Origin of the sequence: Streptomyces sp. NPDC059994, assembly GCF_042737755.1 — a bacterium.
GTDB lineage: Bacteria > Actinomycetota > Actinomycetes > Streptomycetales > Streptomycetaceae > Streptomyces.
Map to the genome: position 1 here is coordinate 200760 of NZ_JBHWUR010000001.1, position 110526 is coordinate 311285.

General features: G+C 71.8%; 107 protein-coding genes and 7 pseudogenes (1 of these 114 cut by a window edge). 63 read left to right on the top strand and 51 right to left on the bottom strand.

The window, feature by feature from the left end:
* Positions 1 to 18 precede the first annotated feature (18 nt).
* Positions 19 to 579: a GNAT family N-acetyltransferase gene (locus ACFWA7_RS00925; protein ID WP_385535970.1), complete on the bottom strand. Its 561-nt coding sequence runs from the start codon at positions 577 to 579 to the stop codon at positions 19 to 21.
* Between the two features lie 159 nt (positions 580 to 738).
* Here ACFWA7_RS00925 and ACFWA7_RS00930 point away from each other — a divergent pair, with 159 nt between their 5' ends.
* From ACFWA7_RS00930 to ACFWA7_RS00940, 3 genes are all read left to right on the top strand, one after another.
* Positions 739 to 1515: a hypothetical protein gene (locus tag ACFWA7_RS00930; protein WP_385820016.1), complete on the top strand. Its 777-nt coding sequence runs from the start codon at positions 739 to 741 to the stop codon at positions 1513 to 1515.
* 120 nt (positions 1516 to 1635) lie between these two features.
* Entirely contained in the window at positions 1636 to 1809 is a 174-nt protein-coding gene (locus ACFWA7_RS00935; RefSeq protein WP_385535967.1) for a hypothetical protein, read from the top strand.
* A 115-nt stretch (positions 1810 to 1924) separates the two neighbouring features.
* A complete protein-coding gene (locus tag ACFWA7_RS00940; RefSeq protein WP_385820018.1) occupies positions 1925 to 2407 on the top strand; it encodes an ester cyclase in 483 nt (160 codons plus the stop codon).
* Here ACFWA7_RS00940 and ACFWA7_RS00945 read toward each other — a convergent pair.
* From ACFWA7_RS00945 to ACFWA7_RS00955, 3 genes are all read right to left on the bottom strand, one after another.
* On the bottom strand, positions 2388 to 2519 hold the full coding sequence (locus tag ACFWA7_RS00945) for a hypothetical protein (protein WP_385820020.1): 132 nt from the start codon (positions 2517 to 2519) through the stop codon (positions 2388 to 2390). The genes ACFWA7_RS00940 and ACFWA7_RS00945 overlap by 20 nt on opposite strands.
* A gap of 37 nt (positions 2520 to 2556) precedes the next feature.
* Positions 2557 to 3099, bottom strand: a complete 543-nt coding sequence (locus tag ACFWA7_RS00950) for an FABP family protein (protein ID WP_385820022.1) — start codon at positions 3097 to 3099, stop codon at positions 2557 to 2559.
* 103 nt (positions 3100 to 3202) lie between these two features.
* Positions 3203 to 4051, bottom strand: a complete 849-nt coding sequence (locus ACFWA7_RS00955; protein ID WP_385820024.1) for a class I SAM-dependent methyltransferase — start codon at positions 4049 to 4051, stop codon at positions 3203 to 3205.
* A gap of 68 nt (positions 4052 to 4119) precedes the next feature.
* On the opposite strand from ACFWA7_RS00955, the gene ACFWA7_RS00960 reads away from it, so the two are divergent.
* A complete protein-coding gene (locus ACFWA7_RS00960; protein ID WP_385820026.1) occupies positions 4120 to 4707 on the top strand; it encodes a TetR/AcrR family transcriptional regulator in 588 nt (195 codons plus the stop codon).
* A 25-nt stretch (positions 4708 to 4732) separates the two neighbouring features.
* Here ACFWA7_RS00960 and ACFWA7_RS00965 read toward each other — a convergent pair whose 3' ends face one another.
* Positions 4733 to 5128 carry a hypothetical protein gene (locus ACFWA7_RS00965; RefSeq protein ID WP_385820028.1) on the bottom strand — a complete coding sequence of 132 codons (396 nt, stop codon included), beginning with the start codon at positions 5126 to 5128 and terminating at the stop codon, positions 4733 to 4735.
* A gap of 275 nt (positions 5129 to 5403) precedes the next feature.
* On the bottom strand, positions 5404 to 6858 hold the full coding sequence (locus ACFWA7_RS00970) for an amidase (protein ID WP_385820173.1): 1455 nt from the start codon (positions 6856 to 6858) through the stop codon (positions 5404 to 5406).
* Between the two features lie 134 nt (positions 6859 to 6992).
* Here ACFWA7_RS00970 and ACFWA7_RS00975 point away from each other — a divergent pair, with 134 nt between their 5' ends.
* Positions 6993 to 7613 (top strand): TetR/AcrR family transcriptional regulator, encoded by a 621-nt coding sequence (locus ACFWA7_RS00975; RefSeq protein WP_385820030.1) that lies wholly within the window; start codon positions 6993 to 6995, stop codon positions 7611 to 7613.
* Here ACFWA7_RS00975 and ACFWA7_RS00980 read toward each other — a convergent pair.
* Positions 7605 to 8966 (bottom strand): cytochrome P450, encoded by a 1362-nt coding sequence (locus tag ACFWA7_RS00980; protein WP_385820032.1) that lies wholly within the window; start codon positions 8964 to 8966, stop codon positions 7605 to 7607. The genes ACFWA7_RS00975 and ACFWA7_RS00980 overlap by 9 nt on opposite strands.
* A 233-nt stretch (positions 8967 to 9199) precedes the next feature.
* Here ACFWA7_RS00980 and ACFWA7_RS00985 point away from each other — a divergent pair, with 233 nt between their 5' ends.
* Positions 9200 to 10531, top strand: a complete 1332-nt coding sequence (locus ACFWA7_RS00985) for an endonuclease/exonuclease/phosphatase family protein (RefSeq protein ID WP_385820035.1) — start codon at positions 9200 to 9202, stop codon at positions 10529 to 10531.
* Here ACFWA7_RS00985 and ACFWA7_RS00990 read toward each other — a convergent pair.
* Entirely contained in the window at positions 10518 to 10859 is a 342-nt protein-coding gene (locus ACFWA7_RS00990; protein ID WP_385820036.1) for a DUF6191 domain-containing protein, read from the bottom strand. The two genes, ACFWA7_RS00985 and ACFWA7_RS00990, sit on opposite strands and share 14 nt — an antisense overlap.
* A gap of 144 nt (positions 10860 to 11003) precedes the next feature.
* The gene (locus ACFWA7_RS00995) at positions 11004 to 12221 is read right to left on the bottom strand and encodes a serine hydrolase domain-containing protein (protein ID WP_385820038.1); all 1218 of its coding nucleotides are present in this window, start codon (positions 12219 to 12221) and stop codon (positions 11004 to 11006) included.
* Between the two features lie 397 nt (positions 12222 to 12618).
* On the opposite strand from ACFWA7_RS00995, the gene ACFWA7_RS01000 reads away from it, so the two are divergent.
* Both ACFWA7_RS01000 and ACFWA7_RS01005 read left to right on the top strand, forming a co-directional pair.
* The gene (locus tag ACFWA7_RS01000) at positions 12619 to 13203 is read left to right on the top strand and encodes a TetR/AcrR family transcriptional regulator (RefSeq protein WP_385820040.1); all 585 of its coding nucleotides are present in this window, start codon (positions 12619 to 12621) and stop codon (positions 13201 to 13203) included.
* 141 nt (positions 13204 to 13344) lie between these two features.
* Positions 13345 to 14328 (top strand): zinc-binding dehydrogenase, encoded by a 984-nt coding sequence (locus ACFWA7_RS01005; protein ID WP_385535943.1) that lies wholly within the window; start codon positions 13345 to 13347, stop codon positions 14326 to 14328.
* On the opposite strand, the gene ACFWA7_RS01010 is transcribed toward ACFWA7_RS01005, so the two are convergent.
* The gene (locus ACFWA7_RS01010; RefSeq protein WP_385820042.1) at positions 14312 to 15424 is read right to left on the bottom strand and encodes a C45 family autoproteolytic acyltransferase/hydolase; all 1113 of its coding nucleotides are present in this window, start codon (positions 15422 to 15424) and stop codon (positions 14312 to 14314) included. The genes ACFWA7_RS01005 and ACFWA7_RS01010 overlap by 17 nt on opposite strands.
* A 91-nt stretch (positions 15425 to 15515) precedes the next feature.
* Positions 15516 to 15965 (bottom strand): hypothetical protein, encoded by a 450-nt coding sequence (locus tag ACFWA7_RS01015; protein WP_385820044.1) that lies wholly within the window; start codon positions 15963 to 15965, stop codon positions 15516 to 15518.
* Between the two features lie 252 nt (positions 15966 to 16217).
* On the opposite strand from ACFWA7_RS01015, the gene ACFWA7_RS01020 reads away from it, so the two are divergent.
* The 3 genes from ACFWA7_RS01020 (at position 16218) to nadE (ending at position 19401) form a co-directional block, all read left to right on the top strand.
* Positions 16218 to 16385, top strand: coding sequence for a hypothetical protein (locus tag ACFWA7_RS01020; RefSeq protein WP_385535937.1), 168 nt, complete (start codon positions 16218 to 16220; stop codon positions 16383 to 16385).
* Between the two features lie 163 nt (positions 16386 to 16548).
* Positions 16549 to 18453 carry an SMI1/KNR4 family protein gene (locus ACFWA7_RS01025; protein WP_385535936.1) on the top strand — a complete coding sequence of 635 codons (1905 nt, stop codon included), beginning with the start codon at positions 16549 to 16551 and terminating at the stop codon, positions 18451 to 18453.
* Positions 18454 to 18570: 117 nt separating this feature from the next.
* Positions 18571 to 19401, top strand: a complete 831-nt coding sequence (gene nadE / locus ACFWA7_RS01030; RefSeq protein ID WP_385820046.1) for an ammonia-dependent NAD(+) synthetase — start codon at positions 18571 to 18573, stop codon at positions 19399 to 19401.
* Between the two features lie 22 nt (positions 19402 to 19423).
* Here the strand turns inward: nadE and ACFWA7_RS01035 are convergent, their stop codons facing one another.
* The gene (locus ACFWA7_RS01035) at positions 19424 to 20356 is read right to left on the bottom strand and encodes an aminoglycoside phosphotransferase family protein (RefSeq protein ID WP_385535932.1); all 933 of its coding nucleotides are present in this window, start codon (positions 20354 to 20356) and stop codon (positions 19424 to 19426) included.
* Between the two features lie 113 nt (positions 20357 to 20469).
* On the opposite strand from ACFWA7_RS01035, the gene ACFWA7_RS01040 reads away from it, so the two are divergent.
* On the top strand, positions 20470 to 21552 hold the full coding sequence (locus ACFWA7_RS01040) for a M20 family metallopeptidase (protein ID WP_385820175.1): 1083 nt from the start codon (positions 20470 to 20472) through the stop codon (positions 21550 to 21552).
* Between the two features lie 183 nt (positions 21553 to 21735).
* On the opposite strand, the gene ACFWA7_RS01045 is transcribed toward ACFWA7_RS01040, so the two are convergent.
* Positions 21736 to 22176, bottom strand: coding sequence for a hypothetical protein (locus tag ACFWA7_RS01045; protein WP_385820048.1), 441 nt, complete (start codon positions 22174 to 22176; stop codon positions 21736 to 21738).
* Positions 22177 to 22362: 186 nt separating this feature from the next.
* On the opposite strand from ACFWA7_RS01045, the gene ACFWA7_RS01050 reads away from it, so the two are divergent.
* Both ACFWA7_RS01050 and ACFWA7_RS01055 read left to right on the top strand, forming a co-directional pair.
* The gene (locus ACFWA7_RS01050; RefSeq protein ID WP_385820177.1) at positions 22363 to 23241 is read left to right on the top strand and encodes an aminoglycoside phosphotransferase family protein; all 879 of its coding nucleotides are present in this window, start codon (positions 22363 to 22365) and stop codon (positions 23239 to 23241) included.
* An 81-nt stretch (positions 23242 to 23322) separates the two neighbouring features.
* Complete coding sequence (locus tag ACFWA7_RS01055) at positions 23323 to 23871, top strand: YciI family protein (protein ID WP_385536096.1); 549 nt, start codon at positions 23323 to 23325, stop codon at positions 23869 to 23871.
* 138 nt (positions 23872 to 24009) lie between these two features.
* Here ACFWA7_RS01055 and ACFWA7_RS01060 read toward each other — a convergent pair whose 3' ends face one another.
* Positions 24010 to 24576: a DinB family protein gene (locus ACFWA7_RS01060; RefSeq protein WP_385535926.1), complete on the bottom strand. Its 567-nt coding sequence runs from the start codon at positions 24574 to 24576 to the stop codon at positions 24010 to 24012.
* A 137-nt stretch (positions 24577 to 24713) separates the two neighbouring features.
* Here ACFWA7_RS01060 and ACFWA7_RS01065 point away from each other — a divergent pair, with 137 nt between their 5' ends.
* Positions 24714 to 25550 carry a MerR family transcriptional regulator gene (locus tag ACFWA7_RS01065; protein ID WP_385535924.1) on the top strand — a complete coding sequence of 279 codons (837 nt, stop codon included), beginning with the start codon at positions 24714 to 24716 and terminating at the stop codon, positions 25548 to 25550.
* Positions 25551 to 25611: 61 nt separating this feature from the next.
* Here the strand turns inward: ACFWA7_RS01065 and ACFWA7_RS01070 are convergent, their stop codons facing one another.
* A complete protein-coding gene (locus ACFWA7_RS01070; RefSeq protein ID WP_385535922.1) occupies positions 25612 to 26259 on the bottom strand; it encodes a TetR/AcrR family transcriptional regulator in 648 nt (215 codons plus the stop codon).
* Between the two features lie 180 nt (positions 26260 to 26439).
* Here ACFWA7_RS01070 and ACFWA7_RS01075 point away from each other — a divergent pair, with 180 nt between their 5' ends.
* Together ACFWA7_RS01075 and ACFWA7_RS01080 are read left to right on the top strand one after the other, a co-directional pair.
* The gene (locus tag ACFWA7_RS01075) at positions 26440 to 27603 is read left to right on the top strand and encodes an SGNH/GDSL hydrolase family protein (RefSeq protein ID WP_385535920.1); all 1164 of its coding nucleotides are present in this window, start codon (positions 26440 to 26442) and stop codon (positions 27601 to 27603) included.
* A gap of 100 nt (positions 27604 to 27703) precedes the next feature.
* The gene (locus ACFWA7_RS01080) at positions 27704 to 28810 is read left to right on the top strand and encodes an NADAR family protein (RefSeq protein ID WP_385820050.1); all 1107 of its coding nucleotides are present in this window, start codon (positions 27704 to 27706) and stop codon (positions 28808 to 28810) included.
* Between the two features lie 27 nt (positions 28811 to 28837).
* On the opposite strand, the gene ACFWA7_RS01085 is transcribed toward ACFWA7_RS01080, so the two are convergent.
* A complete protein-coding gene (locus ACFWA7_RS01085; protein WP_385535918.1) occupies positions 28838 to 29281 on the bottom strand; it encodes an STAS domain-containing protein in 444 nt (147 codons plus the stop codon).
* 138 nt (positions 29282 to 29419) lie between these two features.
* On the opposite strand from ACFWA7_RS01085, the gene ACFWA7_RS01090 reads away from it, so the two are divergent.
* The 3 genes from ACFWA7_RS01090 to ACFWA7_RS01100 all read left to right on the top strand — a co-directional run bounded on the left by ACFWA7_RS01090 (position 29420) and on the right by ACFWA7_RS01100 (position 30409).
* A complete protein-coding gene (locus ACFWA7_RS01090; RefSeq protein ID WP_385535916.1) occupies positions 29420 to 29749 on the top strand; it encodes a helix-turn-helix transcriptional regulator in 330 nt (109 codons plus the stop codon).
* Positions 29750 to 29845: 96 nt separating this feature from the next.
* Entirely contained in the window at positions 29846 to 30112 is a 267-nt protein-coding gene (locus tag ACFWA7_RS01095) for a hypothetical protein (RefSeq protein WP_385820052.1), read from the top strand.
* Positions 30113 to 30190: 78 nt separating this feature from the next.
* Positions 30191 to 30409, top strand: coding sequence for a dihydrofolate reductase family protein (locus ACFWA7_RS01100; RefSeq protein WP_385820179.1), 219 nt, complete (start codon positions 30191 to 30193; stop codon positions 30407 to 30409).
* A gap of 32 nt (positions 30410 to 30441) precedes the next feature.
* Here the strand turns inward: ACFWA7_RS01100 and ACFWA7_RS01105 are convergent, their stop codons facing one another.
* Positions 30442 to 31488, bottom strand: a complete 1047-nt coding sequence (locus ACFWA7_RS01105) for a threonine/serine dehydratase (RefSeq protein ID WP_385535913.1) — start codon at positions 31486 to 31488, stop codon at positions 30442 to 30444.
* A 95-nt stretch (positions 31489 to 31583) separates the two neighbouring features.
* Between ACFWA7_RS01105 and ACFWA7_RS01110 the strand changes: the two genes are divergently transcribed.
* Entirely contained in the window at positions 31584 to 32252 is a 669-nt protein-coding gene (locus ACFWA7_RS01110) for a TetR/AcrR family transcriptional regulator (protein WP_385820054.1), read from the top strand.
* 12 nt (positions 32253 to 32264) lie between these two features.
* Here the strand turns inward: ACFWA7_RS01110 and ACFWA7_RS01115 are convergent, their stop codons facing one another.
* Positions 32265 to 32480, bottom strand: coding sequence for a helix-turn-helix domain-containing protein (locus ACFWA7_RS01115; protein ID WP_385820181.1), 216 nt, complete (start codon positions 32478 to 32480; stop codon positions 32265 to 32267).
* The gene (locus ACFWA7_RS01120) at positions 32477 to 32710 is read right to left on the bottom strand and encodes a hypothetical protein (RefSeq protein ID WP_385820056.1); all 234 of its coding nucleotides are present in this window, start codon (positions 32708 to 32710) and stop codon (positions 32477 to 32479) included. Before ACFWA7_RS01120 ends, ACFWA7_RS01115 begins: the two co-directional genes overlap by 4 nt.
* A 65-nt stretch (positions 32711 to 32775) precedes the next feature.
* Between ACFWA7_RS01120 and ACFWA7_RS01125 the strand changes: the two genes are divergently transcribed.
* The gene (locus ACFWA7_RS01125) at positions 32776 to 33093 is read left to right on the top strand and encodes a hypothetical protein (RefSeq protein ID WP_385820058.1); all 318 of its coding nucleotides are present in this window, start codon (positions 32776 to 32778) and stop codon (positions 33091 to 33093) included.
* 36 nt (positions 33094 to 33129) lie between these two features.
* Here the strand turns inward: ACFWA7_RS01125 and ACFWA7_RS01130 are convergent, their stop codons facing one another.
* Both ACFWA7_RS01130 and ACFWA7_RS01135 read right to left on the bottom strand, forming a co-directional pair.
* Positions 33130 to 34737 (bottom strand): alpha/beta hydrolase, encoded by a 1608-nt coding sequence (locus ACFWA7_RS01130; RefSeq protein WP_385820060.1) that lies wholly within the window; start codon positions 34735 to 34737, stop codon positions 33130 to 33132.
* 213 nt (positions 34738 to 34950) lie between these two features.
* The gene (locus ACFWA7_RS01135; RefSeq protein WP_385820062.1) at positions 34951 to 37170 is read right to left on the bottom strand and encodes an MMPL family transporter; all 2220 of its coding nucleotides are present in this window, start codon (positions 37168 to 37170) and stop codon (positions 34951 to 34953) included.
* A 270-nt stretch (positions 37171 to 37440) separates the two neighbouring features.
* On the opposite strand from ACFWA7_RS01135, the gene ACFWA7_RS01140 reads away from it, so the two are divergent.
* On the top strand, positions 37441 to 38628 hold the full coding sequence (locus tag ACFWA7_RS01140; RefSeq protein ID WP_385535901.1) for a sensor histidine kinase: 1188 nt from the start codon (positions 37441 to 37443) through the stop codon (positions 38626 to 38628).
* A 17-nt stretch (positions 38629 to 38645) separates the two neighbouring features.
* Entirely contained in the window at positions 38646 to 39323 is a 678-nt protein-coding gene (locus ACFWA7_RS01145) for a response regulator (protein ID WP_385820064.1), read from the top strand.
* A 61-nt stretch (positions 39324 to 39384) separates the two neighbouring features.
* Here the strand turns inward: ACFWA7_RS01145 and ACFWA7_RS01150 are convergent, their stop codons facing one another.
* Both ACFWA7_RS01150 and cpt read right to left on the bottom strand, forming a co-directional pair.
* A complete protein-coding gene (locus ACFWA7_RS01150; protein ID WP_385820066.1) occupies positions 39385 to 39726 on the bottom strand; it encodes a hypothetical protein in 342 nt (113 codons plus the stop codon).
* Between the two features lie 109 nt (positions 39727 to 39835).
* Positions 39836 to 40357 (bottom strand): chloramphenicol phosphotransferase CPT, encoded by a 522-nt coding sequence (gene cpt / locus ACFWA7_RS01155; protein WP_385536092.1) that lies wholly within the window; start codon positions 40355 to 40357, stop codon positions 39836 to 39838.
* 115 nt (positions 40358 to 40472) lie between these two features.
* Here cpt and ACFWA7_RS01160 point away from each other — a divergent pair, with 115 nt between their 5' ends.
* Positions 40473 to 40871, top strand: a complete 399-nt coding sequence (locus tag ACFWA7_RS01160; RefSeq protein WP_385820068.1) for a nuclear transport factor 2 family protein — start codon at positions 40473 to 40475, stop codon at positions 40869 to 40871.
* A 49-nt stretch (positions 40872 to 40920) separates the two neighbouring features.
* On the opposite strand, the pseudogene ACFWA7_RS01165 reads toward ACFWA7_RS01160, so the two are convergent.
* Positions 40921 to 41141, bottom strand: a pseudogene (locus ACFWA7_RS01165) (GNAT family N-acetyltransferase); the annotation flags it as partial.
* Between the two features lie 360 nt (positions 41142 to 41501).
* Between ACFWA7_RS01165 and ACFWA7_RS01170 the strand changes: the two are divergent.
* Positions 41502 to 43265, top strand: coding sequence for a GAF domain-containing protein (locus ACFWA7_RS01170; protein WP_385820070.1), 1764 nt, complete (start codon positions 41502 to 41504; stop codon positions 43263 to 43265).
* Here ACFWA7_RS01170 and ACFWA7_RS01175 read toward each other — a convergent pair.
* Positions 43225 to 43914 carry a response regulator gene (locus ACFWA7_RS01175; RefSeq protein ID WP_385535889.1) on the bottom strand — a complete coding sequence of 230 codons (690 nt, stop codon included), beginning with the start codon at positions 43912 to 43914 and terminating at the stop codon, positions 43225 to 43227. The two genes, ACFWA7_RS01170 and ACFWA7_RS01175, sit on opposite strands and share 41 nt — an antisense overlap.
* 335 nt (positions 43915 to 44249) lie before the next feature.
* Positions 44250 to 44895: pseudogene (locus ACFWA7_RS01180) on the bottom strand (CBS domain-containing protein).
* 206 nt (positions 44896 to 45101) lie between these two features.
* On the opposite strand from ACFWA7_RS01180, the gene ACFWA7_RS01185 reads away from it, so the two are divergent.
* Positions 45102 to 45257: a hypothetical protein gene (locus ACFWA7_RS01185; protein ID WP_385820072.1), complete on the top strand. Its 156-nt coding sequence runs from the start codon at positions 45102 to 45104 to the stop codon at positions 45255 to 45257.
* Between the two features lie 79 nt (positions 45258 to 45336).
* Here the strand turns inward: ACFWA7_RS01185 and ACFWA7_RS01190 are convergent, their stop codons facing one another.
* Positions 45337 to 45921: a hypothetical protein gene (locus tag ACFWA7_RS01190; protein ID WP_385535883.1), complete on the bottom strand. Its 585-nt coding sequence runs from the start codon at positions 45919 to 45921 to the stop codon at positions 45337 to 45339.
* Between the two features lie 18 nt (positions 45922 to 45939).
* Entirely contained in the window at positions 45940 to 46671 is a 732-nt protein-coding gene (locus ACFWA7_RS01195; protein WP_385820074.1) for a CBS domain-containing protein, read from the bottom strand.
* A 778-nt stretch (positions 46672 to 47449) separates the two neighbouring features.
* Between ACFWA7_RS01195 and ACFWA7_RS01200 the strand changes: the two genes are divergently transcribed.
* From ACFWA7_RS01200 to ppdK, 4 genes are all read left to right on the top strand, one after another.
* Positions 47450 to 49792 (top strand): phosphoketolase, encoded by a 2343-nt coding sequence (locus tag ACFWA7_RS01200; RefSeq protein ID WP_385820076.1) that lies wholly within the window; start codon positions 47450 to 47452, stop codon positions 49790 to 49792.
* A 24-nt stretch (positions 49793 to 49816) separates the two neighbouring features.
* Complete coding sequence (locus tag ACFWA7_RS01205) at positions 49817 to 50668, top strand: universal stress protein (protein ID WP_385535877.1); 852 nt, start codon at positions 49817 to 49819, stop codon at positions 50666 to 50668.
* A 424-nt stretch (positions 50669 to 51092) separates the two neighbouring features.
* Entirely contained in the window at positions 51093 to 51563 is a 471-nt protein-coding gene (locus ACFWA7_RS01210; protein WP_385820078.1) for a pyridoxamine 5'-phosphate oxidase family protein, read from the top strand.
* Between the two features lie 59 nt (positions 51564 to 51622).
* A complete protein-coding gene (gene ppdK / locus ACFWA7_RS01215; protein WP_385820080.1) occupies positions 51623 to 54319 on the top strand; it encodes a pyruvate, phosphate dikinase in 2697 nt (898 codons plus the stop codon).
* A gap of 70 nt (positions 54320 to 54389) precedes the next feature.
* Here ppdK and ACFWA7_RS01220 read toward each other — a convergent pair whose 3' ends face one another.
* A complete protein-coding gene (locus tag ACFWA7_RS01220) occupies positions 54390 to 55025 on the bottom strand; it encodes a hypothetical protein (protein ID WP_385820082.1) in 636 nt (211 codons plus the stop codon).
* Between the two features lie 295 nt (positions 55026 to 55320).
* Here ACFWA7_RS01220 and ACFWA7_RS01225 point away from each other — a divergent pair.
* Positions 55321 to 55701, top strand: a pseudogene (locus tag ACFWA7_RS01225) (hypothetical protein); the annotation flags it as partial.
* Between the two features lie 224 nt (positions 55702 to 55925).
* A complete protein-coding gene (locus tag ACFWA7_RS01230) occupies positions 55926 to 56243 on the top strand; it encodes a universal stress protein (RefSeq protein WP_385820183.1) in 318 nt (105 codons plus the stop codon).
* A gap of 30 nt (positions 56244 to 56273) precedes the next feature.
* Here ACFWA7_RS01230 and ppk2 read toward each other — a convergent pair whose 3' ends face one another.
* Together ppk2 and ACFWA7_RS01240 are read right to left on the bottom strand one after the other, a co-directional pair.
* Complete coding sequence (gene ppk2 / locus ACFWA7_RS01235; protein ID WP_385820084.1) at positions 56274 to 57119, bottom strand: polyphosphate kinase 2; 846 nt, start codon at positions 57117 to 57119, stop codon at positions 56274 to 56276.
* An 85-nt stretch (positions 57120 to 57204) separates the two neighbouring features.
* On the bottom strand, positions 57205 to 57555 hold the full coding sequence (locus tag ACFWA7_RS01240; RefSeq protein WP_385820086.1) for a BON domain-containing protein: 351 nt from the start codon (positions 57553 to 57555) through the stop codon (positions 57205 to 57207).
* Between the two features lie 142 nt (positions 57556 to 57697).
* Here ACFWA7_RS01240 and ACFWA7_RS01245 point away from each other — a divergent pair.
* From ACFWA7_RS01245 to ACFWA7_RS01285, 9 genes and pseudogenes are all read left to right on the top strand, one after another.
* A pseudogene (locus ACFWA7_RS01245) lies at positions 57698 to 57867 on the top strand (type I glyceraldehyde-3-phosphate dehydrogenase); the annotation flags it as partial.
* A 317-nt stretch (positions 57868 to 58184) separates the two neighbouring features.
* A pseudogene (locus ACFWA7_RS01250) lies at positions 58185 to 58729 on the top strand (acetate--CoA ligase family protein); the annotation flags it as partial.
* Between the two features lie 40 nt (positions 58730 to 58769).
* On the top strand, positions 58770 to 59066 hold the full coding sequence (locus ACFWA7_RS01255; protein ID WP_385820185.1) for a CBS domain-containing protein: 297 nt from the start codon (positions 58770 to 58772) through the stop codon (positions 59064 to 59066).
* Complete coding sequence (locus tag ACFWA7_RS01260) at positions 59063 to 59560, top strand: flavodoxin domain-containing protein (RefSeq protein ID WP_385820088.1); 498 nt, start codon at positions 59063 to 59065, stop codon at positions 59558 to 59560. The genes ACFWA7_RS01255 and ACFWA7_RS01260 overlap by 4 nt, the downstream gene beginning before the upstream one ends.
* 579 nt (positions 59561 to 60139) lie before the next feature.
* Positions 60140 to 61213 (top strand): zinc-dependent alcohol dehydrogenase family protein, encoded by a 1074-nt coding sequence (locus tag ACFWA7_RS01265; protein ID WP_385820090.1) that lies wholly within the window; start codon positions 60140 to 60142, stop codon positions 61211 to 61213.
* Between the two features lie 21 nt (positions 61214 to 61234).
* Positions 61235 to 61912 carry a helix-turn-helix domain-containing protein gene (locus ACFWA7_RS01270; RefSeq protein ID WP_385545088.1) on the top strand — a complete coding sequence of 226 codons (678 nt, stop codon included), beginning with the start codon at positions 61235 to 61237 and terminating at the stop codon, positions 61910 to 61912.
* A 95-nt stretch (positions 61913 to 62007) separates the two neighbouring features.
* Positions 62008 to 62571 carry a cation-transporting P-type ATPase gene (locus ACFWA7_RS01275; protein WP_385820092.1) on the top strand — a complete coding sequence of 188 codons (564 nt, stop codon included), beginning with the start codon at positions 62008 to 62010 and terminating at the stop codon, positions 62569 to 62571.
* Positions 62531 to 62665, top strand: coding sequence for a hypothetical protein (locus ACFWA7_RS01280; RefSeq protein ID WP_385820187.1), 135 nt, complete (start codon positions 62531 to 62533; stop codon positions 62663 to 62665). The genes ACFWA7_RS01275 and ACFWA7_RS01280 overlap by 41 nt, the downstream gene beginning before the upstream one ends.
* 173 nt (positions 62666 to 62838) lie before the next feature.
* A complete protein-coding gene (locus ACFWA7_RS01285) occupies positions 62839 to 64575 on the top strand; it encodes a GAF domain-containing protein (protein ID WP_385820094.1) in 1737 nt (578 codons plus the stop codon).
* Between the two features lie 23 nt (positions 64576 to 64598).
* Here the strand turns inward: ACFWA7_RS01285 and ACFWA7_RS01290 are convergent, their stop codons facing one another.
* The 4 genes from ACFWA7_RS01290 to ACFWA7_RS01305 form a co-directional block, all read right to left on the bottom strand.
* Entirely contained in the window at positions 64599 to 65291 is a 693-nt protein-coding gene (locus tag ACFWA7_RS01290) for a response regulator (RefSeq protein WP_385820096.1), read from the bottom strand.
* 96 nt (positions 65292 to 65387) lie between these two features.
* Complete coding sequence (locus tag ACFWA7_RS01295; protein ID WP_385820098.1) at positions 65388 to 67769, bottom strand: glycoside hydrolase family 65 protein; 2382 nt, start codon at positions 67767 to 67769, stop codon at positions 65388 to 65390.
* Complete coding sequence (locus ACFWA7_RS01300) at positions 67766 to 68590, bottom strand: HAD family hydrolase (RefSeq protein ID WP_385545073.1); 825 nt, start codon at positions 68588 to 68590, stop codon at positions 67766 to 67768. The genes ACFWA7_RS01295 and ACFWA7_RS01300 overlap by 4 nt, the downstream gene beginning before the upstream one ends.
* Before the next feature lie 47 nt (positions 68591 to 68637).
* Positions 68638 to 69513, bottom strand: coding sequence for a universal stress protein (locus tag ACFWA7_RS01305; RefSeq protein ID WP_385820100.1), 876 nt, complete (start codon positions 69511 to 69513; stop codon positions 68638 to 68640).
* A gap of 208 nt (positions 69514 to 69721) precedes the next feature.
* On the opposite strand from ACFWA7_RS01305, the gene ACFWA7_RS01310 reads away from it, so the two are divergent.
* On the top strand, positions 69722 to 70711 hold the full coding sequence (locus ACFWA7_RS01310) for an Acg family FMN-binding oxidoreductase (protein ID WP_385820102.1): 990 nt from the start codon (positions 69722 to 69724) through the stop codon (positions 70709 to 70711).
* 45 nt (positions 70712 to 70756) lie between these two features.
* Here the strand turns inward: ACFWA7_RS01310 and ACFWA7_RS01315 are convergent, their stop codons facing one another.
* On the bottom strand, positions 70757 to 71848 hold the full coding sequence (locus ACFWA7_RS01315; protein WP_385820104.1) for a Dyp-type peroxidase: 1092 nt from the start codon (positions 71846 to 71848) through the stop codon (positions 70757 to 70759).
* 321 nt (positions 71849 to 72169) lie between these two features.
* Between ACFWA7_RS01315 and ACFWA7_RS01320 the strand changes: the two genes are divergently transcribed.
* Complete coding sequence (locus ACFWA7_RS01320) at positions 72170 to 73039, top strand: L,D-transpeptidase family protein (RefSeq protein WP_385820106.1); 870 nt, start codon at positions 72170 to 72172, stop codon at positions 73037 to 73039.
* A gap of 270 nt (positions 73040 to 73309) precedes the next feature.
* Here ACFWA7_RS01320 and ACFWA7_RS01325 read toward each other — a convergent pair whose 3' ends face one another.
* Positions 73310 to 74281 (bottom strand): LysR family transcriptional regulator, encoded by a 972-nt coding sequence (locus tag ACFWA7_RS01325; protein WP_385545059.1) that lies wholly within the window; start codon positions 74279 to 74281, stop codon positions 73310 to 73312.
* Positions 74282 to 74382: 101 nt separating this feature from the next.
* Here ACFWA7_RS01325 and ACFWA7_RS01330 point away from each other — a divergent pair, with 101 nt between their 5' ends.
* On the top strand, positions 74383 to 75615 hold the full coding sequence (locus ACFWA7_RS01330; protein ID WP_385820108.1) for a M6 family metalloprotease domain-containing protein: 1233 nt from the start codon (positions 74383 to 74385) through the stop codon (positions 75613 to 75615).
* 120 nt (positions 75616 to 75735) lie between these two features.
* Here the strand turns inward: ACFWA7_RS01330 and ACFWA7_RS01335 are convergent, their stop codons facing one another.
* Genes ACFWA7_RS01335 through ACFWA7_RS01355 form a run of 5 tightly spaced genes read right to left on the bottom strand, consistent with a single transcriptional unit; the run spans position 75736 to position 81452 of the window.
* Positions 75736 to 76716, bottom strand: coding sequence for an ABC transporter ATP-binding protein (locus ACFWA7_RS01335; protein WP_385545053.1), 981 nt, complete (start codon positions 76714 to 76716; stop codon positions 75736 to 75738).
* Positions 76713 to 77771 carry an ABC transporter ATP-binding protein gene (locus ACFWA7_RS01340; protein WP_385545051.1) on the bottom strand — a complete coding sequence of 353 codons (1059 nt, stop codon included), beginning with the start codon at positions 77769 to 77771 and terminating at the stop codon, positions 76713 to 76715. Before ACFWA7_RS01340 ends, ACFWA7_RS01335 begins: the two co-directional genes overlap by 4 nt.
* Positions 77771 to 78757: an ABC transporter permease gene (locus ACFWA7_RS01345; RefSeq protein WP_385820110.1), complete on the bottom strand. Its 987-nt coding sequence runs from the start codon at positions 78755 to 78757 to the stop codon at positions 77771 to 77773. The genes ACFWA7_RS01340 and ACFWA7_RS01345 overlap by 1 nt, the downstream gene beginning before the upstream one ends.
* Positions 78754 to 79686, bottom strand: coding sequence for an ABC transporter permease (locus ACFWA7_RS01350; protein ID WP_385545046.1), 933 nt, complete (start codon positions 79684 to 79686; stop codon positions 78754 to 78756). The genes ACFWA7_RS01345 and ACFWA7_RS01350 overlap by 4 nt, the downstream gene beginning before the upstream one ends.
* Before the next feature lie 14 nt (positions 79687 to 79700).
* Positions 79701 to 81452: an ABC transporter substrate-binding protein gene (locus ACFWA7_RS01355; RefSeq protein WP_385820112.1), complete on the bottom strand. Its 1752-nt coding sequence runs from the start codon at positions 81450 to 81452 to the stop codon at positions 79701 to 79703.
* A gap of 182 nt (positions 81453 to 81634) precedes the next feature.
* On the opposite strand from ACFWA7_RS01355, the gene ACFWA7_RS01360 reads away from it, so the two are divergent.
* The 7 genes from ACFWA7_RS01360 to ACFWA7_RS01390 all read left to right on the top strand — a co-directional run bounded on the left by ACFWA7_RS01360 (position 81635) and on the right by ACFWA7_RS01390 (position 89922).
* Positions 81635 to 82792: an NAD(P)/FAD-dependent oxidoreductase gene (locus ACFWA7_RS01360; protein WP_385820114.1), complete on the top strand. Its 1158-nt coding sequence runs from the start codon at positions 81635 to 81637 to the stop codon at positions 82790 to 82792.
* 133 nt (positions 82793 to 82925) lie between these two features.
* Positions 82926 to 83237 carry a (2Fe-2S)-binding protein gene (locus ACFWA7_RS01365; RefSeq protein WP_385545040.1) on the top strand — a complete coding sequence of 104 codons (312 nt, stop codon included), beginning with the start codon at positions 82926 to 82928 and terminating at the stop codon, positions 83235 to 83237.
* Positions 83221 to 84705 (top strand): FAD-dependent oxidoreductase, encoded by a 1485-nt coding sequence (locus tag ACFWA7_RS01370; protein WP_385820116.1) that lies wholly within the window; start codon positions 83221 to 83223, stop codon positions 84703 to 84705. Before ACFWA7_RS01365 ends, ACFWA7_RS01370 begins: the two co-directional genes overlap by 17 nt.
* A 106-nt stretch (positions 84706 to 84811) precedes the next feature.
* Positions 84812 to 85720, top strand: coding sequence for a dihydrodipicolinate synthase family protein (locus ACFWA7_RS01375; protein ID WP_385820118.1), 909 nt, complete (start codon positions 84812 to 84814; stop codon positions 85718 to 85720).
* 167 nt (positions 85721 to 85887) lie between these two features.
* A complete protein-coding gene (locus ACFWA7_RS01380) occupies positions 85888 to 87270 on the top strand; it encodes an aldehyde dehydrogenase family protein (protein ID WP_385543195.1) in 1383 nt (460 codons plus the stop codon).
* 162 nt (positions 87271 to 87432) lie between these two features.
* Positions 87433 to 88698, top strand: a complete 1266-nt coding sequence (locus ACFWA7_RS01385; RefSeq protein WP_385820120.1) for an alpha/beta fold hydrolase — start codon at positions 87433 to 87435, stop codon at positions 88696 to 88698.
* A gap of 42 nt (positions 88699 to 88740) precedes the next feature.
* Positions 88741 to 89922, top strand: coding sequence for a M6 family metalloprotease domain-containing protein (locus ACFWA7_RS01390; protein ID WP_385820122.1), 1182 nt, complete (start codon positions 88741 to 88743; stop codon positions 89920 to 89922).
* Positions 89923 to 89988: 66 nt separating this feature from the next.
* Here the strand turns inward: ACFWA7_RS01390 and ACFWA7_RS01395 are convergent, their stop codons facing one another.
* Complete coding sequence (locus ACFWA7_RS01395; protein WP_385543186.1) at positions 89989 to 90480, bottom strand: Gmad2 immunoglobulin-like domain-containing protein; 492 nt, start codon at positions 90478 to 90480, stop codon at positions 89989 to 89991.
* Between the two features lie 146 nt (positions 90481 to 90626).
* Complete coding sequence (locus ACFWA7_RS01400; protein ID WP_385820124.1) at positions 90627 to 94697, bottom strand: CHAT domain-containing protein; 4071 nt, start codon at positions 94695 to 94697, stop codon at positions 90627 to 90629.
* A 470-nt stretch (positions 94698 to 95167) separates the two neighbouring features.
* Here ACFWA7_RS01400 and ACFWA7_RS01405 point away from each other — a divergent pair, with 470 nt between their 5' ends.
* Positions 95168 to 96025, top strand: a complete 858-nt coding sequence (locus ACFWA7_RS01405; RefSeq protein ID WP_385820126.1) for an oxidoreductase — start codon at positions 95168 to 95170, stop codon at positions 96023 to 96025.
* A 721-nt stretch (positions 96026 to 96746) separates the two neighbouring features.
* On the top strand, positions 96747 to 97946 hold the full coding sequence (locus tag ACFWA7_RS01410) for a PQQ-binding-like beta-propeller repeat protein (protein ID WP_385820128.1): 1200 nt from the start codon (positions 96747 to 96749) through the stop codon (positions 97944 to 97946).
* Between the two features lies 1 nt (position 97947).
* On the opposite strand, the gene ACFWA7_RS01415 is transcribed toward ACFWA7_RS01410, so the two are convergent.
* Positions 97948 to 98406: a hypothetical protein gene (locus ACFWA7_RS01415; protein WP_385820130.1), complete on the bottom strand. Its 459-nt coding sequence runs from the start codon at positions 98404 to 98406 to the stop codon at positions 97948 to 97950.
* A gap of 89 nt (positions 98407 to 98495) precedes the next feature.
* On the opposite strand from ACFWA7_RS01415, the gene ACFWA7_RS01420 reads away from it, so the two are divergent.
* On the top strand, positions 98496 to 98861 hold the full coding sequence (locus ACFWA7_RS01420; RefSeq protein ID WP_385543174.1) for a MerR family transcriptional regulator: 366 nt from the start codon (positions 98496 to 98498) through the stop codon (positions 98859 to 98861).
* Between the two features lie 82 nt (positions 98862 to 98943).
* Here ACFWA7_RS01420 and ACFWA7_RS01425 read toward each other — a convergent pair whose 3' ends face one another.
* Complete coding sequence (locus ACFWA7_RS01425) at positions 98944 to 99330, bottom strand: MerR family transcriptional regulator (protein ID WP_385820132.1); 387 nt, start codon at positions 99328 to 99330, stop codon at positions 98944 to 98946.
* Between the two features lie 132 nt (positions 99331 to 99462).
* Between ACFWA7_RS01425 and ACFWA7_RS01430 the strand changes: the two genes are divergently transcribed.
* Positions 99463 to 100128, top strand: coding sequence for a class II aldolase/adducin family protein (locus tag ACFWA7_RS01430; protein WP_385543168.1), 666 nt, complete (start codon positions 99463 to 99465; stop codon positions 100126 to 100128).
* Positions 100125 to 100565 (top strand): carboxymuconolactone decarboxylase family protein, encoded by a 441-nt coding sequence (locus ACFWA7_RS01435; protein WP_385543165.1) that lies wholly within the window; start codon positions 100125 to 100127, stop codon positions 100563 to 100565. The genes ACFWA7_RS01430 and ACFWA7_RS01435 overlap by 4 nt, the downstream gene beginning before the upstream one ends.
* Before the next feature lie 198 nt (positions 100566 to 100763).
* Here ACFWA7_RS01435 and ACFWA7_RS01440 read toward each other — a convergent pair.
* The 4 genes and pseudogenes from ACFWA7_RS01440 to ACFWA7_RS01455 all read right to left on the bottom strand — a co-directional run bounded on the left by ACFWA7_RS01440 (position 100764) and on the right by ACFWA7_RS01455 (position 104586).
* Positions 100764 to 101571: pseudogene (locus tag ACFWA7_RS01440) on the bottom strand (ABC transporter permease).
* 151 nt (positions 101572 to 101722) lie between these two features.
* Positions 101723 to 102346, bottom strand: a pseudogene (locus ACFWA7_RS01445) (IS110 family transposase); the annotation flags it as partial.
* Positions 102347 to 103561: 1215 nt separating this feature from the next.
* Positions 103562 to 104203, bottom strand: coding sequence for a TetR/AcrR family transcriptional regulator C-terminal ligand-binding domain-containing protein (locus tag ACFWA7_RS01450; RefSeq protein WP_385543162.1), 642 nt, complete (start codon positions 104201 to 104203; stop codon positions 103562 to 103564).
* A complete protein-coding gene (locus ACFWA7_RS01455; RefSeq protein WP_385820134.1) occupies positions 104200 to 104586 on the bottom strand; it encodes a VOC family protein in 387 nt (128 codons plus the stop codon). The genes ACFWA7_RS01450 and ACFWA7_RS01455 overlap by 4 nt, the downstream gene beginning before the upstream one ends.
* A gap of 465 nt (positions 104587 to 105051) precedes the next feature.
* On the opposite strand from ACFWA7_RS01455, the gene ACFWA7_RS01460 reads away from it, so the two are divergent.
* The 4 genes from ACFWA7_RS01460 to ACFWA7_RS01475 all read left to right on the top strand — a co-directional run bounded on the left by ACFWA7_RS01460 (position 105052) and on the right by ACFWA7_RS01475 (position 107805).
* Complete coding sequence (locus ACFWA7_RS01460; RefSeq protein WP_385820136.1) at positions 105052 to 106005, top strand: TIGR01777 family oxidoreductase; 954 nt, start codon at positions 105052 to 105054, stop codon at positions 106003 to 106005.
* A gap of 473 nt (positions 106006 to 106478) precedes the next feature.
* On the top strand, positions 106479 to 107000 hold the full coding sequence (locus ACFWA7_RS01465) for a cupin domain-containing protein (RefSeq protein ID WP_385820138.1): 522 nt from the start codon (positions 106479 to 106481) through the stop codon (positions 106998 to 107000).
* A gap of 106 nt (positions 107001 to 107106) precedes the next feature.
* On the top strand, positions 107107 to 107559 hold the full coding sequence (locus tag ACFWA7_RS01470) for an iron chaperone (protein WP_385820140.1): 453 nt from the start codon (positions 107107 to 107109) through the stop codon (positions 107557 to 107559).
* Positions 107560 to 107673: 114 nt separating this feature from the next.
* Complete coding sequence (locus tag ACFWA7_RS01475) at positions 107674 to 107805, top strand: hypothetical protein (RefSeq protein WP_385820143.1); 132 nt, start codon at positions 107674 to 107676, stop codon at positions 107803 to 107805.
* Positions 107806 to 108308: 503 nt separating this feature from the next.
* On the opposite strand, the gene ACFWA7_RS01480 is transcribed toward ACFWA7_RS01475, so the two are convergent.
* Positions 108309 to 108677, bottom strand: a complete 369-nt coding sequence (locus ACFWA7_RS01480; RefSeq protein ID WP_385820145.1) for an SRPBCC family protein — start codon at positions 108675 to 108677, stop codon at positions 108309 to 108311.
* A 538-nt stretch (positions 108678 to 109215) separates the two neighbouring features.
* Between ACFWA7_RS01480 and ACFWA7_RS01485 the strand changes: the two genes are divergently transcribed.
* Positions 109216 to 109416, top strand: coding sequence for a DUF6229 family protein (locus ACFWA7_RS01485; RefSeq protein ID WP_190087684.1), 201 nt, complete (start codon positions 109216 to 109218; stop codon positions 109414 to 109416).
* Between the two features lie 240 nt (positions 109417 to 109656).
* Positions 109657 to 110526 carry the beginning of a type 2 lanthipeptide synthetase LanM family protein gene (locus tag ACFWA7_RS01490; RefSeq protein WP_385820147.1) on the top strand. 1965 nt of this gene lie beyond the right edge of the window, so the window shows 870 of its 2835 coding nt (coding positions 1–870); its start codon is at positions 109657 to 109659; its stop codon lies off the right edge, out of view.

Genomic DNA, 110526 nt, shown 5'->3' on the forward strand with positions numbered 1-110526 from the left:
CCTGATAATGCCGCTCAGTTAGCCTGCGTGCCCGGCCGCCCGCCAGTCCGGCGCGAGCACCGACCAGATCTCCTCGTCGTGCCGCTTGCCCCGGTACAGATAGCTCTCGCGCAGCACGCCGTCCTTGGTCATTCCGAGCCGCCGGGCCACGGCGATGCTCGGCTCGTTCTCGGTGGAGACCCACCACTCGACGCGGTGGACTCCACGCTCCTCGACGGCCCAGTCGATGATCACGCGTACCGCCCGGGTCACGAGTCCCCTGCCCACCGCCGACGGCTCCAGCCAGCAACCCGCCTCGGCGGTGCCCTGGGCGGTGTCCAGCTTCCGCAGCAGGACCGCGCCGACCAGCGTGCCGCCCGTCCAGATGCCGTAGAGCCGCCCGGAGTCGGCCGCGGCCTTCTCCGCGTACGCCTGGAGGAACGCCCGGCTCGACTCCACGTCGGTGACGACGTCGGGCAGTCCGTTGTACTGCCCGATGAACTCCCGCCCCCGGTCCACGTGAGCGAGGAACTCCTCTGCCTGCCACGGCTCGACCGGGCGCAGCTCAGCGCCGTCGTCGCCCAGCGATATCGCGTACATCGTCACCCTCCACATGGTTGGAAGCAGCGCCCGTGGCGCAGCGGCCATGGCGCGAAAGTGATCCTCGCAGGTCGGGTCCGGGTGGCTCCAGTGGCTTTCCGCCTGTAGGCAGTCCGAAATGGTGTGACAAGCGATCAGCAGGTGCCTGACTGTGGGGGGATGACTGAACGCATCCATGTCTTCGGCGTCGGCGTCACCGTGCCCGACGACCTGTACGACCGCTACGGGACCTTTGAATTCCGTCCGCTGATCGACGGGGCCGACTTCATCGAGGGGCGGTCGGCGTACCCGTACGAGCTCACGGGTGCGGTGTGCGGCGAGCCCCGCACCTGGCTGGCGCCCGGCGGGCCCTTGTGGGTGGGTGAGGAGCCGCACCTCGTGGAGATGGCGTACATGGCGTGCGACTGCCACTCCGCCCTCGACGTCGCGATGTGGCGTGAAGGCGGGACGGTGGTGTGGGACTGGCGGGCGGCCACCGAGGATTTCCCCGCCTTCGGTGAGTACCGGTTCGACGCCGCGCAGTACGACGCCGAGGTGGAGCGGGCGTCCAGGGACTTCAGCTGGGAGTGGCCGGCGATGACCGTCGCCCGGCTGCTGGGCGAGCGGCTGCGGTCCCGGCCCGAATGGCTCTCGTCCCGGTCGTGCGAGCTCGACCGTGTCTGGGCGGAACTGGGGGATCCCGAACGCGTTCGCCTCTTGTTCACGCACTACGAGCGGAGAGCGGACGGCAGTATGTGCTCCGCCGGGGCGTTCGGGGCGTTCAGGCCGGTGACCGGCGAGGATCCCGCCGTGCAGGCGGAGCGCCTGGCGGCCGAGTTCCTGTCGGGAGACCCGCGGGCAGCACAGGGAGTGCGCAGCGACCCGTCCGTGGGGCCCCTCTTCGAGTGGCTGGGCACCGGATACAGCATCGGCGGACCGAGCGCGGTGCGCTGGTGAAAGGGCGCGGTGTACGAGGTCCGACCGGGCCCTGATTGCCCGAAATGCGATCTTCGTACGTATGTGCGAGCCTGGTGTCGTCCATCCCATCCTCCGGGATCCCTTGAAGGAGGCATCGTCGTGGGCAAGAAACAGACCCGGCAGAACCGCGGCGCCCGCACCGGCGGCCATGAGCGCAGTGCGACGGCGGCGGAAGTCAGGGAGCCGACGAGGTCGCCCGCAGCGCAGGACATGGCGCGTCCGGCCCCGCAGGAGGTCTCCCACAAGCAGCCACGGAAGTTCGGGCACAACTGACCGATTGCGGGAGGAAGTGGGCCGGGGGCCGGCCCCGCCGACGGGAGTTGGCGGGGGAGCCGGTCCTGCGTCCAGGCTCACCTCCGCCAGCAAACGATCATGTGGGGGGCCTGTCGTGGTGGACGACAACAAGAAGGCAGTGCTGGGCTTCTTCGAGGCGGTCAGCGGCCGTCGGCTGGAGGATCTGCCTCGGTTCATGGCGCACGACGTCGTGGACCACAACAAGATCATCCACGGTGAGGCCGATGAGCCGGGTGCCGCGTTCGAGGGGCTGCGTCAGCAGCTCGCCGCGTTCGACCCGCTCACCGTCCGCGTCGACGAACTGATCGCCGAGGGGGACCGTGTGGTCGCCCGGGTCACTCAGCGCGGTGTCCATGGCGGGACGTACCCCCGGATGCCCGAGCCGACCGGCCGGAGCTTCGACGTCGAGGCGATCTGGATCTTCACCCTGGCCGCAGGCAAGATCAAGGAGATCCGGGCCGTCAGTGACCGTCTCGGCTTCTTCCCGCAGCTCGGCTGGGACTGGCCGCAGGTCCAGGGTCTGCGGGCCGCCGTGTCGGTCTTCGTGGGGCGGTGCGTCAGCGCGGCCCCACGATGAACAGCACGAGCAGGAACAGGATCAGCAGCGACCAGCCGAGCACCCCGATCTTCCGGCGGTGCGGGTTGCGCCCCTGAGGCCATTCGCCGACCTCGTGCGGATCTCTGTCCATACCGTTCAGCTTACGAGCCGATATCCGCATCGGGCGGCTACGCCTTGCGCAGCAGGCGTGCCGAGAGGTGATGCTGGAGAGGCTGGCCGACCGCCGCGAGGTCGTGGGCGAAGGTGAGGGTGTCGTCGTCGGTGAGGGTGTAGCGACGGCGGGTGGCCTCGACCTCCTTCGCGGTGGGGGTGAGGGCCACCTCGTGGGTGGAGAGGTCGACCGTGTTCTCGCCCGCGTAGCCGACCGCGATCTCCGCGATGCCGGTGGGCTGGGTGATCAGCGCCTCCACCCGGCCGTCGGGCTGGAGCCGCCACCAGCCGCTCTCCCGGGCCGAGGGACGCAGTGGGGTGTCGTCCGCGCCGAGCAGCCAGGCCCGGGCCTCGTAACGGAGGAAGGGGCGGCCGTCGTGGCTGAAGGTGACCTCCTGCGCGTAGCTGAAGTCCCCGCTGATCGTGGAGTACCCGCCCTGGCCCCGGCCGTGCCAGGTGCCGAGGAGGCCGAGCACCGGCGCGAGCAACTCGTGCGGTGCGGGCACGTCGTCGGGCCGGTGGCTGTCGGGGTACGGGTTCTCCGCTACGGGGTCGAACACGGTGTGCGCTCCTGACGTCGGGATCGGCGGCCGGGCCGGTACCGGTGAAGCCTAGAGCGTCGCCCCCCTCGGGGACGGGTGGCCGTGCTTTCGGCCGCCGCCGTCACACGGCGGTCTTGGCGCGTGTCGCGGTGACCGCCACCGTCGCGTAACGCATCGTGAAACCGCCGCCCACCGTGTCGATGGCGGCCCCGATGCCCTCCAGTACCTCGGCCAGCTTGTCCGGCGGGAGCCGGGTGAGGGCGCCGTGGGTGGGCACTTGGTCCAGCCAGGCGTCCCGGCTGTAGGACCACTCCCAGTCGAAGCGCCACTGCTCCGGCTCGCTGAACGCACCGGCCCCGCGCATCCCGTCGACGGCCTTGGCGAACAACGCCTCGTATGCGTCCAGGGGTTGCTCCGTCAGCGCCTGGAGGTTGAACGGCGCGTCCGGCAGCACGCGCCGGTAGACGGCGGCGAAGGCTTCCGCCACCTCGGGAGGGAGCTGGAATACGTTCCAGAACGCCGCCAGCCGACCGCCGTGCCGCAGCATCCGCGAGGCCTTGGCCGCTCCCGCCGCCGGGTCCACCCAGTGCCAGGCCTGTCCGGCGACGACCGCGTCGAACTCCCGGCCGCCGGGATCCCACGCCTCGAACGTCGCCACCTCGACCTCGACCTCGACCCCGAGCCGGCGCGCCACATCGGCCATACGCGCGTCGGGTTCGACCCCGAGCACTTCACAGCCGGCCGCCCGGAACTGCCGGGCGACGATGCCGGTCCCGCAGCCGACGTCGAGGACGCGGGCGCCTTGGGTGGGGGTGGTGATCCGGTCCATCAGGGCGTCCGGATATCGGGGTCGCGCCCGGTCGTAACGCACGGCGTCGGATCCGAACGACTCGGCTGCTTGCCGCAGTTGATGGGTAGCGGCTTCGGAAGAACCCTGAGGTCCCTGTGGCTGCGGCGGTAAAGTGGGCATGCGCCCACTATGGTGGGCACATGCCCACTCGTCAACGGGCGGGCCCGGTGAGGGAGTGAGGTACGGGTATGCCGACAGGCGTGGCCATGCGCGACGCGCGCCAGCAGCTGTTCGACGCCGCCGAGCGCGTCCTGCTCCGGGGCGGCCCGAACGCGCTGACCAGCAGGGCGGTCACCGAGGAGGCGGGCTGTGCCAAGGGGGTCCTGCACCGCCACTTCGCCGACTTCGACGCGTTCCTCGCCGAGCTCGTACGGGACCGGGTCGGCCGGATCGGCCGCCAGTCCGACATCCTGCGCGAGTCCGCCGGGACCGGCACCGTAGCGGACCATCTCACCGGTGCGCTGACGGATCTGTTCGGTTCGGTCGCGGTGGCGATCGTCGGGCTCGTCACCTTCCGGGACGAGTTGCGCGCCCGGCTGCGCGGGACCACACCGGGAGGCATCCCCGTACTGGCGGAGGCCACATCCATGATCGCCTCCTACCTGAGCGCGGAACGCACCCTGGGCCGAGTCGCGGCGGACGCCGATGTCGACACGCTCGCGCTCACGCTGATCGGGACCGGGCACCTGCTGTTCGCGGGGCGGGAGGGTGTCCCGCCCGAGCCGGAGGAGGTCCGCAAGGTCGTGACCACGGTGATCGCCGCGGTCGTACCGTAGAGGGCACCCGCCCCAAGGTTCGCGTTTACGCACCCGGTACCACGGCGTAGGCGACCTGCTGGCCGTTCTGGACCCAGCTCTCGCTGTCCCGGTGCCGGTCAAGTCCGACCGCGGTGAACTCGTCGAACGAACGGCCGGACTGGACCCCGAGCTCACGCAGGGCCCGTATGACCGGTGATCCTTCGGCGGGGACGGGCTCGCCTTCGAGGAGGTGGAGGGGGCCGAGAGCCAGACGCCCGTCCCGCCAGACGGCGCTGTTCTCTTCGCCGATCCCCGCGAAGTACTCGGATTCGGCATACGCCACCGGCCCGGCCTTCGACCATTCGGCAAGGGTGAGGTCGAGGCCGGCGGGCAGGCGCCAGAATCCCGGGCGGCCGGCCTCGGCCTCCTTCGTCAGTTCGCTGAAGAGGGTGTCGGTCATGGGCAGTAGCGCGAGCCCCTGCGGCAGGGGTGCAGTCCGCGCAGACGGGAGCGTTGCCGCCGCGGACGTGAGAAGTCCGCTCTCGGCGATTACCGCTGTGAGCTGGTAACTCAATGGTGAGACTCCAAAACCTGTGTGCTCATACCCGACTTGGCGGCGCCCGCCGCCGACCGGGGTGCTTCGCGGGCGCCGCCTGTCGGCTGGCCGCCCCTCGGCGCAGACGACGCCGATGTGATGATCGTGAAGGATCTCAAGGAACGCGTCGAGGGATTTTGTCAGCCCTGCCCGAGCGGGGCCCCATCACCCCACCCGTCCCCACGCGGATCCACCGGCGTCAGCACTCCGAGCCGGTCCTCGACCGCCTGGGCCGCGTCCAGGCACAGGTCCTCGCGGAAGGGGCGCCCGATGATCTGCACCCCGCAGGGGAGCCCGTGGGTCAGCCCGGTCGGTACGGCCACCGCCGGTACGCCGACGAAGCTCGTCGCCGTACACAGGCGCATCGCCGAGGCGACCCGGTCCCGGCCCGCCCCGTCGCGCGATTCCAGGCCCGGCTCGACCGGCGGCTCGGTGAACGACGGACCGAGCACGAGCGGGTACTCGTCGAGGAACTCGGCCCATGAGCGGCGGATGTTCATCCACCTGCCCATCAGCCTCATGAGCTCGTCCGCACCGGTGACCGGCGGGGTCCGCTCCATCGCCATCTCGATGTAGCGGTCACCGCCCTTGCCGAGGAGTGTGCGTACCGTCGGCCAGTTCGGGGCGAACTCGGTCACGGTGATCCGGCCGTACGCTTCGAGGGCCTCGTCCAGCCTCGGTACGTCCGGCACCTCGCACACTTCGTATCCGGCGTCGCGGAGCGCGTCGGCCGCGGCCCGGAGGGACGCCGCGACGGTCGGATGGACGCCGTGGCCGCCCGGGTCCGTCACGACGGCCACCTTCACCTTTCCCGGCAGCGGGTCGCCGTACGCGGGCACCGGAACCGCCCGCGGGTCGCGCGGATCGGTCCCGGCCAGCACCTCGTAGGCCAGGCGCAGATCGGCCACGTTCCGGGCCAGCGGGCCGTCGGTGACCAGCATCTGGGAGGCCGGGCCCGGGTCGTCCGGCCCGAGGACGCGGTGGTCGGCGGGGAAGCGCCCGGGGGTCGGCTTCAGCCCCGCCACTCCGCAGAACTGGGCCGGGATCCGGATGGACCCGCCCGAGTCGTTGCCGAGGCCGAGCGCCGCCATACCCGTGGCGACGGCCACCGCGTCGCCGCCGCTGCTGCCACCGGGCGTCCGGCCCCGGTCCCATGGGTTGACCGTGTCACCGAACAGCTCGCTGCGGGTGTGCATTCCGGCCAGGATCAAGGTGGGTATGTTGCTGTGCCCGATCGGGATGGCACCGGCGGCGCGCAGCCGGGCCACCGGGGGCGCGTCGGCCGCCGCGACCAGATCGCGGAAGCGCTTCACGCCGAACGTGGTCGGCACACCTTCGATCGGGGTGCTCTCCTTCACCGTGAAGGGCACGCCCGAGAGCGGCCCCAGCACGTCCCCCGCGGCCCGCCCGCGGTCCGTCCGCTCCGCGGCCTCGCGGGCGCGTTCCGCCAGGAGCTGGGTGACGGCGTTCACCTGCGGGTTGACCGCCGCGATGCGCTCCAGATGGCTCTCGACCAGCTCGACGGCCGACACCTCTCCACTCCGTACGGCTGCCGCCTGCGCAGCCGCGGACCTCTGCCACAACGCGTCCTGCATGCTTCGCACTCTCCCCATGGTCGTTCCGATGCGGTTGCATCGGAACAATAGCCCGAGTACCGATGCGGGCGCATCGAATAGAGTGGGCGAAGCGCGACAGGCCGCGCCGAGCACGGCAGATGGAGGCGACGGGCATGCCCAGGCAGGTGGACCACGAGGGCCGACGCCAGCTCATCGCCGAGGCCGTGTGCCGACTCGCCGACGAACGCGGGCTGGAGGGTGTGACCCTGCGCGACGTCGCCGCCCGGGCGCAGGTGTCGATGGGCGCGGTTCAGCGCTGCTTCCGCACCAAGGAAGAGATGCTGGTGTTCGCGCTCGGGGTCATCGGTGAGCGGATCATCGAGCGCGTACGGGCCCGTCTCGTCCGAAGCCCGGCCCAGTCGGCCGCATCCGCCCTGGGGCACGCGGTCACGGAGATCTCACTGCTCCGGGAGGAACACCGTGCCGAGGCCAGGGTGTGGCTCGCCTTCGTCGCCCAGGCGGCGGTCAGCGAGGCGCTCGCCGGCACACTGAAGGCGAACTACGCGGCCCTGCACGAGGCGTTCGCCCGCCTCGTCGCGGAAGCCGACGAGAGCGCCGAGTACGTGGAGCCCCTCGACGCGCACCACGAAGCCCGCGCTCTCCTCGCCCTGGCCGACGGCCTCACCGCACACGGCCTCATCGGCCATCTCACCGCGCGGCAGGCTCAGGACGTCCTCCACACGCACTTGGGCCGTCTGTGGGAGAGGCCGACCCGGGATTCTCGCTCAGGCTGAACCGGCAGGCGTGTTGCGGGGCGTGCACGTCATGTCGAGCGGTCCCGGTCCCAGCGTGCCGCGCACCTGTACGTGGAGGGTGGCCTCGGGGTCGGGGGTCAGGTCCCAGCGGGTGCAGACGGTGGCCAGGGCGAGGGTCATCTCGGTGAGGGCGAACTGGTCGCCGATGCACTTGCGGTTGCCGCCCCCGAAGGGCACGTGCGCGCCCCGGGGCAGGGCGGTCTCGTCGGCGGCCCAGCGGTCGGGGTCGAAACGCTCGGGGTCGGGGAACAGGTCGGGCTGGTGGTGCAGGAGGTAGGCGCTGTAGAGGAGGGCCGTGCCCTTGGGGAGGGGGTGTCCGGCGAGGGTGGTGTCGGTCGTGGTGACGCGGGTGAAGAACCAGCCCGCGGGGTACATGCGCATCACCTCGTGGATGATGCGCTGGGTGTAGGGCAGGCCGTCGAGGTCGGCGGGTGTGGCGGTGCGCCCGGCCAGCGTCGCGTCCACCTCGGCGTGCAGCTGTTCCCGTACCCTCGGGTGCCGGCTGATCAACCACAGTGCGAAGGCGAGGGTGTTGGCGGTGGTTTCGAAACCGGCGCCGATCATCACCATCAGCTGGTCGCGGATGTCCCCGTCGGACATGGGCTCGCCCGTGTCGTCGTCGTGGGCGCTGAGCAGGATCGACACGAGGTCGTGCTCGCCGGGCGCGGCCCGCCGGGCGGCGATGATGTCGCCGATCGCGCGGTGCAGACGCGTACAGGCGCGGCGGTAGCGCAAGTTGCCCGGGGTGGGCAGCCGGTAGAGCGGCCCCAGCGGCAGCATCACGCGCTGGTAGATGCCGTCGATGACCGTGTGCAGACTCTCCAGCACCTCGGCCACCGCCGAGTCCTCCGCCTCCGCGGCCAGCACGCTGCGGGTGACGATGCGCAGGGTCAGGGTGGTCAGCGCGGCGGTGACGTCCAGCCGCTGACCGGGCTTCCAGGCGGTGGTCATACGGTCCACCTCCTCGCCCATCACCACCGCGTACCCGTCGATGCGGCCGGGCTGGAAGGCGGGCTGCATCTGGCGGCGCTGCCAGCGGTGTTCGCGCCATCCGGCCATGGGCAGACTGCTGCCGAACAGCACCCTCGCCTTGTCGAAGAACGGGCCGCCCTTGTCGAAGGTCCGCGAGTCGGTGAGCATCTGGTGCGCCGCGTCCGGGCGGCAGACGACATAGGCCGGCCAGGGCCCCATCCCGATCCGTACGAGGTCCCCGTGGGCCGGCAGCGAGGACAGGAACTCCAGCGGGCGGGCGTGGAGTTGCCAGGCGTGGCCGAGCAGCGGCAGGCCGCCGGGAGCCACACCGGCGCGCGGCCTTGAGGGGGTCGTGGTCACAGCAGGACACCTCCATGAGGAACATGCCGGGCCCTGTGCGGGGCAGGCCGTCGGCCTCCGACTATCCTCCCCACGCACACGTACGGGAACCCGGCGCGAGGCAGCCCGCGAGGGCGCGGCGCGGACGGACAGCAACCCCCAGCCGGCGGGCACGAAGGCCGAGTTGGAGGGCCCGGAGCAGGTGCCCGCCCGCACCTGGCAGGTTCACATCAGCGAGTCCCTGTCCTCGCGGTATGAGAAATCGTCTGCGCATACCGCGGCTGCTGGCTGCCGCGCTGACGCCCCCGAACACCTCCAAGTCGGCCGGACAGCAGTGGGAGCTGCTCTCGCTCGCCACCGGCAAGTACGTCTCGGTGGAGGCGTCCAGCACCGACGAGCTGCACGCCCGGGCGGACAGCCCCGGAATCCCGGAGCAGTTCACCCTGCACACCGAGACCGCGGCCAAGGGGGCGACGGTCGCTCTGCGCTCGCAGGCCAACGGCGCCTATGTGGCAGCGGAGTTCGGTGCCGGGGCCGACGGCCGGTACGGGAAGCTGCGCGCCCGGACCGAGGGGCCGCCCGCCGGCTGGGAGAAGCTGGAGCTCGTGCCGCAGCCGCGGACCGGCGCCGACGTCTACGCCCTGCGCTACCAGCACGACGGGCAGGACCGCTGTGTGTCCGCCGACGCGGGAGCGACCGGCGACGGGCTGCTCCAGGCCCGCGCCACGGCGGTGGGTTCATGGGAACGCTTCCGCCTGGTGCCCGTGGCCGCACCGGCCGACCCGACCCCGCCGCCGTCCGCGTCCCCGCGCGCCGTCAAGGCGCTGACCTGGAACGTGTGCGCCGACAACAACAAGAACTGCGGCTTCTCCCACACGACGGCGGGCCCGCTGGCGGACCAGATCGTGGCACGCGCGAAGGCCGCCGGAACCCCTGATGTGATCCTGCTCGAAGAGTTCTGCGAGAAGTTCGCCAAGCCCGTGGAGCAGGCGCTGGAGACGCAGCTCGGCGGCGGCTGGGACGTGCGGTTCGCGCCGGTGCAGTACCTGGTGCCCGGAACGGACATCAAGGCGCGGAAGAACTGCCGGCCCGACCGGTCGGGAGCGGACCGGGGAGCGTACGGCGTGGCGCTGGCCGTGCCCGAGGAGAACACCTGGTACCGGGCGTACGAGTTGCCCTCCCCGCCCGGTGTCGAGCAGCGCACCGCGCTGTGCGCCACGGTGGCCTCCTGGGCGGCGGAGGTGTGCGCCGCGCACTTCAGCACGGGCGGCCCCGGCTGCGACGACCCGGACCGTACGTACCAGCCGCAGCAGGCGGACACCCTGTGCCGGGCGGCATCCCTGCCCGGCTACCGCCCGCTGCTCGGCGGTGATCTGAACGCCACGCCGTCGACGGGTGTGCTGTCCACGCTGTACTCCGCGTACGAGGAGTGCGACGCGCATTCCGCGACGCCGAACCGGCCGACGGCGGGCACCATCAAGATCGACTACCTGTTCGGCGGGGGCACGTGGAGCGGCTGCGGCGTTGCAACGGACACCGGCTCCTCCGACCACCGGGCGGTGTGGGGCACGCTCACTCTGCCCTGACGCCACCGTCCGGGAGCGCCCGTGGGCCGGTGGGCTGGGGCTCGCGGGGCAGCCGGATGACGGCGCGCCGGCCGTCGAGGTCGACGGTGCTGTGGTGGGGCGGAGCGCCGTCCTCGGTGTCGTCCTTCTGAAGGAGCGCGCTCTGGCGCTCCTTCAGCTCGTTCTCCTTGCCCCCCGAGAACACGGTGTGGAGTTGTTCGAGGCCGGTCGTGGAGACTCGGCCGCGCTTGGGTGTGCGGCCGAGTCCGACCCGTATCTGGTCGATGGAGATCAGCGCGACGAGGACCAGCACCAGGCCCGGCAGGGTCATGAAGACGGCTATTCCCATCACCCCATTGTCCCTGAGTGGCAGGCGGTTTGGGGGCCGCGTGGGATCCGGGCCGTCCTGGACGGCCAGGTCGACCATGTGGCCGTGCTCCGGGTGGTGGCGGGCCGTGCGTGTCGCAGTCGGCCCGCCCACCACGACGGTCGGCTACTTCTGCGGCGGGAGGTAGTAGACGTGCTTCGGCGTGACGACGCTGGTGATCGCCTTGCCGAGGACGGTGCTCGGCTCCTCGCCCTTGTAGAGGATGTCCGTATTGAGCAGCGCCACCAGCGTCGCCCTCTGCTCCGGCAGATAGATGGTCAGGCTCTCGTACCCGGGCAGGGAGCCGTTGTGGCCCGTCCACCCGTTGACGTTGAAGATGCCGAGGCCGTAGCCCGCGCCGGGGATGCCGGTGGGCAGGACCTTCAGGCGCTTCGCCTGGGTGGCGGGCGAGAGCAGTGTGCCGGTGGCGAGGTCCTTGGCCCAGTGCTTGAGGTCGTGCAGGTCCGAGATCATCGCACCGGCCGCCCAGCCCCAGCTCGGGTTCCAGTGCGTGGCGTCCGCGACCTTCCCGGTCGGCGTCTGGTCGGTGTAGCCGTGGGCGTGCGGGCGGGGGAACTCGGCCGCTTGCGGGAAGAGGGTGTGGTCGAGGTAGCTGGGCCGCAGCACGCGGTGCTCGATGAAGTCCCGCAGGCTCTTGCCGCTCACCTTCTCGACCACCAGGCCGAGCAGGATGTAGTTGGTGTTCGAGTACTGGAATTTTGATCCCGGAGGGAACTGGTTGCGGTGCTTGAACGCGTAACCGAGCAGTTCCTTCGGTGCGAAGGGGCGCTTGGGGTTCTTGAGGAACGCGCGGATGAAGGCGCTGTCCGCACTGTACGAGAACAGGCCGCTGCGCATGTCGAGCAGATCGCGCACGGCGATGTGGTTGCCGTTCGGGACACCCTTCACGTATTTGGAGATCGGGTCGTTGAGGCCGACCAGGCCGTCGTCGACGAGCTCCAGCACCGCCGTCGCGGTGAACGTCTTGGTCTCGCTGCCGATGCGCATCCGCAGGTCGTCGGTCATTGGTGCGCCGGTGTGCTTGTCGGCGACGCCGAACGCACGGACGTAGCTGCCCTTGCCGGGCATCCACAGGCCGACCTGCACCCCGGGGATGCCCGCCTTCTTCATGACGTCCCGCACCGTCTTGTCGAGCTTGGCCTGGAGCTCCGGGCTCAGCTCGTGGTGCGGGTAGTCGTGGTCGCCCCCCTTGGTGAGGGTGTCGACGGGCGGCGTCGCCTGCGCCGGGGTGACCGCCAGCGGCAGCAGCCCCGCGACGGCGAGCGTCGCCGCGGCGAGCGTACGGGCCGCCGTCGACCGGCGGGGCGGGGAAGGTCTTCTCATGACCGGGCCTCTCTCATTGTCCGTTCGTCTGCCGAGCCGATCGTCCGCGATGAGAGGCCCGCGTCACGTCCGGCGGGCGTGCGGCCCGGGTGAAACCGACCCCGATCCACCCGATCGGCCCTGCTGCGGCACCGGCGCGCCGGTGGGCACCGCCGGAGTGGCGGTACCCATGGGTCGTGGATGAGCGCGGTGTCACGTGTGGGGGAGGGGGAAGTAGTTGAGCTCCTCCTCCGCCAGGGGGTGTGTGCGCCGGCCGAGGGAGACCGGTATGTCCTGGATGCGCCTGCGGCCCAGGAACGGGAAGGCCGCCGGGGTGGGCTCGATCTATCCCCGACAGGTTCCCTTTGACCTGCCCTTGCGGCTTGTTCTTGAATGGACACTCAAGTATGTTCGCCTCATGCCCCGACCTCGCGAGTTCGACCCCGACGCCGTCCTGAAGCAGGTCATGCTCCGCTTCTGGGAGCGCGGGTACCGGGCGACGTCCATCGAGGACCTCGTGAAGGCGACCGGCGTGAACCCCGGCAGCCTCTACAGCGCCTTTCCGGGTGGCAAGCAGACGCTGTTCCTCAAGTCGCTGGAGCGCTACTCCAGGCTGGTCGTCCCCGAGAAGCTGGGCGAGCTGGAGGCGCCGGACGCCTCGGTGGCCGAGGTGCGCGGCTACTTCGAGGGGCTGGTGCGCGATCTGCTCAGCCCCGAGGGGCGCCAGGGCTGTCTGCTGGTCAACACCGCGATCGAGAAGGCCGCCGAGGACGACGCGGCGGCGGCCGTCGTGCGGGGTCATCTGGCCCGGCTCGAACGGTGCATGACCCACGCGCTGGAGAACGCGGCTCGCCGGGGCCAGGTGCGTGCATCGCTGGACCCCGTCGGCAGTGCGAAGCTGCTGGTCGCGACCTGCCAGGGGCTGATGGTCATCGGGAAGGCCAATCCCGACGAGGCGGTCCTGCGCGCGATCGTCGGCAACGCCTTCGCCGCTCTCGCCTGACGGCGAGTCACCGGGGCCACCGTACGCGGCGGTGGCCTTTTTTGCGGACCAGTAGTTGAACGACCACTCAAGAATTCCGCTCAAGAATGCCCATCAAGAACGACCACCCAGAACGACCACTCAAGGATGGAGTCGAGGCACATGAAGGCCATCGTCATATCCGCCCCCGGCGGCCCCGAGGTTCTCACCCCCGTCGAGCTCCCCGATCCGGTGCCCGCCCCGGGTGAAGTGCTGGTGCGGGTCAAGGCGTTCGGCCTCAACCATGCCGAGGCGTATATGCGCAGCGGAGCCTGGGGAGACGTGGCGGCCGTCCCCGGGATCGAGTGCGCCGGGGTGGTCGAGGCCGCCCCGTCCGGCGAACTGCCCGTCGGCACCAAGGTGGTGGCGGTCCTCGGCGGTATGGGCCGCACCCGCAACGGCAGCTACGCGGAGCTGGTGACCGTACCGGCGACCAACGTGGTGGCCGTGCACTCGTCACTGGGCTGGGCCGAGCTGGCCGCGGTGCCCGAGGTGTACGCGACGGCGTGGAGCGGCCTGTTCGGCAATCTGGACCTGCGGCCGGGCGAAACGGTGCTGGTGCGGGGAGCGACCTCCTCGCTGGGCCAGGCCGCCGTCAACCTCGCGGTCGACCACGGTGCCACGGTGCTCGCGACGACCCGGAACCCCGCGCACGCACCGCTGTTGAAGGCGCTGGGAGCGTACGACGTACTCATCGACGACGGTGCGATCGCCGCCCAGGTCGGGGAGCGGGGCCTCGGTGTCGACGCGGTGTTCGATGTCGTCGGCAACAGCGCCCTGCGCGACTCGCTGGCTCTGGTCCGGCCCCGCGGCCGCGTGTGCCAGCTCGGCTTCCTGGGCGGCTTCGAGCCGGTACGGGACTTCGACCCGATCGCCGATCTCCCCAGCGGGGTCCGGCTCAGCTTCTTCGGCAGCGCTTTCGTGCTGGGCAGCACCCAATTCCCGCTCGGCGACGTGCCGTTGGACGAGATATACGCCAAGGTGGACGCCGGTGTCCTGAGGGCCCGCCCTGTCCGGGTCTTCCGGTTCGACGAGATCGTGGAGGCCCACCGGGTCATGGAGGCCGGAGCGGCCCTCGGCAAGATGGTCGTCACCCTCGACCGCTGAAGACCGGCAGCGGGAGCCGCGCGCTCCGCCCGTCCCGGCCGCGCAGTGTGACGGTGCCCTCGGACAGGTCGGCGACCAGGGTGCACAGGGTGGTGAGGGGATCGGTACCCGCCGCGGTGCGGTGGACGCCGAGGGGCGGGGCGGCGGAGGTGAGTGCCTCCATGAACCAGTCGGTGGTGGGGGTCTCGGGCGGTCGGAGGGCTGCCAGCGCCCGGCCGCGGGCCAGGCTCTCCTCGTAGCGGGCGGTGTGGGTACGGGCTGCCGGGCCGTCACCGAGGAGCGTGGGGGAGTCGGCGGGGTCGGGCAGGTGGCGCAGATGGTTGGTGTGCCAGAGCAGGGCCCCGTCCGGCCCTGCCTCGCGTACCGCCACCCGCCCGGCGACGGCCTCCACCACGACCACACGGCCGCTCGCGCGTTCCCCGATGGTGTACGTGTAGCCCCCGGCCGTGGGGCGGGCGCGCAGATGTGCCAGCGCCGCGTCCAGGGTCGGCGCCTCCTGCAGGGCGCGGGCGACGAAGTGCCGTCCCGCGCCGGTGGGTTCGGGCCGTACGACGGGGATGTGGTTGACGCCCCAGACCAGCCCGTGGCCGGTGGCGGTGAACGCGTTCGCGGTGAGAAACCCCGGATACCACAGGGCGGTCACCGGGGCCTGCCCGTCGAGGGCCAGCGTGACCAGCGTCAGATGGCCGACGGCCGCAGGGAAACCGTCCTCGTTGTGCGCGACGAAAGACCGCGGCGAGCGGTGGTACCCCAGATCGCTGCAGCCGGTGCCGTCCTCCACCCCGAGATCCCCGCGCAGGTTCGTCACCAGCAGTTCCTCGAAGCCCACACCGCTGCCCCCGGCCAGCGCCGCCAGCTCCGCCCACTGCGGCCCGCAGCTACGGCGCGTGGCCTCCACGAGCCGCCCGTACCGCTCCTTGCCCGCGGCGCTCCACAGCCACTTCCGCAGGTCGGCGTCGTCGGCGGACGGCTCCACCACGGCCCGCACACTGTCCCGCGCGGCCGCCCCGAGCGCGGCGAACACCTCCCGGCGAGCCCCGCTCAGCGCGAGCCGGCGCAGCCCCGCCAGTTCCCCTTCCCGCACGTCCACCGCCATGCCCCGCCCCCTTTTCGCGTGTGCCCACCGCGGCCTGCCCTCGGTGCCCGCGCCGCACGCCCGCCGTGGCCGGACGGTTCCCGCAGGCGGTTCAGATCCGGAAGACGACTCCGCGCCACGTCCACCCCGCGTCCAGGACCGCACCCCGCAAGGGGTTCCTCATCTCCGCGAAGTCGAAGCGCGCCCCCTCCGTCTTCTGCAGACGGCCGTCGGCCCCGCGCTCGATCGTCCAGTCACGGGCGACGCTGGTCACCTGTCCGCGCGAGTACTCGCGCGTCTGCGCGTCCCACTGCTCGTCGATCGCCCGCACTTCGCGCTGCGCCGGGACCAGCCGCATCCGGGTCCGCACGGTGATGCCCAGCTCCCGGACCCGCCACACCGCCACCAGGTCGGCACGCTCGGAAGGGGCACCGTTGCGCACGACGAACGGCACGCCCGGGCCGTTGACCGCGAGCAGCGCGGCCCGGACCTCCGCGGCCGAACGTGCCGCGACACCGGCGTCGGGGTAACGGGTGCCGGTCAGTCTGTCGAAAATGCCCATCGGGACAACTTACGGATGCGGGGTTGCCCGGCACAAGATCTCTCGCGTCGGGGAGCGTGGGAGGGGGTGCGGGCAGTGGCTGCCATGGAGGGTGTCGTCCCCTGTGTCCCGGGCAACTCATCCGTCCTGATGAGGTAGGTCACCCGGACGGGGCATCCTTGCGGCGTTCCCCGGGCAACCCCTTTACGCCGCAGCTATGTTGGCCGCTCTCGTCGGCTCTTGTCGGCATTCCGGAGTCGCCATGGAGGCGTCGTGAAACTCTTCTGGGTCCTCTTCGCCCTCCTGCTCACCGCGCTCGCGCTGGGCGGATTCATCAACGCGGTGAAGGACGCCGACAAGGCGAGCCGCGTCGGCGACCTCGTCACCAGCGCCCTGCTCGCTCTCGCGGCTCGGGGGAGCTGGAGGCGCGTCGGCGCGTAAGGGCCTTCGCGCGCCGAGGGGTTCGCGGCCGGGTCAGTCTTTGCCGGTGGTGCGCGGGCCGCCCGCCGCGAACGATCCCCCGCATCCGGCCGCTGGCCAGGGGAAATGCCGTACGCGCCCTGATTCCGCGGGAGTTGTCAGTGGCGGGTGTCACCATCGGGGCATGAGGCGATACGAATGGCGGCCGTTCCTTGAGCGCTGGAGCGCGGAGTGGGCCGATGCGTACGACGCGGAGCAACAGGCACGGGACGGTGACCGGGATGCCCACGCGGCGCGCTGGCTGGGGTTCGAGCCCGCCGATGAAGAGCGCCTCGCCGCGCTGGAGCAGCGGATAGGGCGTCCGCTGCCACCGTCGCTGCGGTCGTTCCTCCAGGTCACCGACGGCTGGCGGTATGCGGGGCACTTCGTGTATCTGCTGGCCGGGACCGAGCACATCAACTGGTGCGGAGACCCCCACGACATGGGCGAGGTCTGGCTGGAAGCCCTTGGTGAGGACGCGGACGACGAGGAGGTCCGGGAAGCCGGAGTGTGGGCGCGGTCCCTCCAGCTGGCGGTGGAGTCCGACATGGTGGACGTACTGCTGGATCCGGACGACGTGGACGAACGCGGCGAGTGGGCCGTCTACACGTACGCCGGCTGGCGCGCGGCGCCGCCCGAGCGGCACGCGTCGTTCAAGCACTTCATGGAGGACATGTACCAGGAGTTCCTCCGCATGTCCGTCGACCGGCCCGGCTTCGCCAACGACACGACGCGTTCCCTGGATACCGGGGTGGAGCGGGCGCGGGACGACGCGCTGAGCGGTGCGTACGAGGCGGCGGCCGAAGCGCTGGCCGAGGCGGTGGCGTGTGGGCGCCCCCGAGCCGGGCGTCTGTTGGCGCAGATACGGGTGCTGTCGGGCGCCGGTGACAGCGCCGAGCGGGAGGGTGCCGCGCTGCACGACCCGTACGTCGCCCGCGAAGTGATGCCCCTGAGCTGCGCGGAGGAGGTCCGCTCGGGACGCGGCCACGACGAGTGGTTCCTCGGCCGGTATCCCGAGGAGGACCGCGAGACGGTGGCGGGCGTGCTGGAGGGAATACGGCAGGGCACGTTCGCATACGAGGCGTCCGGAGCGTTCGGCGAAGCCGTCCGGGTGGCCCGCGAGCTGGCCCGGCGTGCCCGGCCCGAGGCGGCATGGCTGGCTCTGCTGGAGGCCGCTCCCTCATGGATGCCACTGACCCCCGACCACATCGCGCCGGTGGGCCTGCTGGCCGACTCCGTTCTGGGCCCGCTGCTCACGCCGGAACGGGGGCGTGCGCTGCTGGCCACGCCGCGTGGCGCCGCGGCGCCCTCTCCGCAGACCGGGTCCGCGGAGACCGCGGCGCCGGACACCGACGGCCTGGGCTGGCTGGCCGTGCCCGGGCACACGTGGCGCGGGTGCCGGCTGGTGCTGGTGGAAGGGGTGCGGCCCGACGAACTGCATCGGCGTATGGGGGCGGGCGGGCCGCTGCTGCCGGCCCTGAGGGCCTGGGACGCCGACACCCGCCATTGCTCACCGGATGCCCAGACCTGGGAGGGCAGGGCGGTCGTACGCACCGGCTGCGCCGGACCCGGCTGGACCTTCGCCTACTCCGGAGCCGCGCTGGACGCGCGGGCGGCCAGGTTCGTCTCCCCGGCCGTGGCCGCCTCCCACGGCACCCGGGCGCTGACTCTCGTCATCGACCACGGGTTCGCCAGCCGTGACGGCGACGGTCGAGCGGAGTCCTTCCACTTCTCGCTCGCCGAGGACGGCCAGGTCGTCCATTCCCTCACCAACCACGGCGACGAGGTGACCGTCACAGGAGAAGTCCCCGCGTACCTCGAACCCTGCCTCCGCCTCTTCGGTACGGATCCCAGCGGCCCGGAGGACGAGCCCGCCCCCGACCCCGTACGGCACACCCTCAATGCGATCACCGCCGAATTCGGTGTGACGCTTTCCGAGGAGGCACTCGTCGACGGACGGCTGGACGCCTTCGAAACGGTCTCCTGGCTGCGAGAGCCCCGGGCCGGAGAGGCCTGGGCCTACATCAGGATGGGAGGACCGCCGGAGTGAGGCGGGCCGCCGGACCGACCGGGGGCCGGAGCGACTGCCTCGGCCGCGTCGGGCACCGCGCACCCCCTGGGTAGGGTGGGCGTACCAGCACATCGTGAAGTGGAACAAGGAGCAGACGTGAGCGAGCCGGCGTCCACCGCCCTGCAGCAGGAGATCGCCCGGGAACTCCAGGTCGCCGAGACCTTCGAGGCCGAGCGGGAGATCGAGCGCCGGGTGGCCTTCCTCGCCGAGCGGCTGACCTCCACCGGCCTGCGCTCCCTCGTGCTCGGCATCAGCGGCGGCGTCGACTCCACCACCACCGGCCGTCTGTGCCAGCTCGCCGTCGAGCGGGCCCGGGCCGCCGGGCACGAGGCGCGGTTCCACGCGATGCGGCTGCCGTACGGGGTCCAGGCCGACGAGCACGACGCCCAGCTCGCGCTCTCCTTCATCCAGGCCGACCAGGTGCTGACCGTGGACATCAAGCCCGCGAGCGACGCCGCCCTTGAGGCCGCGCTCGCCGCCGAGGTGAGCTTCCGCGACGCCCACCACCAGGACTTCGTGCACGGCAACATCAAGGCGCGCCAGCGCATGATCGCCCAGTACGCGGTGGCCGGCGCGCACAACGGTCTGGTCGTCGGCACGGACCACGCCGCCGAGGCGGTGTCCGGGTTCTTCACCAAGTTCGGCGACGGCGCCGCCGACCTGGTCCCGCTGACCGGCCTGACCAAGCGCCGGGTGCGCGCGGTCGCGGACGCCCTGGGCGCGCCCGCCGAGCTGGTGTGGAAGACCCCGACGGCCGACCTGGAAACCCTCGACCCGGGCAAGGCCGACGAGGACGCACTCGGTGTCACGTACGACGACATCGACGACTTCCTGGAGGGCAAGCCGGTGGACGAGCGGACCTTCGAAACGATCGTCCACCGCTACCGCCTCACCGAGCACAAGCGCCAGCTGCCGGTCGCCCCGTAGGGGCGCGCGGCGCCGGGAGCGCCTACGAGCACTCCGTCAGCAACCCCGCCAACCGGTCCGCGAACTCGGTGAACCGGTCCAGCCGGGGCCCGTCGCGGGCGATGCGGAATCCGTGGCGACGGCCCCAGAACGCGGTCTGGACGGCGTGGAACTGGGCCCATCGCCGGGTGCGTTCGCGGTCGAGTTCCGCGGCCTCGGCGAAGACGTCGAGGGTGCGGTGGACGGCTTGGCGCAGGTCGTCCGCTGCCAGGAGTGCCAGCGCGCGGGTCTTGAGCAGCGTGCCGCCGTCGTAAGCGGGGTCTCCCGCATACCCCTTGGGGTCCACGGCCAGCCACGGTTCGCGGTCGGCGCGCAGGATGTTGCGGGCGTGGAGGTCGCCGTGGATGAGCGTGTCCGGCTGGATGCGGCCCAGTTCGCGGACCGTCGCCACCGCGGCGTCCACCACGTTGCGCGACAGCGCGTGCGTCAGCTCCGCGGCGTCCTTGCTCAGCTGCTCCTCCCACGCGTCGGCCTGCTCCCGCAGCCGGGGCAGCTCGGGCGGTGCGGGGACGGCCAGTCGGCGATTGAGACGCCCTGCGACCGTCACCACCTCATCGCTGTCCTGGACCTCCGCCAGGGTCGACGTCCGCGCCCGTTCCAGCAGCATCGCGAACCGTTCGTCGTCGCGTTCGTACAGCAGGACGGCGCCGCGCCCGCCCCACGCGGCGAACGCGTCCGGCTCGTGGACGTTGCCGGGATGTGGAAACGACACCTTCAGGACGGCGGGCCCCTCCGCCGGCCGGCGCACCGGGACGATCACGCCGACACCCCCGTGCATCACCTCGCCGTCCGGCACGCACCCCCAGCGGTCCAGCAGCCCGTCCACGATCCCGGGCAGTCCGGCGAGCCACAGCGCGCCGGGTTCTCCTTCGCGCTCGACGGTGGTCCGCGCGAACACCTCTGGTATCACGATCACCTGGGCACGTTACGCGCCCGAAGAGCGCCGAGGCCATGGGGCGGCGTCATGGCGCAGACAAGTACGCTGACCGCGTGACCACGCACAAGAGCGTCGATGTGAGTGTTGACGCGATGACCGAGGACCTCAGGACACTCGTCGAAGTCGAGTCCCCCTCGCGCGATCCCGAGGCCTTGACGGCATCGGCGAAAACTGTCGCCGCCGTCATCGAGAGCCGCCTCGGCGGGAAGGCCGTCCTCGTCGAGAGCGCGGCCGGGCCGCACGTCCACTGGTCGGGCGGTGGCGATCCCCGCGTACTGATCCTCGGTCACCATGACACGGTGTTTCCGCTCGGCACGCTTGCCCGCCGCCCGTTCCGGGTCGAGGGCGGGCGGGCGACCGGCCCGGGTGTCTTCGACATGCTGGGCGGTTTGGTGCAGGCCATCCATGGGCTGGCGGCGCTCGACGATCTCTCCGGCGTCGAGATCCTGGTGACCGCCGACGAGGAGGTCGGCTCCCGTTCCTCTCGGGCCCTCATCGAAGAACGGGCCCTGGCATGCGGCGCCGTACTCGTCTTCGAGGGCGCCGCTGACGGCGGAGGCCTGAAGACCGGCCGCAAGGGCTGCGGCACGTTCCGGGTCTCGGTCGCGGGCCGGGCGTCGCACGCCGGACTCGAACCCGAGGCCGGGGTCAACGCCCTCGTCGAAGCGGCACACCAAGTGCTGGACATCGCGGCGCTCGGCCGCCCTCGGATCGGCACGACCGTCACCCCGACCGTCGCGTCCGCGGGAACCCTGGACAACGTCGTTCCCGCCGAGGCGACCGTCGTCGTCGACGTCCGGGTCGAGTCGGCCGAGGAGAAGGAACGTATCGAATCGGCGTTCGCGGCTCTGGTTCCGCACCTCGACGAGGCGGAGATCACGGTCGAGGGCGGCGTCGGCCGACCCCCGATGCCCGAGTCGGCGTCGGCCGAACTCTTCGCGGTGGCGAAGAAGTTGCGTCCGGGGATCGAGGGTGTGGCAGTGGGCGGTGGCAGCGACGGCAACTTCACGGCCGCGCTGGGTGTGCCGACGCTTGACGGCCTGGGAGCGGTCGGGGGCGGGGCCCATGCCGACCACGAGTACGTGGTGGTCGAGGCGATGGCCGAGCGGGCGAACCTTGTCACGGGGCTGGTGAACGCGATTCGCTGCGCCCGGCGGGAGGGCGAGGCGAGGTAGGGGGCAGGTAAGGGGAAGGTCAACGTCCGCTTACGGTATGGGTGACTTTGCCTTACTTGTCTTATTTCTTTGATCCCCCGATGTCCTTGGATTCGACAAATTGTGTACGTGGCTGCTGATATGTCGGCGGCCGGGGCGGCGGAACAGCCGGTCAGTACCAGAGCTGGTACTTGTTGTCGTTGTTCACGCCGCCGGGGCCGAGGTAGACGCTGGAGTCGTTGCTGTCGAGGTAACGGCCGGTCTGCTGGTGCTGGAGCTTCCAGTGCGTCCCGGTCCAGCGCTCGTACCAGCGCTGCCGGTGTTGTTCGGCGTGCAGGGCTCCACGTGGACGTCATCGTTGGAGTACGCCGCCAGGCAGTAGTCGTGGTTGGCGCCGGGATGCATCAGCCAGGTGTCGTCGTCACTGTTGTGCTGCTCGTACCAGACCTTCGAGGCGGCACACCAGTCGATGCCCACGTCGTAGGGCAGGCCGGCGCCGTTGACCCGGTAGAAGAGGCAGTCGTCGGACGTCTTGTGGCGCCAGGTCGCGTTGCCGTCGGCGGACGCGCTGGTCGCGCCGGCCAGGACCAGAGCGGTGACCGCCGCCGCGGTCACAACTGCCCGGCGTACGTGCTTGATTGACATCGTTCCCCCGTTGTCCCCGATCAAGTGCGGCCTCGGGCCTGTCTGCCGCCGCCGGGCGATCACGGCAACCAGCACCAACAAGCCACTGACAACGCCGTGTCCACCCTTGCGGCCGCTTCCGGCGATCATGGGGGAGTGAGATGACAGTCGGCACCACGAGGGACAGGAGCTTCATCCGTGGACAGCATGGAGATCGATGCGGGATTGGTGCGATCCCTCCTGCAGGCGCAGCATCCGGACCTTGCCGGGCTCAGCCTGCGTCCGGTGGAGGGCGGGTGGGACAATCAACTCTGGCGGCTCGGCGAGGAGTTGGCCGTGCGGATGCCGCGCACGGCACGCGCGCCGGGACTCCTCCGCAAGGAGCATGAGTGGCTGCCCGTGCTGGCTCCGGGCCTTCCGCTCCCGGTTCCGACCCCGTTGCGGCTCGGTGAACCGTCCGCCCTGTTCCCGGAGGTGTGGACCGTGGCGAGATGGGTTCCCGGCGAGCCGGGCGACCGTGTCCCGGTCACCGAGGGCCACCGCGCGGCCGATACCTTGGCGGGCTTCCTGAAGGCGCTCCACAGGGACGCGCCCGCCGGGGCGCCGGCCAACCCGATGTGTGGCGTTCCGCTCACATCGCTCACGCACCCTTTCGAGAAGCAGCTCCAGGCCGTCGCCTCACGCGTTCCCGTCGAGATCCGGGACGTCTGGGAGGAGGTGGTTTCGGCCCCCGACCGGGAGGGCCCGCCGGTATGGGTCCACGGGGACCTTCATCCTGCGAACGTCGCCGTCTCGGGCGGGACGCTCACGGGCGTCTTCGACTTCGGCGAGCTCTGCGCCGGTGACCCGGCGACGGACCTCGCAGCCGCGTGGCTGCTTCTTCCGTCGGGCTCGGCTTCGCGGTTCTTCGAGACGTACGCCGATGCGGACGAGGCGACGATCCGGCGGGCGCGCGGGTGGGCCGTGCTGCGAGGCCTCTCCCTCGTCAGTATCGGGCAGGCCTGGGAGCGAGGGCTGCCCGGTGGAAAGCAGACATGGGGACCGGCAGGCCGGGCGGCGCTGGATCGTGTTCTGGCCTCCAGCTGAGAGGCTGCCCTCGCGCGCAGGCATGCGGCCTCGCGGAAAGCTCGTTGAGATGCTGCCGTACGTCGGGGAGACTCCGTGGCCATGGAGTTCTTCTGCTACCACCGCGATCGGCCCGGTTCCGTCAAGCTGCGCGAGGAACTGCTGGAAGCCCACTGGTCCTACATGGACGCGTACGCGAAGGAGCTGATCGCCCGTGGCCCGACCTTCGCCGACGACGGTGAGACGCCCAGCGGCAGCGTGCACTTCGTCGACCTGCCGGATCCGGCCGCGGCCCGCGCGTTCGCCTTCGACGAGCCCAACTACCAGGCAGGCGCGTACCGGGACGTACTGGTGCGACGGTGGCGCAACCTGCTGGGGCGCACCATGTGGGACTTCCCCGGCGGCCCGACCGGTGGCAACCGCTACCTGGTCCTCGGCCTCGGCTCGGGGGAGCCCGCCGACCTCGTCGTGCCGCCGGACCGGGACGACCTGATCGCGTACGGGCCGCTGCTGTCCGACGACGCGGCCACCTGGGTGGGTACGGCGGCACTGGTCCGGGCCACGGACCCGGACACGGCACGCGCCGTACTCACCCCGGAACGGTATGCCGACATCGAGGTCCACGACTGGCAGTTCGGCGGGCGGCGGTAGGGAGGCACGGGCGCGACACACCGGCAGCGGCTGTCGGCCGGCGCAAGGCGGGGACCAGGGACACGGCCCCCGATGGTGACAAGGATGCGCGCGGCGTTCGCGCTCGTGTCGATGGCTCGGCGGTATCACCGCTGGGCCTCACAGCCCCCTGGCGCCGTCGATCCGCTCGCGGAGCAGGTCGGCGTGTCCGTTGTGCCGGGCGTACTCCTCGACCATGTGGATGAGCACCCACCGCAGCGATACCGTCCCGCGCCACGCGTCCTCACCCTCGACGTCGAGGTGGGGAGCCTGGCGTGCGAAGTCCTCGGCGTACGCGACCTCGGCCCGCCAGGCCTGCCACGCGTCCGCGATCGTCTCCGGATCGTCGGACGCGGCGCCGTCGAAGTCCCCGTCGGGGGCATCGCCGGAAGAGTAAAGGGCCGGGGCGTCCTGCCCGGCCAGCACCCGGCGGAACCAACGGCGCTCCACATCGGTGAGGTGCCGGACCAGGCCGAGCAGGGAGAGCGTGGACGGTTCGACGGCCCGCGACGACAGCTCCGCCTCCAGGCCCGCGCACTTCAGCTCCAGGGTCGCCCGCTGATCCCCCAGGAAGCCGAGGAGCATGCGCCGCTCATCACCGGTCGCGGGTCCGTTGAACCGACGGTCAGGTCCGTCTCCGTCCCCGTCTGCGGCGAACAGCTCGGCTCTTCTGGTTGAGGTAGTCATGCTCGTCATCATCGCCCCTGGGCGTGGAGCGGCGGTCGCGGTGCCCCACCGGCCTCTCTGGGACGGTCGGTGTTCCTCCCTCACCACTATGGTCTGTTGACCCTCACACCGTGTCAGGCGCTGAACTCGGAGACATCATGTTCACCATCGGAGACTTCGCCCGGCACGGTCGCGTCTCGGTCCGGATGCTGCGTCACTACGACGCGACCGGTCTGCTGCGGCCCGCCCATGTCGACCCTGTCAGCGGGTACCGCCACTACACGGCCGCCCAACTGGCCCGTCTCAACCGTGTCATCGCGCTCAAGGACCTCGGGTTCACCCTTCAGCAGGTCCAGGAGATCCTGGACGGGAAGGTCGGCACCGAGGAGCTGCGCGGCATGCTGCGGCTGCGGCAAGCCGAGTTGGAGGCCGCGATGGCCGCTGCGGCGGCGCGGTTGGTGCAGGTCGAGGCGAGGCTCCGGTCGATCGAGAGCGAGGGGCACATGCCCACGAACGACGTTGTCATCAAGACCGTTCCGGCGGTCCGGGTGGCGGAGCTGACCGCGACCGCCGCGAGCTTCGAGCCGCAGGACATCAGCTCGGTCATCGGGCCGCTCTACGACGAACTGTTCCGACGTCTGGGCGAGGCGGGCGTCACACCGACGGGGCCGGGGGTCGCCTATTACGAGGACGTCCCGGAGGGTGACGGCAGGATCATCGTCCACGCAGGCGTCCAGGTCGCGGCGCCCCTCCAGGACGACGCCTTCCGGGTGCTCGACCTTCCGCCCGTCGACCGGGCGGCGACGATCGTGCACCGCGGCTCGATGGACGCGGTGCTGCCCACGGCGCAGACCCTGGCCCACTGGATCGACGGCAACGGCTACCGGTCGGCCGGCTACCCCCGGGAGATCAACCTGGAGTGCCCGGACAACCGCGACGAGTGGGTGACCGAACTGCAGACGCCGGTCGCCAGGCCCCTGACGCCGAAGGAATGACTGCTCTCCCAATGACCGGGGGCTGTGCCGAAGGGGGCACGGCCCTCGCCTGAGCCCTCCGTCAGGGGGCGGGGCGGTAGCGGGCGAGGAACATGTCCACGCCGCCGGTGATCAGCCGTTGGGTGAGGTCGGGGTCGGGTGCGGCGCCGGCCGAGCCGTACGCGATGTGCGGCATCAGGACCAGGCCGGAGAGCTGGATGGCCGCCAACTCGATGTCGTCGATGGCGAGTTCGCCGCGGTCGACGAGCGAGGTGAGCGCGGCGCGGACGATCAGGTGGAAGCGTTCGGGGCCCTGCTCCTGCCAGGTGCGGCCCAGGTCGGGCAGTTGCGGCATGGAACCCATGACGGCGTTGTGGAGTGCGAGGACCTCGGGGGTGGCGTGACCGGCGACCCAGGCCTCGCAGATCGCGACGAGGTCGGCGCGTACGTCGGTGGAGGAGCCGAGACGTTCCTCGATCAGCCGTGTCGACTCCGCGAGCGCGGCGTCGAGGACGTCGCCGACGATCGCCGTGAAGAGGGCTTCCTTGCTGCCGAAGTGGTTGTAGACGGTGACCTTCGCGACGCCCGCTTCGGCGGCGATGGTGTCCATGCCCACGCCGTAGCCGTCCCGCAGGAACGCGTCGGTGGCTGCCCGCACGATCGCCTTGCGTTTGGCCGCCGCCCGGTCGCCCGAGGGGATCCGCTTGGGGGCCCGTTCGCTTGCGCGCACTCTCGCCGTCTCCTTCTGTCGCCTTGCACCGCAGTCTAGACAGTACTGAACCGGCCCGTTGAGTTCAGTTCAACTGAACCGTTGAGTACATGTGAACTGTACTGTATGGTTCAGTGCATCGCCGGCGGGGGCTCAGCACCGCCGGTTCCCCGTCCTTACCGTGCAGAGGAGTTCGTCACCATGACCACGACTGCTTGGGTCGCAGGCTTCCGTTCCGCGGTGCTCAGCCCGTACGAGACCATCCAGATCAAGCCGTCCCGTGGCTTCCGCGACCAGACGCTGCGTCAGATCCTGCACCTCGACGGCGGCGGCGAGGCCGTACGGGTCCAGCTCAGCAACGAGTACGGGAAGGAGCCGCTGGTCATAGCCGCCGCTCGGGTCGCGCTCCGAGCCGAGCGCGGTGACACCGCCGATGCCGCCGCCGAAACCGCCCTCCTGCCCGGGACCGACACAGTGCTGCGCTTCGGCGGTGCGGCCGAGGTGGCCGTCCCGGTCGGTGAGGTGGTCCAGAGCGACCCCGTCGACCTGGCGGTGAGCGCAGGCACCGACCTCGTACTGAGTCTGTACCTGCCCGAGGACACCGGGCCGGCGACGTTCGCCCACACCGCGTCGCAGAATGCCTACGTGGTGTCCGGCGACCATGTCTCGGCGGCCGTGCTGGACGGCGCCGAGGAAGTGGACAGCCGCTTCTACGTCACCGGTGTCGACGTCCTGGCCCCTCGGGGCACCGCGATCGCCGTCGCGTTCGGCGACTCCTGGTTCGAGGGAACGGGCACCTCGACGGGCACCAACCACCGCTTCCCCAACCACCTCAACCGCCGGATCGGCCGGGGCTGGGTGGTCAACCAGGGCATCGGCGGCAACCGGCTGCTGACCGACGAGGTCGGCCCGCACGGCCTGGCCCGCTTCGACCGCGACGTCCTCGGCGTGCCCGGCGCCACCCACGTGCTCTTCCACTTCGGCCTCAACGACCTCGGGCTGCCGGGTATGACCGGCGAGCCCCCGGCCACCGCCGAGGACCTGATCGCGGGCTACACCGCGCTCGCCGCGAAGGCCCGCACCGCGGGGCTGACCACCATCGGCATGACCATGGGCCCGTACGCGGGCACGATCTACCCCGGGATCGACAGTCCCGAGGGCCGGGTGATCCGCCGTCAGGTCAACGACTGGATCCGCACGGCGACCGTCTTCGACGCGGTCGTCGACATCGCGGCCGCGGTCCAGGACCCGGACGCACCGGACTTCATCCGCCCCGATCTCGACAGCGGAGACCACCTCCACCTCAACGACGAGGGTGCTCGTGCGATGTCCGACGCGGTCGACCTCACCTGCCTGGGACTGTGACGGCGTACGTCGCCCCGACCCCCTCGGGCCGGGGCCCCGGCAGGCTCGGCCGGGCCGAAACACGGTGTCATGGGGCCGACGCTTCCGCCACAATGTCGCGATGATCGGCAAAGCACGCACCTACCGCATGGCGGACGGCATACGAGTACCCGGAACCTGGCGGCACGCATTCATCCGCAACGGTGACTACCACCTCACCGACTTGTTCATCTACGCCGACGGTCTCATCGACTGCTGGGGCCTGGTCACGCTCAAGGAGTTCGAGGAGAAGCTGCGCTGCGGCTGGGTCGCCACCGAACTCCCGGATGGCGCCCGGGCGTCCGGCCATGAGCTGGCCTCCTGGAGGTTCAGCGAGCCGTACACCTGGCTCACCCCTGAGCTGTTGCTCGCCGAGGTGCGCGACACCATCGAGCAGCTCAACGGGCGGCCGGATTCAACGGATCGCTGTCTGGCCGCCGTTGACGCCTTCCTCGCCGACCGCACCGACGAGCGGCGGGCCGCCGCCCGCGCCGCCTACCTCGCCATCCCGGAAACGCAGCGCCACTACGCGCTCGGCGACATGGACCGCAGGGACGTGCCGCTGCAGGTGCTGGTGCTCGGGCCGGGCGGGTACACGCAGGACTGGCCGGACGACGCGATCACACGGGAGGAGTACGACGAGGCGGTCGCCTACTTCGAGGAACGGGCGAAGTGGAGCGCCGAACGGCCCTCGCGGGTCCCGGCGGACGGACCCGCGACGTCCGTCGCCCCCGCGATCCACCTCTACCAGAGCTATCCGCTGAAGCCGTCCGACGATCCGGGCACGAAGGCCCTGCGCAACGACTATCCGGCACCGGTCGACGTCGACGGCACCACCTACCTCTCCGTCGCGCACGCGTACTGGGCCCTCTCGACCGCCGACCCCGCCGCCCGCGCCGCGATCATGGAAGCGGACAGCTCGTTCGCGGCGAGGAAGCTCGCCGCCGACGCCGGCCGGCGCGACGGCTGGGAGCAGGTCCGGCCGGCCGTGATGACCCGTCTGCTGCGGGCCAAGTACACCCAGCACCCGGCTCTGGCCGAAGTGCTCCTGTCCACCGACGACGCGACCCTCGTCTACGACGACTCCGACTCCGACTTCTGGGGCGACCGTTCCGGCCGCGGCCGGAACTGGACCGGCCGCCTCCTGGAGCTCATCCGTTCGGAACTGCACGCGGAGCGCTGCGGCTGACGAAGGCCGGCCGCGCTCGTCGTCGCGCTATTGGACGGCATCCGGGTCCTGGGCGGCAATGGCCGTGCGGTGGCCGTCCGATGGGGCGAGCAGCGACAGTGTGCGGGTGACGGTCAGCAGTCTGTGTACGGCGCTGCTCGGGGCGTGGACGCAGAGCGTCTTGCCGTCCTGGAGTGCGCGTTGACGGATGCGCAGCAGGATGTTGAGGCCGGAGCAGTCGCAGAAGTCGACCTTGCTCAGGTCGACGTCGACACCGTGGCGCGAGTGGTCGAGAGCCGCACGCAGCGTGCTGTGCAGGAGGTGGTCGGCGTCGATGTCGATCTCGCCGGTGACCGCGACCAGCTGGCGGTAGCCTGCCGGCCGGACCTCGATCTCAAGGCGCGGCAGTGGCCGGCCGCTCGGCGAGTATGCCGGTGCCGCGTAGGTGGTGCACCCGCGAGTGACCTGCGCGGGTATTGCATGCTCTGGCATGGCATTGGCTCCCCAGGCATCCACCGGTGCCCTGCTTGGCTTCCTTCAGGTTCCGCCTCCGTCCCTGATACGTCAAGGGATACATGAAAAGTATTTCGCCTGTTTGTATGCGCGAAAGGTGCGTCATATCCTGAGGGGATGGGTGCCGTACCTGAACCACATGCGGGCTGGACGTTCTTGACCAACCACGCCCGCGTGCTGGCCGCGATTGCCGACGATCCTTCCGTCCGCATACGCGACATCGCCGCGCACTGCCGACTCACCGAGCGGGCCGTCCAGAGAATTATCTCCGATCTGGAGGAATCCGGATATCTCTCCCACACTCGGCAGGGCCGTTCCAATACGTATCGCATCGAACCGGGCACCCCTCTGCGGCACCCGGCCGAGGCCGGCCTGACCGTGGCGACCCTGCTCGGGGTTCTGGCCCAGCACGACGAACAGCGGGGGCAGCAGCCTCAGCATCTGTGAACGCCGCCGACGGGTGACGTGCATGGGGCGATGAGTTTGCGCGGGTCCGGGAACCAACCGGGAAACGGACGGACTCCGCACGCGAAAGGCGGCGTCATGAGCACGCTCATCGTCACCGCGTTCGTCACGCTGGACGGCCTCATGCAGGCCCTGGGCGGTCCGGGCGAGGACGTCGGCGAAGGCTTCGAGCACGGCGTCCGGCAGGTCCCGTACGTCGACGGCGACTTCGTGAACCTCATGAGCGACATCTTCGAGCGGACCGCCGACCATCTTCTGCTCGGCCGCAGGACGTACGACCTCTTCGCTTCCTCCTGGCCTCACGCACCACGCGCAGTCTGGAATGGGACAACTCCCACCTGCTGACGGGCGATGCCGCCGAATCCGTGGCCCAGCTCAAGGAACAGCTGGACGGCGTGATCATGACGCAGGGCAGCAGCGGCCATCCGCACCCTGCAGCGGCACGACCCCGTCGACGAGTACCGGCTCCTCGTCAACCCCGTGATCCTCGGCACCGGCAAGCGGCTCTTCAGCGAGGGCGCCTCCCCGTCCGCCTGGACGCTCAAGGGCTCCCGCACCACCGGCGCCGGCGTGCAGTACTGCGTCTACGAGCGCTCGGGAAAGCCCGAGTACGGATCCTTCGCGCTGGACGAGGAGGAGTGAGGAGGCGCGACCCACGCCTCGCCCCCTGCTGATCAGCCCTGGTCCACCTGGTGGGCGAGGTCGCCCGGGTCGGTGTTGGCGCCGCAGAGGACGACGGCGACCTTCTCGCCGTCGCCGGGCCGGTAGCCGAAGCCCGCCGTGGCGGCCAGGTCCCGGCCGGATGCGTGGTGCTGCGGCGTGGTGAGGGCCGCGAGCGCGGTCGCGGCGGCGTGCTCCACGGCGATGCGACGGTGGTCCCACAGGGCCTGCCGGGCGCGGACGATCTCGCTGTCGGGTACGAGTACGGAGTGCACATCGGCCTGCTGGGCGGCGTACAGGGCCATCGCCGAGGCGCGGCGCGCGCCGAGGGCGTCCGCAGCGATCGAGTCGACCTTGACGTCGACCGGACGACCGGCCCCGATCGCGGCGTTCAGCGCCCGGCAGTTCTCCGGCTCGACCGCGACGACGCGTACGCCGTGGTGCCGGGCGGCGGTGGCGACGCCCGCGAACAGGCCCCCGCCGCCCACCGCGACCACCACGGTGTCCAGGTCGGGGACCTGCTGGAGGATCTCCTCCAGCAGGGTGCCCGCCCCGGCGGCGATGAGCGGGTGGTCGTACGCGTGAGAGGCGAGCGCGCCGGTCGTGGCGGCGAAGTCCCCGCACGCGGCCAGGGCGTCCGCGTACTCGGCGCCGACCAGCCGGACGTCGGCGCCGAAGCCGCGCAGCCTGGCGACCTTGACGGCGGGCGCGGTGGTGGGCAGGAAGACGGTGGCGGTGACGCCCTGCTGCTGGGCGGCCCAGGCGCAGGCGAGCCCGGCGTTCCCGCCGGAGGCGATCGTCACCCCGGCGTCCGGGAGGGTCCCGGCCTCGCGGTGGGCCTGGAGGAAGTTCCGCGCCCCACGGGCCTTGAACGAGCCGGTGTGCTGCATGAACTCCAGCGCCAGCCACACCTTGGAGGCCTCTTCGGGGCGGTCGTCGAGGAGGCCGCGACGGGCGGCGCGGACCTCCCCGGGATCGGCCGGGGCGAGGACGACGGGCCGGACACGTCCGGCGATGCGGTCGGCGGCCGCCTTGACGTCGCCGTACGTGAGCTGGTGCATGTCGCAGACTCCCATGCGGAAAGGGCGCTCAGGACGAGGCGTGGCCCCGGGCGGTGAGGGTGAGGTTCGATACGGTGTACCGTACGCTGGCTCACATGCCCAGGCAATCCGCATCCCTCGACCTCGCGACCCCCGAGCGCATCGCCGAGACAGCCCTGCTCATCGTGGACCAGGAAGGCACCGCTGCCCTGAGCTTCCGGACCCTGGCCGCCCGGCTCGGCATCGCCCACGCCACGCTCCAGCGCCGCTGCACGGACCTGGCCGGGCTCCTCGACCTGTGCGTGGACCACCTCGCGGCATCCCTGCCCGACATCGCGCCCGGCACCGCCTGGACCGACGCCACCGAGGCCCGCTTCCGGCGCCTGTACGAACTGCTGGCCGCCCATCCGGGCCTGGTCGCCCTGCGCGGCGCCCGCCCCTGGCTCGGCCCCCAGCTCCTCAAGCGCCTGGTCGAGCCGCAACTCGCCGATTCCCTCGCGGCCGGGATGACGCCCCAGGAGGCGATCACCTGCTACCGGCGGATGTACCTGCTCACCCTGGGCAGCGCGAGCTTCGTCGACCACCGCGACCCCGGCGCCGCCCAGGCCGTCACCCGCACCGCACTGGCCGCGCTGGACCCCGCCGAATTCCCGGTGGTGACCGGGCACCTTGCCGCCATCCTGCCCGCCGTGGTCGACCACGAGGTCTTCTTCGGGGCGCTCCGCCAGCTCATCGACGCGGCCGACCCGGCGCGAACTGCCGTGACTCCGGGGCGCGTTCGGTAACGGCCGCTCGGATCACCGCTGGGCGCGGCGGAATTCGCCCGGGGTGCGGCCGGTCTCGCGGGCGAAGAACTTGCCGAAGTTGGTGGCCTCGGTGAAGCCGAGCGCGCGGCCGATCGCCGCCACGGGCAGGTCGGTGTGGGCGAGCAGCCGCTGCGCCTGCAGGGCGACGCGGGCGTCGGCGAGCTGCTTGGCGCTGCGGCCGGTGGCCGCCAGGCATGCGCGCGTCAGGGTCCGGGGCGAGTAGCCGAGGCGCGCGGCGTAGTCCTCGACGGAGCGGGTGGTGGCGAGGAGTGCTCCAACTCGCGCCGGAAGGCGAGGTGGACCTCGGCGCCGGGCGCGGCGGGGACGGGCCGTCCGGCCGGGGCGGGAAGGCGCGCCATGCGGATGAGCAGCGCACCGAGGAGTTGGCGCAGCAACGCGCCGGTCAGCTCGTCCTCGGCCTCGATGCCGACGGGCACTCGCGCGTCACGGGTCTGCTCCGCTCGCGACGTCGACGGTGTGCTGGCCCGCCCCGGGTGCGGGTATGCGTACGGTGGCCGGCGAGCACATCGTCGGCACCGAGGCGCTGCGTGCGGAGATCGGCGGAACCGTCGCCGCCCGCGGCAGGCTGACGAACGTTCAGCGGCATACGCTCGTCGGTGCGGAAACCGCCCTCCTGGTCACCGACTGGACCATGGAGGTCGACGGCCCCGGCGGCGAACGGATCGCCCCGACCGGCACCACCGCCAACATCGCCCGCCGGGACGCCGACGGCGGCCGGCGCTGCACCCTCCTCAACCCGCTCGGCACCGCCTGGGCCCGCGCGTGCTCCCGGGTATCTCCCGGGAGCACGCATCGGTAGTCGGGTCCCCCGTCGGACTTCTACCCTGACGGGTGGTCAGAAGCGCCCGTGGACGGCCTCCGGATCCGTGGGCGGGATCGTGGCCACGGAGGCCTTCGCGGCCGGCGTGGGCTCGACGTACGTCGGTGCCGGGTCGGCCTCGGGGGCGCAGGTCTTGGCGATGAGTCCCTTGCCGCCGGGCAGGGTTCCGTCGCGCAGGTAGTCGACGAAGGTGTCGTCCAGGCAGGCGTTGCCGTGGAAGAGGACCTCGTGGAAGCTGCCGCCGTTCTGGACGACCAGCTTGGAGCCGGGCAGCGCCTTGCGCATCGCGACCCCTCCGGCATACGGCGTGGCCGCGTCCTCGGTCGCCTGGAACAGCAGCACCGGCGGAAGGCCCTTGCCGGTGATCTTCAGTCGGCCCGGGCCGCCTTGGTAGGGCCAGAACATGCAGGCGGCGTTGTACCACATGTTGTTGTACGTGTAGAACGGCGCGACCGCGTTGACCTTGGCCTGGTCCTTCTTCCAGAACTCCCAGTCCCGGGGCCAGGCGCTCTCCGTGCACTGCGTGGCGTTGTAGTTCGGGAAGGCCCCGTCGTCGGCGCCCGGCGCGGCGTACCGGTTGTAGGCGGTGGTGAGCGGCCGGGTGTCGTGCCGGGTGAGGTAGCCCGAGAGCACCGTGGCCATCCGGGGCCAGCGCAGGAAGTTGTAGCCGCCGCCGTAGAAGGTGTCCTCGAACTCGGCCGGCCCGATCTTGCCCGGGGCGGGCGCGGCGGACACCGGGGCGGTGCGCAGCGCGTCCTCCATGGCGTAGTACTTCTTGATCACGGCGTCCGCGTCGGTGCCGAGGTGGTAGACCGAGTCGGCTTTGGCGGTCCACTCCGCGAAGGCGCGGAAGCGCCGCTCATGCTCCTTGTCCTGGAGGATGTTGTGGTCGTACCAGGCGATGGTGGGACCGACGATGCTGTCCAGGACCATGCGCCGCACATGGGAGGGGAACAGCTGGCCGTAGGTGGAGCCCAGCGAGGTGCCCCACGAGCCGCCGTAGAAGTTGATTTTCTTGGCGCCGAGCGCGCCGCGGATGCGGTCCATGTCCCGGGCACTGTCCACCGTCGTCATGTGCGGCAGGATCCAGCTCCAGTCCGCCGCGCAGTCGGCGGCGTACGTGGCGGCCTTGCCGAGCCACGCCTTCTCGGTGCCGTGGCCGACCTGGTAGTCGGGCCGCTCGCCGTCGAAGTAGTGCGCGTCGCAGACCACGTGGGGTTCGCTGCCGTTGGTGCCCCGCGGGTCGAAGCCGATCCAGTCGTACGTCGAGGCGACGTCGGCCGGGATCTGGCCGGTGATGTAGGCGGGCATCCACAGACCGCTGTCGCCGGGGCCACCGGGGTTGAGCAGGATCGGGCCCTGCTGCTTGGCCTTGGGGGCGGTGGCGGGCAGCCGGTTGAGCTTGAGCTTGATCTTCCGCCCGTCCGGGTGGGCGTAGTCCACCGGGACCTCCAGCATCGCGCACTGCAGCGCCGGGGTCGTGGTGTCACCGCAGGACGTCCATGCGATCCGGCCCGCGTCGGTGTCGCGACTGTCGCTGTCGGGGGCCGCGGCGACCGGGACCGCGCTGCCCAGTAGGACGGTCGAGACCGCAACGGCCAGCAGTGCCAATGGTCTTCGCATGTGCCCTCCTCAGTCGGCGCGCCATGGCGGCGCGACGGGGTCAGGCAAATCATGTGACATGTGCAATGGCACATGTCACACAGTGGAATTACTCGTTATGCAACCGTGATTCAGTGCCGGAGGGAGTGCGAAGGGGGCGACCGCACCCCGCTGGGTGGGGGTGCGGCCTCCCTGGCTGTCGGCTGGTGGTCGCCCGGGTCCGTGGATCGCGTGTCAGTGGACCGTGACGCGGTCCTCGTGGGGCCGGGTGCCGTCCAGTGGATCGGCGTGGTGGCGGCCCTTGGTGCGGCCCGGGCGGACCGGCCACCAGATGCTCCGGCCGAGGAGCGCGGCGAGCGCGGGCACCAGCACGATGGACAGGACGAAGGCGGAGAGGAGGATGCCGAGCCCGGTCGCGAAGCCGATCTGCTGGGTGGCGGGCGCCGCGTTCACGGCGAGGCTGCCGAACGAGGCGGCGAGGACCACACCGGCCGTGGCGATGGCGGGAGCGGTGTGACGCACGGCGCGGGCGACGGCGGCCCGGGCCGGCCCCGGGTGTTCCATCTCCTCGCGGATGCGGTCACTGATGAGGATGTTGTAGTCGGTGCCGAGGGCGACCACGAAGAGGAACAGCACCAGCGGCAGGACGAAGTTGACGCCAGGCTTGTCGAGCAGGTGCTGGAAGAAGAGCGCGGAGGCACCCAGCGTCGCGGCGAAGCCGAGCCCCACGGCGATCATGAGGACGGCCGGGGCGAGCAGGCTCCGCAGCAGGACGATCAGGATGAGGGCGATCAAGCCCGCGGCGACCGGGAACACGGTCTTCAGATCGTGGTCGACGGCGGTGGAGATGTCCGCGAAGATCGCCGCCGTACCGCCGACATGGGCCTCCGTACCGGCAGGTGTGTGGATGGCGACGGTGTCGCGGACCGGCCCCGAGACGAGGTCGCGGGCCTGCTTGCTCTGGGTGTCGGCGGTGAGATAGACGTCGATGCGGGCCGCCGTGCGGTCCTCGTTCAGCACGGTCTGACCGACCTGGCCGACACCTTGGACCTTGGCGAGGGCCTTGGGCAGGGCGTCGACGCTTCGGGTGGTGAGCGTACGGCCCTGGCCGGCCGTGACGTAGACGGTGGTCGGATCCGACACCCCGGCAGGCAGCGCGCGGTTGATCTCGGCGGCGGTGGCGGCCGCCGGGGTGTCCTTGTCACCGCCCGTCTGGTCGAAGTCCATGCGGATACCGGCGACTCCGGCCGCCAGCGCACCGAGCAGGGCGACGGAGGCGACCACGAGGGTGAGCGGGCGCCGGGCGACCAGGTCACCGACGCGCCCGGCGGTGCCCGGCCGGGGCTCGCGCCGCAGGGCGCGGGAGGGCCAGAACATCCTGCGCCCGCTGACCGCGAGCAGCGCGGGCATCAAGGTGAGGCTGGCCAGCAGCATGACCAGCACGGAAAGGGCGATGGCGGGGCCCAGGACGCGGAACTGCCCGAAGGTCGCGATGCCCAGGGTGGCGAAGGCGGCGACGATGGTGAGGGCCGCCGAGGTGATCGCGGTGCCGACCCGGCCGGTGACCTCCGCGGCCACGGCACGGGCGGGCAGGTCGGGGTGGGCCCGCAGTTGTTCGCGGAAGCGGAAGAGAAGGAAGAGGAAGTAGTCGACACCGATGCCGATCAGTACGACGCCGATCAGGTTCGGCGTGGAGGTGTCGAGGTCGATGCCGGTGAGCAACGCGGCGCCCACGACCGCGCCGAGCGCCGCGCCGCTGATGATGGCGACCGCCAGCAGGGGCACGAAGGCGGCCAGCACACTGCGGAACACCAGAATGTTGATCAGCACGATCAGGCCGACCATGAGGGCGCCGACGACGGTGGTGGTGGTCTCCTCCGCCTCCGTGGTGTCGACGAGGTCGGCGAGTCCGCCGGTGAAACCGGTACGCATCCGGGCACCGGCGAACTCGTGCTTCACGTCGTCGCGGAAGGCCCGGTAGAGGTCGTGCATACCGGGGTCGGTGGAGTTGCCGGTCAGCTGCACGGAGAGCAGTTCGAAGCCCCCGTCGGGAGCGACCATGGCGGGACCGACCCTGGGCGTCTGGGAGTAGTCCTCGGCCAGGAACGTCGGCCGGTCCCCGCTGGGCTTGGGCATCTTGACGTGCCGTCGGCCCAACTCCGCGGCGATGTCGCCGACGCGTCGCTGGTCGGCTCCGGTCAGGCGCTGGCCGTCCGCCCGGGCGACGAGCACCGTCACCGCGTTGGCATCGGGCTCCGCCCCGAACTTCTCCTCGGCGACCTTGAGCGCGGCGGCCGAGTCGTACTTCGCGGGGAGGAAGTCCCCGCTCTGGCTCTGGGTGACGCGGAAGAGCAGCGACTGGCCGAGCAGGGCGAGGAAGATGCCCACCACGGCCCAGAGGGCGATGACCTTCCATGGGCTGCGGGTGGAGAACCCGGTCAGGGCGCGGATCACTTTGTCCTCCGACGGTGGGTGGGGTGCGGCGCTTTTCGGCCGATGACCAGCACATCAGCGCGGTGAGGAGGAGTCGTCCGAGCGCGGGAGGAGATACGGCCTGGGAGCTCGGGGTGGGCGTGAGCGAGGACTGGGACCCTGGTCCCAGGGCGGGATCGGACCGCGGGCCCGGGACGGGCCCGGTCCCCGGTGCGAGACTGGGATCATGGAACGAGGGCCGCTGACACACCGTCGGCGGCCCGAACCGCTACTCACGGAATCAGGAGCGTCATGGTGACCACGCGCCCCGCGCCCGGGGCCCCGGCGACCCGGCAGGGCGGCGACGCGCCCTGGACGCGCAACGACGGCCTGGTCGCGGTCGGCGCCGGGGTCATGGACCTGCTCAGTTTCACCTTCGCCAGCCTGGCGGGGCAGGGCGACGTCCCCGTGGCCGGATGCGTGCTGGTGGTGGTCGCCGCGCTGCCGCTGCTGGTGCGGCGCCGTGCGCCGGTGCTCGTGCTCGTGGCCGTGCTGCTGCTGGGACTCGGGCTGAACCTGACCGTCCCCACGGCACTGCACTTCGGCGCCGCCGTGGTGGTCGCGCTCTACTCCGTCGTACGGTTCAGGAGCGCGCCCGTGGTGGTGGCGGCGTCGCTGGCCGCGGTGGCGGTGCTGGTGGACTGGACGAAGTGGCCGCGGCTGTCGCTGATGGAACTGGTGGGCAATGCGCTCGCCGCCGTGATCGTGATCATCGCGGGGGCCGTGATGAACCGCTGGCAGCGGGACATCGAGGCCAACCGCCGTCTGCTCGCGGACCGGGCCGTGGCGGCCGAACGGCGCCGTATCGCACGGGAGTTGCACGACATCGTGGCGCACCACATCACCACCATGCAGCTGATGGCCGGGGGCGCCCGGGCCAACCTCGCCCGTGATCAGGAGGTGGCCAGGGAGGCGCTGGTCGAACTGGAGGGCTCCGGGCGCATGGCGCTGCGTGAGATGCGCCAACTCCTGGACGTACTGCGGGCCGGGGACGAGGCGGAGGACGAGCCGATCGCCCCGCAGCCCGGCATCGCCGACCTGGAGCGCATCGTCGCCGAGTCGTGCCGGGCCGGTCTGCCCACCGCACTCGACGTACGGGGCGGTGAGCGGCCGCTGCCGCCGAGCGTGGGTCTGACGGTGTTCCGGATCGTGCAGGAGTCGCTGACCAACGCGCGCAAGTACGCGGGCGAGGCGCGGGCCCAAGTGCGGTTGACCTACGAGCCGGACGGGGTGGCGGTGGAGGTCTCGGACGACGGAACGGGCGCCTGCGAGGGGCTCGTGCGAGCGGGCACCGCATCGGGGTCCGGCTACGGCCTGGTGGGGATGCGGGAGCGGGCCGCGCTGCACGGCGGGACGTTCGAGGCCGGTCCGCTGGACGAGGCGGGATTCAGGGTGGCGGTACGGCTGCCGCTGACGGCTGACGAGGGGGCGCTGCGATGAACGGGATGACGGCCGACATGACGCAAACGCAGGCCATCAAAGTGCTGATCGCGGACGACCAGCCGCTCGTACGGCGCGGACTCGCGCTGATCCTCACCCCCGACCCGGCCTTCGAGGTGGTGGGCGAGGCGGCCAACGGCGAGGAGGCCGTAGCCCTCGCCCACCGGCTGCGACCCGACGTCGTCGTGATGGACATCCGCATGCCGGTGCTCGACGGCGTCGCCGCGACCGGCCGGCTCGCGGCGGAGCTGCCCGGCTGCCGGGTGCTGGCGCTGAGCACCTTCGACATGGACGAGTACGTGGTGGCCGCGCTGCGCGCCGGGGCCTGCGGGTTCCTGCCGAAGGACATCTCACCGGAGGAACTCGTGGCGGCGGTAAGGGTGGTGCACACGGGCGAGGCGGCTGTCGCGCCCCGGCTGCTGACGCGGTTGATCTCGACGTACGTCAGGGCCCCGGAGCGTCCCGAGCCGCCCCTCGTACAGATCAGCGGTCTGACACCGCGCGAGGCGGAGGTGTGGCGGCTGATGGCCACCGGCCTCGACAACGCGGAGATCGCCGAGGCGATGAGCGTCAGCGGCTCCACCGTCAAGAACCACATCACCAGCCTCTTCGGCAAACTCGGCGTCCGCGACCGCGCCCAGGCCGTCATCGTGGCGTACGAGACGGGAGTGGTCGAGGTCGGTCGGCCGGGCTAGCCGCCGGTGGAGCGGGACGGGGCCTCGACCGCGGCGGGGCCGCCCTTGCCCTCGCCGTCGGTCACTCGCTCAAGGCCACACATGCCCACACGACAAGGGCCGGCGGCACCGCGACGGCCACCAGGCCGAGCGCGACGCCGGCGCGAGCACGGCGACGGTCGGCTCCCGCTTCACCGCGCAGATGGTGCAGATCCCCGATGCCGTGGACGATCGCGCAGATCCCCAGGGGCACGGTCAGGTACAGAGGGAGGTAACGGAGCTGCGAGGGCACGGAGCCGGGCAGCCACGGACATCCGAACAGTGCGACGGCGACCACGCCCAGCACCATCGACGCCGTACCCGTCCACTCCCGCCCCACCGTCACCTGGGCCGACGGGGTGGGGGTCTGCTGCTCGATGCTCATGATCGAGAGGCTAGGGGGCGGGCTGTCCGGGGCGCGTGGGGGCGGCTACTCATTTCGTCGTGAGTAGTGGGGGAGGGGGGAGGCTTCGGGTTGAGCGTCGACTCGTCGATCAGAGGACGTGAGTGGCGATGGCCTGGGCGCATGTCAGGGACTCCGCGTGGGTCGTGTCCACTTCCACGTCGTAGACGACCCCCTCGTGTGCCACGTGTGCTTGGGATGCGGCCATTCCCCCGGTCCGGTCGCCCCGTGCGGTCTCACGGGCCGCGGCGACCGCGCTCTCGCACCGGACGCCGACCCACAGCACGGCCAGGTCGCCAACGGCCTTGCGCCAGCGCTGCTGGGAGGCGGCTCCGCCTAGGAAGACGTCGTCGACGATGACCCTGGCGCCCGCCCGGGCCGTCGCCGCGACGCCTTCCATCCAGGCCGCCTCCAGTGCCCGGAAGTCGGCCCCGACGCTGACCGTGCCGTCCGCCTCGAACCCGATGCCGTCGGGCGATGCCTGCATGCTCGCGGGCAGGGCGTCGACGAGTGAGTCGATTCCGAACGCCAGCCACGGATGCGGCAGTACGGCCTGCAGGCACCGTACGATCCCGGACTTTCCCGAGCTGGAGCCGCCGTTGAGAATGATCATCTGAGTCGTCACCGCGACACAGTACGGTGCCTGTTCCCGCGGTAGGGAATGAATTTCCGGCACGTTGTCGCGCCGCGCGGCGGTGTTGCCGACTCGACGGGGCCAAGATGAGGACATGAGCGACCGTGACGATTTCCTGGTGTGGGTCAGGACCGCGCTGTACGAGGCGGAGCGTGCGCTGCACAACGGTGACGCGGGCCCCCGCCGGGCCCTGTGGTCGCGCAACGAGCCCGTGAGCGTGCTGGGCGCGTGGCGCAACGCCGACGGGCTGCAGGAGACCGGCACGCTCTTCACCGCCCTGGAGGAGAGCTTCTCCGACTGCACGTCGTACGCATTCGAACTGCAGGCGTACGACGTGGTGGGCGACATGGCGTACACGGCCGGTCTTGAACACGTCTCCACCTCCGTCGACGGGCAGCCGCGTACGTTCACCTTGAGGGCGACACAGGTGTACCGCCGCGAGGACGGCGAGTGGCGGGTGGCTCATCGTCACGGGGACACGGTGACCGGGTAAGCCTTCGCCGGTACGCGGTGGGCGTTCACTGCGGCGTTCACTGCGGCCTTCATTGCGGCGGGTTCAGGATCATCAGGTGGCCGGGGTCCGGCACGGGTGCGAAGCCGACCTTCACGTGGACCTCGTGCCGTCGAGGGTGGAGAGCAGGACGCGCTTGAGCCTGTACGGGGCGAGGTGGTCGTGTACGGCGTCGGCCGGCCAGGTGCCGAGGCCCTTGCCGCGGTGCGCGGGGTCGACGTAGACGTCGCACAGCCAGGCGAAAGCCGCCCGGTGGCCTCCCGCGCACCCCACTCACCGGGCTCGCGGCCCACGCCATGCGCGGGGCGGCGGTCGAACTGCTGGAGCAGGACATCCCGATCTGGAACCACAAGCGGTACGAGCCCCACCCCGTCTGGCCCGCGGTGACGAGATGATCAGCCGCTTCCGGCGCTGGGCCCGGCAGTTCTGTCCGCTCTGTCCGGACGGCTTGTCGTAGGCCCTCGAAGCCGGGCGGACGCCTCCCGTCACGGCACCGGCCGGGAGCGGACGTTTCCCGTCGGGGTGCGCATCGCGTGAGTGTGGAGGTCCCGCTGCCGCTACGGTGAGAGCCGGAGCTCTGGTTTCTTTTGGCGGATCCCCAGGGAGGGACCGATGGGCGGGGTCGGGCGGGACGGGGCGCGGCCGCTGTCGCGACTGAGACTGGATCAGCTGCTCGATGAGCTGCAAGTGCGCATCGACACGGTGCGCAGCACGCGTGACCGGTTGCACGTGCTGCTGGAGTCCGTTCTGGAGGTCGGCCGGGAGCTGGATCTGCCGCAGGTGCTGCGGAGGATCGTCGAGGCCGCAGTGGTGCTGGTCGACGCGGAGTACGGGGCGCTCGGGGTCATCGGGCAGGGGCGGCAGCTGACGCAGTTCCTGCCGGTGGGGATCGCCGACGAGGTGCGTCGCAAGATCGGTCAGTTGCCGTCGGGACACGGGCTGCTGGGCGAGTTGATCCGCCACCCGGTGGCGCTTCGTCTCGGCGAGCTGTCGGAGCACCCGGCGTCCTCCGGCTTTCCGGCCGACCATCCGCCGATGCACTCGTTCCTGGGCGTCCCGATCCGCGTGGGGGAGGAGGTGTTCGGCAACCTCTATCTGACGGAGAAGCGCGGCGGTGCCGAGTTCGACGAGGAGGACGAGGCCGTTCTGGCGATGCTGGCGGTGGCGGCCGGGGTGGCGATCCAGAACGCCCGCCTCTTCGAGGAGGTGCGGCTGAGGGAGCGGTGGCTGGAGGCCGGCTCCGAGGTCACCAGTGCGCTGCTGTCCGGGGTGCCCGAGTCGCAGGTTCTGGAGGTGCTGGTCGAGCGGGCTCGTGAGATCACCTCGGCCGAGCTGGGTGTGGTGGACCTGGTGGAGGCGGCGACCGGTGAACTGCGGGGTGTCCTCGCCCTGGGCCGCGGGGCGGAACGGCATCAGGGTCTGGCCCTGCCGGCGGAGGGGACGCTCGCGGGCGCGGCCATGAGCACGGGTTCGGCCGTCGTCACCGTGGATGTGCGGAAGGACTCCCGGGTGACGTACGGGCCCGACCGGTGGGAGGGGCTGGGGCCCGCGGTGGCGGTGCCGATGAGCACCCGGGACGGCGTCCGGGGTGTGCTTCTACTGGCGCGCGGAGCGGGGCAGGCGCCGTTCAGCGAGGCGGAGAGCAAGCCCCTGCGCGGCTTCGCCAACCAGGCGGCGCTCGCACTCGAACTGTCCGACCGGCGCCGGGACGCGGAGCAGGTGAGCATCCTGGAGGACCGCGACCGTATCGCGCGGGACCTTCACGATCTCGCGATCCAGCGGCTGTTCGCCACGGGGATGACGCTGCAGAGCGCACAGCGTTTCATCCAGCATCCGGAGGTCATGGAGCGGGTGGACCGGGCGGTGGACGACCTCGATACCACGATCAAGATCATTCGCTCGACGATCTTCGGCCTGCGCGCGCACGACGGGCCGGGCCCGGGGCTGCGGATACGGATGGTGCGGGCGCTGGAGGGCGTCGCGCCCGCGCTCGGCTTCACGCCCGCACTGCGCATGGAGGGGCTGATCGACGTCGATGTGCCGGGGGACATCGGCGCGGACGTGCTGGCCGTGCTGGGGGAGTCGCTGACCAATGTGGCCCGCCACGCGAAAGCCACGGCGGCCGAGGTGGTGCTGGAGGTGCGCGGTGGGGAGGTCGCGCTGACCGTGACCGACAACGGGATCGGGATCCCCGTCGGGACCGGCCGGCGCAGCGGTCTGCGCAACCTCGCGGAGCGGGCCGACGGGCGGGGCGGGACGTGTGTCGTGGAAGCGGCGGAGGGAGGGGGCACACGGCTGGAATGGCGAGTTCCGCTGGATGCCCGGCGCCCGGGGGTCAGCGATACCGGTCCCCCGCAGGAAACTGGGCCGCGATGACCGCGGCCTGGACGCGGCGCTCGACCCCCAGCTTCGACAGGAGCCGGGAGATGTTGTTCTTGACCGTCTTCTCGGAGAGGTAGAGGCGCTTTCCGATCTGGCGGTTGGTGAAACCCTCGCCGATCAGATCGAGGATCTCGCGTTCGCGCTCGGACAGGCCCGCGAGCCGCTGGTCCCCGGCCGGCGCGTCCTCCGCCGAGGGGCCTCGCAGCGTGCTCATGAGCCGCGCGGTGGTGGCCGGATCGAGCATCGACTGCCCCGAGGCGACCGTACGCACCGCCGCGACGAGGTCGGTCCCCTTGATCTGCTTGAGGACGTAACCGGCCGCCCCCGCCATGATCGCGTCCAGGAGAGCGTCGTCGTCGTCGAACGACGTCAGCATCAGGCAGGACAATCCCGCTATGCGGGACCTGAGTTCGCGGCAGACGGTGATGCCGTCGCCGTCGGGCAGGCGCACGTCCAGGACCGCCACGTCGGGCCGCAGGGCCGGGCCGCGCGCCAGGGCCTGCTCGCTGGTCGAGGCCTCGCCGAGAACGGTGATGTCGGGCTCGGCGTCCAGCAGGTCGCGCAGCCCGCGGCGCACCACCTCGTGGTCGTCGACGAGGAAGACCCCGATGGTAGGCCTGGAGTCGTGTTCCGTTACGGCCATGCCGCCCCCTGATGCGGTGTGGTTGCCTCTGTGGTCGATCGTGACGTACAGGGCTTGCGGGGAACAGGGCCGAACGGTCCCCACCTCGTGGCCTCCCCACCTCGTGGCCTCCCCACCTCGTGACCTCGTGACCTCGTGACCTCGCGCCGGAGAACCTTCAGCAGCTACGCGGCAGTTGCTCGCCCGGCGGCATGTCGATCACGCGTGAGGTGTGCACGGCCACGCCCTGAGGGGCGAGTGCTTCGAGATCCGGCGGACCGCGTCCCGCGCACCGGCGTTGCCCAGGCGGTGCACGGCCCGCGCGTACTGGTTCTGGGCCTCGCAGCCGAGGTACTTCACCGCGGTGGCGCGGCCGGTGCCGTGAGGTCCGGTGCCGTGAGGTCCATGTGTACGTCCACGACACCCTCCACGGCGTGGGCGAGGCGCGCCGCGACCGGGACCAGGTGGCGGTCGTGCAGCGCCCCGTGGAAGGTGACCACGCCCTCCTGCGCCGTCGCCGTGACGCTCTGCCGGGGGAAGAGACAGGCGATCACGGTGCGCGCGACCTCCGCCGCGATCTCCTCGTCGAGCCGCAGGAAGACCTTGAGCAGGTCGCTGCGGCTCACGACACCCCTGGAGGATGCCCAGCCGGTCGATGACGGGCAACCGCTTGGCCTTGCGCACGGCCATGCTCCGGGCCGCCTGGGCCAGGGTGGCGTCAGGGTGCACGGCGACGGCCGGGGTGCTCATGAGGGCCTCGGCGGTGACCGCCTGCGACTTGGCGAGGTCGGCGAGCCGCCGCGGCTGGGAGAGCCGGTCCGGGAAGTCGCCGCGGAACTCCTCCTTGAGGAGCAGATCGGCCTCCGACACGATGCCGACCACCCGGCCCTCGCCCGCCACGACCGGCAGCGCGCTGGAAGCGGTGCCCTGCGGCGGAGACGACCTCGGTAAGCGCGAGGTCGTAGCCGTCGTCCGCGGCAGGGCCGCTCCCCAAGGAGACACAGAAGCGCGTGCCTCCCGGCTCGGTGCACTCGGCGGCGATCAGGAACGCCCCCCTCCGGCGTTCCCGGCAGCCTGAGCGCGTGTAATGCCCCGAGACCAGTACGCGGTCCTGGACCGCGATGGCCCGCAGATCGCAGGGGTGTACGCCCAGGAACGCGTACGACGGGGCTTCGGCCTTTTCCTCACACACCGTCAGCGTCCCGTCCGTGGCGCGCTCCGTGCTCCACGGCTTCTCGCGCTCGGGGTGCGGGGACCTGTTCGGGTGGCCGTCCGCCACCGGAGCGGCGACCACGGCGCCAAGGCCCGCCCTGTCGGGGGCCGTGGCTCCGGTGGTGGCCATCGCGTTCCTCCTCGACTCGTGACGGTGATGACGTGCTGCTCCCAGCGTCGGCAAGCCGGGAACGGGCGGGCAGGGGCCGAACGGCCCTCGCGCCGGGCCGGTCAGGTCCGCGGGCGCCGCCACCCGGGCTCGGTCCGGGCCCAGGCCAGTTCCCACTCGGCCAACCGGTGGCGTTCCGCGTACCGTTGCACGGCGTACCGCACCGCCAGCAGGGTGCCTGCCGCCCCGAGGGCGGCGATGGTGGCCCACGAGACGGCACTGAGCCACACCTGGCTGTCGTCCAGCGGCTCGTCGACGACGCGACCGTGGACGTCGAGCCAGATCCGGAGGTGCTGACCGCCGGGCGTCGCGGAGTTCACCTTCGCGATTCCGGTGTGTACGGTGCCGTCGGCCTCGGTCCAGCGCACGGCTGCCCGCTCCTTGCCCGTGCTCCCACCGTTGGCCGGCGGCAGGTCAACGGGCGCGTCATGGACGAGGACCGCGTCCACCGGCCGTGAAGAGCCCCGCTGGGCGACGGCGGTCGAGTGCGCCGCGCCGTACGCCGCGTCGCCCGCGGCGAATCCCGCAGCCGGTACGCCGAAGAGGAACGCGATCCCCAACGCCAGGGCGGTCCATGCCTCGACCACGTCGCAGCGGCGCCGCAGGGGGTTGCGGCGCCATCGCCACCACCGCTGTCGGGTCCTCATGGCGGGTCACCGGCCCTCTCAGAGCTTGCGCAGCCAGTCGTCGGCGATTCCGTGCATGGCCGGTGCGTCCGGGTGCAGGTGCGAATCGTCGAGCTGGTAGCCGAGCTGGTCGACAACGGCGACGACTCCGTCCACCATGCGCGTCACGCGCACCGCGAGGGGGACCTCGCTGCGCCGTTCCAGCTGCCCGGACAGGGTCACCACACCCTCATTCACGGTGATGCCGATCGTGCCGTGCGACAGCCACAGGGTCCCGACCAGCACATCCCGGATGACCTCGGCGCGGATCTCGTCGTCCGAGCGGAGGAAGACCTGGAGGAGGTCGCGCCGGGTCACGATGCCGACCAGCCGGTCCTCGGTGTCCAGCACGGGGAGGCGTTCGACGCGGTGCGCCGCCATGGTGCGGGCGGCGACGGCGATCGTGTCGTCGGCGCGCACGGTGATCGGCGGACGGGACATCAGCTCACCCGCCGTCCGGGCCCGAGCCTTCTTCCTTCGGGCGCGCGCACCGCGCCCGAAGGCGGCAGGCCGGAACCGGCGTGGCGGCTCGTACGGGTCCTCGGCCTCCGCCTGCCGGGCCATCAAGTCGGTCTCGGACAGGACGCCGACGACCTTGTCGTCCTCGTCCACCACCGGAAGGCCGCTGACGTGATGCTCGGCCAGCAGCCGGGCGATCTCCTTGAAGGGGACCGATGTCCGCGCGCTCACCACCTCGCTCGTCATGACCGAACCGACCTTGGCGTGTTTCATTACTTCCTCCTCATCGCAGCCTTCGCAGCCTTCGCAGCCTTCGCAGCCTTCGCAGGTACGGGTCGTGCGGACATCGAGGGCGGTCACCCGCTCGGCCGGCGAGAACGGGATCGAGCTCCACCTCGCAGAGCTGCGGCAGGCCTGCGGACAGGCCGTGCGAGGGGGCTGACAGTCCATCCGTGTCCGGGCCGCCCTCGCCCCGCCCGCTGAGTCAGCCGAGTCAGCTGAGTCAGCCGAGTCCGCTGAGTCCGCCGAGGGGTCCGTGTGGCCATGCGAGCAGCGTGTCCCGCGGCGACCGCGGCGGGCAGGGGCCGAATGACCCCTCCGCAGGGCCGGTTCGCCCCTGTATCCCGCCACCGGCCCGGTGCCAGTCTCCGGGAGGAGGGCCGCGGCGGCCTTCCCGAGCCCACCTGCGGCCGGAAGGCGGTGGAGACGTGGAGACGTGGAGGCAGGGAGGCGACCGGCCGTCCGCTGATCGTCGGGGTCGACGGCTCGGGACCGAGTCGGGACGCGACGGCCGCCCACCCCGACGTGGGGGTGACGCGCAGGCCCCCGGAGGGTCGGGCGCGGACCGCGCTCCTGGAGGCCGCGACCGCCTCCGACCTGCTGGTCGCCGGGCCCGCCGCCGCACGACCGGCCCGGGCATGCGGCTCGGCCCGGTCAGCCACGCCCTGCCGCATCACGCGCCCTGCCCGGTGGTGGTCGTACCCCACGACTGAGCACGCCCCGTACGCGGTACCCATACCGACGGCACGCCCCTGACGATTCCGGAGACACCATGACGAAGCACCGCCCACCGAACCCGGCCGCCCTCGACGCCCACTGGCGCGCCGCGAACTACCTGTCCGCGGGGCAGATCTATCTGCTGGACAACGCGCTGCTGACCGAGGAGCTGCGGCCCGAGCACATCAAGCCGCGCCTGCTCGGCCACTGGGGCACCTCGCCCGGCCTCAACCTCGTGCACACCCATCTGAACCGGGTGATCAGGGAGCGCTCGCTCGACGCGCTGTGCGTGTGGGGCCCGGGGCACGGCGGCCCGGCGGTGCTGGCGAACTCCTGGCTGGACGGCTCGTATTCCCGCATCTATCCGGACGTCGGCCGGGACGCGGCGGGCATGGCGCGGCTGTTCCGGCAGTTCTCCTTCCCCGGCGGTGTGCCCAGCCATGTGGCTCCCGAGACCCCCGGCTCGATCCACGAGGGCGGCGAACTCGGCTACTCCCTGGCGCACGCCTACGGGGCCGCGTTCGACAACCCCGGCCTGCTGGTCGCCTGTGTGATCGGCGACGGGGAGGCCGAGACCGGGCCGCTCGCCGCGTCCTGGCACTCCAACAAGTTCCTCGACCCGGTCCACGACGGCGCCGTACTGCCGATCCTGCACCTGAACGGCTACAAGATCGCCAACCCGACGGCCCTCGCCCGGCTGCCCGAGGCCGAACTCGACTCCCTGCTGCGGGGATACGGCCACGAGCCGCTGCACGTCACCGGCTCGGACCCGCTCAAGGTGCACGAGGCGATGGCCCGTGCCATGGATCACGCCCTGGACCGTATCACCGAGATCAAGCGGACCGGCGTACGGGCGTCCTGGCCGATGATCGTGCTCCGTACGCCGAAGGGCTGGACCGGTCCGGCCGAGGTCGACGGCGAACCGGTGGAGGGCACCTGGCGCTCGCACCAGGTGCCGCTCTCCGCTGTGCGCGAAGACCCGCAGCACCTACGCCAGTTGGAGGCATGGCTGCGCTCCTACCGGCCGCAGGAGCTGTTCGACGCCGACGGCCGCCCCACCGAGCAGGTGCTGGCCTGTGTCCCGGACGGCGAGCGCCGGCTCGGCGCGAATCCGCACGCCAACGGCGGCCTGCTCACCCGCGAACTGCCCCTGCCGCCGTTGGAGCACTTCGCCGTCCCCGTCGACAAGCCGGGCGCGACCCTGCACGAGCCCACCCGCGTCCTCGGCGGTCTGCTGGCCCAGGTGATGGCCGACACCGCCGAGCGGCGCGACTTCCGCGTGGTCGGCCCCGACGAGACCGCCTCCAACCGGCTGGGCGCCCTCTTCGAGGTCACCGGCAAGGCGTGGCAGGCGGAGATCCTGGAGACCGACGAGAACCTGGCCCGCGACGGCCGTGTGATGGAGATCCTGTCCGAACACCTCTGCCAGGGCTGGCTGGAGGGCTACAACCTCACCGGCCGCCACGGCCTGTTCTCCTGTTACGAGGCGTTCGTCCACATCGTCGACTCGATGGTCAACCAGCACATCAAGTGGCTGAAGACATCGAGGGGCCTGCCGTGGCGCGCCCCCGTCCCCTCCCTCAACTACCTGCTCACCTCGCACGTCTGGCGCCAGGACCACAACGGCTTCTCACACCAGGACCCCGGCTTCGTCGACCATGTGCTGAACAAGAGCCCCGAGGTCGTACGGGTCTACCTCCCGCCGGACGCCAACACCCTGCTGTCCGTGGCGGACCACGTCCTGCGCTCGCGCGACTACGTCAACGTGGTCGTCGCCGGCAAGCAGCCCTGCTTCGACTGGCTCTCCCTGGAGGAGGCCCGCGGCCACTGCGCGCGCGGAGCGGGCATCTGGGAGTGGGCCGGTTCCGAGAGCCGCGACCGTGAGCCGGACGTCGTCCTGGCCTGCGCCGGAGACGTGCCCACCCAGGAGGTCCTGGCCGCCGTCGGGCTGCTGCGCCGCCACCTCCCGGACCTCGCCGTCCGCGTCGTCAACGTCGTCGACATGACGAAACTGCTGCCCCGCGAGGAGCACCCGCACGGAATGGCCGACTTCGAGTACGACGCGCTGTTCACCCGCGACAAGCCGGTGATCTTCGCCTACCACGGTTACCCGTGGCTGATCCACCGGCTCACCTACCGCCGCGGCGGCCACGGCCAGCTCCACGTGCGCGGCTACAAGGAGTCCGGCACCACCACCACGCCCTTCGACATGGTCGTCCGCAACGACCTCGACCGGTACCGGCTCGTCATGGACGTCATCGACCGCGTCCCCGGCCTCGCCGTACGCGCGGCCGTCGTCCGCCAGACCATGGCCGACACCCGCACCCGCCACCACGCCTGGATCCGCGACCACGGCACCGATCTGCCCGAGGTCGCCGACTGGACCTGGACCGGCTGACGCTGACCCCACTGGAGGTGGACCATGCAACGCCACATCACGGCCGGTATCGACGGCTCGCGCGAAAGCCTCGACGCCGCCGACTGGGCCGCCCGCGAAGCCGTGCTGCGCGGCCTCCCCCTGCACCTGCTCCACGTGGACGAGGAACCCGGCGAGCGGACCTTCCTCCCCGAACTGGACGTGCCCGCAGAGCGCGGGCGCACGGCCCTGGACCGGGCAGCCGTCCAACTCGCCTACTGCCACCCCACCTTGGAGATCCGGCCCGCCCACGCGCCCGGGCAGCCCGCCGTCACCCTGGTGGAGGCGGCCGAGACCTCCGAGGCCCTGGTCCTGGGCTCGCGAGGCTTCACCGGACTGGCCGCGTTCCTGGTCGGCTCGGTCGCCCTCGACGTCACCGCGCGCGCCGCGTGCCCGGTCGTGCTGGTACGCGCGGGGGAGCGGCCCGAGGACGAGCGGGAGGGGCTGGCGGGCCACGGCCCGTACCGGCCCGTGGTCCTAGGGCTCGACCTGGCCCACCCGAGCGACGAACTGCTCGCGTACGCCTTCGACGCGGCGGCGAGCCGGCACGCGCCGCTGCACGTTCTGCACGCCTGGAGCGTGCCGCTGGTGCCGTCGGCGGACGCGGACGACCCGGCGGAGGAGAAGGCCCACGCCCTGTCCGCGGCGCTGTCCGCGTGGCGGCGCAAGTTCCCCGACATGGAAGTACGGGAGCACGCGGTCCACGGCCGGGCGGGTCACCATCTGCTGCTGGCCTCCACCCGGGCCTGTCTGCTGGTCGTCGGCCGCGGCCCCGGCATGGGCGACCATCTGGGCCCGGTCGCCCACTCGGTGATCCACCATGTGCTGTGCCCGGTGGCCGTGGTGCCGCACGGCTGACCGGGAAGGGAGAGGCCCGTACGCCGAGGGGAGACCCCAGGCGCACGGGCCTGTGCGGCATCGCACACGCGACGGTCAGGTGCGCCGGACCGTGATCGTGCGGGTGCTGGCCTTTGGCTCCGCTTTCGGGACCGTGATGGTCAGCACACCGTCCTTGTGGTCGGCGGTGGCCTCGTCCCGTGGGCGCCGGCCGGCAGCCGGACGGCACGGGCGAAGCGTCCGTCGCGGAATCGCGGTTTTCCTTGCCTGCCTCCGCTCTGCGTCCGGGCGGGGCCGAGTGTGAGGGGCCGGACGGGCGCTTCCCGCCGAGTGTGGGCCTGATGGCCTCGCCGGGCGCCCAAGTGGGGTCCGTTCGGCCCTGTCAGAGAAGCGAGGCCGCGAGGGACCGTGGAGCACAACGGGGGCCGGAGGCATGGGGTGCGCGATGAATGAGATCGGCGGGCAGGACCTGGGTGAGCGGGACGAGGCGGTGGCGGCGCGGCGGATGACTCCGCTCGACCGCCGGGAGGCGCTGCGGCTGCTGGCGACGACGTCGCTGGGCCGGGTCGTCTTCACCCAGGGTGCGCTGCCTGCGGTCCGCCCCGTCAACCACCTCATGGACGGCGACGACATCATCGTCTGCCTGCACGAAGGGGCGGCTTTCGCCTCGCTGGACGCGCCCGGGCCAGGCTCCGCCGTCGTGGTCGCCTACGAGGCGGACGCCATCGATCCGGACACGCACCTCGGCTGGAGCGTCGTCGTGACCGGCTACGCCCGCCTGATCGAAGACCGTGCCACGCTCGACCGCTTCACGAAGACGTTCCGGCCCTGGGCGGCGGGCACGATGAAGGCCGCACTGCTCATCCGGTCGGATCTGGTGACGGGTTTCCAGCTCGATCCCGGGCCTTCGGCGTAGCGGTGGAGCCCGAGTGCCGCGGGCGCGGGTGACGAGTCGCTCCGGGAGGAAGAGCAGCCATGGTGCGTTACGTGTACGACTTCTCCGAAGGCGGCCGTGACATGGCCGACCTGCTCGGGGGCAAGGGCGCCAATCTGGCCGAGATGGTCCGGATGGGGCTCCCCGTACCACCCGGATTCACCATCACCACCGAGGCGTGCCGGGTCTTTCTGGCCACTGGTGAGCCGCCCGCCGAACTGGCCGGGGAGGTGGCCACCCACCTCTCCGCTCTCGAACAGGCCACCGGCCGGCGGCTGGGACAGGTGGACGACCCGCTCCTGGTGTCGGTCCGGTCGGGCGGCCGCTTCTCCATGCCCGGCATGATGGAGACGGTCCTCGACATCGGGCTCAACGACCTCTCGGTTCTCGGCCTCGGCAAGTCGCCGGAGCGGGAGCGGTTCGCGTGGGACTCCTACCGTCGCCTCGTGCAGATGTTCGGCAGTACGGTGATGGGTGTCGACAGCGCGCTGTTCGAGGACGTTCTGGCCGGTGTGAAACGGCAGAGCGGGGTCGAGGACGACAGCCGTCTGGACAGCTGCGAGCTCATCAGGATCGTCGAGACCTTCAAGGACCTGATCCGTGAGCGGACCGGCGAGGAGTTCCCGCAGGACCCGGCCGAGCAGCTGCGGCGGGCCGTCCTCGCCGTCTTCACCTCCTGGAACGGCGAACGGGCCCGGCTCTACCGCCGCCGTGAACACATCGCGGACGACCTGGGCACCGCGGTCACCGTCCAGACGATGGTGTTCGGCAACCACGGAGCGGATTCGGGCAGCGGTGTCGCCTTCACCCGCGACCCAGCGACCGGCCGGACGGGCGTCTACGGCGACTACCTGTCCGACGCCCAGGGAGAGGACGTCGTCGCCGGTATCCGCGACACGGTTCCCCTCACCGATCTCGAAGGGCCGGCCCCGGCCGCCTACGAACAGCTGCGCGGTCATATGCGGCGGCTGGAGTCGCACTATCGCGACCTGTGCGACATCGAGTTCACCGTCGAGCGCGGCAGACTGTGGATGCTGCAGACACGCGTCGGCAAGCGGACCGCGCAAGCGGCGTTCAACATCGCCGGGCAGCTCGCCGACGAAGGCGTGATCACCATGGCCGAGGCGCTGCGGCGGGTCAGCGGCGAGGGGCTCGCGCGCCTGATGTCCCCTCGCTTCGGCGCCGCGGCCGAGGGCGATGCCATCGCCCGTGGCATCCCCGCCTCCCCCGGCGCCGCGGTCGGCGCGGCGGTGTTCGACGCGGGTGAGGCCGTGCGGCGTTCCGCCGCAGGGGAGCAGGTGGTCCTCGTACGGCAGGAGACCACCCCCGACGACCTGCCCGGCATGGTGGCGGCCCAGGCCGTGCTCACCAGCCGGGGCGGCAAGACCAGCCATGCTGCCGTGGTCGCCCGCGGCATGGGCAAGGTGTGCGTGTGCGGCGCCTCGGAGCTGACGGTGGACCCGGCAGGGCGGTGCTTCACCGCCCTGGGCGGTGTCACGGTGCGAGAGGGAACGGTCATCTCGGTCGACGGGTTCACGGGAGAGGTACGCCTGGGCTCTGTACCCCTCGCCGACTCGGCCGTCGTGGGCTACTTCGAAGGGGGCGGCCGTGCACCCGGCGACGGAGCCCAGCAGGACGTGCGGGACGTCCACCGGCTCATGGAACAGGCCGACGCGGTGCGGCGCATGGAGGTGCGTGCGAACGCGGACACACCCGAGGACGCGGCACGGGCACGGCGCTTCGGTGCCCAGGGCATCGGTCTGTGCCGCACGGAGCACATGTTCCTCGGTGAGCGGCGCCCCTTGGTCGAAGCCATGATCCTCGCGCACGGCGACGCCGAGCGGCAGGAGGCGCTCGGCGCGCTGCTGCCGCTGCAGCGCGAGGACTTCATCGGCATCCTGGAGGCGATGGACGGTCTGCCGGTGACGATCCGTCTGCTGGACCCGCCCCTGCACGAGTTCCTGCCCGACCGCACGGCGCTCGCCGTCCGCATCGCGCGCGAAGAGGCCCTCGGCGGGGCACCGGACGCGCGGGATGCCGAACTGCTGGCGGCCGTGGAGCGGATGCACGAGGAGAACCCGATGCTCGGCCTGCGCGGTGTCCGGCTCGGCCTCGTGGTGCCGGGTCTGGTGGCCATGCAGGTACGCGCCGTCGCGGAGGCGGTCGTCGTCCGCAGGAAGGCCGGGGGAGACCCGAGGGCCGAGATCATGGTGCCGCTCGTCGGCACGGTGGAGGAGCTGCGTCTCGTACGCGAAGAGGTGCGGCGCGTGCTGGGCGCGGTCTCGGCCGAGGCGGGTGCCGCCGTCGCCTGCCCCGTCGGCACGATGATCGAGCTGCCCCGGGCCGCGCTCACCGCGGGCCGAATCGCGCGGGAAGCCGAGTTCTTCTCCTTCGGCACCAACGATCTGACCCAGACCACCTGGGGCTTCTCCCGCGACGACGTCGAGGCGGCGTTCTTCTCCGTCTACCTCGACAAGGGCGTCTTCCCCGTCTCCCCGTTCGAGACGATCGACCGGGAGGGCGTGGGCCGGCTGGTGCGGATCGCGGTGGCCGAAGGCCGCGCCGCCCGCCCGGACCTGAAGATCGGTGTGTGCGGCGAGCACGGCGGTGACCCGGAGTCGGTGCACTTCTTCCACGAAGCCGGACTCGACTATGTCTCCTGCTCACCGTTCCGCGTCCCGATCGCCCGTCTGGAGGCCGGGCGCGCGGCCCTGGACGATCACCGCGAGGGCAACTGAACGCCGGGCGCCGCACACACGAGAGCCCCGGCCGGAGGAGCCGCACGCCCTCCGGCCGGGGCTCTCGCGTTCACTTCAGCCAGCGGTTGCGCCCCACGGACGGCAGCCGCTCCCACAGCGTGCCCAGCCCCCAGGTGCGGCCCGCGCAGGCCACGGCGAGGGTGATCAGGACGGCCGTGTACAGGACGTGGTAGTCGATCACCGGGTTCGAGGACGCGCTGAGGGCGCCGTCCGACAGATGGCGCGCGGGAGGCCATTCGGCGGCCCACATCAGCGCCATCAGCGCGGTGCCCGCCACCGCGGCCAGGCGCAGTGCCACACCTGTCGCCAGGGCGAGCCCGATGCCGAGCAGGCCCAGCATGAACAGCCAGTCGGCCCAGGTGTCGCCGGCCCAGGAGTGGAAGGTGGACTCCATCGGTCCCGCGGCGACGTGGCTCAGGAAGCCCTTGGTGGGGGAGCCGCCGTCGATCCAGCCCTTGCCGGACTGCGTCGCGTAGCCCCAGCCGAAGGTCTTGTCGAAGAACGCCCACAGGAAGGTGAACGCCGTCAGCAGACGCAGCCCGGCCAGGGTGCGTGCCAGGGCCGTCGCCGAGGCCGCGGCGGTGTGGCCGTCCGTCCGGGCGGCGGCGGTGCCGTCCGTCCTGCCCGTGCGCCGGAAGCCGAAGCGGATGCCCGCGGGACGGTGGGAGTGCCCGTGCAGTGCCATGGTCGTCAGCCCTCTCCTCGTGCCACGCCGAGTGCGTGTACACGGACAATCTGATGCCGGGAGCGTCCGCTGTACCGGGGGCGCTCGGACCACTTCCGTGGGCCGATGGTCCCTTCGGGCGGGACCGGCCGGGACCCGGGACCGCTCAGCGCGGCCTGCCGGGGACGGGCCGGACTTCCGCCCCGCCGGGCCGGTCGGCCCTACCCGGCAGGGCGGGGGAAGACCAGTCTGGAGGCACCCCGGGACGCCCCCGAGGCACCGCGATTGAGCGGCCGAACCCCTCCGGAGGGGCGTCATGCCACGTACCGTAATCGCCGGAATCGACGGCTCCGCCCGAGTCGCGGGCAGCGGCCCTCCGGGCGGCCCGGGAGGCCGGGCTGCGCGGTCTCCCGCCCGGTGTGCTGTACGCCTGGCAGCCGTGGACGCACACCGCGCGTACGCCTCTCCGGGGGCCGCCGTGGCGCCCCGCGCGAGCGGCGCCGACGAGCGCTGGGCCGAACACCTGCTGCGCGAGACCGAGGACGAGGTGCGCGCCCTGCACCCAGAGCCGGATCTCAGCCTGGAGCGCGTTCCCGGTCCCCCGGGGGAGGCGCTGGCAGCCGCCGCCGCCGCCGACGACGAGGCCGAGGTGCTGGTGCTCGGATCGCACGCGCTCAGCGCGGTCACCGGCTTCCTGACCGGGCCCGTCTCCATGTCCGTGCTCGCTCACGCCCGGCGGCCGGTCGTCCTGGTGCGCCCGGCAGGGGAGGGAGACAAGGTGCCGGACCCGGCCGCAAGGATCGGGGCGCAGGAGGGCGATGTCGTGCTCGGCCTCGATCTCACCGGCCCGTGCGACCCGCTCGTCGAGTACGCGGTGAACGCCGCCGGGGTCCGGGGAGCCGCGCTGCGGGTCGTCCACACATGGGCGCCCCCGCCGGTCTTCGGCCACGACCCCGCCGCGGTCGACCCCCAGGACATCGTCGGGCTCGGGCTCCGGGAGCAGGACGCCCTGGAGGAGGCCGTGCGGCCCTGGCGGGCCAAGTACCCCAGGTCCGCGTCGAGCCGCGGTGCGTGGCGGACCACCTGGCCGCCCGTCTGGTGGAAGCCGCCGCGGATGCCGCGTTGCTGGTCGTGGGCCGACGGCTGCACGGCCATGGGGGTCTCGCGCACATCGGCCCGGTGACCCATGCCGTGCTGCACCACGCCCGGACCCCGGTCGCCGTGGTGCCGCACGCCTGAGACGCGGCGTGGCGTGCGGATGGAGCGGCTTCAGTCCCGGCGCAGCAGGGTCGCCGCGTGATCCGGTACGTACGACTGGAGGTTGCGCGGCGGGCGCTGGTACGAGGGGGCGGGAGGGCGTTCGGGCAGGGACAGCGGTGCGCGCGGGACCTCGTGGTAGGGCACCGCGGACAGGAGATGGGCGATCATGTTGATCCGCGCCCTGCGCTTGTCGTCGCTCTCGATGACGTGCCAGGGGGCCTCGCGGATGTCGGTGTGCTGGAACATCTCGTCCTTCGCCCGGGAGTACGCCTCCCAGCGGGTGATGGACTCCAGGTCCATGGGAGAGAGCTTCCAGCGGCGCGTGGGGTCCTCCAGCCTGCGGCGGAAGCGCTGCTCCTGCACGGCGTCGCTCACCGAGAACCAGTACTTGAGCAGCAGGATGCCGTCCTCCACGAGCATCCGCTCGAAGACCGGGCACTGGCGCAGGAACCGCTCGTGCTCCTCGTCCGTGCAGAAGCCCATCACGTGCTCGACCCCGGCCCGGTTGTACCAGCTGCGGTCGAACAGGGTGATCTCGCCGGCGGCGGGAAGGTGCGCGCAGTAGCGCTGGAAGTACCACTGCGTGCGCTCGCGCTCGGTGGGCCGGGGCAGGGCCACGGTCCGGGCGACGCGGGGGTTGAGGTGCTCGGCGACCCGTTGGATCGTGCCGCCCTTGCCCGCCGCGTCACGCCCCTCGAACACGACCACCAGCCGGGCTCCTTCGAGCCGTATCCACTCCTGGAGTTTCACCAGTTCGGTCTGGAGCCGGTAGAGCTCCCGCTCGTACACGGCGCGCGGCAGCGCCGACGGCGCACCGGCCGCCGCACCGCCGGACCTGCCCGACTTCTGGCCCATCGTCTTCTCCCTCGGTCCGCCCTCGCCTCCATCCCAGAGTGCGGCCGGACCCCGCGCCCCGGGGAGGGTCCGACCAGCCCTCGTCCTACGAGGCCGAAAACGGCGCGGTGAGCTCGCACTCGACGCCCCCCACCCCCTCGACGCCCTCCGCCAGGTGCGCGGCGACCGGGATGAGGCGGCTGTCGCGTACCGCGCCGGAGAGGGTCACGACTCCTTCGGTGACGCTGATCCCCACGTCCCGGTGCGAGAGGGGGAAGAGGGGGACGACGACCTCCCGGCGGATCTGGGCCGCGAGGTCGCGGTCGGAGCGCAGGAACACCTTGAGCAGGTCACCACGGCTGACGACGCCCTCAAGTGTTCCGCCGGCACTCACGACGGGCAGGCGTTTGACGTGCTTGCCTTGGTGGTGGTCATGCTCGCCTCCGGTCCTCCCCACCAGGCTCGCACCTCGCCGGCGCGGGCGCGAGGGCCCGATGGGGCACTCGACCGGTCCCGGACGGCCTCCGGGGGCGCTGATGCCTCAGTCGCCGGACGCGGGGTAGCTCGCACGCCCGAGCGCGGCCGCCGGCACGGGTCCCGCGCCGGTCGTCTCCCGCGACGTCATCGGGGACCCCTCGTCCCGCGTCGTCGACCCGGCGCTGACCCAGACCAACGGCGCCCTTGGCCAAGGTCTTCGGCCGGTACGGGCGACGAGTGGGGCTACACCGATCGCCTCGTGGACCTCACAGCCCTGGTGGCGGACGACTGACGCCTCCCGGAGGGGGACCACCGGCGGCGGGCAGGGCCGACCGGCCCCCGGCCCGCCCCCGGACAGCCCATGGGATTTCGTCCCGCCCCGCCGGACGATCGACGTGTCGAGAGGCATGGAGGAGAGTCGCGATGACGGATGGCCTGATCGACCGACCCTCGGTGCACGCCCTGCTCGCGGACGGCACCACCGTGTGCATACGCCCGGCGGTGCCCGGTGACCACGATCAGCTGCAAGGGCTCGCCGTGCAGTCCGGCGGGGTCGGCATCGCGCTGCTCGACGGGCTGTCCCGGCTGGGCATCGGCGTCTCGTCCTTCGTGTCCATGAAGGCTCACTGGCCCGGCCTCCTGCACCAGACCCAGCAGCACGCGGTCCACCTCGACCTGCGCGGCGACGCCCAGGTGCGGGCCGCGTTCCGCGACCTGGAGACCCGGTTCGCGGGAATCATGACCGGTGTGGTCCCGCAACCGCTGGCCGCCCGCGGCACCGAGCTGTTCGCCGGTGTCGTCCAGGACGAGGGTTTCGGACCGCTCGTCCTGTTCGGGCTCGGCGGCACGGTCACCGACGTGCTGGCCGATCACGCCGCGCGCCCGGCCCCGCTCACCGACCGCGATGTACACGAGCTGATCACCTCGCCGCGGTGCGCCCCGCTGCTGCTGGGCGAGGGCGGCCCCCGTCGACCTCATGGATCTGGAGCGGCCGCTCCTGCGGCTGTCCCGGCCGGCGGCGGACCTGCCGCAGCTCGCCGAGGCCGGCTTCAAACCCGGTCCTGGCGGCGCCGGGCGGCGTCACCGTGCTCGACGCGCGGATACGCCTGCTGCCGCGCCGCCCCCAGGACCCGTATCCGCGCCGACTGCGCTGAGGAAGGAACGGCCATGCGACACGACAAGGTCGGCTCCGTGATGACCACGGACGTCGTACGTGCCGTGTGCGACGCACCGTCCAAGGAGGTGGCCCAGCTGCTCGCGGCCCCCTGGATCAACGGCCTCCCGGTGGCGGACGAGGACGACAACGTCATCGGTGTCCTGTCCGAAACGGACCTGACGGCGCGCCAGGCGGCCGCCGCCCGGCCCCTCCGGGCCGAAGCGCCGCACGGGGCTCGTCCTGGAGGACATATGCCCGCCTACCGGGGAACAGGGCCCGCACGGCGTGGCCTTCGGCCGGCCGGGCGGAAACTGGAAGGAGGCGTAGCGCCATGACCTGCACCGTGCTGGTCGCCTACGGATCGAAGAACGGATCGACGGCACAGATCGCCGAAGCCGTCGCCGACGTCCTGCGCAAGGACGGGCTGACGGCCGAGACACTCTCGGCCCGGTCCGTGGCGAGCGTGACGTCGTACGACGCCGTGGTGGTCGGCGGGGGACTGTACGCGGGACGCTGGCACAGGGACGCGCAGCGGTTCGTCCGTCGTCACCGCCGCGAACTCACGAAGCGCCCGGTGTGGTTCTTCAGCAGCGGCCCGCTCGACGCCTCGGCCTCGGAGCGGGACATTCCGCCCGTGCCCGGCGTGAAGCGGGCCATGGTCCGGTTGGGCGTCCGGGAGCACGTCACCTTCGGCGGGTGCTTGGAAGAAGGCGCCAAGGGGCGAGTGGCCAGGATGATCGTCCGGTCCGGAAGAGGCGGCGACTTCCGGGACTTCGACGCGATCGAGGCATGGGCGGCAGGTGTCGTCCATGCCCTGACGCGCGTATAGAAGTACGGAGCGGACCGGGGCCAGTGCGCCGGGCAGACCAGGGCGGCCGGGGCCGAGAGGGCCGGATGGCTCCCCGGCAGGATCTGTCGGCCCCTGCACCCGCGCGGGTCCCGGAGCGGCGCTGGTGGCGGATGTCAGACCCAGCGCCGGAGGTGTTCGACATGCTTGCGTCCGTTGTCACCGGAGTCGACGGACCCGCCAGGAGTCCGGCCGCCGCCGCGTGGGGGCCAGCCGGGACATACCGAGGGGCAGAGACCGCAGTCGACGAGGATCCGGGCGTGGTCGCTCTCGACCAGGACTTGCTGCCGGTCACCGTCCGCACACCCCCGAGGAAGCGCAGCAGGGCCGGACGGGAGCGCGAGGGCGCGGTGGTCGGGACGGTCGGGGTTGTCTCGGACATGGCGGCAGCCCTCCTTCCGAGGCGGGTACCGGTCTTCACCATCGCATTTCCCGGGGCGGCCCGGGGAGTGGCCCGACAGGCCCCGGGCCGGGCCCGACCGGCCCATGTGCCCGAAGCGGCTGCCGGGACAGCCTGGCACTGTCCCCCACTGGACGACAGACAGGAAGAAGGTCGACGCCATGAAGGCACTCGTCTTTCACGGTCCGGGCCGGACCGCGTGGCAGGACGTGCCGGATCCGGGGATCAAGGACGCCGCCGACGCGATCGTCCGCGTCGACGCGGTGACCATCTGCGGCACCGACCTGCACATCGTCAAGGGCGATGTGCCCGAGGTGACGCCCGGCCGCGTACTGGGTCACGAGGCCGTCGGGACCGTGGTGGAGACCGGCGGCGACGTCCGCACCGTCCGGCCCGGGGACCGGGTCCTCATCTCCTGCATCTCCTCGTGCGGCCGGTGCCGCTTCTGCCGCGAGGGCCACTACGGCCAGTGCCGCGGAGGCGGCGGATGGGTACTCGGCCACACCATCGACGGCACGCAGGCCGAGTACGTCCGCGTGCCCTTCGCCGACCTCTCCGTGCACCCGCTTCCCAGCGCCGTGGACAGCGGAGACGCGGTGCTGCTCGCGGACATCTTCCCCACGTCGTACGAGGTGGGCGTGCTCAACGGGAACGTGCGGCCGGGCGACACGGTCGTGGTGGTCGGGGCGGGACCGATCGGCCTCGCCGCCATCGCCACCGCCGGCCTGTACAGCCCTGGACGGATCATCGCCGTCGACCTCGCGGAGTCGCGGCTGGCCGCCGCCCGCGCACTGGGCGCGGACGCGACCGCCGGCGCGACCGAGCAGCCGGAACAGCTGGTCTCCGACCTCACCGACGGGCTCGGCGCCGACGTGGTCATCGAAGCCGTCGGCGTCCCCGAGGCCTTCGAGATGTGCACCCGCATGGTCCGCCCCGGCGGCCGCGTCGCCAACATCGGCGTCCACGGCAAGCCCGCCACCCTGCACCTCGAAGACCTGTGGATCAAGGACGTCACCATCACCACGGGGCTGGTCGACACCTACTCCACGCCGATGCTGCTCCGGATGATGGCGGCGGGCCGCCTGCCCGGGGGCTCGCTGGTCACCCATCGCTTCGAGCTGGGGCAGATGGAGGAGGCGTACGACGTGTTCTCCCGCGCCGCGGACACGGGCGCGCTCAAGGTGGTGCTGGGCGGTCCCCAGCACGACGTGGTCACCACACCGGCTCCGGCGTGAGGCAGAGAGGACGCGATGGTCATGGACAGCACTTCGGGATCCGCCTCCGCGGAGGTGCCCGCCGCTCGTACCGATCTGGGCCGCCGGCTGGCCACGCGCCGTCAGGAGCTCGGCCTCACCCGGGAACAGGTGGGCGAGCGCTCCGGGGCCGACGCCGGGTACATCGCCTACCTGGAAGAACATGTCGCGTCACCCGCGATCGACTCCCTCGTCCGCATCGCCGACGCGCTGGGGACGACCGTGGCGGAGCTGACCGGCGCGACCACCGAGTATCCGCCCGGGCGGGGAACGGCGCTGCGGGACGCGGAACTGGTTGCGCTGACCGAGGACGAGTGCAGGCACCTGCTGTCCACGCACGGTGTCGGCCGGGTCGCGGTCATCACCCCCGAGGGGCCTGCGATCTTCCCCGTGAACTATGTGGTGGCCGGCGCCGGGATCGCGTTCCGTACGTCCCCGGAGGCGGTGCTGGCCAGGGCGGCCGGGACGGAAGTGGCCTTCGAGGTCGACCACATCGACGACGCGACGAGGCAAGGGTGGAGCGTCATGGCCGTGGGAGAGGCAGAAGGCATCACCGATGCCGCGGCCGTGCGGCGACTCGATGCCGCCGCTCACTCCCTGCCCTGGGCCGGAGACGACCGTACGCACTGGATGCAGGTCACACCAGGCCGGATCACCGGCCGACGCGTGGTGCACCGCTGAGCACGCGTCTCCGCAAGGCCGAGGAGCGGAGGCACGGCATGGTCGACACGCACGCGAAGACGTGGCCCGGCGGCAGCGGAGGGTGGGAGCCGAACATGCCTGAGGCGGTTACGCCCTCGCGCTCCGCCGACGAGGATCCGCTCCCGAATCCGGACCCGCTGGAGCCGCTGCCGCTGCTGCGGCGCGAGCTCGGCACGGGGCCACGTGGGCTGTCGGCACGGGAAGCAGCCCGGCGCCTCGCGGTCTACGGCCCCGACGAGGTCCGCCGCAGCAGCCGTACCTCCCTGGGACGCGAACTCGTACGGCAGTTGGTCCACCCATTGGCCCTGCTGCTCTGGGCGGCCGCCGCGCTGGCGTATGTCGCGGGCATTCCCGTGCTCGGGTGGGCCATCGTCGCGGTCGTTCTCGTCAATGCGGCGTTCGCGCTCCTTCAGGAACGGCAGGCCGAAGAGGCGGTGGAGACCCTGGCGCACTACCTGCCCGAACACGCCCTGGTCATCCGTGACGGCCGGGCCTCGGAGGTGGAGGCGCGCGAACTGGTTCCGGGCGATCCGGTCGTTCTCGAATGCGGACGCCGTCCCACTGCCGCTGACGGTCCTCCAGATCCTGGCCATCGGCCTGGGTACCGAGACCCTCCCCGCCCTTGCCCTCGGCCGTGAACGGGCCGAGCCGGGCACCATGAGCCGCCCGCCGCCCGCCGCCCGCCGCCCGCCGCCCGCCGCGCCCGAGCACGCAAGGGGTGATCTCCCGTGACGTTCTCTCCCGGTCCGGACGCCCATGTCAGGCACCTGATTGACGCCGAGGGAAAGCCGGCGGGCCGCAGGGCGTAGCGGCGGCCGTGCCCGTCGCCGAAGTGAGCCCCGTGCCGTGCCGAGCTACGGTTGAGGCAGATGTCAGTTCCGTTCCCGCGTGCCCCTGGAGGTGCCATGGCCGGGGAGGGCCACGACACCCCGCGCAGCCCGGTGCCCCGATTGCGGCTGGATGAGCTGCTTGACGAGCTCCAAGTGCGGATGGACGAGGTTCGCGGTACCCGGGACCGTCTCAACGGCCTCTTGGAGGCCGTCATGTCGGTCGGCCGTGAACTCGACCTCCCGCAGGTCCTGACCGGGATCGTGGAAGCGGCCGTGGTGCTCGTGGACGCGGAGTACGGGGCGCTCGGCGTGATCGGCGACGACCGGAGACTCGCGGAATTCCTTCCCGTGGGCATCAGCGACGAGCTGCGTGCCCGGATCGGTGATCTGCCCTCCGGACACGGCATCCTCGGAGAGCTCATCCGCCGGCCCGAGCCGCTGCGCCTGGCGGAACTGTCCGACCATCCCGCCTCGTACGGCTTCCCGGCCCATCATCCGCCGATGCACTCCTTCCTCGGTGTGCCCATCCGGGTGCGCGAGGAGGTGTTCGGCAACCTCTACATGACCGAGAAGCGGGGACGAGCTGAGTTCGACGCCGAGGACGAAGCCGTCCTGTCGACCCTGGCCGTCGCGGCGGGAATCGCCATCGAGAACGCCCGGCTGTTCGAGGAGGTCCGGGTCAGGGAACGCTGGCTGGAGGCCAGCTCGGACTTCACGAACGAGCTGTTGTCCGGCTCCGCCGAGATCCAGGTGCTGGAGGGGATGCTCGAAAGGGCCTGTGAGATCACCGCGGCCGACATGGGCGTCTTCTACCTGGTCGGTCCGGGCGGCGAACTGCGCGGCTCACTGGCCCTCGGGGAGGGAGCCGAGGCGCACCGCGGCATGGTGCTGCCGAGCAGCGAGGGGACCCTTGCCGCGGCCGCCCTCGCCCAGGACGGGCTGATCACCGTCTCCGACGTCGAGAGCGACGAGCGCGTGACCGTACAGCCTGAGCGCTGGACGGGCTTCGGGCCCGCGGTGGCGGTGACGGTGGGGACCAAGGAGCGGCTGAGCGGTGTGCTGATGCTGGCCCGCCGCCGCGGTCGCGCGCCGTTCGCCGCCATGGAGATCTCGGCTTTGCCGGGCTTCGCGGGGCAGGCGGCGCTCGCCTTGGAGCTTGCCGACCGTCGACGGGACGCCGAGCAGATGAGTCTGCTTGAGGACCATGACCGCATCGCCCGGGACCTGCACGATCTCGCGATCCAGCGGCTGTTCGCCACAGGAATGACCTTGCAGAGCGCCCGGCGCTTCGTGGAGCATCCCGAGGCGTCCGAGCGGCTGGCACGGGCGATCGACGAACTCGACGCCACCATCAAGATCATCCGGTCGACCATCTTCGGCCTGCGGGAGCACCAGGTGCCGGGTGCGGAGCCGAAACTCAGACTCCGTGCCGTGCAGGCCGTCGGCGCGGCAGCCGACGTGCTGGGCTTCGCCCCCGCCCTGCGGATGGAGGGCCTGGTCGAGACCGTCGTGTCGACGGCAGTGGCCGATGAGGCGCTGGCCGTGATCGGCGAAGCGCTCAGCAACGTCGCCCGGCACGCCCGTGCCCGGCACGTGGAGGTCTCCATCGCGGTGGCCGACGGCGTACTGGTGGTCGCCGTGACCGATGACGGCATCGGGTTCCTCCCGGACGGCGGACGGCGCAGCGGTCTGCGCAACCTGGCTGAGCGGGCGGAGAAGCTGGGCGGCCGGCTGACCGTCTCGGCGCGGGGCGGGGTGGGGACGGGAACCTGCCTCGAATGGACGGTTCCGCTGCCCGGGGCCGTCGTCTGATCCCGTCCGCTCCACAGCGCCTGTCAGCGCTTGTCCTCTTCGTGCTCGTGCACCTGGGCGGCGATGACCGCGGCCTGGACCCGTCGTTCGACGCCCAGTTTGCCGAGCAGCCGCGAGATGTGGTTCTTGACGGTCTTCTCGGACAGATAGAGCTGTGCGGCGATCTGCCGGTTGGTCAGGCCCGCGCCGATGAGTTCCAGCACCGCCCGCTCACGATCGGTGAGTACGGCCAGGCGCTCGTCCTCCGGCGGCTTGGCGGCCTCCGGGTCCCGCAGTGAGCGCATGAGCCGGGCGGTGGTCGCCGGATCGAGCATCGACTGCCCCGTCGCGACCGTCCGCACGGCGGCGACCAGGTCGGATCCCTTGATCTGCTTGAGGACGTATCCGGCGGCTCCGGCCATGATCGCGTCGAGGAGGGCGTCCTCGTCGTCGAACGACGTCAGCATGAGGCAGGCGAGATCCGGCATGCGCGAGCGCAGTTCGCGGCAGACGGTGATGCCGTCGCCGTCGGGCAGCCGTACGTCCAGGACCGCCACGTCCGGCCGCAGAGCCGGACCCCGGGCCATGGCCTGTTCGGCTGTGGAGGCCTCGCCCACCACCTCGATGCCGGGTTCGGCGTCCAGCAGGTCGCGCAGACCCCGCCGGACGACCTCGTGGTCGTCGAGCAGAAAGACCCGGATGGGCGCGCCGGGTGAGGCTGCCGGTGCTTCGGACATGTGAGCCCCTGTCGTCTGACCGCGGATCCCCTGCTGCACAGCCATTGTCTCAGGTGGGGCGTGCTCTCACCCGGTCGCGAGGACACCCGTGACCGCTCACTCGGACAGCGGGAGGTCGCACACTTCGCCCGGTGCCACCAGCACCCTGCGGTCCGGCAGCCCGATCTCCAGCGGCGAGCGGTCGGACGGCGGCACTTCCACCCGCAGCTGTCCCGGTGTTATCCGCACGCGTACGTCCCAGTGGCCCCGGTGGCGGATCGCGAAGCCGTACTGCGAGAGCCCGGTCAGTGGCACGGGATCCAGGCACAGTGCGTCCGCCCGCACGTGCAGCCCGGTGAGCCCGCGCTGGACGAGGTCGAGTGTGCCCGCCATGGCGCCGAGGTGGATGCCCTCGCCCGTGGTGCCGCCCTGCACGTCCGCGATGTCCCCGCGCAGCGCCTCCTGTACGAACTGCCAGGCCTGGGACCGCCGGTCGCGCGCCAGTACCCAGCCGTGCACCAGGCCGCTGAGGGTGGAGCCGTGGCTGGTGCGCAGCAGATAGTGGTCCACGGTGCGGCGCCAGACCTCGTCGTCCAGGCGGTAGCCCAGCCGTGCGAACAGGTCGCTCAGTTCGGCGGGCCGGAAGAGGTAGCCGAGCATCAGCACATCCGCCTGTTTGGAGGCCTGATAGCGGTTGACCGAGTCGCCCTCGGCCTCCAGGATCCGGTCCAGCCGGCGGATGTCCCCGTACCGGGAGCGGTAGCCCTCCCAGTCGAGCTCGGCCAGCTCGCCGTAGCCCTCGAACTGGCTGATCACACCCTCGTGGAAGGGCATGTACAGCTTGTGCGAGACCTCCTGCCACCGGGACAGCTCCCGGCCGTCGCAACCGAGGCGCTCCGCGAGTTCGCGGCGGCGCGGCTCGGGCAGCGTGCCCATGAGGTCCAGGGCGCGCGTCAGGACCCAGGCGGCGGTCGCGTTCGTATAGGCGTTGTCGTCGAGCCCCGGCTTCTTCGCGTCCGGGTAGGCGTCGTGGTACTCGTCCGGGCCGAGCACCCCGCGGATCCGGTAGCGGCCCAGGCCGTCGTCGTACTCCGCCGAGTCCGACCAGAACCGGGCGATCTGCAGCAGCATCTCGGCGCCCTTGGTGTGCAGGAAGCCGATGTCGGCGGTCGCCTCGCAGTAGCGCCAGACGTTGTAGGCGACGGCCGAGCCGACGTGGTGCTGAAGGTGGGAGCGGTCCGGGAGCCAGTGGCCGGAGCGGGGGTTGAGATGCAGCCGCGGGCTTTCCTCGCGGCCGTCACTGCCGCTCTGCCACGGATACATGGCGCCGGCGCGGCCGGACTCGCGGGCGGCGGCGCAGGCCTGCCCGAGCCGCCGGTGGCGGTAGGTGAGCAGGGCGCGTGAGACCTCGGGGAAGTGCAGGTTGAGATAGGGCAGTACGAAGAGTTCGTCCCAGAAGACGTGGCCCCGGTAGGCCTCGCCGTGCAGACCGCGCGCGGGAACCCCGGCGTCGAGGTCCGCCGTGTGCGGAGAGAGCGTCTGCAGGACGTGGAAGAGGTGCAGCCGCAGGATACGGCCGGGCTCACCCGGAACCTCCAACTCGGCCCTGCGCCACAGCTCCCGCCACGCCGCGCGGTGGGTGCCGAGGAGCACGTCGAAGCCGGGGGCGGCGTTCACGCGGTCGACCGCCGCCCCGAGCGGGTCGCTGATCGCCCGGTCGCGCGAGGTGTGCAGGGCGACCGTCTTGTCGACGGTGACGGTGAGCCCGGGGGAGAGCGGGATCCGCAAGCGCTGGACCGCTCTGTGCTCGCCGCTGTGCGTCTCGGCACCGGAGGGGGCCGTGGTGCGGGCGGCCATGCCGACGCGGATGTCGGAGGAGCTGGTGCGGCACCGCAGCCACATCGTCTCCGGCCCGGAGGTCCCGGTATGGACATGCGTGAGATGGGTGGAGTTGAGCGAGCGGTAGCGCTCGACACCGCTGTTGCGCACGCCGCCGTCGAGCGCGGACTCGACCTCCAGCACGCCCTGCCAGTTCCCGGCGGTGAACTCCGTACGCAGAGCGGCCAGATGGGGATCGCCCATGTGGACCAGGCGCCGCTGGCGCACGGCGAGGGCACGGCCCTCGGGGCCGGTGTAGCGCACCTCGCGCTCCAGGATTCCGGCGCGCAGGTCGAGCCACTGGCGGTGGGAGTCCAGCGCCTCGCCGTCGGGGGTGAACCAGGCGCCCTGTCCTTGCGGGTCCAGGATCCGGAAGCGCAGCGGCAGCCAGTTGGGCAGGTTGACCATGTCCTCGCTGACGACCTGGCGGCCCGCGACGGTCGAGGTGAGACGGTTGTAGCAGCCCGCCGCGTACGTCCCCGGATAGTGGATGTCGTCCGCCGCGCACTCGGGCGCGGCACCACGGGTGGCGAAGAGGCCGTTGCCCAAGGTGCACAGGGACTCGCGCAGGCGCTCGCGTGCCGGGTCGTACCCCTCGTACTCCCACGTCCAGTCGTTCACGGGCCCGCTTCCTCGGTGAGTAGTTCGGCGAGGTCCCGGACGACCAGATGCGCGCCGTGCCGCAGCAGGGCGCCGCCGGTGCCGGGTCCCGCCGTCCGGTCCACGCCGACGACCAGCGCGAAGCGGCCGCGCCGCCCGGCCTCGACACCGGCGAGCGAGTCCTCCACGACGGCGGTCCGGGTGAGCGGCTGGCCGAGGCGCCGGGCGGCCTCCAGGAACAGCGCGGGATCGGGCTTCCCCGGCAGTCCCAGACGGCTCGCCTCCGCCCCGTCGACCAGTGCTTCGAACAGGTCCAGCACCTGGGCGCGGTCGAGGAGCTCCCGGGCGTGCCGGGAAGCGGAGGCGGCGGCGAGCTTGACGCCCTCGGCGCGCAGCGCCCGCAGCAGCCGCACCGTCCCCGGGTAGGCGGGGATGTCGCCGCTGCGCAGCCGGGCGGCGAAGAGCTGCTCCTTGCGCTCGGCCACGAGGGCCACGGCGTGATCGTCCGAGGGCAGCCCCCGCGAGGCGAGGAAGGACGCGGCGCCGTCGTGCCGGGACTTGCCGTCGACGTAACGGAGGTAGTCCGTACGGTCGTCGAACGGGCGCCGCTGTGCCGGGTCGGGAGGCGGGTGTTCCCTCAGATGGGCGTCGAAGGCCGCCTTCCAGGCGGCCGCGTGCACCCGGGCGGAGTCGGTGATCACCCCGTCGGTGTCGAGGACCACCGCCGCGATCCCCTTCAGCGGCCCGGCGATCACGGTCGGGTGGCGGGGCGGATGCCGTACGGCGGCGTGGCGCGCGGCCCCCGGTGGTGGACGGGTCCGGGCCCGGTGTCGCTGGCGCATGCGGTCATGAGCGGCTCCTCCGTGTCACTGCGAGCAGTATGGAACGGTCAGCCGTGCTGGGGCACGATCGCCACCGGGCAGTCGGCGTGGTGGAGGAGGGTGTGGGCGACCCGGCTCAGCTGGAGCCCCAGGTGACTGTGGCGCCGACGGGCGCCGAGGACCAGGAGGTCCGCCGTCGCCGTGCGGTCGCGGAGGACTTTGTGGGCCGGTCCCTCGGACGTCGTCCGCAGGACGTCGAGGCCCGGGTGGTCGCGCAGGGGCTCGCCCAGCGTGTCGTCGATGAGCGCGGCGGCCCGTTCCTTGTGGTCGTCGGCGGGCCCGTTCGCCAGGGACGGGTGACCGGCGCCCTCATGGGCGGGGCAGCGCCAGGCGCGGACCGCTTCCAGCGCGCATCCACGGGCCTCGGCCTCGCGCAGGGCGAAGCGGGCCGCCGCTCCTGCGGTGTCGGCTTCCCCGATGCCGAGGACGACGCGGTGGTGCCGGGCTTCGAGGCTCTCCTCGGTGCCGCGCACCACGATCACGGGGCAGTGCGCACGGGAGGCGACGGCCAGGCCCACGGAGCCCAGGAGCAGTTCGGTCACCGGCCCCCGGCCCCGTGAACCGGTGAGGAGAGCGGTGGCGTTGTGGGCCTCGTTCAGCAGTGCGGTCTCGGGGGCCTCCGGCAGCTCCTCGGTGGAGATCACCAGATCCGGCACGCGCCGCCGAGCGCGCTCGGCGGCCGAGTCCAGGAGGTCTTCCGAGGGGACTTCAGCCGAGGGGATCACATATCCGTACGGATACGGGGCGATCTCGTACCTCTCCCAGAGCGAGGCGTGGACGATGCGCAGCGGCAGCCCCAGGCGTTCGGCCTCGTCCACCGCCCAGTCCAGTGCCCGAAGACTCGACTCGGAGCCGTCGACCCCGACGACCAACGGCATCCTCATGGCGGCCATCACCTCTCACCTCGGACAGGGCTCTTCGCTGCCACAGTCGCCCCTTGACGGCGGTGTTCGACAGGTCCGGTTCGGCCCCTGTCCGGGCCATCCGGCCCCTTCCCCGGGCCGTTCGGCACTGGGGCGCACGTCAGGAGGGGTGGAAAGTGGGGGAAAGACCGGGAAAAGGGCCGTTGCGGATGAGGACGGGGCAGAGACGATGGAGTATTCGGTGCTCGACACACAGACGGTGACCGCGCTCGTCAACGACGCCACGACCGCGCCGTCGCTGCACAACGCCCAGCCGTGGAAGTTCGTCTTCCGCCGGGAGTCCGGCGTGCTGGAGCTGCACGCGGACCCGAGCAGGTCCCTGCCACACACCGATCCGGCGGGGCGGGCACTGCACATCAGCTGTGGGGCCGCGCTCTTCACGCTCAGGGTCGCGGCCGCCCACCGGGGCTGGGAGCCGGAGGTCTCCGTACTGCCCGACGCCGCCCGGCCCGGTCTGCTCGCCGCCGTGCGCCTGGCGAAGCCTCCGCGCGCGGTCGAGGAGCTGGCGGCGCTCCACGCGGCCGTGCGGCGCAGGCACACCAGCCGCTTCCCGTTCGCGGACACACCTGTGCCGCAGGAGGTCAGGGAGGCGCTCGCCGCCGCGGCGCTCGCGGAGGGCGCGTTGCTCGTCTTCCCCGGGGCGTGGCACGTAAAGGCGCTGCTGGACCTCGTCGAGGACGCGGAGCGGCACGACTCCGAGGACCCTGAACGCGTCGCCGAGCTGGGCCGGTGGACCCGGCTGGGCGCGGCGGCCGCCGACACCGCTGCCGACGGTGTACCCGAGTACGCCTTCGGGCCCCGCAGGCGGACCGGCGGGGCGGCGGTGCGGGACTTCGCGGCGCGGCGGCCGGTGGCCGACCGGGGCGCGGTGGACTTCGAGTTCCTGCCCCAACTCGCCCTGCTGGGAACCGCGGAGGACGATCCCGCGGCGTGGCTCAGGTCCGGCCAGGCCCTGCAGCGCGTTCTGCTCCTGGCCACCTGCCACGATCTCGCCGTGGGCCTCAGCAGCCAGGTCCTGGAACGCGGTGAACTGCGCTGGGCCGCCCGAGATCCGCTGACCGCGATGTCGTACGTACAGATGGTGCTGCGGATCGGTTACGGGCCGACCGGGCCGAGCAGCCCCCGGCGCAGGGTGCGCGACGTGGTGACCTTCGCCTAGGGCGTTGGACACGCGTCGGTCCCTGGCCGGAGCTGCCGCCGGTGCCTACAGGACGGTGCTGCCCAGCGGCCGGTCCGGGCCCGCGCCCGGCGGGACGAAGAACAGGGCGGAGCCGAAGTGTTCGACGAACGGGCCGAGTGCGTCGTGGCCCGCGAGGCGGCGTTGTACGCGGGTGAACAGGTTGGGGTCGTTCATGTACGCGAGGAAGAGCAGGCCCTGGTCGTCGGGGGCGTTGTCGTAGGAGTATCCCCGGCGCAGTATCCGGGCCCCGCCGTCGAATCGGGGGTGGGCGAGGCGGACGTGGGCGTCGGCGGGGAGCAGGTAGCTGCCCTGCGACGTCTTGGCGAGGAGATCGACCTCGGTGTGTTCGGGGCCGCCCTGGAGGGGGCCGCCGTGCGGTTTGCGGCGGCCCACGACGCGTTCTTGGCGTTCGACGGGCAGACTGCCGAACTCGGCCGTCGCCAGGCGGATGCGGCGCACCACCAGGTAGGTGGCGTTGTGGTGGGGCCCGGGGCCGAGCCACACCCACCGTTCGGCCTCCTTCGCGTTCGGATTGGCGGTGCCGTCCTTGAAGCCGAACAGGTTGCGGGGGGTCTCTCCTGGCGGCGTCGCGGGCAGGACGCCCGCCTGGTGCCAGCGCGGGCGCAGCACGCCCGGCACGGCCCGCTCCAGCCGCCGCGCGAGGTCGGTGCAGACGGCCGGGGTGCCGGCGCAGATCTGCAGGAACACCTGGCCGCCGCCGGCTTCGGGGCGCAGCCGGTCACCGGCGAAGGCGGGGAGGGCGCGGAGCGCCTCCGGTGTGCGCGAGCCGAGGCGGGGGAAGAAGGCGGGGCCGAGACCGACCGTGACGGTCGGCCCGTCGCGGACGGTGGACGGGCGGGCGGTGAGCAGGGGCGTCCACGCGGCGAACATACGGCGGACGGCGTCCCGGCCCGACGGACCGTGGGTGCCGGGGCTCAAGTCGTAGGACAGCAGCAGCACACGGGGAGGCTGCGGGTCCGTCACGCCCGGCTGGCGGACGGACTGGGAGGACGGGGCGGGCACGGGGGTGCGGTATCCCTGGCAGCCGGTCACGGCGGCGGCCGTGCCCAGGGCGGCCAGCCCGCCGAGCAGGCCGCGCCGGGCGGGCCCGTTCACGTCGGCGCCCCCGGCGGGACCGCCGTCCGATGAGCTTCGTGCGGAAGAGGCACGCTGTTCATCCCCCTTCATGCCGGTCACACGGCAAGTAGTAGTATAAGGGGTGTAGTTCGCATTCGCGGCACTTCGCACGATACACCTGGCGCCGGGCTCGCTCTCGTTTCTCGTCTTCTGCCGCGGCGCCGGCTCGGCCTGCCCGTCGCCGCGCCGCTCCTGTTCGTTCCGGCGTGTTCCGGCCCGGCGGACGACTCCGCCCCGCCCGGTCGCGGCCCGGCCGCCACCCTGCGCGTACCGCGCGACTTCGGGTCCGTCCAGCAGGCGGTGGACCACGCGCCTCCCGGGGATCCGGTGCTGGTCGCGCCCGGCGTCCACCGGGAGAGCGTCACGGTCGCCGCGCCCCGCGTCGTCCTGCGCGGCACGGACCGCAACGGCACGGTCATCGACGGCGCGTTCCGCCGTGCCAACGGCGTCACCGTGACCGGGGTGCCGGGAGGCGTCGGTCACGCCGGTCAACAGCACGCCGTCGGCGCGGTGGTTGCGGACCGTCAGATTCTCCACAGCCGACCCCGGCGGCGCCGGGGGAGCGGGGTACGAACGGCTCGACACCAAGGCGTACCCCCGCGCAAGGGCTACCGGCCGTCCGACGTCACGGCTCGCAACAACGCGCTGTACGGCATCCACGCGTTCGACGCCCGCGAGGGGATCGCCGAGGACTCGTACGGTACGCCTCCGGCCAGGCCGACTCCGGGATCTATGTGGGCCAGTGCCGCCCGTGCCTCACCACGGTGCGGCGCAACACCGTCGGGCAACGGGACCTGTCCGCACCGGGAGGAGCGGCTCGTCTGCGTCGACCTCGCGCGCCAGCTTCTGTGTGTGCGGCGCGACGGCAAGGTCATCTACCCGGCGGTGGTGGTCCGCACCGGGCGCTGGGGCCAGCAGACCCGCAACGGCTGGCACGAGATCACCGAGCGCCGCATCGACGACCACTCCGAGCCGTACGACAACGCGCCCATGCCGTACTCCCGGTACTTCTCCGGCGGCCAGGCCTTCCATGGCGTCCACGGCGACCTGTTCAACGGCGGCGGCTCGGCCGGCTGCATCAACCTCCGGCTCCGCGACGCCCAGCTGCTGTGGAACACCACGGACCTCGGCGACGCCGTCTTCATCTGGGCCCGCAAACCAGCGACGTGAAGGACCGCCCCGGTGTATCCGTCGTAGCTCACGGGTGAGTCCTCGGCCTGATCACTTCTGTCCGCCCTTGCCTCCCTTTCCCTTGCCCTTTCCCTTGCCCTTATCCCTTGTCCGGCAGGTCAGGTCAGGTCAGGTCAACGCAGCGGTCACCGGCTGCGCGGGCACCGCCCAGAATCGGATCCGGTCCGAGGGCTGACCCGGGCCCGGCCGGGCCGAACCGGTCCGCCGACCGCACGGGCCCCCGAGCGCATCCGCCCCGGGGGCCCGGCGTCATGGCTCCACCGGCCCCGGCACCTCGTACGACCCGTGCTTCAGCCACCGCGTGTACGCCGGGCTGCCGGCCCGGGCGTTCGCGTAACCGGTGTGCACCCGGCGGAGGATCTCGGTGTCGTGCGGGGCGAGCGGTCCGTCGCGGCGCCAGGCCAGAACATGACGGTAGTGGAGGGGATTTCCGGCCAGCGGGCGCACGGCGACACCCGGGACCTCGATGAACGTGGCCTGGCACAGGCTGACGGCCAGCCCGGCCCGTACGATCTCGATCAGCTGGCGCCCCTCGGCCTCGTACGGGGCCGAGGGGCGGCGGTGTGTCAGGGCGCAGACCGACGACCAGTACTCGCGGGTGCGGTCCCGGTCCGGGCCCGGCACCGCCCAGTCCTCGTCGAGGAGCTGGGCCAGGGCCACCTCCCGCTGGGCGGCCAGCGGATGGGCCGCTGGCAGCAGGGCGAACACCGGCTCGGTGGCGAACGGGACGAGGACCACCCCGTCGCGGGGCAGGAGCTCGTCGTGCGGGTTGTCACCGAGCACGGCGGCTTCCAGACGGCCCGCCGCCACGTCCTCCAGCAGGGGCACGGGGGAGGGGTGCGAGCGGGCGGTGACCTCGGTGCCGGGCAGCAACTCCCTTACCGCCAGGATGAGATGGCCGAGAAGGGGGCCGCCGACGGAGCCGAGGCGGACGCGGTGCGGGGCCGACATCCGGCGGGCGGCGCGGGTGGTGTCCGCGAGCAGACCGTCTACTCCGGGCAGGATCGACTGGGCGCGGGTGAGGACCAGTTCACCGAAGCCGGTGGGGACCGCGCCGTCCCGTCTGCGGTCGAAGAGCGCTCCGCCGAGCATGGTCTCGATCCGGCGGAGCTGCGCGCTGAGCCCGGGCTGGGTCATGCGCAGCGCGGCGGCCGCCTTGGTGAGGCTCCCGGCCTCCGCGATCGCGCACACCACTCGCAGGTGCCGCAGCTCCAGATCCATGGCGCGGATGTTATGGAGCGACGACATCTTTCGGACAGGGGCGAGACCCCTCCACTCTTATGTGAAATGTCACATGCCATTCATATGGAGGTCGCGAGTCCATGAGAAGCACCGCTCCTGTCCCTTCCCCCAAGTCCGCGCGCGCCGAGCGTCCTTGGCCGGCTCTGCGCCGGACCCTGCAGCTGCCCGCCCTGGCCGTCACCGTGCTGCTCCTCCTGCTCGGCGTGGCGCCGTCCCCGGCGCAGGCCGACACCGCCTCCGACTGCGCACTGCGCGGCACGACCGGCTGGTCGGACGAGGGCCACAGCACCGACCGCACTGTCTTCCAGCGCTCGACCGGCACCCTCAAGGTCGCCATGATCTTCGTGGACTTCCCGGACGCGGCGGCCACCGAGGCCCCGGCAGATGACGCGGCGCAGCTCACGCCCGGCGCGAACTGGCTGTGGAACGCCTCGTACGGCAAGGCGTGGCTCGCCATCAGCGAGCACCGGTGGTGGGTGCGCATGCCGCACGACTCCACCTCGTACGGCTTCGCGCGCGGGCTGAGCCACGAAGCGCACGAGGCGTACCTCAGGGACGCGGTGAGGGCCGCCGACCCGGCGGTGGACTTCTCCCGGTACGACATGGTCTACGTCGTCCCCACCAGGAACGCGAAAGCCATCTCCTTCACGCCGACCTATGTGTACCAGCCGGGCACCGCGGGCGTCGTCGCCGACGGTGCGACCGTGAAGTGGGCGGTCACCTTCGGCCAGGACATGTGGAACTGGGGCCCCAAGCTGGTCGGCCACGAGACGGCGCACACCTTCGGCCTGCCCGACCTGTACGCCTTCGACGCGGGCGGCGACGCGCACCGGTTCGTCGGCGGCTGGGACGTCATGGGCCTGATAGGCGGGAAGGCACCGCAGTACTTCGGGTGGGAGTCGTGGAAGCTCGGCTGGACCGACGACGGCCAGGTCGCCTGCCAGGCATCGCGCGGCACCCGCACGGTGGACCTCACCGCCGTCGAGTACGGCAGCGGGACCAAGATCGCCGTGGTGCCGACCGGGCCGACGACCGCGTACGTCGTCGAATCGCGCCGCGCGGTCCAGGCGGACACGGCGGCCTGTTCGACCGGCGCGCTCATCTACAAGGTCGACACATCCGTGCCGACCGGATACGGGCCGATCCGCGTCGTGGACGCCAAGCCCGCCGCCACTCCGGCAGGCGGCTGCCGTCCGCTGGACGACGCGCCGTACTGGTCCGGCGAGTCGTTCGCGGACCCCGCGGCCGGGGTGCGGATCGAGGTGCTGAGCGCCGACGGGTACGGGGAGCGGGTCCGCATCACCAAGTCATAGGCCGAATCGGGGAAGGCGCGTCCGGACAGCGGAGGCCCCGGTTCGCGGACCGGGGAAGTCATGGCCCGGACCACGCGGATGTGCCCCGGAACCGCGAACGGTTCCGGGGCACACCCGTGGTCAGGCCGCCTCGGGGAAGTGGCAGGCGACCTGGCGTGCCTCGCCCGGTGCGGCGATCCGCAGCACGGGCGCCTCGCTGCGGCAGCGGGCCTGCGCCTTGGGGCAGCGGGGGTGGAAGGAGCAGCCCGGCGGGGGTGCGGCCGGGCTCGGCGGGTCGCCCAGGAGCGTGATGCGCTCGCGGGCCCGTTCGGCGGCCGGGTCGGGCAGCGGGACGGCGGAGAGCAGTGCGCGGGTGTAGGGGTGGGCCGGGGCCGCGTACACCCGCTCCTTCGCGCCGATCTCGACGATCCGGCCCAGGTACATGACGGCGACCCGGTCGCAGACCCGCTTGACCACCGACAGGTCGTGGGCGATGAAGAGGTAGGCCAGACCGAGTTCCCGCTGCAGGCGTTCCATCAGGTTGACGATCTGGGCCTGGACGGAGACATCGAGGGCCGAGACGGGCTCGTCCGCGATGACGAGCCGCGGCCGGGTGGCCAGCGCGCGGGCGATGCCGATGCGCTGGGCCTGGCCGCCGGAGAACTCGTGCGGGAAGCGGTCGATCTGCTCGGGGATGAGCCCCACCAGCTCCATCAGCTCGGCGGCCCGCCGGCGCGCGTCCGCCGCCGAACTCCCTTGCACCAGCAGGGGGTCGGAGATGATCCGTGCGACGGTCTGGCGCGGGTTGAGTGAGGAGTGCGGGTCCTGGAAGACCATCTGGATCTCGCGGCGCAGCGGCTTGAGGTCGCGCTGGGAGAGATGGCTGATGTCGTGGCCGTCGTAGGCGATCGATCCGCTGGAGGGTTCCAGCAGGCGCACGATCGTGCGGCCGGTGGTGGACTTGCCGCAGCCGGACTCGCCGACCAGGCCGAGCGTTTCGCCGGGTGCCACGTCGAAGCTGATGCCGTCGACCGCCCGTACGGGAGCCGAGCCGCGCCGCCGGGCCGGGTACACCTTCGTCATGTCCCGTACGGACAGCAGAGGTTGGGTCGCTGTGGTCATGAAGGGGCGCCTTCGTACGTGGGGAGGTGACAGGCGGACGCGTGGCCGGCGGGCCCGGACAGCAGGGGCGGTTCGGTCTCGCAGCGCAGCCGCTCGCTCGCGGCGGCCGACGCGGCCCGCGAGCAGCGGGGAGCGAAGGCGCAGCCGGGAGCCGGGGTGAGCAGGGACGGCGGGCTGCCGGGGATGGCCCGCAGCGGCGCGTCGTCGGGGTCGTCGAGGCGGGGCAGCGAGTCGAGCAGGCCACGGGTGTAGGGGTGGGCCGGGGCCGCGAACAGGGTGTCCACGGGGGCCTGTTCGACCGCCCGGCCGCCGTACATCACCAGGACGTCGTGGGCGACGCGCGCCACCACCCCCAGATCGTGGGTGATCATGACGACGGCGAGCCCCCGCTCCTGCTGCAAGCGGGCGATCAGTTCCAGGATCTGGGCCTGCACGGTGACGTCGAGCGCGGTGGTCGGCTCGTCCGCGATCAGCAGCTCGGGCTCGCAGGCCAGCGCCATCGCTATCATCACGCGCTGGCGCATGCCGCCCGAGAACTGGTGCGGGTACTCGCCGACCCGGCGCCGCGGCTCCGGGATGCCGACCTCGGCGAGCATCTCCACCGCACGCCGGCGGGCCACCGCGCGGCCGGAGCGGAAGTGGACGCGGTGGTGTTCGGCGATCTGCTCGCCGACCGTGTAGTAGGGGTGGAGGCTGGAGAGCGGGTCCTGGAAGATCATCGCCATCCGGCGGCCGCGCAGCCGGTTCAGCTCACGCTCCGTCAGGCCCACCAGCTCCTGGCCGTCGAGCGCGATGGAGCCGGTGACCTTGGCGCCGGTGTGCAGGCCGAGGACGGCCATGGAGGTGACGGACTTGCCGGAGCCGGACTCTCCCACGATGCCCAGGGTGCGGCCCCGGTGGACGTCGAAGTCGAGGGAGTCGACGGCCCGTACGGGACCGTGCTGCGTCGGGAAGGTGACGCTCAGGTTCCGCACGGACAGCAGGGGTTCGCGCGCGTCCCGCAGGTGCGCGGCTCGGGGTGGGAGTGCGGGCGAGGTGGGGCGGGGCGCGTCCATCAGTACCTCACTCGCGGGTCGACGACGGCGTAGAGCAGGTCGACGGCCAGGTTGGCGACGACGATGAAGGCGGCGGCGAGCAGGGTCACGCCGAGGATGACGGGCTGGTCGCCGCTGGACAGGGCGCCGTAGAAGAGCCGTCCGATGCCCGGCAGCCCGAAGATGGACTCGGTGATCACCGCGCCCGCGAGCAGTCCGCCCAGGTCCATGCCGAAGATGGTGAGGATCGGCGTCATCCCCGCCCGCAGCCCGTGCTTGACCACGACCGTGCGGCGGGGCAGGCCCTTGGCGCGGGCGGTGCGGATGTACGGCTCCGCCATGGTCTCGATCATCGAACTGCGGCTCTGGCGTGCGTACATGGCCGCGTACAGGACGGCGAGCGCGAGCCAGGGCAGGAGCAGGTTGGACGCCCAGTGGACCGGGTCCGAGCCGAAGGGCACGTACTGCGGATAGGGCAGCAGCCCGGCGGTTCTGATCAGGCCGTAGATCAGCATGATGGAGGTGAAGTAGACGGGCAGCGAGGCGGCGGCGACCGCGCCGACCATCAGGACCTTGTCGGTGAGGGTGCCCTTGCGCAGCGCCGCGGTGACCCCGGCGGACAGACCGAGCACCAGCCACAGGACCGCCGAGCCGAGGGCGAGCGACGCGGAGACGGGCAGCCGGTCCATGAGCAGGCCCCACACCGACTCGCTGTTCTCGTACGAGTAGCCCAGGCACGGGAAGTCGCAGTGCAGCGCGTACTGGCCGCTGCCCATGGTGCGGCCGGTGAAGATGCCGGAGGCGAACTCCCAGAACTGCTTCCACACCGGCTGGTCCAGGCCCATGTGGGTGCGGATCGCCGCCAGACGTTCGACGCTGCACGACTTGCCGCACGCGGCGGCGGCCGGGTCGGACGGCAGGACGTAGAAGATGGTGAAGGTGACGGCGGCGATCGCGATCAGGACCCCGGTCATCCCGAGCAGCCGGCGGCCGATGTAGAGGATCATGAGCGGCTTCCCCTCGGGTCGAGGATGTCCCGCAGCGCGTCGCCGAGCAGGGTGAAGGCGAGCACCGTGAGGAAGAGGCAGGTGCTCGGGATGACGAAGTACATGGGGTCCGTGTCGTAGAAGGCGACGCTCTCGGCGATCATCTGGCCCCAGGAGGGGGTGGGCGGGCGGACGCCGACGCCGAGATAGCTCAGGGCCGCCTCGGTGGCGATCATGCCGGGGATGATCAGGGTGGTGTACGCGATGACGGGCCCCGCGACGCCCGGCAGGATGTCGCGGGTGAGGATCCGCCAGGAGCCCGAGCCGTTGACCCGCGCCGCGTCGACGTACTCGCGGTGCTTGAGCGAGAGGGTCTGGCCGCGGACGACGCGGGCGATGCCGGGCCAGCCGAACAGGCCGATCACGGCGGTCATCAGGGCGATGCGGTTGACGTCCTTGGCCACCGACATCATCGCGATCATGAAGATGAGGGAGGGGAAGGACATGGTGAGGTCCATGAGCCTGCTGAGGACCGTGTCGGTGCGCCCGCCGAAGTAGCCGGCCGCGATCCCGGCGGCCGTACCCGCGACCACGACGATCACGGTCGCGGTGAAGGCGATCAGGAGGGAGACCTGGGCGCCGTGCACGACCCGGGCGAACAGATCGCGCCCGGTGACGGGCTCCACTCCCAGCCAGTGGTCGGCGGAGACACCGCCGAGGGCCCCGAGCGGCTGACCGCCCAGGTACGGGTCGACGGCGGTCTTGTCGAACTCCTCGGGCGACCAGCCGCCGAGCCTGCTCAGCAAGGGGGCGGCGGCCGCCATGACGACGAAGAGCGCCACGACGGCGAGGGAGATCTTGACGGAGGTGCGGCGGCGCAGTTCCGCGCGGGCCAGCTGCCAGGGGCCGCGGCCCGCCGGCGCGGCCGCCGGTGCGAGGGTGGTGGTCATGATCCGGCAGATCCTCAGCCCTGGCTCTTCGAGGGGTCCTTGAGGCCGGCCGTGGCGTAGTCGAGCTGACCGCCGAAGGAGGTCTGGCCGTAGGCGCCCGCGATGTTGGTGCCGAGCACCAGCGGCCAGCGGCGCACCAGGACCGGTACGGCCGGGGCCTTGGCGAGGATCTCGCCGTCCAGCTGCTGCCATGCGGCGTTGGCCTGCTTGGCGTCCGTCATGGCGGCGATCTCGTCCATCTTCTTCATGGTGGCGTCGTCGCGGAAGAGCGAGTGGTTGCCGGAGTTGCCCTTCTCCTTGATGTAGCGGCCGTCGAAGACGAACGGCAGGAAGGTGGATCCCGACGGGTAGTCGGGACACCAGCCCGTGTAGACGATGTCGGTCCGGTTCTTGGTGTCCCCGATCGTCGCGTAGAACGCGGACGGGTCGACGGTCTCGATGGTGACCTTGATCCCGGCCTTGCCGAGCGCCTGCTGGATCGCCTCGGCGCGCCCCTTGTCGCCGGTCGAGACGGTCATCATGGTCGTGAACCCGTCCGGCTTGTCCGCCTCCTTGAGGAGCTGCTTGGCCTTGGCCACGTCGCCGGCCACGGGCACCTTCACGGTGTCCGGCTGCTTGCCGCCGAAGAGGGAGGCGGGCATGTACGCGGTGGAGGGGTCGTTGAAGGCGGGGCCGCCGGACGCGGTGAGGACCGCGTCCTTGTCGAGGGCGTACTGCACGGCCTGACGGACCTTCACGTTGTCGAACGGGGCGCGCCCGGTGTTCATCTGGACCATGTCGGTGCAGTTGGTGGACTCGGCGATCAGCCGCTTGCGGACCTCTGCGCTGGGCAGCACCTTGGCCGCGCTCTCCGGCCGCAGGGCGCCCCAGGAGACGGCGGAGGCGTCGGCGCCCTGGGAGGCGATGAGCCGGTCGTCGATCTGGTTGGCCTTGAGTCCCATCACCATCACGAGCTTGTCCGGGTACGCCTTGCGCACCTGGTCGGTGGCGGCGTCCCAGTGGCTGTTGCGGACCAGCACCAGCTTCTTGCCCCGCTGGTACGACTCGATCTTGTACGGTCCCGACGAGAACGGCCGGTTGTCGTACTGGGGGCCCTTGTCCTGAGCCTGGGGGACCGGTGCGAAGGTCGGCATCACGGTGGCGTTGGGGAACTCCGCGAAGGGCTTGCGCAGCTCGAAGACGATCGTGTGGTCGTCCGGCGTCTTGACGGAGTCCAGGTGCTTGCCCTGGGCCGGGCCCTGGTAGCCGTCGGCGCCGGCGAGGTAGCGGGCCGCGTAGTCGGCGCCGCCCGGCAGGTCGGGCGAGAAGGAGCGCTCCACGTTGTACTTGACGTCCTGGGCGGTGACGGGGCTGCCGTCCTCGTACTTGACCCCCGGCTTGAGGTGGAAGGTCCAGGTCTTCGCGCCGTTGGATGAGGTGCCCAGATCGGTGGCCAGGTCGGGTACGAGCTCGCCGCCGCCGGTGCCGGGGGCCGCCTTGTAGGTGACCAGGGTGCGGTAGAGCAGCCGGGTGCCGAAGTCCATGTCGTTCATGACCCAGTTGCGGGCCGGGTCGAGATGGGTGAAGTCCTGGTTGGACAGGACGGTCAGGGTGCCGCCCTTCTGGGGAGTGCCGCCCACGACGGTGCCGGCGTTGGCGGTCGCCGGGTTCTTGCCCCCGGCGTCCGGGCCCGCGTCCGAGTGCTTGGTCTTCGAGCAGCCGGTCGCCCCGAGGGCGAGGGATGCCGCCAGGGCGGTGGCGAGGGCGGTGAGGGTGCGCTTGTTCATCAGTGGTCACTCCGGAGCGCGAGAGCAGTCTGACAGCCAGAGCTGGCTGGAATGTGACCTGTAACATAGTAATGTGAAATTGTACTGACAACCCATTGGTCGCTCCTTTACCTACTCGTGTCCCAATGAGCCGTTGCGGCGCACCCCTTGGCCAACGCAGTGCAATGTGAAATATTACTGCTGTGCCCACGAGAACATCCTCGGACGTCATCGTCATCGGTGCGGGCGTGGTCGGCGCGGCCTGCGCCTACTACGCCGCACGCGCCGGCCTCACCGTCACCGTCGTCGACCGCGGCCCCGTCGCGGGCGGCACCACCGGCGCCGGTGAGGGCAACCTCCTGCTCTCCGACAAGGAGCCCGGCCCCGAACTCTCCCTCGCCCTCGCCTCCGCCGAGTTGTGGCGCGAGCTGGCCGGACTGCTCCCGCCGCAGATCGAGTACGAACCCAAGGGTGGCCTGGTCGTCGCCTCCGGCGAGGCCGGGATGGCGGCACTGCGCGGCTTCGCTGCCGGACAGGAGAGCGCCGGTGTACGGGTCAAGGAGATCCCGGCGGACCGCTTGAACGACCTGGAGCCCCACTTGGCCCCAGGCCTGGCGGGCGGCTACCACTACCCGCAGGACGCCCAGGTCATGCCCGCCCTCGCCGCGGCCCATCTGCTGCGCGCGGGGGGCGACCGGATCCGACTGCGGCTCGGTGAGGAGGTCACGGCTCTGCTCACCGGGGAGAGCGGCGAGGTGAGGGGGGTCCACACGGCGAGCGGCGGGCGGATCCACGCCCCGTACGTGGTGAACGCGGCGGGCACCTGGGGCGGCCAGGTCGCCCGGCTCGCGGGCGTGGAGCTGCCCGTCCTGCCGCGCCGCGGCTTCGTCCTGGTCACCGAGCCGCTGCCGCGCGTGGTGCGGCACAAGGTGTACGCGGCGGACTACGTCGCCGACGTCGCCAGCGACTCCGCGGCGCTCCAGACCTCGGCTGTGGTCGAGGGCACCGCGGCGGGCCCGGTCCTGATCGGTGCCAGCCGGGAGCGGGTCGGCTTCGACCGCACCCTGTCCACCGAGGCGCTGTGCCGTCTCGCCGCCCAGGCCGTCGCCCTCTTCCCGGTCCTGGGCACCGTGCGGGCGCTGCGTACGTACGCGGGCTTCCGCCCCTATCTGCCCGACCATCTGCCCGCCATCGGCCCCGACCCCGAGGTCCCCGGCCTCCTGCACGCCTGCGGCCACGAAGGAGCGGGGGTCGGGCTCGCCCCCGTCACCGGGCTGATCGTGGCGGCGTGTGTGACGGGCGGCCAACTGCCGCTGGACATCGCCCCGTTCGCCCCCGGCCGGTTCGCGGCGAAGGGCTGAGCCGAGCCCCGCTCGCCCTCCGCGCGCGCCTCCTCCCGGACTTCCCGGAAGAGCGCCCCTGTCATCCCCCTCGTCCGTCCGCTCCGTACGCCTGTGGACGGACCGGCCCGCCCGCTGCACAAGGAGGCTTCCCGTGGCCCGAACCCCCGCCGACCTGGTCGGGACGCGCACCGGCCCATCGTTCGAGATCACCTTCGAGGACCGGCCCGTGCCCGCGCTGCCCGGCCAGTCCGTCGCCGCCGCGCTCTGGGCCTCGGGCATCCTCGCCTGGCGCACCACCCGCGCCACCGGCCGCCCGCGCGGTGCGTTCTGCGGCATCGGGCAGTGCTACGACTGCCTCGCCACCATCAACGGGCAGCCCAACCGCAGGGCCTGTCTGGTGCCGGCCCGCCCCGGAGACACCGTGGTCACCCAGGAAGGACACGGCCATGCGTCCCTCGGCTGAGACGCCCGCGGCGCCGGAGGAGCGCGACCCCTACGATCTCGCGGTGATCGGCGCGGGCTGCGCCGGGCTCGCCGGTGCCGTCACCGCCGCCCAACTCGGCCTGTCCGTCGCCCTGCTGGACGCCTCGCCGCAGATCGGCGGCCAGTTCTTCCGGCACCCCGCACCGGCCACCGGGGCGGCCCGCCCCGAGGCCCTGCACCACGACTGGTCCCTCTTCACCGGGCTCCGCCGTCGCCTGGAGGCGAGTGCGGTGGACCGTCTCGGTGGCCACCACGTGTGGACCGTCACCCGCGACGGCGACGGAGGCCCCTGGGTGGTGCACGCCGTCACCGGGGCCGACGGAGGCGAGGAGCGGCCGGTGCGGATCCGGGCCCGGGCGGTGCTGCTCGCGACCGGCGCGTACGAGCGCCAACTTCCCTTTCCCGGCTGGACGATCCCCGGTGTCGTGGGGGCCGGAGGGGCCCAGGCCATGCTCAAGTCCGGCCTCGTGCTCCCCGGCCGGCGTGTCGTCGTGGCGGGCAGCGGACCCCTGCTGCTCGCGGTCGCCTCCTCGCTGGCCGCCGCCGGGGCGCAGGTGCCCGCCGTCATCGAGGCGTCCGGCTACCTGGGCTACGCCCGCCACCCGTACGCGCTCGCGGCCAACCCGCGCAAGATCGCCGAGGCGGCCGTGCACGGCGGTGCGCTGCTGCGCCACCGGGTACGGCTGCGCACCCGCAGCGCCGTCACCGAGGTGCACGGCACCGAACGCGTGGAGGCGGTCACCGTGTCCCGGCTCGACCGCGACTGGCGGCCCGTACCCGGCAGCGGTCGCCGGATCGAGTGCGACGCGGTGGCCGTGGGCCACGGCTTGGCACCGCAGATCGAACTCGCCACGACCCTGGGGTGCGCCACCCGCAGCACCCCCGACCGGACCACCGCCCTGGTCCTGGACGCCTCCCAGGAGACCTCGGTACGAGACCTGTGGGCGGCGGGGGAGACCGGCGGTGTCGGCGGGGCCCGACTGGCGGGCGTGGAAGGCGAGTTGGCCGGACTCGCGATCGCCGCCCGGCTGCACGGGCGCCCCACCCGTCGCGGCCGCGCCCGGGAACTGGAGCGACGCCGGGACCGGATGCGCGCCTTCGCCGACGCCATGGCCGCCGCGCACGCACCGGGTAGCGGCTGGCCGCAGTGGCTCGCCGACGACACCGAGGTGTGCCGGTGCGAGGAGGTGACCGCGCAGAGCGTCCGCGCGGCGGTCACCGACCTCGGAGCGCGCGACGCGCGCACCGTCAAGCTGTTCACCCGGGCCGGGATGGGCTGGTGCCAGGGCCGGATGTGCGGTGCGGCCGTGGCCTGTCTGGCCGCGCGGCGCGGCGACGCGGACCCGCTCGCGGATCCGGCCCCCGAGCGGCGGCCGTTCGCCGTGCCGGTACCGCTCCGCGCACTTGGCTCGCTCGACGGCCCCGTTCCGGCCCCCCATACGGACTGACCCAGGTGCGAGCCCCTCCAAGGGCTCCCCGCACCACCGTGCTGCCCCCCGTGCAGCCCCTTGCACCCACTAGTGAAATGTCACATCGCATAGAGAGGTTGCCGATATGGCCACCACCACCTGGAACCCCACCCGTCCCTGGCGCGGCATCATGGTCGCCACCGCCCTGCCCCTGCGCGACGACCTGTCCGTCGACTATGACGCCTACGGCGCCCATGTGCGCTGGCTGATCGACAACGGCTGCGACGGCGTCGTGCCCAACGGCTCCCTCGGCGAGTACCAGACCCTCACCGACGAGGAGCGCGTCCAGGTGGTCCGCACCGCCGTGGAGGCGGCGGGCGACGGGGACCGGGTGATGCCGGGCGTCGCCGCGTACGGCAGCGCCGAGAGCCGCCGCTGGGCCGAACAGGCCGCCGAGGCCGGGTGTGGCTCGGTCCTGCTGCTCCCGCCCAACGCCTACCGGGCGGACGAACGGTCCGTGCGCGCCCACTACGCCGAGGTGGCCCGGGCGGGAGTGCCGGTCGTCGCGTACAACAACCCCATCGACACCAAGGTCGACCTGACGCCCCCGCTCCTCGCCCAGCTGCACCAGGAGGGCAGCGTCGTCGCCGTCAAGGAGTTCAGCGGCGATGTCCGCCGGGCGTACGAGATCGCCGAACTCGCCCCGGAACTCGACCTGTTGATCGGCGCCGACGACGTGCTCCTCGAACTCGCCCTCGCGGGCGCGGTCGGCTGGATCGCCGGATACCCCAACGCCTTCCCCGCCTCCTGCGCCGAGCTCTACCACGCCGCCGTCGCCGGGGACCTGGCCACGGCCGTGCCGCTCTACCGCTCTCTGCACTCCCTGCTGCGCTGGGACTCGAAGACCGAGTTCGTCCAGTCCATCAAGCTGTCGATGGACATCGCCGGACGGCCCGGCGGCCCCGTCCGCCCGCCGCGCGCCCCGCTCTCCGGGGAGATCGAGGCGGGGGTGCGCCTGGCCACCGAGAAGGCCGTGGCCGACGGCCACCGCTGATCCGTCCGGCCGCCGCCGGTCAGGCGTTGCCATCTCGCGGGCAGGCGGCGCGGTTCTCCCGCCGCCTGCCCGCGCGGCGCAGCGCCCGTCACCGGCCGGGCCCGGCTCGCCGCGACTGCCCCGTACTTCCTCGACCCGCACACCCCCTTCGTTGGAGGACCCCTCCCGTGACCGCTGACGTCACTCACCTCATCTCCCGCAACCCGGCCGACCCCGCCGACGTCCTCGTCCGGATCCCGGCCCCCGGGGCACGTGCCGCCGCCGACGCCGTGGAGCGGGCCCGTGCGGTCCAGCCGGGATGGCTGCTCGGCGGTGCGGCCGCGCGTTCGGCCGCGCTCGGCGCCGCCGCCGACGCGGTCGAGGCCGCGGCGGACGAACTGGCGGCGCTCGCCGTGCGCGAGGTGGGCAAGCCGCTCGCCGAGGCCCGGGCCGAAGTCGCCCGTACCGTCGCCATCTGGCGGTACTACGCCCAGGCGCCCTACGAACCCGTCGGGGCGGTCCACGAACCCGCCGCGGGATCCGGCCTGCTGCTCACCCGCCGCAGGCCGCACGGCGTCGCCGGGCTCATCACCCCGTGGAACTTCCCCTTCGCCATCCCGAGCTGGAAGGCCGCCCCGGCGCTCGCCGTCGGCAACGCGGTGGTGCTCAAGCCCGCTCCCGAAGCCACGGCCTGCGCTCGGCGTCTGGCCGAGGTCCTCCAACGCGCTCTGCCCGCAGGGGTGTTCACGGTACTGCCCGGCGGGGCCACCGAAGGAGACGCGCTCGTCCGCTGCGCCGACGTCGTCTCGTTCACCGGCTCGACCGGCGTCGGCCGGGCGGTGGCGCGTGCCGCCACCGAGAGGGGCATCGCGGTCCAGGCGGAGATGGGCGGCCTGAACGCCGCGATCGTCCTGCCGGACGCCGACATCGCGCAGGCCGCCGCCCACATCGCCGCCGCGATCGCCGGATACGCGGGCCAGAAGTGCACCGCCACCAGCCGTGTCATCGCCGTCGGCGCGGCTCTCGACCCGCTGCGCGAGGCGCTCGCCGAAGCGCTCCGGGCGCTCCCGGTCGGCGACCCGGCCTCGGTGGACACCGTCTGCGGGCCGCTCATCAGCGAGCGCGCCCGCGACCGGGTGGGCGAGGCCTCCCGCGGCCTGGACGTGCTCGCGGGCGGGACCGCGCCCCGGCACCCCGGCTGGTACACAGCCCCCACCTTGGTGGAGAAGGTCTCCCCGGCCCATCCCCTGCTGCGCGAGGAGTTCTTCGGCCCCATCGCCGCCCTGCTGCCCGCCGACGACCTCGCCCACGCGGTACGGATCACCAACTCGGTCCCGTACGGCCTGGTCACCTCGGTGCACACCGCCGACCTGGACACCGCCCTGCACGGATTCGACCGGCTCGACACCGGGATGATCCGCGTCAACGCCCCCTCCACCGGCGTCGACTTCCACCTTCCGTTCGGCGGCACCAAGGAATCCAGCCACGGGCCGCGTGAACAGGGCCGGGCCGCCCTGGAGTTCTACACCTCCAGCCGCACCTACACTTTGTCGCCCTCGCGAGCGAGGTGACCTCGTACGCGCGCCGCCTGCCCCGGCGGGAACGGCCCCCGGCCCCTCCATAACGCGACGTTATGCCGGAACGAGGGCTCCTCGCCGGGAGGCCGCCCGCGCCATGCTCCTCCAAGAAGAGTCACACAGCACCCGGCGGCGCCCGCGCCGCGAAAGGCATCCATGAACCCGGCGTACGCAACCGTCGACCACGTCTTCACCGTCCCGCTGGACCACTCGGCCCCGCACGGCCCGACCCTCCAGGTCTTCGCCCGCGAGGTCGTCGACCGCGCCCGGGCGGGCGAGCGACTGCCCTGGCTCCTCTATCTCCAGGGCGGCCCGGGCGGCAAGTCGCCCCGCCCGTCGGCCGGTTCGCCCGGATGGCTCGACCACGCACTGAAGACCCACCGGGTACTCCTGCTCGACCAGCGCGGCACCGGCCGCTCCACCCCCGTAACGGGCCGGACGGCCGCCGACTTCCCGTCCCCGGCCGCCTTCGCCGACCACCTGGCCCACTTCCGCGCCGACGCGATCGTCGCCGACGCCGAGCTGATCCGGCGCCGGCTGTGCGGCGACGAACCCTGGGAGACCCTCGGCCAGAGCTACGGGGGCTTCCTCACCCTCACCTATCTGTCCCGGGCCCCCGAGGGGCTGCGCGCCTGCTATGTGGCCGGTGGGCTGCCCGGCCTGACGGCCACCGCCGACGACGTGTACGCCCGCACCTACCCCCGGGTGCGCGATCGCGTCCTCGGCTTCTACGCCCGCTACCCCGACGACGCCGCCCGCCTGCGCGAGATCGCGGACCTCCTCACGGCCACCGACGTACGGCTGCCCGACGGGGACCGGCTCACCCCCCGTCGCCTGCGCACCCTCGGCCTCGCCCTCGGTATGGGTGACGGCCACGAGCGGGTCCACTGGCTGCTCGACGAAGCCCTGGACGCGAAGGGGGAGTTGAGCGACACGTTCCTCCACCAGGTGATGGGCGTGACCGGCTTCACCGGCAACCCCCTGTTCGCCGTGCTGCAGGAGACCCTCTACGGCCAGGGCACCTCGGCCACCGGCTGGGCCGCCGCCCGCGCGCTCGGCGACTTCCCCGGATTCGCCGACGGCGCCGACCCGTTCCTCCTGACCGGCGAGATGATCTACCCCTGGATGTTCCAGGAGGTCGCGGCCCTGCGTCCCTTCGCCGGGGCCGCGGACCTGCTGGCCCGACGCACCGACTGGCCGCAGCTGTACGACACCGGCCGCCTCGCCGCCAACGAGGTCCCGCTCGCCGCGATCGTCTACCACGACGACATGTACGTGGACGCGGGGCTCTCCCTGCGCACCGCGCGCGAGGTCGGATCCTGCCGCGTCTGGGTCACCAACGAGTGGGAGCACGACGGGATCACCGCCTCGGGCGGGCGGGTCCTCGCCCGCCTGATGGACCTGGCCGCCGGCCGCGCCTGACCGGCCCCCCACCCCCTTTCGCCCGCCTCCTGGAGGAGAGCCATGCCTGCCCCCTCGCTCCGACCGCGCCCCCTCGCCATCGCTGCCGTCGCCCTCACCGTGTGCCTGGCCGGAAGCGGCGCGGCGACCGCCGCACCCCGGCCGCACCAGGCCACTCCCGCCGCCTGCGCGCTGCCCGGCCGGACGGGCTGGACCGACGAGGGCCACGACACCGACCGCACCCAGTTCCAGCCGTCGACCGGCACCCACCGCGTCCTCACCCTGTTCGTCGACTTCCCCGACGCACCGGAAACCGGCTCCACCGCCCCCTACGCCGCCCAACTCGCCCCCGCCGCGCAGTGGATGCGAGCGGCGAGCTACGGCCGCTCCCGCCTCGCCCTCACCCCGCTGCGCCGCTGGATACGGATGCCCGCCGCCTCCACGTCGTACGACTTCGCACGCGGCATCACCTTCGAGGCCCACGAGAAGTACGTTCGCGACGCGGTCACCGCGGCCGACCCCTACGCCGACTTCTCGCGGTACGACATGGTGTACATCGTCCCCACCAAGGCGGCGACGGCCGTCCCCTTCTCCCCGACCTACCTCTACGACCCGGCCACCGCGGGCATCACGGCGGACGGCACCCGGCTGAAGTGGGCCGTCACCTTCGGCCAGGACATGTGGCGCTGGGGTCCCAAGGTCGCCGACCACGAGACCGCCCACACCTTCGGTCTCCCGGACCTGTACTCGTTCACCGGGGACACCCACCAGTACGTCGGCGGCTGGGACGTCATGGGCAACATCGCTGGGGCCGCCCCTCAGTACCTCGGCTGGCACTCCTGGAAACTCGGCTGGATCCGCGACGACCAGGTCGCCTGCCTGGCCGCACCGGGACAGCGCACCGTGCGCCTCACCCCGGTGGAACGCCCCGGCGGCACGAAGATCGCCGTCCTGCGCACCGGCGAGACGACCGCGTACGTGGCGGAGTCGCGGCGTGCCGAGGGCAACGACCCGGCCGCCTGTTCCACCGGCGTCCTCGTCTACAAGGTCGACTCGGCCGCCGCGACCGGCGAGGGCCCGGTCCGGATCGCCCCGACACACCCCACCACCGTGCCCACCGGCTGTACCGCACCGGACCTGGCCGCCCGGACCGCGGGACAGAGCGTCACCGACCCCGACACCGGCGCCCGCATCGATGTCCTCGCGGGCGGTACGGCGGGGGACACGGTGCGGCTCAGCAAGTGAGCGGCGGCGTACCGATGTGACCGGTGTCCGTCGGGCCGGGGCGGTGACCGCCGGATCAGGTCCGGATCACGACCCGATCGGTATGCGGAGGACCTGCCCCGGCACGATCTTGTCGGGGTCGGTGATCTGGGCCGGGTTGGCCCGCACGATGCGCGAGTAGAGGGAGGCGTCGCCGTAGTACGTCTTGGCGATGGCCGACAGCGTGTCGCCCCTCACCACCTTGTGCTCGCGGTAGCCGTAGTAACCGGGCACGATACGCGGCCCGTAGATGACCGGAACGGTGACGGCGTTGATCTCGCTGCCGTCCCTGGCGCTCGCTTCGAAGACCTGGACGAGCAGTCGGTCGAGCTGGAAGGACGCGTGGCCGACGTCGACGGCGAGATGGAACTGCCCGTGTTCACCGGTGCCGCCTCCCGCGGTGAACGTGCCGGTCACCTGGTGGTGGCCGTCACTGACGCGGTACTCAAGGGTGGCCTCGAATCCCGTGGCGACCCCGCCGATGTGGATCGGGTTGCCGACCAGGTCGAGGGCGCGCGGCTGGTCCATGCGATTGGTCATGAAGCCTCCCAGGTAGTGAATTGTGCGGCACTCGCAGCTTCGGCGGCGGGCCGACGGAAAACAACGGCACGCTTCGGCCGATTTCGCGGCGCCGGTCCGGGTGGTGGCCAATGTGCGAGGGCTCTCCCGCCGCCCCCGCCCGCCCGCTACGCGCCGGAGTGCAGATGGGCCGCCCACGTGTCGGGGCGATCGGGCATGTGGTCGCGCAGGTGGCGGACCGCTTCGTGCAGTGCCCGGGCGGCCCGGTCGGGAGTGAGGTCGGAAGGGCTGCCCAGGGCCGCGTAGAACAGCCGGGCGAGTTCGGCGGCGTGGCTGTCGTATACGGGCCAGAGCGTGGCCACCACGCCGCGGAAGCCCGCGAGTTGGAACGCGGTGGCGAGGTTGACGAACTCGTCGGCCAGGTGCGGCACGCCCGTGGAGGCGGTGCTGCACGCGGAGAGGAAGGCCAGCCCGGCGTGGTCGAGGTCCAGGGCGGCCAGGCCGCTCACCGTGAGCGGGGCGTCCTGAAGCAGGAGACGGCTGCGGGACGGGTCGACGGGGTCGCTGACGGCATGACAGGCGAAGTGGACCAGGGAGCAGTCGCCCATCGCCGACATCACGTTCTCGCGCATGCTCGGGGTGGTCTCCTGCGCCGAGGTGTCCGTGTGTTTCCGCCGCGCGGTGAGCACCAGCGGCTCGGGCGTATGGGTGCGTACGTACCCCTCCTCCTCGGCCGTGTGCGGCAGCGGAGGGGCGCCGGGGGTGAGCGGCATCGTGACGACGAGCGCGCGGTGCGAGGAGCGCGGGGGCAGGGGGCGGCGGGCATGGCGCAGTGCGCGCAGGGTCGGGGTGTAGGAGGAGACCACGCGGTCCATGACGGTCGCCCCTGAGCCGCCCGTGGGGGCCCGGTGGTATCCGGCGGCGTGCAGGGGGAGCAGGCCGAGCAGCCCGCCGGGGCTCCACCACACACGAGGAGTCTGGTGCCCCGGGGGTGGGGGAGAGGTGAGATTGAGGGCGGTCAGGACGGGCTCCGCCGCGACGTCCCACAGCCACTCCAGGGTGGAGTTGAGGGTGTGCAGGGCCGGTTCACTGCGTGCGGGAGTGGGACTCGGCGCCCACCTCAGCGCCGCGGTGAAGTCCTGAGCCCTCTGCCTCACGGTGTCCCGGTCCAGGCCGGGCAGGGGCAGCGCGGTGACGGCGTCGGGGCGGATCAGCAGGGCGTGGCTGCCGTGGCCGCTCACGGCGAAGACCACCACCGGCCCGTGCGCGGCCTGGGCCAGCAGGTCCGGCAGCTCCATCGGCAGCAGGAACCGGTCGAAGCCGGGCCGGGACCTGATCTCGTCCAGGACGGCGGAGAACTGCGCGGCGAGGTCGCGCCGGGCTTCCGTGGCCGGGTACCAGGGTTCGGCGGACGCCCAGACGCCGGGAGCGTCGTCCGCGTAGGCCGCGTTGAGCCGTTCGCGTATCGCCAGGAAGCGCGTGGCGAGTGCAGGCAGTCGGCGGCGCAGGTCGGTGACCTCGCCCCGGGTGTCGAGTGCCTGGCCGAGCATGACGCCCCGGCCCGCCTCCGTCAGCCGCAGAGCCCTGGACGCGGCCGATTCGGCGGCCGGGGGGTCGGTCCTCGGTTCGTCGCGCGCGGTCAGGACCAGGGCGGCGGCATCGGCGGCGAGTTCGAAGCAGGTGCCGAGCAGGCTCTGCTGATCGGTGCGGGCCAGCATGCGCGGGGTGAGCGCGGGCAGAACGTCCACGGCCGCTTCCAGCAGCGCCGCCGCCCGCACCGGCTCCCGGTCGGACAACAGGCGTACGGCGGCGCGTACGGCGGTGAGGCGGCGCAGGGGCGCGGTGCCGGTCAGCTCCCAGGCCTCGGTGAACGCGCTGACGGCCGCGGACTCGGCGGATTCCGCGTCCGGGTCCGTGGCGGCCGTCAGGACGAGCAACTGCCCGAGGTTGACGAGCGGATAGGTCCGTGAGGGGGCGCCTGCCGGAAGGATGTCCAGGACTTCACGGAAGGCGCGGGCCGCTTCGTCGCGTACGGCGGTATCCGTGGGGTCCTGGAAGGCCAGGGCCAGCAGGCTGTAGCCGAGGTTGTTGAGGTGCGTGGCGCGCGCCGGATTCCCTGCGGCGGTCGTTGCGACGGCTCGACGGCCGACGGCGATCGCCTCGTCCAGGTCGGCCGGTTCGGCTGTGAGGTCGAAGCGGTCGCGCAGCGCCAGGCACAGGTTGGACAGGCATCCGGGCAGCCGGGGGTCGACGGGTGCCATCAGTTCGGCGGCGCTGCGGGTGCTGTCGATCGCCGCGTCGAGCTCGGTGGCCGACCGGGTGCGGTGGTACCGGGTCAGCAGCGCGTACCCCTCGTTGTTGAGCAGTTGGGGGTGGGCGGGATGGCCGGGCTCCAGCCGGCTGCTCGCGTCGCGTACCGAGGCGAGGCACGCGTCGATGTCCTCCAGTGCGCCGCTGTGCTCGTACCGGGTGAGGAAGGCCAGCGCGTTGTTCGCGATGATCGTCACCCAGTCGGGATGGTCGCGCGGAGTATCCGCGAGGGCCGCGCGGCCCAGCTCGATGGCCTCGTCCAGATCGTCCGGGCGGCCCTCGGCGGATGAACGCCTGACGAGGCAGAGCGCGAGCTGCTGCCGGGCCCGGGCACGGTGACGCGGGTCGGCGGCGTGTACGGCGGCCGACTTGGCGGCCTCGATCGCCCGGGCGATGTCGGCGGGCTCTCCCGAGCGCAGGAAGCGGGTGCGGTACATGAGGCTCAGGTTGGACAGGTCGAGCGAGGGAGCATGCCCGGCGCCCGGCGCGTCACGGAGCTCACGGCTGAGAGCGAGCGCGCGGTCGAGGTCTTCGAGGTGTCCGTCGCTCTGGAAGCGATGGGCGAGCGCGCCGCTGAGGGCGCGCAGCGCCACGTCCCGGTTGGCGTGTCCGGCGGGCGCCGCGGCGAGCGCCGCCCCGCCCAGTTCGACGGAGAGGTCGAGGTCGTCGCGAACGCCGGTGTGCGCATGGGCGGAGAGCACGGTGAGGGAGGCGTTGGCCAGATGGCGGGCTCGCCCGGCGGACTGGGGGGACAGGGCGCGGGCGTGCCGTACCGCGAGGTCCCTCGCCGCCTTGAGAGCCGTCGGATCCCCGGTGTGCTCGAAGATCGTGTGCCAGACCCCCGAGACGGCGAGCTGGGCCTCCACGTCGTCATCCGGCGCCGCGGCGGCGGCGCGTCGCGCGGTCTCGGCGGCCTCTTCCATGACCTGCGTGTCCTGGGTCCGCGCCGCGCGGATGGCGAGCCACTCGCCCAGCATGGCCAGCAGCAGGGCGAGCAGAGGGTCGCCGGGGCCGGTCGCCGTGACCAGCCGGCGCATCCAGTCGATCGACTCCTCCAGATCGCTGAGCGACCGCGACCGCTCGTAGCGCAAGTGCAGGAGTTGCGCGGCGAGTTGCACGCCGTTCGGATGCAAGGGGTCATCGGACTGGCCCGCGTCTGCGCAGGCGCGGGCGGCCTCCACTGCCGCGTCCAGGTCCTCCGGGGCGGCCGTGCTCTCGTACCGGGACCACAGGGCGGTCGCCATGATGCCCATCGCCGCCGGCCGCTGCGGTTCGTCTTCGGCCATCGTCGTGACGGCGTGGCGGGCTGTGTCGACGGCCCGGTCGAGGTTCTCGGTGCCACCGCCCCGCTCACCCAACAGCCGTAGGGCCACGCTCAGATTGGCGAGCACACCCGCGACCGCAGGGCCCGCCGCGATGTGGCCGACGATACGCATCCAGGCCCAGGCGGCCCTGGTGGCCGAATCCAGGGTCCCCTTGTCACCGGCGTCCTGAAGCATCCGCACAGCGGGCTCCATCGCGGCCCCTGCCAGCGTCGGGAGCAGCTCCTGGGGCAGCGACGCACTGGGCACGTATGCCTCCCCGGCGAGGAAGGCGGGAAGGAGGCGCAGCACGGCGAACGTTTCATGGAACTGCGCGACCTCACCGGCAAAGGCCCGCGCACGGTGCCATTCCACCCACCCCAGGGCGACGACGCCGTCCATCGTCCGGTTACCGGGGAACTGCTCCTCCAGACGTGCCACGTCGGCCGCCACGTCCGGGTCGAGGATCGACGACGGGTCTCCCGTGTCGGCGATCGTCTTGAGGTGCCCCTGTACGGCGCCGAGCGCTTCCGGCTCGCCCGGCCCGTTCTCCGCCGCCCCGTTCTCCGTCACCCGGCCCGCCCCTCCACTGCCCGCCCCGGTTGCTCTCGCGTCTTCGAGTGTCATGAAGCCGGACGCTCCTCGCAGGGGTTCGAGTGGACTGCCCTCGGCGGGCCGGGATGACGCATACGCAGCAGCGGGCTGATCAGCAGGGTGCGTTGGTGTCGGCCCTCGGATCGGCCGCCGTGTAGTTCGGCGTCACCGTACTGCCGGACCCCGAGCCGGAGCCGGTGCTGCGGCGCTCTGCGTTGTTCACACGCCGCACGGTGCTGAGCGCATGCTGCCCACGTCATGGAATCCCCCGCCCCACCCCGTGCCGTACTGCGCCCCGCCCGTCCGGCAACCTCACCGTCGGCCGTGGCAGCAGCGGTTGGCCGCCCCCCTTGAGACATACCTAAGCTTTCAACAGTCGAGTCCTTTCGGCCACCTACTGGCCGATTCGTGACCCGGAGCTGGGGGCGCGGCGGAATTCGCACGCCCCCGGCGTGCGACCAGCGTCAGATCGTTGGCCGCCCGGGGCAACTAGGGTGGTGATCATGACAACAGAACGATGGGCGCTGGGCGGCGATTTGAGCGTCGCGAGGATCGGGTACGGCGCGATGAAGCTGACCGGCTGGCCGAAGGGGGAACGGCCCACCCGGGACACGGCCCTGGCCATCCTGCGCAGGGCCGTGGAACTCGGCGTGAACCACATCGACACCTCGCACTACTACTCGCGTGACGGGGTGGCGGCCAACGAGCTGATCCGGGAGGCGCTGCACCCCTACCCCGACGATCTGGTGATCGTGACGAAGGTGGGCGCACTGGTCGAGGGCTCCGACGTCGCCCTGCCCGCGGCGGAGAAGACCGGCCTGACCCCCGACAACCTGCGCCGCGGCATCGAGGCGAACCTGCGCTCGCTCGGCCTGGACCGCCTGGACGTGGTGAATCTGCGGATGGGCGACCTCGACCGGACCCAGACACCCCTGGCCGCGCCCCTCGAAACCCTGCTCGCACTGCGCGAGGAGGGCCTCATCCGGCACCTGGGCATCTCCAACGTCACAGCCGCCGAGTTCGACGAGGCCCGCAAGATCGCACCGATCGCCTGCGTCCAGAACCTCTACAACCTGGCCCAGCGCGACGACGACCCACTCATCGACGCCTGCGCCGAAGCGGGCATCGCCTACGTGCCCTTCTTCCCGGTCGGCGGCTTCCGGCCTCTGACGGCCGAGCGCCTGGACGCCGTCGCCGCCCGCCACGGCGCGACCGTGCCGCAGGTGGCCCTCGCCTGGCTCCTGGCCCGCTCCCCGAACACCCTGCTCATCCCCGGCACGGGCTCGCTGGGCCACCTGGAAGAGAACGTCGCGGCCGGGGCGTTGAGGCTGAGCGCGCAGGACATCGCCGAACTCGGATAGAAAAGACGGGCCTTGACCTTCCCGCACACGCCGTCGGCGACGGCCGCGGCCGCGGCGGAACGTGGTCGGCACGGCCGGTCCGGCAAGGGCGATGCGGATGGTGACCGCCCAGGTCCGCCTTCGGAAACCGGGGTGTAGCAGCATGTGGGGCCTGGTGTACGGAGTGATGGAAAGAACCCCGAGTGGTCAAGGTAGTGATTTCGTTGGCGAATTCGGGGGAATGTCGCTGTGAGCCAACCGCCCAGTCAGCAGCCGCCGCATGAGCCGGTTCCGGGCAACCCTTATGCGCAGCCCAGGGGTTACGGTCAGCCAGGTCCGGTGCGGCCCGGTGGCTACGGCCAACCCCCCGGCGGCGCCGGGCACCCGCCGCAGCCACCGTACCCCGGTGGCTACGGGCCGCCGAGCCCGGCACCGTACGCCGAGACTCCGCCACCGGTCCCGCCGGCCCCGCCGGGCAACGGGGGTCAGGGCCCCTTCCGCCGCAAGCCCGTGGTGATCGTGGCTGCTGTGGTCGCGGGCTTCTGGCCGTCGGTGGCGGTGTGTACATCGCCTCCGGCGACGACGGCAAGCCCGCCAAACCCGTCGCGCGGGCCGGCGACCCCGCCGCGCCCTCCACTTCCCCCTCGGCCGACCTCGGCGACGGCACCGGCAGCGGCAATGGCGGTGCGAGCGGCGGTGACGGGGCAACGACGGGATCAAAGCGGGCGAGGCACGCGTCTGGGTGCGCGAGAACGAGACCCAGCCGACCTCGGCGGGCGGCCGGCAGTTCGGCCCGTGGCGGCTCGGCGACATCGTGGCCAGGGCCATGTACAAGGAGGTCACCGGTCACGCGGTGGCCGACGGAGCGCTGAAGTGGAGCGTGGCGCTGGAGACACCCGTGTGCGGCGCCGCGCACACCCCGGCCGCCCACGGCAAGCTGGTCATCGCCACCCTGGAGAACAACACCGCGCGCGCCCACTGCAAGTACCTCCAGCAGATCGATCTGGCCACGGGCAAGGTGGGCTGGAAGATCGAGGTGCCGCAGGAGTCCTCGTACGACACCACGAACGAGTTCCGGCTCGCGGTCACCGGCGACACCGTCGCCGTCAGCCACAGCGCCTACGCGAGCGGTTTCTCAACCGTCGACGGCAAGAAGCTCTTCGGCACGTGGAAGACCGCCGGTTGCAGCCCCTGCTCCGTCGGCGGCGGCACCAGGCTGATCGGTGTGGGCCTGTGCTCGGTCTCCGGCGACGTCACCAAGACGCAGCAACTGATCGAGGAACTCGACCCGGCGACCGGCAAGTCCAGGTGGAACTACACATACGCGCCGGGCTGGACGGTCGGCCGGGTCTACTCCACCGAACCGCTGGTCGTCGCCGCCCGCAACAACGACACCAAGGCGTGGAACATCACGATGTTCGCGCCGGACGGAAAGGTCCGCCGGCAGGTCGAACCGAAGTTCAAGGTCTCCGGAGCGTGCGACGGCTTCGGCGACGGCAGTGGAGACCTCCACGCCTGCACCTTCGCCGCGACCGACGCGTCCACCCTCTACCTCGGCACCGCGGGCTCGGACGGGGCCGTACTCGGCCAACCGGAGACCAACGAGGTCGTCGCCATGGACCTCGGCACCGGCAAGGAGAGGTGGCGTACGAAGGAGCCCCACGGCCGTGGTGTACGTCCAGCCCGGCAAGGGGCCGAACGACTCCGCCGCGATCGCCACCATCGCGGCGACCGGCGGCGCTCCCCAGCTCCTCCTGCAGACCCCGGCAGCGGCTGCCGACGCCGAGCGCACCTTCTACCTCACCCCCCGTATGGCCTGGTCCGGCGGCCGTTTCTTCCTGCTCAACGGCCGTGTCCAGAGCCCCACGGCCCAGAAGAAGGACCGCACACTGCTGTCCTTCGGCAAGTGACGAGGGGGCCGACCCGGGGTGGCTTTGCGTGAATCAATTCCAGGGGGTGTGCGGCCCGGGCGGCGCCGCCAACGGCCCCTTCCGCATGTGCCACCACGGCATTAGCTGGACGACGCCGAACGCCACCTCCACGACGAGGAACAGCCACAGCAGTCCCGTCGCACCATGGGTGACCGCGTATGTCTGCCAGGCCGCGAAGAGCACGCGGGCCACGCCGTCGAACAGCCCGTGGACCGGCAGCGGTCCGACGATGCGCAGGAGTGCCCAGACGACCACGACCGACCCCATCAGGTTGGCGTACAGGGTCTGCATCGGGTCGAGTTGAGGTAGGACGCCGAGACCGAGCGTGTCGCTCCACGACGACAGGGCGTCGTGCACCAGGGCGTACGTCCACGGCGTCGCGAACCCCGAGGTGACGACGAGGTCGTACCAGGCGCTCGCTCGTACGGCCCGGAGATAGGGCGGGCGGGAAGGGGAGAAGTCACGGATCACGATGAGGCTCCTGCTGGTCCGGTGGCAGCGACGCCTCACGCTAAACATTGGACTACGCTCCAAGGTCAAGTCCCATCCGATGGAGGGTCATGCGTATCGGAGAGCTGGCCGCCCAGGCAGGAGTGACCACGGACGCCGTCCGGTTCTACGAAAAGCTCGGACTCGTCGCGGGCCGCCGACTGCCCAACGGCTACCGCGACTTCCCACCCGAGACGGTGGCCTGGCTGCTTTACGTCCGCACGGCGCAGACGCTCGGTTTCTCACTCGCGGAGATCATGAGCCACGGCGAGGAACTGCGTGACGCTCCGGACGCCGCGGAAGCGTTGTCCGCGCTGTTGGCGGAGAAGATCCGGGTGATCGACGAGCGCATGGCCGAACTCGCCACCCTGCGTGCCGAACTCGTCACGCGCGTCGGCACGGGCTGCCCGCTGCGGGCCGTCGAACGAGCCGGATGAGGCAGAGGCCGGGCGCCGACACCAGTGACGGGGGACGGGAGCAGGGGCGGGCGGGGGCAGGGACAGGGACAGGGGCGGGAGTTCACGGCGTCGCCTTCGGCGCGTGCCACTCCGCCATCTGCTCCCGGAACTTCGGGCACTTGACGATGTCCTCCTCGCTGCACTTGACGGCATGGGTCAGGAGCTGGTGCGCATGGTCGAGATCGAGCATGCGCTGCTCGATCTCGGTGATCTTGGCGCGGATCATCGCCTCTCGGTGCGGCTGGTCCCGCTGGAACTCGCTGATCTCGGCCAGGGTCAGCCCGGCTTGCTGGCACTTGCGCAGCACCGTGATCCGCTCGGCGGCCTCCGGCGGATAGCGCCGCTGCCCGCCCTCGCGTTCGGGTGCGGGCAGCAGGCCGTGGCGCTCCCAGTACCGGATGGCCGAGGCGGGCACTCCGGTGATCTCGGCGAGTCGGCCGATCGTCATGCGCACGTTCCGCTCCTCGTGCTTCTCGTCGTTCCCGGCATTTGACTTGAACCTTAGTTCAAGTTGAAGAGTGGTCGGCACGTGGACAGCGGCGAACGAGCGGCCGCGGACAGCACACTTTGGAGATGCGGTATGAGCGACACGTACCTGGTGAAAGAGCGGGCCGACCAGCTGGTGGAGGCCGCGGAGAAGCTCTTCGCGGCCGGGGTGATGTCCCACTCCGGGCACGCCAACCTGAGCGCCAGGCTCGACGGAGAACGCCTCCTGCTGACGCCGGGGTTCGTCCGCGGTCTGCGGCCCGAACAGCTGGCGACCGTCGGTTTCGACGGGCAGGTCCTGGAGGGCGAGTTGCAGTCAGTCAGCGCCGAGATCATCGCGATGCACAGCGCCGTGTACAAGGCCCGCCCCCACGTGGGCGCGATCATCCACACCCACTCGCCCTCCGCCACCGCCTTCGCCGTGGCCCACCGGCCGCTGCCGTGCCGCACCGAGCCGATGCTGCGCTTCGGACAGGCCGAGGACGTTCCGGTGGTCCCCTGGGGGCCTCGCGGGTCGGACGTGTCGGTGCGCGGAATCGCCGACGTCCTGGAGCGGCGTCCGACGACGTCCGCGGTCCTGCTGGCCAACCACGGCCTCCTGGTGTTCGGCCCGGATTCGGCGGCCACCGCCCACCTCGTGGTGGCGATCGAGGAGAGCGCCGAGGCCGAGATCGCCGCGGCGGCGATCGGTGGCGCCGTGGACTTCCCCCCGGGCGCCCAGGAGGCGGTACGCGCCGCGATCGCGAAGGCCACGGCATGACCGACGACACCCCCGCCTCCCGTACGGAGGCCGTACGGGACCGCTACCGCTCCACCCTCGGAACCGTTCCGAGCGGGGTACAGGAGCGGCTGCGCCTCGCCCAGGAATTCGGCCGGCTCCCGACCGAAGAGGCGATCGCGGCACTGCGCCACATCGTGCTGACCGACAATCCGCTGGGAGCGCGGGTGCAGCAGCTCGTCCACTTCGGACAGTTGCTGGCCCTCGGCCGGGCACACCCGGCCCGGATCCACGCCCAGGGCGCACTCCACGCCGGAGCCGGCATCGCCGACCTCATCGGCGTCGCCGAGACCGCGCTCATCACCGCGGGCGTACCGGCGTACGCACTCGGCACCGAGATCATCGCCGAACTCCTGCCGCCTGGCGAGGGTGACGAGGATGGGCCAACCCATCCACCCGGTGGCCGGGTTCCGCTCTGAAGCACGACTCGCCCCGCGACGGGCAGGGCCGTCACCGCGGTATGTGCGCGGTGACGGCCCTCGGTCGTGCGACGCGTGGCTGTGGCCGGGTCGGACTACCCGCCGGTGCCGATCCGCGCACACTCGCACAGGGGATTCAAGCCGTTGACGGCCGCGAAGCCGGGGCTGGACCGCCGATACGGCCCGGGGCAGGACGCTTCACTCCGGGCGCGGGTCCCAGCGGAACAGCCGGACCGCCACCGCCGCACCGGCCACGCCCCACAGGAGCAGGACCACGAAGTCCCGCCAGGGGAGACCGGCGTGGTCCGTGGTGAACGCGCCGAGCAGGGCGTCGTTGAACGGCTTCACCGGCAGCGCGCCGGCGACGCCGTTCAGCAGGGCGGAGTGGATCGGCATATAGGTGCCCGAGATGAACACCAGCGGAAACAGGACGAACTGCACGACCGACGGCGCGGCTTCCGCGTTGCGGATCAGCGACGCCACGGCGACCCCGAGGGCGCAGAAGGCGGTGGCGCCGAGCACGAGTGTCAGGGCGAGCACGGGCAGTTGCGAGGGGGCGGGCAGTGGGACGCCGTAGAGTCGGCCGACCGCCGTGATCAGCACGACGTCGACGACGCTCACGACAACGCAGTGCGCCAGCAGACCCACGAAGTACGCGGACGTGGGCGGCGGTGTCGCCCGTACCCGTTTTCAGGATCCCGTTCTGGCGCCGCCCGGCGAGTACGATCGCCGACTGGCTGTAGCAGGAGCCCAGGACGGACACCGCGGCGATCGTCGACACGTAGTACTGCAGCGCCGAGCGGCCGTAGTAGAACTCGCTGTTCCCGATGCCGCCGAACAGTCCGCCGAAGATCGCGATGACGACGACCGGGAAGACGAACGTGACGAACGCGCTCTGCGGGTTGCGCCAGAACGTCAGCTGCTCGTAGCGGATCTGATGCCACAGCAGAGCGGGACCGCGGCGCCGGGCCTGCGGCTCGGCTGCACGAGGGGCGGCGGTGCTCACGACGCGGTCCTTTCCAGTGGGCGTTCGGGCACGTTGCGGTCCGGGTCGGTCAGGCGCAGATAGACGTCCTCCAGACTCGGCCGGTCGACCGTCAGCCGGTCGAGTACGGTGCCGCGCCGCAGCGCCCAGTCGGTGAGCTGGTGCAGGGTGGCGGTCGGATGACTTCGACGAGTCTGCGGCGGCCGGCTTTGCGCAGAGCGGCCGGGGACCCATAGCGTTCGAGGAGCCAGGTGTCGGCCGGGTGGTCCAGCCGCGGCCCGAGCACGCGCTCCAACGACGGGTGGAACTGGGTGAGCAGGCCGCGTATCCGGTTGCTGGTGCGGGTCGCCTCGGCCGCGAGGTCCTGGTCGAATCCGGTCAGCACCGTGAGCTCGGCGGTGATCTCGTCGGTCAGCTCCAGCGAACGCAGAGTGTGAGGCATCGTCCGGGCGGCGTCCGCGATCACCGCCGCGTCCTTCGCGTCCGTTTTCGCCTCGCCCGGATACAGATCAGCGATCCGCCGCATCGCGAGTCCAGGCAGGTAGGCGACCTCGCAGCCCGCGTCGCGGGCCACAGTCAGCGGGAGGGCGCCGATGGACGCGGGCTGGTCCACGATCACCAGGACGGTGCCGAACTTGGCCTTGAGCCGGTCGAAGACGGCCCGCAGTTTCGGCTCACTGTTGGGCATCGGCTTGTCGAAGACCTTCTTGCCCGCCGGGGTGAGCCCGTGGCCATGATGGGCGGTCTTGCCGACGTCCATCCCGAGGAAGACACCCACGCCTTCGGTATCGAACATCGCACCCCTTCCGGGTCGTTGACCTTGTCGGCCTCTGCAGTGGCACCGTGCTCGCGCATCCACGTTATGCAGACCTGCCGCCCGCGAACTGCCCGGCATTGCGCCGGACCGGGCGGTGGCCGGGTCTCTCATCAGCGTCTCCGACGGCACCCCTCGGGCCCGGCGACACCACCCCCCAGGTCATCCGTTCGACAGAGGGGACACAGTCATACCGGGCCCGGAGGCCAGCGGCCCCGTTGCAGGACCGCGAAAAACATATCGGGGGGGACGGAACAGGCCGTGTGTGCCGGGTGCCCACTCCCCACCGCTGGTCGACGTCGTCCTGCCCGGTGTTGCGCATATAGACGGTGTCGCCGAGCAGGATCTCCTGCACGGTGAGGTGGTAGCGCGAGTCGTGGACATCGAGCCGGCCACGGTCGGCGCGACGGTGGCGGAACTCCGCGTCCAAGCGCCGCAGCAGGCGCTGCGGTTCCGTACGCGCCCGGGGCGGCAGGTGGCACACGAGGCCCTGCGGCGCGTCTCTGACGACGGCCACGTCGTCGTACCGGCAGCCCGGGACAGGCCGGGTACTCGGAGGCGGTCTGTGTCAGCTTCGTGCCCGGGCGGCGCAGAAACGCTCGGTAGCTTTCGAGGAAGCGCGCGGCGTTGCCGGGCCGCACGTGCTCGCTGCGGGCGGCCAGTTCCGCTGTACGGATCGCGGCGCTCGTGGCCTGCGACAACCGGTCGACGGGCGGCTCGTCGTAGGCCACTGGGCGCAGCGTGTGTGTTGGTGCCGGTGTTGCTGTACGGCGCGGAGTGCCGGGCCGCCTACGCGGCATCGGCCTTTCGGCAGGGGGGCATCATGACGGCCATGACGCCATGGGCGCGCGGCCCGTCGCTGCCCGCGTGAGGGCAGGGTGGGCCCCAGTCCTGACGGCCGCCCCCCGCGGTGAAAGCGACGCCGCTGTGGGGACGGCCCGGACAGGGACTCACACCGGATCCGGGAGGTCCATCAGTGCGAGCTCGGCCGGGTCGACCACGGACCGACATGCGCGCAATGGGACGCCGCCCTGGACACCGGGCTGCTGTCCTTCCCCGGCCGTGGAGCGGGCAGGTGCACGGTGTTGTACCGCGATGGCGAGCCGACGGAGGTCGGGTACTGGGGATGTACGACGGCGGACTGAAGACTGTCCATCGAGGTAGGGGCTCAAGCCTCGGCCGGGGCGCTTGGGGTGGTCAGGTGTGGCGGTCCGGGTGCCGGCGGAGATGGGCGGGTGTCTGGCTGATGCGGACGAGGCGGTCGAAGTCGACTGCCGCGCCGCGCAGGAGCAGATCGACGGTGTCGGCTGCGGACGGCCGGGCCGTGGTGGTGTCTCCCAGGAGCGCGCGCTGGTAGACGGAGGCGGCGAGGAGGTCGACGAGGAGGTGCGGGTCGACGTCGGGGCGCAGGTCGCCGCGGCTGACGGCCTGTTCGACGGCGGTGGTGGCGGCCTGCATGCTGGGTTGGACGAGCACCTCCATCAGTCGCCGGTGCAACTCCGGTACGCGGGCGCAGTCGGCGACCAGTGGTGCCAGGACACCGCGGGGCAGCCGCTCGTGCAGAGCCTCGTCGAGCAACCGCACGCTCTGCATGAGGTCGCAGCGGGTGCAGTTGTTGTCCGGCACGGGCGGGATGGCGAGTATCGACGCGAGCGCGTCGATGAGGAGGTTCTGGCGCAGCGGCCAGCGGCGGCGCATGGCCGCTTTGGTGGTGCCCGCCCGTGCGGCGACCGCCTCCAGGGCGAAGCCCGTGTAGCCGTCCGTACGCAGGATGTCCAGGGTGGCGGCGAGGACGGCGGCGTCGATCGCCGGGTCGCGCGGGCGCCCGGCCGCGCTCACTCGGCGTCCTGCGGGTACCACCGCAGCTCGACGGTGTTGCCTTCCGGGTCCTGGACGTACACGGAGGTGGCACTGCCCCGCGCCCCGAACCGCGACACGGGGCCCTCCAGCACGGTGAAGGTGCCCGAGTCGATGACCTGCTGCCAGTCCAGCGGGTCCACGACGAGGCAGATGTGGTCGACGTTCGACTCGCCGCGCGGGCGGTCGAACAGGTCGATGATCATCGTGGGGCTGACCCGGACGGAGGGGAAGGGCACCTTGCCGGCCCGCCATTCCTCGACGCGGACCGGCTCAAGGCCGAGGGGGCCGGTGTAGAAGTCGAGGGCGCGCTCGACGTTCTGGACGTTGAGGACGAGGTGGTCGAAGTCCTTGACGCGCAGCATGAGGTCGAAGCCTTTCGGTCAGTTGGGGCCGGTCGTGATTTCGATTCGGTCCGGATCGGATCGTAACAGGGGAGGGGCTGCTGGGGAAGGGGTGACGGTGCCTCATCCGCTCTGCGGGGAGGGGCGGTTGGGGAGTTTTGTTGCGTGCGGCGAGGCTCGGTGTTGAGCCCGGTGGCGGAGTGCGCATCGGGGGCGTCGGCCGGTTTGGGGGCCGGGGTGTTTCCTCGGGTTACGGTGTGCGGCCGCTGTCCCGGGGCTTGCGGGCGCCCTCTCGGGTGCGACTGACCGTCGGCGTGGCCGGCGTCCGGCCGGGCCGGGGGTGTCGTCAGTGTGTGCCCCGCCGACGGGATCAGGCCGCGCTCGCCCACCCACCCGATTCCCCGCCGATCCGCCCTTTCCCGATCCCGCGTTTGAACGCGTTCAAGTCCTCCTCTAGGCTCAAGGCAACAGAGGGAGGGGAAGTCGATGAAGGTAGTCATTCCCGGCGGAACCGGGCAGGTCGGCGCTCTGCTGGACCGTGCTCTGACCGCCGCGGGCCATGAGGTCGTGATCCTCACCCGGCGGCCCGTACGCGAGCGCGAGGTCCATTGGGACGGGGAGAGCGGGGGGCCTTGGATCGAGGAGGTCGATGGCAGTGACGTGGTGATCAACCTGGCCGGCCGCAGTGTCAGTTGCCGGTACACCCCGGCCAACCTGCAGGCCATGATGGACTCGCGCGTGCGCTCGACGGAGGCCGTGGGCCGCGCGATCGCCGACGCCGCCCGGCCGCCCCGCCTCTGGCTGCAGATGAGTACCGCCACCATCTACGCCCACCGCTACGACGCGGCCCACGACGAGGCCACCGGTGTGATCGGCGGCGCCGAAGCAGGCGTCCCGGCCTACTGGGGCTACAGCGTCGAGATCGCCAAGGCCTGGGAGCGTGCGCAGGAGCAGGCCGACACCCCGCACACGCGCAAGGTCGCGCTGCGTTCCGCCATGGTGATGAGCCCCGACCGAGGCGGCGTCTTCGATGTGATGTCGTGGATGGTACGGCTCGGTCTCGGCGGGCCCGTCGCGGGCGGCGCACAGTACGTGTCGTGGATCCACGAGTACGACTTCGTCCGCGCGGTCCAGTTCCTGGTTGACCGGGACGACATCTCCGGCCCGGTCAACCTCGCCGCCCCCGCCCCGCTTCCGCACCGCGCCTTCATGCGCGCCCTGCGCGCCGCCTGGCGGGTCCCGGTGGGTCTGCCCGCTACGAAGGGTATGGCCGAACTCGGCGCGTTCGTACTGCGCTCGGACACCGAACTCCTGCTGAAGAGCCGCCGCGTCGTCCCCGGCCGCCTCCTCGATACGGGCTTCACCTTCGACCACGGTGAGTGGCCGGACGCCGCCCGGGATCTTGCCGAGCGTCGACGTCAGCGCCGACGCGAGGGGTGACGCCGAGTCTGGACCCCCCCGACCCACGCGGGGAACGGCTCCTGACGCACTCCTGGACGTCAGACCTCACATCGGCTTTCAGTTCGCTTTCAGTTCGCTCTCAGTTCGCTCTCAGTTCTGGGACGAGATCTCCGATGCCTCGGACCGCCTCGCCGCAGAAGCAGTGTTCGCCCTGGCCGAGCACGTCGCCGGGGTGGGTGTGCCAGGTGTGGTGGTGTCACCGGCCGGCCGGGCATGTGCCGGGTACGCAGTCGCCTCATCGAGTCGGCGCACACGTGCGAACCAGTCAGTTCGCCATTGTGGGCGGGGTTCATGCTGCTGGTCCTGGTCCTGGTCGGACCTGGTATCGCTGCGGGTCGAGAATTGACCTCGGTTCCCGGCATCAAATTGCACTCTGTAGAAGGTCTTTCGGCTTCATAGAGTGGTGATCACAGCGGCGAGGACGCCGCTGCGGAACCGAAGGGGAAACCACCGTGAACAGCGAGAACACCGGCGAGAACACCAGCAAGAGCACCGGCTTCGACGCTCTCCTCACCCGCGCCGCCGAGGCCGAGACCTGTGCCGACCCGAGCAGCGTGATGACGCTGCTGGCCGACACGGACGCGCCCGGCGGCGGATTCACCGCGTACCGCTCGACTTTCGCGAAGGGAGCCGTCGGCGCTCCCGCGCACCTCCACACCAAGGCCACGGAGCTCTTCTTCGTGATCAGCGGCTCCCTCCAGGTGCTGGTGGGCGAGGAGGTCACCGTCCTGAACGCCGGCGACTTCCTCGCCGTGCCCCCGCACACCCCGCACGCCTTCGCCGCGGCCCCGGGCTGCGAGGCCGACGTCCTGTTCACCTTCACGCCCGGCATGGGCCGCTTCGACTATCTGCGACTGCTCGGCAGTGTGATGCGCGGCGAGACCGACCCGAAGAAGATCGCGGAGTCTTCGGAGCGTTACGACAACCACTACGTCGACAGCCCCGCTTGGCGCGACGCACTCGCCGCGTCGTGAACCGGCGGGCACACGCACGGGTCGCTGCTGAGCTCCGCTGTCAGTGCCCCCGGTTAAGGTCCCCTTCAAGAGCCGCACATCAAGGTCCTCAAGGGGTAGATGCGTCATGAGCAGCACCGACAGCAGTGGGTATGAGGGGTTCACGGCCGAGGAGAGGGCCGCGATGAAGGATCACGCCAAGGAGCTGAAGACGGCGGGGCGTCGCAAGTCGCGCGCGGAAAAGGCGGCGGAGGCGGAGCAGGACGTGCTCGCGAAGATCGCCGAGATGCCGGACTCGGACCGGATCATGGCCGAGCGCGTCCACGCCGTCATCACCGCAAACGCCCCGACGCTCGCGCCGAAGCTCTGGTACGGGATGCCGTCCTACGCACTGGACGGAAAGGTCGTGTGCTTCTTCCAGAGCGCGGACAAGTTCAAGACGCGCTACGCCACCCTCGGCTTCAGCGACCAGGCCAAGCTCGACGAGGGCACGATGTGGGCGTCCGCGTTCGCTCTGACCGGGGTGACGGCCGAGGTGGAGGCACGGATCGCCGCGCTCGTGAAGCAGGCGGTGAGCTGAGGCGCGAGCCCGGGGAACGAGCCGCGCTTGAGGAGACCGCTGCTGGCGGGTTGTCGGTGGGCATTGCCAGGATCGCGGCTGTATCGGCAAGGTGCTGATGCGGGAGGGAGACTGATGCGCAGGTCCAAGCGTGTTGCGGCATTGGTGGCGACGGCTGTGGCGGCGCTGAGCCGGACGGCCCGCGCCGTCGCCCTGCAGGGTGGTGACGCGTCGGCCGAGGCCGGGGTCATCAACAGCCGCCCGTAGCCCGTTACGAGAAGGGTGAGCCGGGAGGTCGGATTCTCCCGGCCCTTCCCTCTCCGGGCCACCCAACGTACTTATGCGCGCCGGACGACCGGCACATCGGGCAGAGCGCGTTGGGACTCGGCGGCCATGCCGTCGCCCGGGGTTCCACGGCGATGACATCGGCGACCTGCACCTGGCCAGGCCTTGACCCCGCGGTGTTCAGCTCGTACCGCTCGGCGCGGGCGTGAGCCCCGGGCTCCGCGTCGGCACGGATGAGCGGCGGCACCCGGCGCGCGTCGGCCACGGTCGGGGATTTGTTGGCTGAGGGGGTGCTGTTTAGCCGGGGGCGGCGGCTGTCACGCTCGTTTCAGCCCTAGTGGCTACGGCGACGCGGCTTTCTCCTGGCCCGGTCGCCGGTGCGGTGAACGCGGGGGTCCCCCGTCTCGGCGTGCACCGCGGGTGTCTGCCCGCCCATCGGGCGGCGGGCAGGCACCCCCCGGCGCGTATCGAGGCGATGCCGGTGGTCATGCCCGTTCTGGCCGGGGGAGTTGAGTCAACGCCGCGTCGGCTGTTTCGAGGATGTCGCGGAAGGCGCGGGTGATGATCGGCCGTGCGAGGCGGCGGGTGAGGAAGGCACCGACGAGCGGGACGGGGATCTCGGCGCGGGTGGTCCAGCGGACCAGAGTGCCGTCATCCACCTCGCAGAGCTCCACACGGCCCAGTTCGTGCCGTGAGGGCGGCAGGCTGCGCTCGACGACGTACTCGGTGGCGTACGGCGGGTCGTAGCGCGTGATGCGTTCCCGGAGCCAGCCGATGCTGCCAGGCAGGCGGGGGTCGGTCGCGGCCGGTCGGTGCGGGGCCGCGGGTGGGCCTTCGATCGTGGTGGACGCCAAGGTGGGGGGAATGACGTGGAGAGCACCGCAGGTGGAACGTACGACGCAGCTGGGCGGCCTGGGTGTCGTGCCCGAGCGCGGGATGCTGGAGGGGTGGCTGAACCGGCACCGGGAAACGTTGCTGGCCAGGTGCGCCGGGCTGGAGCCGGGCGAGTTTCCTACCGTGCGTGTCTGTGTGCCAATGGTCTTCCCCCGTATCTCTTGCTGCCCTCAAGGGCTCGCGTACTCCGCCACCAGTACCTGGAGTTGACCGGTCCGGTACAGATCCCGGGTCGCCTGCCATCGCCGAGACCGGGCCGAACGTCAAGGCGTAATGCAGCCACGCAACTGGATCAAGTCAAGGCTGATAAACCCTTCCTGGGGCTCGTCGGCCAGCCCCGTCGCTCGGCGTGGTGCCGTAAACCGTCGCCCCACGCGGCGCGATACCGCGCACGAGCACCCCAAGACTGTGGCCGGATTAGTCGTCTGACAGGTGTTCGGATCCGGCAATACTCGGGACTGGGCAATCCGTCCCAATTCCTATGTCCGGAGGCCGCAGATGCCCCAGACCAGTGTTCCCGCAACCGCCGTGCTCAACGCCTGGCTGTCGGGCGCCGAGAGTGCGTACGGTCAGTCCAACCCCGCCGGGCCGCTCTACGTCGGCGGCGCCGCCGCCGAGGCCGCGCTCACGGACCCGAGCGACTCCCTCTACGGCTTCTGCTCCAGCCCTAGCGGGTCGCGCGGAAGCTGGTGTTGCTGATCACCGACGGCTGCTGACCGTCCTGCGGAGTGCGCCTGTTGGGGGCACCGCCGCTGAGTGACGTTCACAGGCCGGAGAGTCAGGCAGGAGAGTACGGACAGAAGTGTGGGGAACCGCTCACCATGCCACGGCGCGCGTGCCGCGTCCGAGGCTGGTCGCGCGGTTCCCCACGCCCTGTGCAGGCACCCTGTGGAGCGCCTTGATGGCGCCGACGTGCGACGGATTGGGGAGGGGCGGACCGTGGACGGATCGGCGCCGGACAAGAGGGACGAGGCGGAGTGGTTTGACCGCCCGGTACGTAACATCGCCGACCCGTGGCGGGAGGAGCTGGCCAGGCGGCTGGGCGCCGTGGACACGCTGGAGAGCGCGGAGCGGGAGGTCGTGCTGGACGCCGGGCACACCGCCCTGATCAGGTCCTTGCACGCGAAGCTGTCCCGGCTGTTCCTGATCGAACTGCACGCACTGCGCATGGCGGAAGGCGGTGGGCGACCCGGCGCCGCTGCCCAGGCCGGGCCCGACACCGCGATATGGGCCGCGTTCATCGAACAGGCCGAGGACGAGAGCTATCTCGACCGGCTGGCCGACCGGTACCCGACCCTCCGGCGGCGGATCGCGTCGGTGGCGCGGCTGTCGGTGGCGGCCACGGCCGGCTTCGCCGCACGGCTCGCCGAGGACCGCGAACTGCTGCGGCCGCTGCTGGGAGCACCGGCGGGGGAGATACGGGCCGTCGAGTTCGGGGCGGGCGACAGCCACCGCGGCGGTCTGACGGTCAGCAGGGTCGACTTCGACGGCGGCAGCGTCATGTACAAGCCCCGGCCGTCCCAGGCCGACGTGGCTCTGGGCGCGCTGCTGGAGGAGCTGTTCGCGGACTTCCCCGGCGCCCCGGCGCCCGACGAGCGCATCCGTGTGCCGCGGACGTTGGTGCGTGAGGGGTACGGCTGGTCCGAGTTCGTCCGCCATCGCTACTGCGCGGGCGATGCCGAACTCGCCGCGTTCTACCGCAACGTGGGACACTGGCTGGCCGTTCTCCGCTTCACCGGCGGCACCGACATGCACGCCGAGAACATGATCGCGGCTGGCCCGGTACCGGTGATCGTGGACGCGGAGACC

Excerpts from the sequence above, each read along its gene's own strand:
- ACFWA7_RS01375 (WP_385820118.1), top strand. The coding sequence starts at position 84,812 with ATGGCCACCACCACCTGGAACCCCACCCGTCCCTGGCGCGGCATCATG.
- ACFWA7_RS01110 (WP_385820054.1), top strand. The coding sequence starts at position 31,584 with ATGCCCAGGCAATCCGCATCCCTCGACCTCGCGACCCCCGAGCGCATC.
- ACFWA7_RS01350 (WP_385545046.1), bottom strand. The coding sequence starts at position 79,686 with ATGACCACCACCCTCGCACCGGCGGCCGCGCCGGCGGGCCGCGGCCCC.
- cpt (WP_385536092.1), bottom strand. The coding sequence starts at position 40,357 with ATGATCATTCTCAACGGCGGCTCCAGCTCGGGAAAGTCCGGGATCGTA.
- ACFWA7_RS01265 (WP_385820090.1), top strand. The coding sequence starts at position 60,140 with ATGAAGGCACTCGTCTTTCACGGTCCGGGCCGGACCGCGTGGCAGGAC.
- ACFWA7_RS01310 (WP_385820102.1), top strand. The coding sequence starts at position 69,722 with ATGGAGTATTCGGTGCTCGACACACAGACGGTGACCGCGCTCGTCAAC.
- ACFWA7_RS01260 (WP_385820088.1), top strand. The coding sequence starts at position 59,063 with ATGACCTGCACCGTGCTGGTCGCCTACGGATCGAAGAACGGATCGACG.
- ACFWA7_RS01090 (WP_385535916.1), top strand. The coding sequence starts at position 29,420 with ATGGGTGCCGTACCTGAACCACATGCGGGCTGGACGTTCTTGACCAAC.
- ACFWA7_RS01335 (WP_385545053.1), bottom strand. The coding sequence starts at position 76,716 with ATGACCACAGCGACCCAACCTCTGCTGTCCGTACGGGACATGACGAAG.
- ACFWA7_RS01175 (WP_385535889.1), bottom strand. The coding sequence starts at position 43,914 with ATGGCCGTAACGGAACACGACTCCAGGCCTACCATCGGGGTCTTCCTC.
- ACFWA7_RS00955 (WP_385820024.1), bottom strand. The coding sequence starts at position 4,051 with ATGCCCACTTTACCGCCGCAGCCACAGGGACCTCAGGGTTCTTCCGAA.
- ACFWA7_RS01145 (WP_385820064.1), top strand. The coding sequence starts at position 38,646 with ATGACGCAAACGCAGGCCATCAAAGTGCTGATCGCGGACGACCAGCCG.
- ACFWA7_RS01065 (WP_385535924.1), top strand. The coding sequence starts at position 24,714 with ATGTTCACCATCGGAGACTTCGCCCGGCACGGTCGCGTCTCGGTCCGG.
- ACFWA7_RS00945 (WP_385820020.1), bottom strand. The coding sequence starts at position 2,519 with ATGGACAGAGATCCGCACGAGGTCGGCGAATGGCCTCAGGGGCGCAAC.
- ACFWA7_RS01230 (WP_385820183.1), top strand. The coding sequence starts at position 55,926 with ATGGGCGCCCCCGCCGGTCTTCGGCCACGACCCCGCCGCGGTCGACCC.
- ACFWA7_RS01355 (WP_385820112.1), bottom strand. The coding sequence starts at position 81,452 with ATGAACAAGCGCACCCTCACCGCCCTCGCCACCGCCCTGGCGGCATCC.
- ACFWA7_RS01205 (WP_385535877.1), top strand. The coding sequence starts at position 49,817 with ATGCAACGCCACATCACGGCCGGTATCGACGGCTCGCGCGAAAGCCTC.
- ACFWA7_RS00970 (WP_385820173.1), bottom strand. The coding sequence starts at position 6,858 with ATGCAGGACGCGTTGTGGCAGAGGTCCGCGGCTGCGCAGGCGGCAGCC.
- ACFWA7_RS01210 (WP_385820078.1), top strand. The coding sequence starts at position 51,093 with ATGAATGAGATCGGCGGGCAGGACCTGGGTGAGCGGGACGAGGCGGTG.
- ACFWA7_RS00990 (WP_385820036.1), bottom strand. The coding sequence starts at position 10,859 with ATGGGAATAGCCGTCTTCATGACCCTGCCGGGCCTGGTGCTGGTCCTC.
- ACFWA7_RS01270 (WP_385545088.1), top strand. The coding sequence starts at position 61,235 with ATGGACAGCACTTCGGGATCCGCCTCCGCGGAGGTGCCCGCCGCTCGT.
- ACFWA7_RS01300 (WP_385545073.1), bottom strand. The coding sequence starts at position 68,590 with ATGCGCCAGCGACACCGGGCCCGGACCCGTCCACCACCGGGGGCCGCG.
- ACFWA7_RS00975 (WP_385820030.1), top strand. The coding sequence starts at position 6,993 with ATGCCCAGGCAGGTGGACCACGAGGGCCGACGCCAGCTCATCGCCGAG.
- ACFWA7_RS01000 (WP_385820040.1), top strand. The coding sequence starts at position 12,619 with ATGCCCCGACCTCGCGAGTTCGACCCCGACGCCGTCCTGAAGCAGGTC.
- ACFWA7_RS01095 (WP_385820052.1), top strand. The coding sequence starts at position 29,846 with ATGAGCACGCTCATCGTCACCGCGTTCGTCACGCTGGACGGCCTCATG.
- ACFWA7_RS01005 (WP_385535943.1), top strand. The coding sequence starts at position 13,345 with ATGAAGGCCATCGTCATATCCGCCCCCGGCGGCCCCGAGGTTCTCACC.
- ACFWA7_RS01395 (WP_385543186.1), bottom strand. The coding sequence starts at position 90,480 with ATGACCAATCGCATGGACCAGCCGCGCGCCCTCGACCTGGTCGGCAAC.
- ACFWA7_RS01010 (WP_385820042.1), bottom strand. The coding sequence starts at position 15,424 with ATGGCGGTGGACGTGCGGGAAGGGGAACTGGCGGGGCTGCGCCGGCTC.
- ACFWA7_RS01190 (WP_385535883.1), bottom strand. The coding sequence starts at position 45,921 with ATGAGGACCCGACAGCGGTGGTGGCGATGGCGCCGCAACCCCCTGCGG.
- ACFWA7_RS01470 (WP_385820140.1), top strand. The coding sequence starts at position 107,107 with ATGAGCAGCACCGACAGCAGTGGGTATGAGGGGTTCACGGCCGAGGAG.
- ACFWA7_RS01275 (WP_385820092.1), top strand. The coding sequence starts at position 62,008 with ATGCCTGAGGCGGTTACGCCCTCGCGCTCCGCCGACGAGGATCCGCTC.
- ACFWA7_RS01170 (WP_385820070.1), top strand. The coding sequence starts at position 41,502 with ATGGGCGGGGTCGGGCGGGACGGGGCGCGGCCGCTGTCGCGACTGAGA.
- ACFWA7_RS01340 (WP_385545051.1), bottom strand. The coding sequence starts at position 77,771 with ATGGACGCGCCCCGCCCCACCTCGCCCGCACTCCCACCCCGAGCCGCG.
- ACFWA7_RS01425 (WP_385820132.1), bottom strand. The coding sequence starts at position 99,330 with ATGACGATCGGCCGACTCGCCGAGATCACCGGAGTGCCCGCCTCGGCC.
- ACFWA7_RS01160 (WP_385820068.1), top strand. The coding sequence starts at position 40,473 with ATGAGCGACCGTGACGATTTCCTGGTGTGGGTCAGGACCGCGCTGTAC.
- ACFWA7_RS01325 (WP_385545059.1), bottom strand. The coding sequence starts at position 74,281 with ATGGATCTGGAGCTGCGGCACCTGCGAGTGGTGTGCGCGATCGCGGAG.
- ACFWA7_RS01075 (WP_385535920.1), top strand. The coding sequence starts at position 26,440 with ATGACCACGACTGCTTGGGTCGCAGGCTTCCGTTCCGCGGTGCTCAGC.
- ACFWA7_RS01435 (WP_385543165.1), top strand. The coding sequence starts at position 100,125 with ATGACCGACGACACCCCCGCCTCCCGTACGGAGGCCGTACGGGACCGC.
- ACFWA7_RS01400 (WP_385820124.1), bottom strand. The coding sequence starts at position 94,697 with ATGACACTCGAAGACGCGAGAGCAACCGGGGCGGGCAGTGGAGGGGCG.
- ACFWA7_RS01040 (WP_385820175.1), top strand. The coding sequence starts at position 20,470 with ATGACCGAGGACCTCAGGACACTCGTCGAAGTCGAGTCCCCCTCGCGC.
- ACFWA7_RS01045 (WP_385820048.1), bottom strand. The coding sequence starts at position 22,176 with ATGTCAATCAAGCACGTACGCCGGGCAGTTGTGACCGCGGCGGCGGTC.
- ACFWA7_RS01285 (WP_385820094.1), top strand. The coding sequence starts at position 62,839 with ATGGCCGGGGAGGGCCACGACACCCCGCGCAGCCCGGTGCCCCGATTG.
- ACFWA7_RS01080 (WP_385820050.1), top strand. The coding sequence starts at position 27,704 with ATGATCGGCAAAGCACGCACCTACCGCATGGCGGACGGCATACGAGTA.
- ACFWA7_RS00995 (WP_385820038.1), bottom strand. The coding sequence starts at position 12,221 with ATGAGAAGACCTTCCCCGCCCCGCCGGTCGACGGCGGCCCGTACGCTC.
- ACFWA7_RS01200 (WP_385820076.1), top strand. The coding sequence starts at position 47,450 with ATGACGAAGCACCGCCCACCGAACCCGGCCGCCCTCGACGCCCACTGG.
- ACFWA7_RS01290 (WP_385820096.1), bottom strand. The coding sequence starts at position 65,291 with ATGTCCGAAGCACCGGCAGCCTCACCCGGCGCGCCCATCCGGGTCTTT.
- ACFWA7_RS01420 (WP_385543174.1), top strand. The coding sequence starts at position 98,496 with ATGCGTATCGGAGAGCTGGCCGCCCAGGCAGGAGTGACCACGGACGCC.
- ACFWA7_RS01345 (WP_385820110.1), bottom strand. The coding sequence starts at position 78,757 with ATGATCCTCTACATCGGCCGCCGGCTGCTCGGGATGACCGGGGTCCTG.
- ACFWA7_RS01140 (WP_385535901.1), top strand. The coding sequence starts at position 37,441 with ATGGTGACCACGCGCCCCGCGCCCGGGGCCCCGGCGACCCGGCAGGGC.
- ACFWA7_RS01055 (WP_385536096.1), top strand. The coding sequence starts at position 23,323 with ATGGAGTTCTTCTGCTACCACCGCGATCGGCCCGGTTCCGTCAAGCTG.
- ppk2 (WP_385820084.1), bottom strand. The coding sequence starts at position 57,119 with ATGGGCCAGAAGTCGGGCAGGTCCGGCGGTGCGGCGGCCGGTGCGCCG.
- ACFWA7_RS01025 (WP_385535936.1), top strand. The coding sequence starts at position 16,549 with ATGAGGCGATACGAATGGCGGCCGTTCCTTGAGCGCTGGAGCGCGGAG.
- ACFWA7_RS00985 (WP_385820035.1), top strand. The coding sequence starts at position 9,200 with ATGAGAAATCGTCTGCGCATACCGCGGCTGCTGGCTGCCGCGCTGACG.
- ACFWA7_RS01195 (WP_385820074.1), bottom strand. The coding sequence starts at position 46,671 with ATGAAACACGCCAAGGTCGGTTCGGTCATGACGAGCGAGGTGGTGAGC.
- ACFWA7_RS01405 (WP_385820126.1), top strand. The coding sequence starts at position 95,168 with ATGACAACAGAACGATGGGCGCTGGGCGGCGATTTGAGCGTCGCGAGG.
- ACFWA7_RS01305 (WP_385820100.1), bottom strand. The coding sequence starts at position 69,513 with ATGAGGATGCCGTTGGTCGTCGGGGTCGACGGCTCCGAGTCGAGTCTT.
- ACFWA7_RS01125 (WP_385820058.1), top strand. The coding sequence starts at position 32,776 with ATGCGTACGGTGGCCGGCGAGCACATCGTCGGCACCGAGGCGCTGCGT.
- ACFWA7_RS01085 (WP_385535918.1), bottom strand. The coding sequence starts at position 29,281 with ATGCCAGAGCATGCAATACCCGCGCAGGTCACTCGCGGGTGCACCACC.
- ACFWA7_RS01455 (WP_385820134.1), bottom strand. The coding sequence starts at position 104,586 with ATGCTGCGCGTCAAGGACTTCGACCACCTCGTCCTCAACGTCCAGAAC.
- ACFWA7_RS01105 (WP_385535913.1), bottom strand. The coding sequence starts at position 31,488 with ATGCACCAGCTCACGTACGGCGACGTCAAGGCGGCCGCCGACCGCATC.
- ACFWA7_RS00925 (WP_385535970.1), bottom strand. The coding sequence starts at position 579 with ATGTACGCGATATCGCTGGGCGACGACGGCGCTGAGCTGCGCCCGGTC.
- ACFWA7_RS00965 (WP_385820028.1), bottom strand. The coding sequence starts at position 5,128 with ATGACCGACACCCTCTTCAGCGAACTGACGAAGGAGGCCGAGGCCGGC.
- ACFWA7_RS01330 (WP_385820108.1), top strand. The coding sequence starts at position 74,383 with ATGAGAAGCACCGCTCCTGTCCCTTCCCCCAAGTCCGCGCGCGCCGAG.
- ACFWA7_RS01460 (WP_385820136.1), top strand. The coding sequence starts at position 105,052 with ATGAAGGTAGTCATTCCCGGCGGAACCGGGCAGGTCGGCGCTCTGCTG.
- ACFWA7_RS01430 (WP_385543168.1), top strand. The coding sequence starts at position 99,463 with ATGAGCGACACGTACCTGGTGAAAGAGCGGGCCGACCAGCTGGTGGAG.
- ACFWA7_RS01050 (WP_385820177.1), top strand. The coding sequence starts at position 22,363 with ATGGAGATCGATGCGGGATTGGTGCGATCCCTCCTGCAGGCGCAGCAT.
- ACFWA7_RS01150 (WP_385820066.1), bottom strand. The coding sequence starts at position 39,726 with ATGAGCATCGAGCAGCAGACCCCCACCCCGTCGGCCCAGGTGACGGTG.
- ACFWA7_RS01370 (WP_385820116.1), top strand. The coding sequence starts at position 83,221 with ATGCGTCCCTCGGCTGAGACGCCCGCGGCGCCGGAGGAGCGCGACCCC.
- ppdK (WP_385820080.1), top strand. The coding sequence starts at position 51,623 with ATGGTGCGTTACGTGTACGACTTCTCCGAAGGCGGCCGTGACATGGCC.
- ACFWA7_RS00930 (WP_385820016.1), top strand. The coding sequence starts at position 739 with ATGACTGAACGCATCCATGTCTTCGGCGTCGGCGTCACCGTGCCCGAC.
- ACFWA7_RS01385 (WP_385820120.1), top strand. The coding sequence starts at position 87,433 with ATGAACCCGGCGTACGCAACCGTCGACCACGTCTTCACCGTCCCGCTG.
- ACFWA7_RS01475 (WP_385820143.1), top strand. The coding sequence starts at position 107,674 with ATGCGCAGGTCCAAGCGTGTTGCGGCATTGGTGGCGACGGCTGTGGCG.
- ACFWA7_RS01390 (WP_385820122.1), top strand. The coding sequence starts at position 88,741 with ATGCCTGCCCCCTCGCTCCGACCGCGCCCCCTCGCCATCGCTGCCGTC.
- ACFWA7_RS01130 (WP_385820060.1), bottom strand. The coding sequence starts at position 34,737 with ATGCGAAGACCATTGGCACTGCTGGCCGTTGCGGTCTCGACCGTCCTA.
- ACFWA7_RS01220 (WP_385820082.1), bottom strand. The coding sequence starts at position 55,025 with ATGGCACTGCACGGGCACTCCCACCGTCCCGCGGGCATCCGCTTCGGC.
- ACFWA7_RS01060 (WP_385535926.1), bottom strand. The coding sequence starts at position 24,576 with ATGACTACCTCAACCAGAAGAGCCGAGCTGTTCGCCGCAGACGGGGAC.
- ACFWA7_RS00960 (WP_385820026.1), top strand. The coding sequence starts at position 4,120 with ATGCCGACAGGCGTGGCCATGCGCGACGCGCGCCAGCAGCTGTTCGAC.
- ACFWA7_RS01485 (WP_190087684.1), top strand. The coding sequence starts at position 109,216 with ATGCCCCAGACCAGTGTTCCCGCAACCGCCGTGCTCAACGCCTGGCTG.
- ACFWA7_RS01255 (WP_385820185.1), top strand. The coding sequence starts at position 58,770 with ATGACCACGGACGTCGTACGTGCCGTGTGCGACGCACCGTCCAAGGAG.
- ACFWA7_RS01015 (WP_385820044.1), bottom strand. The coding sequence starts at position 15,965 with ATGGGCATTTTCGACAGACTGACCGGCACCCGTTACCCCGACGCCGGT.